100 protein-coding genes, 1 tRNA gene and 1 other RNA gene (2 of these 102 only partly in view) are annotated in these 112,305 nt (G+C 67.7%); 49 read left to right on the top strand and 53 right to left on the bottom strand.

Annotated elements, in window-relative coordinates; all coding sequences use genetic code 11:
* Positions 1–73, top strand: the 3' end of a protein-coding gene (purF, locus tag NBE95_RS09690; RefSeq protein WP_289894869.1) for an amidophosphoribosyltransferase. It extends 1,424 nt beyond the left edge of the window; only the last 73 of its 1,497 coding nucleotides appear in the window; its start codon lies beyond the left edge, outside the window; the stop codon is at positions 71–73.
* 146 nt (positions 74–219) lie between these two features.
* Here purF and NBE95_RS09695 read toward each other — a convergent pair whose 3' ends face one another.
* The 4 genes from NBE95_RS09695 to gmk form a co-directional block, all read right to left on the bottom strand.
* A complete protein-coding gene (locus tag NBE95_RS09695; RefSeq protein ID WP_019352141.1) occupies positions 220–603 on the bottom strand; it encodes a hypothetical protein in 384 nt (127 codons plus the stop codon).
* 96 nt (positions 604–699) lie between these two features.
* Positions 700–1,752, bottom strand: coding sequence for an ATP-binding protein (locus tag NBE95_RS09700; protein ID WP_289893686.1), 1,053 nt, complete (start codon positions 1,750–1,752; stop codon positions 700–702).
* Entirely contained in the window at positions 1,749–2,276 is a 528-nt protein-coding gene (locus NBE95_RS09705; protein WP_289893687.1) for a gamma carbonic anhydrase family protein, read from the bottom strand. The genes NBE95_RS09700 and NBE95_RS09705 overlap by 4 nt, the downstream gene beginning before the upstream one ends.
* A complete protein-coding gene (gene gmk, locus NBE95_RS09710; protein WP_289894870.1) occupies positions 2,273–2,905 on the bottom strand; it encodes a guanylate kinase in 633 nt (210 codons plus the stop codon). The genes NBE95_RS09705 and gmk overlap by 4 nt, the downstream gene beginning before the upstream one ends.
* Before the next feature lie 201 nt (positions 2,906–3,106).
* On the opposite strand from gmk, the gene NBE95_RS09715 reads away from it, so the two are divergent.
* On the top strand, positions 3,107–3,871 hold the full coding sequence (locus tag NBE95_RS09715) for a PAS domain-containing protein (protein ID WP_289893688.1): 765 nt from the start codon (positions 3,107–3,109) through the stop codon (positions 3,869–3,871).
* A gap of 70 nt (positions 3,872–3,941) precedes the next feature.
* Here the strand turns inward: NBE95_RS09715 and NBE95_RS09720 are convergent, their stop codons facing one another.
* Positions 3,942–5,348 (bottom strand): class II 3-deoxy-7-phosphoheptulonate synthase, encoded by a 1,407-nt coding sequence (locus NBE95_RS09720; RefSeq protein ID WP_289893689.1) that lies wholly within the window; start codon positions 5,346–5,348, stop codon positions 3,942–3,944.
* 117 nt (positions 5,349–5,465) lie between these two features.
* Between NBE95_RS09720 and NBE95_RS09725 the strand changes: the two genes are divergently transcribed.
* From NBE95_RS09725 to NBE95_RS09750, 6 genes are all read left to right on the top strand, one after another.
* A complete protein-coding gene (locus NBE95_RS09725; RefSeq protein ID WP_289893690.1) occupies positions 5,466–6,497 on the top strand; it encodes a GlxA family transcriptional regulator in 1,032 nt (343 codons plus the stop codon).
* 128 nt (positions 6,498–6,625) lie between these two features.
* Complete coding sequence (locus NBE95_RS09730) at positions 6,626–7,810, top strand: ABC transporter substrate-binding protein (protein ID WP_289893691.1); 1,185 nt, start codon at positions 6,626–6,628, stop codon at positions 7,808–7,810.
* 107 nt (positions 7,811–7,917) lie between these two features.
* A complete protein-coding gene (locus tag NBE95_RS09735) occupies positions 7,918–8,796 on the top strand; it encodes an ABC transporter ATP-binding protein (protein ID WP_289893692.1) in 879 nt (292 codons plus the stop codon).
* Entirely contained in the window at positions 8,796–9,506 is a 711-nt protein-coding gene (locus NBE95_RS09740; RefSeq protein WP_289893693.1) for an ABC transporter ATP-binding protein, read from the top strand. Before NBE95_RS09735 ends, NBE95_RS09740 begins: the two co-directional genes overlap by 1 nt.
* Positions 9,507–9,508: 2 nt before the next feature.
* Positions 9,509–10,510 (top strand): branched-chain amino acid ABC transporter permease, encoded by a 1,002-nt coding sequence (locus NBE95_RS09745; RefSeq protein ID WP_289893694.1) that lies wholly within the window; start codon positions 9,509–9,511, stop codon positions 10,508–10,510.
* Positions 10,511–10,523: 13 nt separating this feature from the next.
* Positions 10,524–11,864, top strand: coding sequence for a branched-chain amino acid ABC transporter permease (locus tag NBE95_RS09750; RefSeq protein ID WP_289893695.1), 1,341 nt, complete (start codon positions 10,524–10,526; stop codon positions 11,862–11,864).
* A gap of 88 nt (positions 11,865–11,952) precedes the next feature.
* On the opposite strand, the gene purN is transcribed toward NBE95_RS09750, so the two are convergent.
* Positions 11,953–12,549 carry a phosphoribosylglycinamide formyltransferase gene (gene purN / locus NBE95_RS09755; protein ID WP_289893696.1) on the bottom strand — a complete coding sequence of 199 codons (597 nt, stop codon included), beginning with the start codon at positions 12,547–12,549 and terminating at the stop codon, positions 11,953–11,955.
* A complete protein-coding gene (purM, locus tag NBE95_RS09760; protein ID WP_289893697.1) occupies positions 12,546–13,592 on the bottom strand; it encodes a phosphoribosylformylglycinamidine cyclo-ligase in 1,047 nt (348 codons plus the stop codon). The genes purN and purM overlap by 4 nt, the downstream gene beginning before the upstream one ends.
* A gap of 223 nt (positions 13,593–13,815) precedes the next feature.
* Here purM and NBE95_RS09765 point away from each other — a divergent pair, with 223 nt between their 5' ends.
* Positions 13,816–15,366, top strand: coding sequence for an SARP family transcriptional regulator (locus NBE95_RS09765; protein WP_289893698.1), 1,551 nt, complete (start codon positions 13,816–13,818; stop codon positions 15,364–15,366).
* A gap of 44 nt (positions 15,367–15,410) precedes the next feature.
* On the opposite strand, the gene NBE95_RS09770 is transcribed toward NBE95_RS09765, so the two are convergent.
* From NBE95_RS09770 to bhcR, 3 genes are all read right to left on the bottom strand, one after another.
* Complete coding sequence (locus NBE95_RS09770) at positions 15,411–16,130, bottom strand: pentapeptide repeat-containing protein (protein ID WP_289893699.1); 720 nt, start codon at positions 16,128–16,130, stop codon at positions 15,411–15,413.
* An 87-nt stretch (positions 16,131–16,217) separates the two neighbouring features.
* Entirely contained in the window at positions 16,218–17,897 is a 1,680-nt protein-coding gene (locus NBE95_RS09775; protein ID WP_289893700.1) for a DUF6345 domain-containing protein, read from the bottom strand.
* A 179-nt stretch (positions 17,898–18,076) separates the two neighbouring features.
* Positions 18,077–18,913, bottom strand: coding sequence for an HTH-type transcriptional regulator BhcR (bhcR, locus tag NBE95_RS09780; RefSeq protein WP_289893701.1), 837 nt, complete (start codon positions 18,911–18,913; stop codon positions 18,077–18,079).
* A 184-nt stretch (positions 18,914–19,097) separates the two neighbouring features.
* Here bhcR and bhcA point away from each other — a divergent pair, with 184 nt between their 5' ends.
* From bhcA to NBE95_RS09820, 8 genes are all read left to right on the top strand, one after another.
* A complete protein-coding gene (gene bhcA, locus NBE95_RS09785) occupies positions 19,098–20,288 on the top strand; it encodes an L-aspartate--glyoxylate aminotransferase BhcA (protein WP_289893702.1) in 1,191 nt (396 codons plus the stop codon).
* 3 nt (positions 20,289–20,291) lie between these two features.
* Entirely contained in the window at positions 20,292–21,251 is a 960-nt protein-coding gene (gene bhcB / locus NBE95_RS09790) for a beta-hydroxyaspartate dehydratase BhcB (protein WP_289893703.1), read from the top strand.
* A gap of 22 nt (positions 21,252–21,273) precedes the next feature.
* The gene (gene bhcC / locus NBE95_RS09795; protein ID WP_289893704.1) at positions 21,274–22,437 is read left to right on the top strand and encodes a 3-hydroxy-D-aspartate aldolase BhcC; all 1,164 of its coding nucleotides are present in this window, start codon (positions 21,274–21,276) and stop codon (positions 22,435–22,437) included.
* The gene (bhcD, locus tag NBE95_RS09800; protein WP_289893705.1) at positions 22,437–23,399 is read left to right on the top strand and encodes an iminosuccinate reductase BhcD; all 963 of its coding nucleotides are present in this window, start codon (positions 22,437–22,439) and stop codon (positions 23,397–23,399) included. The genes bhcC and bhcD overlap by 1 nt, the downstream gene beginning before the upstream one ends.
* A gap of 36 nt (positions 23,400–23,435) precedes the next feature.
* The gene (locus NBE95_RS09805; protein ID WP_289893706.1) at positions 23,436–24,917 is read left to right on the top strand and encodes a nucleobase:cation symporter-2 family protein; all 1,482 of its coding nucleotides are present in this window, start codon (positions 23,436–23,438) and stop codon (positions 24,915–24,917) included.
* Positions 24,917–26,260 carry an 8-oxoguanine deaminase gene (locus tag NBE95_RS09810; protein ID WP_289893707.1) on the top strand — a complete coding sequence of 448 codons (1,344 nt, stop codon included), beginning with the start codon at positions 24,917–24,919 and terminating at the stop codon, positions 26,258–26,260. Before NBE95_RS09805 ends, NBE95_RS09810 begins: the two co-directional genes overlap by 1 nt.
* 16 nt (positions 26,261–26,276) lie before the next feature.
* Positions 26,277–26,627, top strand: a complete 351-nt coding sequence (gene uraH, locus NBE95_RS09815; protein WP_289893708.1) for a hydroxyisourate hydrolase — start codon at positions 26,277–26,279, stop codon at positions 26,625–26,627.
* A 202-nt stretch (positions 26,628–26,829) separates the two neighbouring features.
* Positions 26,830–28,077, top strand: a complete 1,248-nt coding sequence (locus tag NBE95_RS09820; protein ID WP_289893709.1) for a urate hydroxylase PuuD — start codon at positions 26,830–26,832, stop codon at positions 28,075–28,077.
* Positions 28,078–28,086: 9 nt separating this feature from the next.
* On the opposite strand, the gene NBE95_RS09825 is transcribed toward NBE95_RS09820, so the two are convergent.
* Positions 28,087–28,434: a hypothetical protein gene (locus tag NBE95_RS09825; protein ID WP_289893710.1), complete on the bottom strand. Its 348-nt coding sequence runs from the start codon at positions 28,432–28,434 to the stop codon at positions 28,087–28,089.
* Positions 28,435–28,573: 139 nt separating this feature from the next.
* Positions 28,574–29,470 carry a LysR family transcriptional regulator gene (locus NBE95_RS09830; protein ID WP_289893711.1) on the bottom strand — a complete coding sequence of 299 codons (897 nt, stop codon included), beginning with the start codon at positions 29,468–29,470 and terminating at the stop codon, positions 28,574–28,576.
* 117 nt (positions 29,471–29,587) lie between these two features.
* On the opposite strand from NBE95_RS09830, the gene xdhA reads away from it, so the two are divergent.
* From xdhA to guaD, 4 genes are read left to right on the top strand one after another with little or no spacing between them, the layout of a single operon-like run.
* On the top strand, positions 29,588–31,033 hold the full coding sequence (xdhA, locus tag NBE95_RS09835; RefSeq protein WP_289893712.1) for a xanthine dehydrogenase small subunit: 1,446 nt from the start codon (positions 29,588–29,590) through the stop codon (positions 31,031–31,033).
* Complete coding sequence (xdhB, locus tag NBE95_RS09840) at positions 31,030–33,342, top strand: xanthine dehydrogenase molybdopterin binding subunit (protein ID WP_289893713.1); 2,313 nt, start codon at positions 31,030–31,032, stop codon at positions 33,340–33,342. The genes xdhA and xdhB overlap by 4 nt, the downstream gene beginning before the upstream one ends.
* The gene (xdhC, locus tag NBE95_RS09845; protein WP_289893714.1) at positions 33,339–34,082 is read left to right on the top strand and encodes a xanthine dehydrogenase accessory protein XdhC; all 744 of its coding nucleotides are present in this window, start codon (positions 33,339–33,341) and stop codon (positions 34,080–34,082) included. Before xdhB ends, xdhC begins: the two co-directional genes overlap by 4 nt.
* On the top strand, positions 34,070–35,347 hold the full coding sequence (guaD, locus tag NBE95_RS09850; RefSeq protein ID WP_289893715.1) for a guanine deaminase: 1,278 nt from the start codon (positions 34,070–34,072) through the stop codon (positions 35,345–35,347). The genes xdhC and guaD overlap by 13 nt, the downstream gene beginning before the upstream one ends.
* 74 nt (positions 35,348–35,421) lie before the next feature.
* Here the strand turns inward: guaD and NBE95_RS09855 are convergent, their stop codons facing one another.
* Positions 35,422–35,760 (bottom strand): hypothetical protein, encoded by a 339-nt coding sequence (locus NBE95_RS09855; RefSeq protein WP_289893716.1) that lies wholly within the window; start codon positions 35,758–35,760, stop codon positions 35,422–35,424.
* A 448-nt stretch (positions 35,761–36,208) separates the two neighbouring features.
* Here NBE95_RS09855 and NBE95_RS09860 point away from each other — a divergent pair, with 448 nt between their 5' ends.
* The 6 genes from NBE95_RS09860 (at position 36,209) to NBE95_RS09885 (ending at position 42,617) form a co-directional block, all read left to right on the top strand.
* Entirely contained in the window at positions 36,209–37,372 is a 1,164-nt protein-coding gene (locus tag NBE95_RS09860) for an ABC transporter ATP-binding protein (protein WP_289893717.1), read from the top strand.
* Entirely contained in the window at positions 37,363–38,331 is a 969-nt protein-coding gene (locus tag NBE95_RS09865; protein WP_289893718.1) for an ABC transporter substrate-binding protein, read from the top strand. The genes NBE95_RS09860 and NBE95_RS09865 overlap by 10 nt, the downstream gene beginning before the upstream one ends.
* 75 nt (positions 38,332–38,406) lie before the next feature.
* Positions 38,407–40,065 (top strand): iron ABC transporter permease, encoded by a 1,659-nt coding sequence (locus tag NBE95_RS09870; RefSeq protein WP_289893719.1) that lies wholly within the window; start codon positions 38,407–38,409, stop codon positions 40,063–40,065.
* The gene (locus NBE95_RS09875; protein ID WP_289893720.1) at positions 40,053–41,084 is read left to right on the top strand and encodes an MBL fold metallo-hydrolase; all 1,032 of its coding nucleotides are present in this window, start codon (positions 40,053–40,055) and stop codon (positions 41,082–41,084) included. The genes NBE95_RS09870 and NBE95_RS09875 overlap by 13 nt, the downstream gene beginning before the upstream one ends.
* Positions 41,085–41,102: 18 nt before the next feature.
* Complete coding sequence (locus tag NBE95_RS09880; RefSeq protein WP_289893721.1) at positions 41,103–41,687, top strand: protein phosphatase; 585 nt, start codon at positions 41,103–41,105, stop codon at positions 41,685–41,687.
* 354 nt (positions 41,688–42,041) lie between these two features.
* The gene (locus NBE95_RS09885; RefSeq protein ID WP_289893722.1) at positions 42,042–42,617 is read left to right on the top strand and encodes a hypothetical protein; all 576 of its coding nucleotides are present in this window, start codon (positions 42,042–42,044) and stop codon (positions 42,615–42,617) included.
* Here NBE95_RS09885 and arsH read toward each other — a convergent pair.
* The 4 genes from arsH to lipA form a co-directional block, all read right to left on the bottom strand.
* Positions 42,551–43,258 (bottom strand): arsenical resistance protein ArsH, encoded by a 708-nt coding sequence (gene arsH / locus NBE95_RS09890; RefSeq protein ID WP_289893723.1) that lies wholly within the window; start codon positions 43,256–43,258, stop codon positions 42,551–42,553. The genes NBE95_RS09885 and arsH overlap by 67 nt on opposite strands.
* Entirely contained in the window at positions 43,255–43,614 is a 360-nt protein-coding gene (locus NBE95_RS09895) for a metalloregulator ArsR/SmtB family transcription factor (RefSeq protein WP_289893724.1), read from the bottom strand. The genes arsH and NBE95_RS09895 overlap by 4 nt, the downstream gene beginning before the upstream one ends.
* A 143-nt stretch (positions 43,615–43,757) precedes the next feature.
* Positions 43,758–45,083, bottom strand: coding sequence for an MFS transporter (locus tag NBE95_RS09900; protein ID WP_289893725.1), 1,326 nt, complete (start codon positions 45,081–45,083; stop codon positions 43,758–43,760).
* A gap of 540 nt (positions 45,084–45,623) precedes the next feature.
* Positions 45,624–46,571, bottom strand: coding sequence for a lipoyl synthase (gene lipA, locus NBE95_RS09905; RefSeq protein ID WP_019351764.1), 948 nt, complete (start codon positions 46,569–46,571; stop codon positions 45,624–45,626).
* Positions 46,572–46,713: 142 nt separating this feature from the next.
* Here lipA and NBE95_RS09910 point away from each other — a divergent pair, with 142 nt between their 5' ends.
* Positions 46,714–47,262 (top strand): peroxiredoxin, encoded by a 549-nt coding sequence (locus NBE95_RS09910; RefSeq protein ID WP_289893726.1) that lies wholly within the window; start codon positions 46,714–46,716, stop codon positions 47,260–47,262.
* Positions 47,263–47,338: 76 nt separating this feature from the next.
* Here NBE95_RS09910 and NBE95_RS09915 read toward each other — a convergent pair whose 3' ends face one another.
* On the bottom strand, positions 47,339–48,523 hold the full coding sequence (locus NBE95_RS09915; RefSeq protein WP_289893727.1) for a DUF6456 domain-containing protein: 1,185 nt from the start codon (positions 48,521–48,523) through the stop codon (positions 47,339–47,341).
* A gap of 213 nt (positions 48,524–48,736) precedes the next feature.
* Between NBE95_RS09915 and NBE95_RS09920 the strand changes: the two genes are divergently transcribed.
* Entirely contained in the window at positions 48,737–49,069 is a 333-nt protein-coding gene (locus tag NBE95_RS09920) for a DUF6477 family protein (RefSeq protein ID WP_289893728.1), read from the top strand.
* Here NBE95_RS09920 and NBE95_RS09925 read toward each other — a convergent pair.
* On the bottom strand, positions 49,056–50,639 hold the full coding sequence (locus tag NBE95_RS09925) for a helicase HerA-like domain-containing protein (RefSeq protein ID WP_289893729.1): 1,584 nt from the start codon (positions 50,637–50,639) through the stop codon (positions 49,056–49,058). The genes NBE95_RS09920 and NBE95_RS09925 overlap by 14 nt on opposite strands.
* 505 nt (positions 50,640–51,144) lie before the next feature.
* Here NBE95_RS09925 and NBE95_RS09930 point away from each other — a divergent pair.
* Positions 51,145–51,906 (top strand): invasion associated locus B family protein, encoded by a 762-nt coding sequence (locus NBE95_RS09930; protein WP_289893730.1) that lies wholly within the window; start codon positions 51,145–51,147, stop codon positions 51,904–51,906.
* Between the two features lie 75 nt (positions 51,907–51,981).
* Here the strand turns inward: NBE95_RS09930 and NBE95_RS09935 are convergent, their stop codons facing one another.
* The 7 genes from NBE95_RS09935 to NBE95_RS09965 form a co-directional block, all read right to left on the bottom strand.
* Complete coding sequence (locus NBE95_RS09935) at positions 51,982–53,526, bottom strand: DegQ family serine endoprotease (RefSeq protein ID WP_289893731.1); 1,545 nt, start codon at positions 53,524–53,526, stop codon at positions 51,982–51,984.
* Between the two features lie 210 nt (positions 53,527–53,736).
* On the bottom strand, positions 53,737–53,988 hold the full coding sequence (locus NBE95_RS09940; RefSeq protein ID WP_289893732.1) for a hypothetical protein: 252 nt from the start codon (positions 53,986–53,988) through the stop codon (positions 53,737–53,739).
* Between the two features lie 61 nt (positions 53,989–54,049).
* Entirely contained in the window at positions 54,050–57,670 is a 3,621-nt protein-coding gene (locus NBE95_RS09945) for a vitamin B12-dependent ribonucleotide reductase (RefSeq protein WP_289893734.1), read from the bottom strand.
* A 425-nt stretch (positions 57,671–58,095) separates the two neighbouring features.
* A complete protein-coding gene (locus NBE95_RS09950; RefSeq protein WP_289893735.1) occupies positions 58,096–58,653 on the bottom strand; it encodes a 5-formyltetrahydrofolate cyclo-ligase in 558 nt (185 codons plus the stop codon).
* Complete coding sequence (gene mgtE / locus NBE95_RS09955) at positions 58,638–60,023, bottom strand: magnesium transporter (protein ID WP_289893736.1); 1,386 nt, start codon at positions 60,021–60,023, stop codon at positions 58,638–58,640. The genes NBE95_RS09950 and mgtE overlap by 16 nt, the downstream gene beginning before the upstream one ends.
* A 75-nt stretch (positions 60,024–60,098) precedes the next feature.
* On the bottom strand, positions 60,099–60,914 hold the full coding sequence (gene hisN, locus NBE95_RS09960) for a histidinol-phosphatase (RefSeq protein ID WP_289893737.1): 816 nt from the start codon (positions 60,912–60,914) through the stop codon (positions 60,099–60,101).
* A 78-nt stretch (positions 60,915–60,992) separates the two neighbouring features.
* A complete protein-coding gene (locus tag NBE95_RS09965; protein WP_289893738.1) occupies positions 60,993–61,352 on the bottom strand; it encodes a helix-turn-helix transcriptional regulator in 360 nt (119 codons plus the stop codon).
* Between the two features lie 214 nt (positions 61,353–61,566).
* Here NBE95_RS09965 and NBE95_RS09970 point away from each other — a divergent pair, with 214 nt between their 5' ends.
* Both NBE95_RS09970 and NBE95_RS09975 read left to right on the top strand, forming a co-directional pair.
* Positions 61,567–62,499, top strand: coding sequence for an NADPH:quinone oxidoreductase family protein (locus tag NBE95_RS09970; RefSeq protein ID WP_289893739.1), 933 nt, complete (start codon positions 61,567–61,569; stop codon positions 62,497–62,499).
* Positions 62,500–62,622: 123 nt separating this feature from the next.
* The gene (locus tag NBE95_RS09975) at positions 62,623–63,393 is read left to right on the top strand and encodes a Bax inhibitor-1/YccA family protein (RefSeq protein ID WP_289893740.1); all 771 of its coding nucleotides are present in this window, start codon (positions 62,623–62,625) and stop codon (positions 63,391–63,393) included.
* Between the two features lie 82 nt (positions 63,394–63,475).
* Here NBE95_RS09975 and NBE95_RS09980 read toward each other — a convergent pair whose 3' ends face one another.
* Positions 63,476–64,885, bottom strand: a complete 1,410-nt coding sequence (locus NBE95_RS09980) for a Glu/Leu/Phe/Val dehydrogenase dimerization domain-containing protein (protein WP_289893741.1) — start codon at positions 64,883–64,885, stop codon at positions 63,476–63,478.
* 60 nt (positions 64,886–64,945) lie between these two features.
* Positions 64,946–68,365, bottom strand: coding sequence for a bifunctional proline dehydrogenase/L-glutamate gamma-semialdehyde dehydrogenase PutA (putA, locus tag NBE95_RS09985; protein ID WP_289893742.1), 3,420 nt, complete (start codon positions 68,363–68,365; stop codon positions 64,946–64,948).
* Between the two features lie 109 nt (positions 68,366–68,474).
* Here putA and NBE95_RS09990 point away from each other — a divergent pair, with 109 nt between their 5' ends.
* Complete coding sequence (locus NBE95_RS09990; protein WP_289893743.1) at positions 68,475–68,939, top strand: Lrp/AsnC family transcriptional regulator; 465 nt, start codon at positions 68,475–68,477, stop codon at positions 68,937–68,939.
* Positions 68,940–68,943: 4 nt separating this feature from the next.
* On the opposite strand, the gene NBE95_RS09995 is transcribed toward NBE95_RS09990, so the two are convergent.
* Both NBE95_RS09995 and NBE95_RS10000 read right to left on the bottom strand, forming a co-directional pair.
* A complete protein-coding gene (locus tag NBE95_RS09995; protein ID WP_289893744.1) occupies positions 68,944–69,891 on the bottom strand; it encodes an ornithine cyclodeaminase in 948 nt (315 codons plus the stop codon).
* Entirely contained in the window at positions 69,888–70,247 is a 360-nt protein-coding gene (locus tag NBE95_RS10000; protein WP_289893745.1) for a proline racemase family protein, read from the bottom strand. The genes NBE95_RS09995 and NBE95_RS10000 overlap by 4 nt, the downstream gene beginning before the upstream one ends.
* A gap of 151 nt (positions 70,248–70,398) precedes the next feature.
* Between NBE95_RS10000 and NBE95_RS10005 the strand changes: the two genes are divergently transcribed.
* Positions 70,399–71,073 carry a GntR family transcriptional regulator gene (locus NBE95_RS10005; protein WP_289893746.1) on the top strand — a complete coding sequence of 225 codons (675 nt, stop codon included), beginning with the start codon at positions 70,399–70,401 and terminating at the stop codon, positions 71,071–71,073.
* 93 nt (positions 71,074–71,166) lie between these two features.
* Here the strand turns inward: NBE95_RS10005 and NBE95_RS10010 are convergent, their stop codons facing one another.
* Positions 71,167–71,364: a hypothetical protein gene (locus tag NBE95_RS10010; RefSeq protein WP_019352195.1), complete on the bottom strand. Its 198-nt coding sequence runs from the start codon at positions 71,362–71,364 to the stop codon at positions 71,167–71,169.
* A 703-nt stretch (positions 71,365–72,067) separates the two neighbouring features.
* Between NBE95_RS10010 and NBE95_RS10015 the strand changes: the two genes are divergently transcribed.
* Entirely contained in the window at positions 72,068–73,273 is a 1,206-nt protein-coding gene (locus tag NBE95_RS10015; protein ID WP_289893747.1) for a Hint domain-containing protein, read from the top strand.
* A 353-nt stretch (positions 73,274–73,626) separates the two neighbouring features.
* Here NBE95_RS10015 and NBE95_RS10020 read toward each other — a convergent pair.
* A tRNA-Arg gene (locus NBE95_RS10020) sits at positions 73,627–73,703 on the bottom strand.
* 44 nt (positions 73,704–73,747) lie between these two features.
* Entirely contained in the window at positions 73,748–74,230 is a 483-nt protein-coding gene (locus tag NBE95_RS10025; protein ID WP_289893748.1) for a GNAT family N-acetyltransferase, read from the bottom strand.
* 277 nt (positions 74,231–74,507) lie between these two features.
* Between NBE95_RS10025 and NBE95_RS10030 the strand changes: the two genes are divergently transcribed.
* The 6 genes from NBE95_RS10030 (at position 74,508) to NBE95_RS10055 (ending at position 79,588) form a co-directional block, all read left to right on the top strand.
* The gene (locus tag NBE95_RS10030; protein ID WP_289893749.1) at positions 74,508–75,608 is read left to right on the top strand and encodes a sulfate/molybdate ABC transporter ATP-binding protein; all 1,101 of its coding nucleotides are present in this window, start codon (positions 74,508–74,510) and stop codon (positions 75,606–75,608) included.
* Positions 75,605–76,603, top strand: a complete 999-nt coding sequence (locus NBE95_RS10035) for a sulfate ABC transporter substrate-binding protein (protein WP_289893750.1) — start codon at positions 75,605–75,607, stop codon at positions 76,601–76,603. Before NBE95_RS10030 ends, NBE95_RS10035 begins: the two co-directional genes overlap by 4 nt.
* Positions 76,600–77,442 carry a sulfate ABC transporter permease subunit CysT gene (gene cysT, locus NBE95_RS10040; protein ID WP_289893751.1) on the top strand — a complete coding sequence of 281 codons (843 nt, stop codon included), beginning with the start codon at positions 76,600–76,602 and terminating at the stop codon, positions 77,440–77,442. The genes NBE95_RS10035 and cysT overlap by 4 nt, the downstream gene beginning before the upstream one ends.
* The gene (gene cysW / locus NBE95_RS10045; protein ID WP_289893752.1) at positions 77,442–78,266 is read left to right on the top strand and encodes a sulfate ABC transporter permease subunit CysW; all 825 of its coding nucleotides are present in this window, start codon (positions 77,442–77,444) and stop codon (positions 78,264–78,266) included. The genes cysT and cysW overlap by 1 nt, the downstream gene beginning before the upstream one ends.
* A gap of 61 nt (positions 78,267–78,327) precedes the next feature.
* Positions 78,328–79,053, top strand: a complete 726-nt coding sequence (locus tag NBE95_RS10050) for a molecular chaperone DjiA (protein WP_289893753.1) — start codon at positions 78,328–78,330, stop codon at positions 79,051–79,053.
* 55 nt (positions 79,054–79,108) lie between these two features.
* Positions 79,109–79,588, top strand: a complete 480-nt coding sequence (locus NBE95_RS10055) for a hypothetical protein (RefSeq protein WP_289893754.1) — start codon at positions 79,109–79,111, stop codon at positions 79,586–79,588.
* On the opposite strand, the gene NBE95_RS10060 is transcribed toward NBE95_RS10055, so the two are convergent.
* The 6 genes from NBE95_RS10060 to NBE95_RS10085 form a co-directional block, all read right to left on the bottom strand.
* A complete protein-coding gene (locus tag NBE95_RS10060) occupies positions 79,585–80,802 on the bottom strand; it encodes a glycosyltransferase (RefSeq protein WP_289893755.1) in 1,218 nt (405 codons plus the stop codon). The genes NBE95_RS10055 and NBE95_RS10060 overlap by 4 nt on opposite strands.
* Positions 80,799–82,415, bottom strand: coding sequence for an ABC transporter ATP-binding protein (locus NBE95_RS10065; protein WP_289893756.1), 1,617 nt, complete (start codon positions 82,413–82,415; stop codon positions 80,799–80,801). Before NBE95_RS10065 ends, NBE95_RS10060 begins: the two co-directional genes overlap by 4 nt.
* Positions 82,412–83,518, bottom strand: a complete 1,107-nt coding sequence (locus NBE95_RS10070) for an ABC transporter permease (RefSeq protein ID WP_289893757.1) — start codon at positions 83,516–83,518, stop codon at positions 82,412–82,414. Before NBE95_RS10070 ends, NBE95_RS10065 begins: the two co-directional genes overlap by 4 nt.
* Positions 83,518–84,657: an ABC transporter permease subunit gene (locus NBE95_RS10075; RefSeq protein ID WP_289893758.1), complete on the bottom strand. Its 1,140-nt coding sequence runs from the start codon at positions 84,655–84,657 to the stop codon at positions 83,518–83,520. The genes NBE95_RS10070 and NBE95_RS10075 overlap by 1 nt, the downstream gene beginning before the upstream one ends.
* 43 nt (positions 84,658–84,700) lie before the next feature.
* Positions 84,701–86,602, bottom strand: a complete 1,902-nt coding sequence (locus tag NBE95_RS10080; protein ID WP_289893759.1) for an extracellular solute-binding protein — start codon at positions 86,600–86,602, stop codon at positions 84,701–84,703.
* 184 nt (positions 86,603–86,786) lie between these two features.
* A complete protein-coding gene (locus tag NBE95_RS10085; protein WP_289893760.1) occupies positions 86,787–87,317 on the bottom strand; it encodes a cytochrome c family protein in 531 nt (176 codons plus the stop codon).
* A gap of 155 nt (positions 87,318–87,472) precedes the next feature.
* On the opposite strand from NBE95_RS10085, the gene NBE95_RS10090 reads away from it, so the two are divergent.
* Entirely contained in the window at positions 87,473–88,363 is an 891-nt protein-coding gene (locus tag NBE95_RS10090) for a prephenate dehydratase (RefSeq protein WP_289893761.1), read from the top strand.
* Between the two features lie 29 nt (positions 88,364–88,392).
* Here NBE95_RS10090 and NBE95_RS10095 read toward each other — a convergent pair whose 3' ends face one another.
* The gene (locus NBE95_RS10095; protein WP_289893762.1) at positions 88,393–88,854 is read right to left on the bottom strand and encodes a hypothetical protein; all 462 of its coding nucleotides are present in this window, start codon (positions 88,852–88,854) and stop codon (positions 88,393–88,395) included.
* A gap of 217 nt (positions 88,855–89,071) precedes the next feature.
* On the opposite strand from NBE95_RS10095, the gene NBE95_RS10100 reads away from it, so the two are divergent.
* The 4 genes from NBE95_RS10100 (at position 89,072) to NBE95_RS10115 (ending at position 92,878) form a co-directional block, all read left to right on the top strand.
* The gene (locus tag NBE95_RS10100; protein ID WP_289893763.1) at positions 89,072–90,859 is read left to right on the top strand and encodes a bifunctional 2',3'-cyclic-nucleotide 2'-phosphodiesterase/3'-nucleotidase; all 1,788 of its coding nucleotides are present in this window, start codon (positions 89,072–89,074) and stop codon (positions 90,857–90,859) included.
* A 46-nt stretch (positions 90,860–90,905) separates the two neighbouring features.
* Positions 90,906–91,004: signal recognition particle sRNA small type (gene ffs / locus NBE95_RS10105), an RNA gene on the top strand.
* Positions 91,005–91,064: 60 nt separating this feature from the next.
* Positions 91,065–91,961 carry a PfkB family carbohydrate kinase gene (locus tag NBE95_RS10110; RefSeq protein WP_289893764.1) on the top strand — a complete coding sequence of 299 codons (897 nt, stop codon included), beginning with the start codon at positions 91,065–91,067 and terminating at the stop codon, positions 91,959–91,961.
* The gene (locus NBE95_RS10115; protein ID WP_289893765.1) at positions 91,958–92,878 is read left to right on the top strand and encodes a pseudouridine-5'-phosphate glycosidase; all 921 of its coding nucleotides are present in this window, start codon (positions 91,958–91,960) and stop codon (positions 92,876–92,878) included. The genes NBE95_RS10110 and NBE95_RS10115 overlap by 4 nt, the downstream gene beginning before the upstream one ends.
* Here NBE95_RS10115 and NBE95_RS10120 read toward each other — a convergent pair.
* The 5 genes from NBE95_RS10120 to NBE95_RS10140 form a co-directional block, all read right to left on the bottom strand.
* Positions 92,875–93,924, bottom strand: coding sequence for a patatin-like phospholipase family protein (locus NBE95_RS10120; RefSeq protein ID WP_289893766.1), 1,050 nt, complete (start codon positions 93,922–93,924; stop codon positions 92,875–92,877). The two genes, NBE95_RS10115 and NBE95_RS10120, sit on opposite strands and share 4 nt — an antisense overlap.
* Positions 93,925–94,126: 202 nt before the next feature.
* Positions 94,127–95,254, bottom strand: a complete 1,128-nt coding sequence (gene prfB, locus NBE95_RS10125; protein WP_289893767.1) for a peptide chain release factor 2 — start codon at positions 95,252–95,254, stop codon at positions 94,127–94,129.
* A gap of 87 nt (positions 95,255–95,341) precedes the next feature.
* Positions 95,342–97,879, bottom strand: coding sequence for a PBP1A family penicillin-binding protein (locus NBE95_RS10130; protein ID WP_289893768.1), 2,538 nt, complete (start codon positions 97,877–97,879; stop codon positions 95,342–95,344).
* Positions 97,880–97,949: 70 nt separating this feature from the next.
* On the bottom strand, positions 97,950–99,185 hold the full coding sequence (locus NBE95_RS10135; protein WP_289893769.1) for an N-acetylmuramoyl-L-alanine amidase: 1,236 nt from the start codon (positions 99,183–99,185) through the stop codon (positions 97,950–97,952).
* The gene (locus tag NBE95_RS10140) at positions 99,182–100,318 is read right to left on the bottom strand and encodes an aminotransferase class I/II-fold pyridoxal phosphate-dependent enzyme (RefSeq protein WP_289893770.1); all 1,137 of its coding nucleotides are present in this window, start codon (positions 100,316–100,318) and stop codon (positions 99,182–99,184) included. The genes NBE95_RS10135 and NBE95_RS10140 overlap by 4 nt, the downstream gene beginning before the upstream one ends.
* A gap of 136 nt (positions 100,319–100,454) precedes the next feature.
* On the opposite strand from NBE95_RS10140, the gene NBE95_RS10145 reads away from it, so the two are divergent.
* Positions 100,455–101,207, top strand: a complete 753-nt coding sequence (locus NBE95_RS10145) for a DsbA family protein (RefSeq protein WP_289893771.1) — start codon at positions 100,455–100,457, stop codon at positions 101,205–101,207.
* Positions 101,208–101,293: 86 nt separating this feature from the next.
* Here NBE95_RS10145 and ispG read toward each other — a convergent pair whose 3' ends face one another.
* The 3 genes from ispG to hemA all read right to left on the bottom strand — a co-directional run bounded on the left by ispG (position 101,294) and on the right by hemA (position 105,113).
* Positions 101,294–102,418, bottom strand: a complete 1,125-nt coding sequence (gene ispG / locus NBE95_RS10150) for a flavodoxin-dependent (E)-4-hydroxy-3-methylbut-2-enyl-diphosphate synthase (protein ID WP_289893772.1) — start codon at positions 102,416–102,418, stop codon at positions 101,294–101,296.
* A 137-nt stretch (positions 102,419–102,555) separates the two neighbouring features.
* On the bottom strand, positions 102,556–103,776 hold the full coding sequence (locus tag NBE95_RS10155; protein WP_289893773.1) for a helix-turn-helix domain-containing protein: 1,221 nt from the start codon (positions 103,774–103,776) through the stop codon (positions 102,556–102,558).
* Between the two features lie 107 nt (positions 103,777–103,883).
* The gene (hemA, locus tag NBE95_RS10160; RefSeq protein ID WP_289893774.1) at positions 103,884–105,113 is read right to left on the bottom strand and encodes a 5-aminolevulinate synthase; all 1,230 of its coding nucleotides are present in this window, start codon (positions 105,111–105,113) and stop codon (positions 103,884–103,886) included.
* A 170-nt stretch (positions 105,114–105,283) separates the two neighbouring features.
* Here hemA and NBE95_RS10165 point away from each other — a divergent pair, with 170 nt between their 5' ends.
* The gene (locus tag NBE95_RS10165; RefSeq protein WP_289893775.1) at positions 105,284–106,669 is read left to right on the top strand and encodes a dipeptidase; all 1,386 of its coding nucleotides are present in this window, start codon (positions 105,284–105,286) and stop codon (positions 106,667–106,669) included.
* A gap of 117 nt (positions 106,670–106,786) precedes the next feature.
* Here NBE95_RS10165 and NBE95_RS10170 read toward each other — a convergent pair whose 3' ends face one another.
* The 5 genes from NBE95_RS10170 to NBE95_RS10190 form a co-directional block, all read right to left on the bottom strand.
* Positions 106,787–107,296, bottom strand: coding sequence for a CarD family transcriptional regulator (locus NBE95_RS10170; RefSeq protein WP_289893776.1), 510 nt, complete (start codon positions 107,294–107,296; stop codon positions 106,787–106,789).
* A 455-nt stretch (positions 107,297–107,751) separates the two neighbouring features.
* Positions 107,752–108,090 carry a ferredoxin FdxA gene (gene fdxA / locus NBE95_RS10175; protein WP_289894871.1) on the bottom strand — a complete coding sequence of 113 codons (339 nt, stop codon included), beginning with the start codon at positions 108,088–108,090 and terminating at the stop codon, positions 107,752–107,754.
* Positions 108,091–108,265: 175 nt separating this feature from the next.
* On the bottom strand, positions 108,266–108,541 hold the full coding sequence (locus NBE95_RS10180; protein WP_289893777.1) for a S4 domain-containing protein: 276 nt from the start codon (positions 108,539–108,541) through the stop codon (positions 108,266–108,268).
* A complete protein-coding gene (locus tag NBE95_RS10185; RefSeq protein ID WP_289893778.1) occupies positions 108,538–111,498 on the bottom strand; it encodes a helicase-related protein in 2,961 nt (986 codons plus the stop codon). Before NBE95_RS10185 ends, NBE95_RS10180 begins: the two co-directional genes overlap by 4 nt.
* Positions 111,498–112,184 (bottom strand): tetratricopeptide repeat protein, encoded by a 687-nt coding sequence (locus tag NBE95_RS10190; protein ID WP_289893779.1) that lies wholly within the window; start codon positions 112,182–112,184, stop codon positions 111,498–111,500. Before NBE95_RS10190 ends, NBE95_RS10185 begins: the two co-directional genes overlap by 1 nt.
* A 91-nt stretch (positions 112,185–112,275) precedes the next feature.
* On the opposite strand from NBE95_RS10190, the gene NBE95_RS10195 reads away from it, so the two are divergent.
* Positions 112,276–112,305, top strand: partial view of an SCP2 sterol-binding domain-containing protein gene (locus tag NBE95_RS10195; RefSeq protein WP_289893780.1) — the 5' portion only. 255 nt of this gene lie beyond the right edge of the window; only the first 30 of its 285 coding nucleotides appear in the window; it begins with the start codon at positions 112,276–112,278; the stop codon falls past the right edge of the window.

Consider the following 112,305-nt stretch of genomic DNA (forward strand, 5'->3'; position numbering starts at 1 on the left):
CCAGCTCGAACGCGGCTTCCGGATGAAATCCGACGGCGTTGCGGGCAACGTGACCGGCCACGCCGCCGAATAGGCCGTCCCACGCGGCCCCGGCGCGGGGCCGCGAAAAATGCCAGGGCTTCCCTGCCCTTTGATCCGGGCCGGTCGGCTGCCGCAGCAGCATTAATCGGGTGCTGCCTGCGGCCCCGTCCGCTTTCTGCGAGCAGGCTCGGTTTCCGGCTATTTCTGGCAGTCGAGCGTGACTTCGACCGGGTTGGGCACCAGTTCCAGCATGGCCCCGCTGCCGGCATCGACGCCGGCGCCGATAATGCCGCCGAAGATCACATTGCCGGCCATCGCCGCTCCGCCCCCGCCGGCGACCCGATTGGTCACCCGCACCTGTTGGGGCTGGCAGCGATCCTTGCTGATCAGCGCGTTCAGTTCGGACTTGCGGGGCAGCTTGAAGGTGCAGGGTGTGCCGGCGCAGGTCTCGCCATTGCTCAGCTTAACCTGGGCGCCCTGGGGGGTGGAGTTCACCACCAGCGCGTCCTTGGTGCCCCTGGTGATCGTCGCGCAGCCGGCAAGCGAAAACACGGCTAGGGCCACGGTCAGGAATCGGATCATGTTCAGTCCTCACGTCATGTCGAGAACTTTCAGAGAACACGAGAATCCCTTACAACCGGTAAACCCGCGCGACATTCCGGCAAAGCCGCGCAGGCCTCAGATCCGCCCGATCTTCTGCGGCAGCAGGACGGTGAAGCGGCTGCCCTCGCCGCGATGGCTTTCGATCCGCAACCGGCCGCGATGGCGGTTGATGATATGCTTGACGATGGCAAGCCCCAGCCCGGTGCCGCCCTGCTCGCGCGAGCGATGCGTGTCCACCCGGTAGAAGCGTTCGGTCAGTCGCGGCAGGTGCTGGGGATCTATCCCCTCGCCCCGGTCGGCGACGCTTACCGACCAGGCCGGGCCGCGCAGCACCGGCTCATGCTCCAGATGCTCCAGCGTCACCGTGACGACGCCGCCGGTGCCGCCATATTTCACCGCGTTCTCGATCAGGTTGTGAAACACCTGCACCAGCTGGTCGGCATCGCCGGGCAGCGGCACTTGGCCCTCGGCGCCCAGCAGATCCAGCCGCACACCCGCCGCCGCGGCCGCCGGGGCCAGCGTCGCCACCACGCCGCGCAGCAGCCCCGCCAGCTCGATGCCCTGCGCCGGCCGCCGCCGTTCGTCCTGCTCGACGCGGCTCAGGGACAGCAGGTCGGCGATCAGCCGGTTCATGCGGCCGGCCTCGCGCTCCATGATGTCCAGGAAGCGGTCGCGCGCCGCGGCATCGTTGCGGGCCGGGCCGCGCAGCGTCTCGATGAAGCCCATCAGCGCGGTCAGCGGCGTGCGCAGCTCGTGGCTGACATTGGCGACGAAATCGCGCCGCATCAGCTCGGTCTCCTCGTCGCGCGAGCGGTCCTCGATCGCCACCGCCGCGCCGCTGAAGCCCGGGGCGTCCAGCGCCGTCACCGTGACCTCGCAGAAGACGCGCCGTTCGGCGGCGCCCAGGGTCAGCGTCAGCCGCGCCCGGTCCTGGCCGGACAGCACCGCGTCCAGCGCGGCATTCACCTCGGGGTGGCGCAGCACGGTGACGAAGGGCCGCCCGCTTGGCGTCGGCCCCAACAGCGCCTCGGCCAGTTCATTGGCGCCGACGATGCGCGCCTGCCGGTCCACGGCCAGCATCGGCACCGGCACTGCCCGCAACAATGCGTGAAGCCGCGCCTCCATCATCCCTCGAAGGCCTGGGTCAGGCCCTTGCGATAGCGCGCGGCGTTGCGGCTGTAGCCCTCGGCCGATTTCAGCAGCTGCGCCCGGGCGATGTCGTCCAGCTCGCGCACGATCTTGCCGGGCGCCCCCATGACCAGAGAGCCGGGCGGGATCACCTTGTTCTCGGCGATCAGCGCCCCGGCCCCGATCAGCGAGCCGGCGCCGATGCGCGCGCCGTTCAGGATGATCGCCCCCATGCCGATCAATGCCCCGTCCTCGATGGTGCAGCCGTGCAGGATGGCGCGGTGGCCGATGGTACAATTGGCGCCGATGGTCAGCGGATAGCCGATATCGGTATGGCAGACCGTCAGGTCCTGCACGTTCGCGTTGCGGCCGACGCGGATCTCCTCGTTGTCGCCGCGCAGCACGGCGCCGAACCAGACGCTGGCGCCCGGCTCCAGCACCACCTTGCCCATCAGCTGCGCATCCGGCGCCACCCAGGCGTCCGCGGCAATCTTCGGCGCGATGCCGTCCAGTTCCCAGATCATGCGCTTTCCTCCTCCATCAGGGCGCGAACAAAGGGACCAAGGCCGACCTGCCGGTCGCGGCGCTGCCGCTCGGCCTTCAGGATGGTGATCAGAGTTTCGGCGCTGCGGTCCAGGTCGTCATTGACGATCACGTAATCATATTCCGCCCAATGGCTGATCTCGTTGCGGCTTTTCCGCATCCGCGTGGCGATCACCTCGGGCGCGTCCTGCCCGCGCGAGACCAGGCGGCGCTCCAGCTCGGTCAGGCTGGGCGGCAGCACGAAGATCGAGATCACATGCTTTCCCAGGCTCGAGGCGCGGATCTGCTGGCCGCCCTGCCAGTCGACGTCGAACAGCGTGTCGCGTCCGGCGCGCATCGCCGCCTCGACCGGGCCGCGCGGCGTGCCATAGAAATTGCCGAAGACCTCGGCATGTTCCAGCATCTCGCCGGCCGCGACCATGGCGCGAAACTCGTCCGTGCTGCGGAAATAGTAATGCTCGCCCTCGACCTCGCCGGGCCGCGGCTTGCGGGTGGTGGCCGAGACGGAAAAGCGCAGCTCGCGGTCCCAGTCCATCAACCGCCGCGCCAGCGTCGACTTGCCCGCCCCCGAGGGCGAGGACAGGATCACCAGAAGTCCGCTGCGCTCCAGAACCATGCTCATGTCCCCTGCCGTGCCTCGCGCCGCCTGAATGGCCTCGCCCGCCAGCCGGGTCAAGCCCCGCCCCCGCGGCGACGCGCGGTGACGGCGGATTTTAACCATCGGCCGAGAATTCTCTCGGAAAAGATCGAGGAAGGGTTTAGATTTCCTGCAGGAGTTTGTTTTTCCAGGTAAGCAGGTAAGGCCCGGGCGATGGCGCAGGATCACGGTCAGGACGGGGATTGTCCGCCCAAGCGGCCGGGCTGCAGCCAGGGCAAGCTGCTGCACCTGGCGGATTACGAACCGGTGCAGATCGACCGGATCCTGGGCGAGCTGCGCGGCTATTGGGAAGGGCTGCGCCATGGCCGCGCCATTCCCGCCCGCGGCGATGTCGAGCCGCGCGGCATTCGCCGGGCCTTGGATTATGCCTTCATTCTGGAACGCATCGCGCCGGGTGCGGCGCGCTTTCGCTTGGCCGGGCGGCACCTGATCGACCTGATGGGCATGGAGGTGCGCGGCATGCCGCTTTGCGCCTTCCTGAACACCAGTTCGCGCGGCCGGCTGTCGGACGTGCTGGAAAGCGTCTTCCGCGGCCCGCAGATCGCCGAGATCGCGCTTGAGTCCCCTGCCTCCTACGGCCGGCCCGGACTGCGCGGCGGGATGCTGCTCTTGCCGTTGCGCTCGGATCTGGGCGACGTGACGCGGGCCTTGGGCTGCCTGATCAGCGACGGCAAGCTTGGCCAGAGTCCGCGGCGCTTCGACCTGGTCGGCGACCAGCAATTCCCGGTCATCCCCGGCGCCAGGGTGCTGGAGCCTTCGCCCTCGCACCCGGGGTTCGACGAAGCGCCGGCGCGCTGGCAGGCAAGCCTGCCCGCCGAGCCCCGCCCGTCCGAGCCCGCGACGCCCGAGGAACGCCGGGCGCGGTTCCACGTCATCCAGGGCGTGCCGCCGCCCCGGCCGCGCGGCGGCCGCTTCTGACGACGGCACGAAAAAGGGCGGCAAGGGCCCTGCCCCCACCGCCCGATCCGTGCTCGCGCCCTGCGCCCGCTCAGCTTGCCCTGGCGTGCTTGGAGCCGTTGATGCGGCGGTTGCGCAGTTCCTCGGCCACCAGGAAGGCCAGTTCCAACGACTGGCTGGCGTTCAGCCGCGGATCGCAGGCGGTGTGATAGCGGTCCGACAGATCTTCGTCGGTGACGGCGCGCACGCCGCCGGTGCATTCGGTCACATCCTGGCCGGTCATCTCGAAATGCACGCCGCCGGGGATGGTGCCCTCGGCGCGGTGGACGGCAAAGAACTCGCGCACCTCGCGCAGCACCGAATCGAACGGCCGGGTCTTGTAGCCCGAGGCCGATTTGATGGTGTTGCCGTGCATCGGATCGCAGGACCAGACGACATTCGCGCCCTCGTCCCGCACCGCCTTGATCAGGCGCGGCAGGTGGTCGCCCACCGCCCCGGCACCGAAGCGGGCGATCAGCGTCAGCCGGCCCGGCTCGTTCTCCGGGTTCAGCTTGGCGATCAGTGCCTTGAGGTCGCTGTCGCTGATCGAGGGGCCGCATTTCAGCCCGATCGGGTTCTGCACCCCGCGCGCGAACTCGACATGCGCGCCGTCGACCTGACGGGTGCGGTCGCCGATCCAGATCATGTGACCCGAACCCGCGACCGGCAGGCCGGTGGTCGAATCGATGCGGGCCAGCGCCTCCTCGTATTCCAGCAGCAGGGCTTCATGGCTGGTGTAGAAATCCACCTTGCCGAGATCATGCGCGGTTTCCGAGGTCACGCCGGCGGCGGCCATGAAGGCCATGGCGTCGCTGATCCGGTCGGCGATGTCGCGATAGCGTGCGGCTTCATCGCCGCCGGTGAAATCGCTGATCCAGCTTTGCACCCGATGCATGTCGGCATAGCCGCCGGTCGAGAAGGCGCGCAGCAGATTCAGCGAGGCCGCGGCCTGTGTATAGGCCGACAGCATGCGCTGCGGATCGGGAATGCGCGCCTCGGGGGTGAAATCGAAACCGTTGATGATGTCGCCGCGATAGCTGGGCAGCTCCTGCCCGTCCAGCAGCTCGGTCGGGGTTGACCGCGGCTTGGCGAACTGCCCGGCCATGCGGCCGACCTTGACCACCGGCAGTTGCGCGCCCCAGGTCAGCACCACCGCCATCTGCAGCATGACCTTGAAGGTGTCGCGGATGTTGTCGGCCGAGAATTCGGCGAAGCTCTCGGCGCAGTCGCCGCCCTGCAGCAGGAAGGCGCGGCCGGCCGCGACCTCGCCCAGCGAGCCCTTCAGCCGACGCGCCTCGCCGGCGAAGACCAGCGGCGGGTATTTGGCCAATTGCGCCTCGACGGCGACGACGGCGGGCTGGTCGGGATAGTCCGGCATCTGGACGCGCGGATAGGCGCGCCAGCCACGCTTGTCCCATGCCTTTGCCGGGGTCGCGGAACTGGAATGCATCGGTGCCATGATCCTATCCTTCATGTGATCGGTGATCGCCATATAGAGGCTGCGGGGGCAAAGGAAAAGCCTTGCGCGCGCCGGCATTGCCTGCTGATCTGCCGCGACAGCAGACGTGCGACCGCCATGCCAGATCAGGATCCAGCAGTCCCCCCTTCCCCCGCCCCGCCCCCACCGCCTGCCGCGCCGGCTGTGCAGCGCTATGTCTTCCTGCTTCTGGACCGTTTCACCCTGGTCTCCTTCGCCGCGGCGATCGAGCCGCTGCGGCTGGCCAACCGCCTGGCCGGACGGACGCTCTACGACTGGCGGCTGGTGGGCGAACAGGCCGGAGAACAGGCCGCAGAACAGGGCGCCGCCGCCTGCTCGAACGGCGCCCGCGTCATGCTTGACGGCGGGCTTGCCGACACCGCGCGCGGCGATACCGTGCTGGTCTGCGGCGGGCTCGACATCGCCCGCGCCGCCACCCGCCCGGTGCTGGCCTGGCTCCGGCGCGAGGCCCGGCGCGGCACCCGCATCGGCGCGCTGTGCACCGGGGCCTGGGTGCTGGCCGAGGCCGGGCTGCTTCACGGCCGCCGCTGCACCATCCATTGGGAAAACCAGGACGGTTTCGCCGAGAAATTCCCCGACGCCACCCTGATCCGCACCGTCTTCGTCGAGGACGGAAACCGCCTGACCGCCGCCGGCGGCACCGCCGCCATCGACCTGATGCTGCGCCAGATCGCCCGCGACCACGGCCAGGACCTGGCCGGGCGGGTGGCCGACCAGATGATCCACACCGCCATCCGCTCCGAGCAGGACGACCAGCGCCTGGCCGCGCCCGCCCGCATCGCCGCCCGCCACCCGCGGCTGGCCCAGGTGCTGGCCCGGATGGAGGCGCATATCGAGGACCCGATCAGCCCGGCGCTGCTGGCCGCCGAGGCCGGGTTGTCGCCGCGCCAGCTCGAACGGCTCTTCGCCCGCCATCTCGGCCGCTCGCCCAAGCGCTATTACATGGAGCTGCGCCTGGAGCGCGCCCGCCACCTGCTGGTCCAGACCGAGATGAGCATGATCGAGATCGCCCTCGCCTGCGGCTTCGCAAGCACCGCCCATTTCTCAAAATGCTACCGCGCAACCTTCGGCAGCACACCCTATCGGCAAAGAGAAGCCGCCGGCCGGTAGGGGGACGGCAGATGCGCGGCTTCAACCGCGCGATCTGCCGCAATGTGCAGTCTCCAAGCCGCTTTTCTTTTCGACGGCGCGCTTATAACCTGTCTGACAGGACAACGTTCCACTCAGGGAGACTAGGAATGAAAAAGCTTCTTCTTGCCAGTGCCGCCGGAGCCTTGCTTGCCGGCGCCGCAGGTGCCGAGGAGATCAAGATGGGCATCTCGCTGGGCCTGACCGGGCCGCTGGAGTCGATCTCGCCCGCCATGCAGAAGGGCGCGGAGCTGGCGATGAAGGAAGTGAGCGACAGCGGCAAGCTGCTGGACGGCTCGACCGTGACCCCGGTGGTCGCCGACAACACCTGCACCGACGCGGCCGCCTCGGTCGCCGCTGTCACCCGACTGGTCACCGCCGAGGGCGTCAAGGGCGTCATGGGCGGCATGTGCTCGGGCGAGACCATCGCCTCGCTGGAGCAGGTCGGCGTGCCGCAGGGCGTGGTGATGATCTCGCCCTCGGCCACCTCGCCGGCGCTTTCGACCATCGACGACAAGGGCTTCTTCTTCCGCACCTCGCCCTCGGACGCGCGCCAGGGCGAAGTGATGGCCGACATCGTGCTGGAGCGCGGCATCAAGTCGGTGGCGGTGACCTATACCAACAACGATTACGGCAAGGGGCTGGCCGACAGCTTCGCCGAGGCCTTCAAGGCCAAGGGCGGCACCGTGACCGTGGTATCGGCGCATGACGATGGCAAGGCCGACTATTCCGCCGAGGTCGCGGCGCTGGCCGCCGCCGGCGGCGATGCGCTGGTCGTGGCCGGCTATGCCGATCAGGGCGGCTCGGGCGTGATCCAGGGCGCGCTCGACACCGGCGCCTTCGACACCTTCGTGCTGCCCGACGGCATGGTCAACAACGTGCTGGTCGAGAAGTTCGGCGCCCAGCTGGAAACCTCGTTCGGCCAGAACCCCTCGGCCGAGGGCGAAGGCCATGACAAGTTCGCCGAACTGGCGAAGGCGGCGGGCTTCGACGGCACCTCGGCCTATGCCGGCGAATCCTATGACGCCGCCTCGCTGATGCTGCTGGCCATGCAGGCCGCCAAATCCTCGGACCCCAAGGTCTACAAGGACAAGGTAATGGAGATCGCCAACGCGCCGGGTGAGAAGATCTATCCGGGCGAGCTGGCCAAGGGGCTGGAGCTGCTCGCGGCCGGCACCGATATCGACTATGTCGGCGCCACCTCGGTCGAGCTGGTCGAGCCGGGCGAAAGCGCCGGCGTCTATCGCGAGGTGGACTTCAAGGGCGGCAAGCTCAACGTGGTCGGCTTCCGCTGAACGGCAGGCTATCGCGAGGGGGTCCGGTGAAATCCGGGCCCCTTCTTCAAAATACAACAATCCCTTAATGGGAAATCTTCATGCAAGGCATGAAGCTGGGGAGCAACATGATTCAGGTCCATGACCTGCACCGACATTTCGGGGGCTTCCGCGCCGTGGACGGCGCCAGCCTGACCATCGAGACCGGCTCGATCACCGGGCTGATCGGCCCGAACGGCGCCGGAAAATCCACCCTTTTCAACGTGATCGCCGGTGTTTTGAAACCGACCGCCGGCCGCGTGACCATGGCGGGCGAGGACATCACCGGCCTACCGCCGCACGAACTGTTCCACAAGGGCCTGCTGCGCACCTTCCAACTGGCGCATGAGTTTTCCTCGATGACCGTGCGCGAGAACCTGATGATGGTTCCCGGCGGGCAATGCGGCGAAACGCTGGTCAACACCTGGTTCCGTCGCGGCCGCATCCGCGAGGAAGAGCGGGCGTTGCGCAGGAAAGCCGACGAGGTGCTTGAATTCCTGACCATTTCTCATGTCGCCGATGAAAAGGCCGGCAACCTGTCCGGCGGGCAGAAGAAGCTTCTGGAACTGGGCCGCACCATGATGGTGGACGCAAAGGTCGTGTTCCTGGACGAGGTCGGCGCCGGCGTGAACCGCACGCTGCTGGGCACCATCGGCGATTCCATCGTGCGGCTGAACAAGGAGCGCGGCTATACCTTCTGCGTCATCGAGCATGACATGGATTTCATCGGCCGGCTTTGCGATCCGGTGATCGTCATGGCCCAGGGCAAGGTGCTGGCCGAGGGCTCGGCCGACAGCATCATGAAGAACGAGGCCGTGATCGAGGCCTATCTGGGCACCGGCCTGAAGAACAAGGTGGCGGCCGAGGTCGCCGAGGAAAGCGCCTTTGGCGAAAGCCATGGCGCCCAGCCCGGCCTGGGGGCCGAGGCCGGCCAGGGCGGCGATGGCAAGCCGGCGGGGGGGCTGTGATGACGCGACCCTATCTCTCTGCCACCGACATGCGCGGCGGCTATGGCAAGGCCGACATCCTGAACGGCTGCACCCTGACCGTGGACACGGGCCAGATCGCGGTGATCGTCGGGCCGAACGGCGCCGGCAAATCCACCGCGATGAAGGCGGTCTTCGGCATGCTGAACCTGCGCGAGGGCAGCGTGACCCTGGGCGGCGAGGACATCACCGCGCTGACCCCGCAGGAACGGGTGCGCAAGGGCATGGGCTTCGTGCCGCAAACCCACAACATCTTCCCGACCATGACGGTCGAGGAGAACCTGGAGATGGGCGCCTATATCCGCACCGACGACTATCGCGATACGCTGGCCCAGGTCTATGAACTGTTCCCGGCCGTGGCCGACAAGCGCCGCCAGAACGCCGGCGAGCTGTCGGGCGGCCAGCGCCAGCAGGTCGCGGTCGGCCGGGCGCTGATGACCAAGCCCAGCCTGCTGATGCTGGACGAGCCCACGGCGGGCGTGTCGCCCATCGTCATGGACGAGCTTTTCGACCGCATCATCGAGGTCGCCCGCACCGGCATCTCCATCCTGATGGTGGAACAGAATGCCCGCCAGGCGCTGGAGATCGCCGATATCGGTTATGTGCTGGTGCAGGGCGCCAACCGTTACACGGACAGCGGACAGGCGCTTCTTGCCGATCCCGAGGTCCGCCGCACCTTTCTGGGGGGCTGACCATGGACATCCTGAACGCCCTGGTGGCCGTGCTGAACTTCGTGGTCATTCCCGCCGCCTCCTACGGCGCGCAACTGGCGCTTGGCGCGCTGGGGGTGACGCTGATCTATGGCATCCTGCGCTTTTCCAACTTCGCCCATGGCGACACCATGGCCTTCGGCACGGCGCTGGTGATCCTGGTGACCTGGGGGCTGCAGGCCATCGGCATCGACCTGGGTCCGGTGCCGACCGCGCTTCTGGCGCTGCCCATCGGCATCGCGCTGTGTTCGGTCTTCGTGCTGGGCACCGACCGCGCGGTCTATCGGTTCTATCGCCGGAAACGCTCGGCCCCGATCATCCTGGTCATGGCCTCGGTCGGGGTCATGTTCATCATGAACGGGTTGACCCGCCTGGTGATCGGCGTGGACGAGATCCGCTTCGACGACGGCGCCCGCTTCCTGATTACGGTGCAGCAGTTCAAGGCCTGGACCGGGCTCAACGAAGGCTTGGCGCTGCGTGTCAGCCAGGCCATCACGCTGGTCGTCACCGTGCTGGCCTGCTGGGCGCTGTTCCGTTTCCTGAGCCGCTCGCGCGCCGGCAAGGCGATGCGGGCCTATTCCGACAACGAGGATCTGGCGCTGCTCTCCGGCATCGACCCCGAGCGGGTGGTGCGGCTGACCTGGATCATCGCCACGGCGCTGGCGGTGACGGCCGGCACGCTTTACGGGCTCGACAAGAGCTTCAAGGCCTTCAACTATTTCCAGATCCTGCTGCCGATCTTCGCCGCCGCCATCGTGGGGGGGCTGGGCAATCCGCTGGGCGCGGTTGCGGGCGGCTTCATCGTCGCCTTTTCCGAGGTGGCGGTGACCTATCCCTGGAAGAAGATCGCCGCCTATCTGGGCTTCCAGTCCGAGGGCATGTTGCAACTGCTCTCGACTGAATACAAATTCGCGGTCAGCTTCGTGATCCTGATCGTGGTGCTGCTGTTCCGGCCGACCGGCCTGTTCCGTGGCAAAACCATCTGAGGGGGGCTTCATCATGTCGAATACACGTCAAGCCGAAGCCCACAGCGCCTGGCGCGCGCCGGTGCTGTTTCTGGTGCTGGCCGCACTGTTCCTGGCCGAGGGGACCTTCCGCAACGCGCTGTTCTCGGGCAGTTGGAACACCGCGCTCGGCATCCTGAACATGGGGCTGATCTCGGCCATCATGGCGCTGGGGGTCAACATGCAATGGGGCTATGCCGGCCTGTTCAACGCCGGGGTCGTGGGCTTCCTGGCGCTGGGGGGGCTGGCGCCGGTGCTGGTCTCGACCCCGCCGGTGCAGGGCGCCTGGGCGGCGGGCGGGCCGCGGGTGATCCTGGCGCTGGCCGTGGGCCTGGGCACGCTGGTGCTGGCGGCGCAGGTCTGGAGGCGGGTGCCGGGCCGGCTGCGGGTGCTGGCGCTGATCGCCGTGCTGGGCTTCGGCTTCGTGCTCTACCGTTACCTGTTCGATCCGGCCGTCGCCGCGATCGAGGCCAACAATTCCGCCGCGGCGGGCAATATCGGCGGGCTCGGCTGGCCGGTGCTGCTGTCCTGGCCGGTCGGGGCGCTGATGGCGGCGGCCGCGGCCTGGGGCGTCGGCAAGGTGGCGCTGGGGCTGCGCTCGGACTATCTCGCCATCGCCACCCTGGGCATCGGCGAGATCATCGTCGCGGTGATGCGCAACGAGGAATGGCTGTCGCGCGGGGTCAAGAACATGTCGGGCATCCCGCGCCCGGTGCCCTACGAGGTGAACCTGCAGGCCGATCCCGGCTTCGTGGCGCGGGCCGCCGAATGGGGACTGAGCCCGGGGCTGGCCTCGGGGATCTGGGTCAAGCTGCTTTATGCCGGGCTGTTCACCGCGGTGCTGCTGGCGCTGATCCTGCTGGCCGAACTGGCGCTGAAATCGCCCTGGGGCCGGATGATGCGCGCCATCCGCGACAACGAGACCGCGGCCGGCGCCATGGGCAAGAACGTCACCCGGCGGCACCTGCAGATCTTCGTCATCGGCAGCGCGGTGATCGGCCTGGCCGGGGCGATGATGGTCACCCTGGACGGGCTGCTGTCGCCCAACAGCTTCAACCCGCTGCGCTATACCTTCCTGATCTGGGTCATGGTGATCGTCGGCGGCTCGGGCAACAACTGGGGCGCGGTGCTGGGCGCGATCCTGATCTGGTTCCTGTGGATCAAGGCCGAGGTCTGGGGCCCCGAGCTGATGCGGGTGATCACCCTGCCGCTGCCCGAAGGCGCGTTCCGCAGTCACATGCTGGGCAGTGCGCCGCATATGCGCTTCATCGCCCTGGGTCTGGTGCTGTTGCTGGTGCTGCGCTTCGCGCCGCGCGGGCTGGTGCCCGAGAAGTAGCACGGAGCTTTTGCGGCGCGGGGGCGTTGCCCCCGCACCCCCAGGGTATTTGGAAAACGGCGAAAGGCGCGGATTGGCGCCTTTATTTTCAGGCCGCGGTCAGGGTGATCGGGGTCTGGTCGCCCTGGGCGAAGCGGCGCAGCACCGCGGGATAGAGCCGGTGCTCCTGCACCAGCACCCGGGCGGCCAGGGTTTCGGCCGTGTCGCCGGGCAGCACCGGGACGCGGGCCTGGCCGAGGATCGGGCCGGCGTCGAGTTCGGGCGTGACCAGGTGGACGGTGGCGCCAGCCTCGGCATCGCCGGCATCAATGGCGCGCCGATGCGTGTGCAGGCCGGGATATTTCGGCAGCAGAGATGGGTGGATGTTCAGCATCCGGCCCCGGAAGCGCTGCACGAAATCCGGCGTCAGGATGCGCATGAAGCCGGCGAGGCAGAGGATGTCGGGCTGCGCCGCCAGCAAGGGTTCGAGCAGCGCCGCCTCGAACGCCGGGCGGTCGCCCCGGTAATGGCGATGGTCCACGGCGAAGGTCGGCACGCCCAGGGCCGCGGCCCGGGCCAGGCCCGCGGCCTGCGGGTCGTTCGAGCCGACGATCACCGCCCGGCCCGGGTGGTCGCCGGTCATCGACTCGAGCAGCTTCACCATGTTCGAGCCGCCGCCCGAGATCAGGATGGCGACCCGCTTCACCGCAGCCGGCCGCTGTAGCGCACGCCCTCGCCCGGCGTCACATGGCCCAGGCGGACCACCGTCTCGCCCTGTCCCATCAGCAGCGTCTCCAGTTCGGCGGCGCGTTCGGCGGCGACGGCCAGGATCATGCCGATGCCGGCGTTGAAGGTCTTGAGCATCTCGGCCTCGGCGATGCCGCCGGCCTCGGCCAGCCAGTCAAAGACCGGCGGCAGGCTGAAGCTGTCCAGATCGACCTCGGCGCCGAGTCCCTTGGGCAGGACGCGGGGCAGGTTCTCGGTGATGCCGCCGCCGGTGATATGCGCCGCGGCATGCACGCCGCCGGCCCGGATCGCCGCCAGCACCGGCTTGACATAGAGCCGGGTCGGCACCAGCAGCGCCTGGCCCAGCGTGCCGCTGCCGAAAGGCGCGGGCGAATCCCAGCCGAGGCCGGCATGGTCGGCGACCTTGCGCACCAGCGAGAAGCCGTTGGAATGCACGCCGTCCGAGGCAAGGCCCAGCAGCACGTCGCCATCCGTCACCCCGGCCGGCAGGGCGCCGCCGCGTTCCATCGCGCCGACGGCGAAGCCAGCGAGGTCGAAATCGCCCCGCGCATACATGCCCGGCATCTCGGCCGTCTCGCCGCCGATCAGGGCGCAGCCGGAGCGCCGGCAGCCCTCGGCGATGCCGGCGATGACGCGGGCGGCCTCATCGACCGACAGTTTGCCGGTGGCGAAATAGTCGAGGAAGAACAGCGGTTCGGCGCCTTGGCAGACCAGATCGTTCACGCACATCGCCACCAGGTCGATGCCCAGCCCGTCGAGTTCGCCCGTGTCGATGCCGATGCGCAGCTTGGTGCCGACGCCATCGGTCGCCGCCACCAGCACCGGATCCTGATAGCCGGCGGCGCGCGGATCGAAAAGCGCGCCGAAGCCGCCCAGGCCCTCCATCACACCCGGACGCCGGGTTGCGGCGGCGGCAGGCTTGATCCTTTCGACCAGCGCATTGCCCGCGTCGATATCCACTCCGGCCTCGGCATAGGACAGGCCGCTATTGCGCTCGGTCATCTTGGGGTCCCCTTTGCTTTGACGCCCCGATAGCGCAGGCGGGGCAAACAGGCAATGATCGGCTGCGATCCGGCGGCGTTTCCCGCGAACGCGGTGCCGGTCCCTGCCCCGCCATCCGGCGACGCGTGTTTCTGTTGTTTCGCGGGAGGTTGAGCAATAATGGTTAATAATCGACCAACCCGAAGCCAAGCGGCGAGTCGTCATGCCTGCTACGCTGAGTCTGATGGGTTCTGTGCGCCTGCGTGGCGCGACTGGTAACGAGTTGACGCCGCGCAGCCAGAAAGCGCGTGGTGCCCTGACCTTGCTTGGCACGGCGCCGGATCTGCGACTGAGCCGGGCGCGGCTGCAAGACCTGCTGTGGAGCGAGCGTGGCAAGCAGCAGGGCTCGGACAGCCTGCGGCAGATGCTGCGCGAGCTGCGTGGCCGGATGGGAGACGAAAGAGACATATTGCTGACCGGCGTGGGCTGGGTCGGGCTTGACCCCGACCGGCTGCGCATCGACCTGACGCCGGTCTATGACGCTGGCGGCACGCCGCTGGAATTCGCCGCCGACATCGACATTCCCGACCCGGAGTTTGAAACCTGGCTGCGCGACATGCGGCTGCGGCTGATGCCGGAATGCGACGGGCCGCGGTTGCGCCCGGAAGGTGGCACCCTGCTGCGCCCGGCCGCCGAGCCGCTGCCGAGCGGCTATGTCGTGGCGCTGGACCCGGTCGAAAGCAATGACAGCCGCGCGCATGTGATCGGCGAAATGATCGTGAACGAGGCTGCCGCCCGCGCCTGCGAGATGATCCCGGCGATGCTGGCCGACCGGATCGACACCGCCCCGCAATTGGGCACCCAGATCGTGGCGCTGTGCTATTCGGCTGGCATCGACTGTTCGCTGATGGTGGTGATGCGCGACCTGCCCAGCGGCCGGCGCGGCTGGACCCGGCGCTTCACCATCCGCGCCGCGGACGAGACCGCGACCATGCGCCATGCGGTGGCGCAGATCACCGTGGCGCTGCTGGACCGGGCCCGGCGCACCGCCTCGGCGAAATGGCTGACCTTTCCGATCTGGGACGTGTTCAGCTATTCGCGCGAGCGGCTGGAGGCGGCCGACCGGGTGCTGGCCGAGCTGCCGCCCGAGCGGCAGAGCGCGGTCGGGCTGGCGCTGCGCTCCTATCTGCGCAACACGCTGATCCTTGAGCGGCTGACCGAGGATCCGGGGCGCTGCTCGGACGAGGCCGAGGATTTCGCCCACCGCGCGCGCGAGCTGGCACCGAACAACCCGGTGGTGCTGGCGGTGGCCTCGCTTTCGGCCTCGTGGCGGCGGGATGCGGTGGGGGCCTTGGAACTGGCACAGGCCGCCTGCCGCAACGACCCCGACAACGAATTGGCCTGCCACGCCCTGTCGCAGGCGCTGACCGAGGTGGGCCGCGACCAGGAGGCGCTGGAGGCGGCCGAGCGCGGCGCGCGCGGGGCGCTGGCGGTGCTGGGTGCGGCCTGCTGGCTGATGCGCCGGGCGCAGGTGCTGGTGCGGCTGGGTCGGCTGGGCGATGCCGAGAATTCCGCCGCCGCCGCCTTTGCCTTCGCGCCGGACAACCGCCCTTCGCTGCGCTTCCTGGCGGCGCTGCGCTATCATCGCGGCGACGAGGCCGGGGCGGCGGATGCGCTGCGGCATCTGCGCCGCATCGAGCCGGACTTCACCCTGGAGTTGATGGCGCATCCCGATTATCCGGTGAAGACCCTGCGCATGGCCGGGCTGATGGAAATCACCCGCTCGGGACTCTGATGCATTGCGGCGGGGCCCCGGGGCCGGGCCGCGATCGGGGGCGCTCAGGGCACGACCAGCAGCTCGACCGAGACCGGCGGCCGGTCGTCGCCGCGAACCAGCACCAGCCGGGCGCGGCCGGGCGCCACGGCGAGAAAGGTCAGGATGCGGATGGCCTCGGACGAGGGCTCGCAGGGTTCCGGCCCGGACAGGATCGGCTCGCCTTCCAGCCGGGCGACGATCTCGGGCCGCGCCGGGGCGTCGGGCGGGGTCTGCAGATGCATCTCCAGCCGGTCCCCGCAGCGCAGCGAGACCAGCGTGGCCAGATGCCCCTCGTGCAGGATGCAGGTGGTGGCGCGCTCGCGCTGGTCCGGATAGCGCAAGGGCGGCGCGCTGATCGCCAGGGCGCGCTGCATGGCATCCAGCCAGGCGCCGCGCAGCCGCGCCCCGGTCAGGTCGGCCCGGTCGAGGCGGGCGCCGGTCAGGTCGGCGCGTTCAAGCACCGCATCGCGCAGGTCCGCCCCGGTCAGGTCGGCAAGGCCCAGGCTGGCACCGGTCAGGTTCGCCTTGTGAAACCGCGCGCCCACCGCCCGCACCGACCAGAGGCTGGCGCCCGAAAGCTGGGCATTGGTCAGGTCGGCTTCGGTCAGGTCGGCATAGGACAGATCCGCCCCCACCAGGGTCATTCCCGACAGATCCAGCCCGGTCAGATCCGAGCCGGCCAGGTGCAGGGATCCCATCGTCGCGATGCGCCGGACGATTTCGGCCCGGGTAAACTCCGCCATCCCATCCTCTTTAACCAGCCCGGTCGGCCGGGCCGCCCATGAATTGCGCCCGGAGGCGGCTGCCTCCGCCTCCGGGCTACCGGATCCTCAGTCACCCAGGTCAGACTGGATCCAGTAACGCTTGCGGAAACCGCGCACGCATTCGATCTCGATGCCCTGCCGGGCAACGAGCCGCATGGTGTTGCTGCGGATTCCGTATCCGATTTCGGTGCTGCCCGGCAGGATGCGCAGGGTCAGCGGCGCCGCGCCGCGCGCCGCCAGGTCGCGCATCAGCCGGGCGGAACGCTGGGCCAGGGCCTGCTGGATCGACAGCGGCTGCGGCGCGGGCGGGCCCTCGGCCAGCACCGGCGGCGGCGGATCGTCGGGCTGGCCGTCGCGATGGGCACGGGCCGGCTGCCGCTCGGCAATCCGGCGCAGGGTGGATTCGATGCGCAACACCGTGCCATCCGGCCGCATCGCCAGCCGCAGGCTGCCGGCATCCGGGGTCAGCACCGGGATGCCGTCAAGCGCCTGGCGGAATTGCACGATGATCTCGTCCAGGCTTTCCACCGGCGCATCGGGCTGCTGGCGCAGGCTGGCGGTGGCAGACATCGCCAGGCTGATGCGGTCGAACAGCAATTCGCTGCCCGGCTGCAGGAAGCCGTAGCGGCGAAGCGCGCTGCGGGCGCGGCCCAGGATCGCCCGGCGCTGCAGCGGTGCGCGGACCTGGCCGCCGGGGCTGCCGGGCTCCAGCTCCAGCAGGATGCGGCCGTCGACCAGTCGCTGGAAACGGGTGCGGCCGTGGCGGACCGCCAGCGCGCCCTCGGCCTGACGATGCAGCAGCGCCGGATCGAAACCGATGCGCGACAGCACCTCGGCGGCCAGGCCCAGATCCTCGGAAACCGGCACCAGCCGCGCGGCCGAGAACGCCGCCGGCGGCTGCAGCAGCACCGGCTCGCGCTGGTAAAGCGCCGCCGGCATGTGCCAGCGCCAGGCCCACCATTCGGTCGAGGCCCGCGCGACGCGGAAGCGCCGCTCGCCGAACAGCGTGGCCAGCGCCTCGTCGCGGCTTTCGCCGCAGGCGCAGGCCACCGGGCTCTGGTCATGCGCGACATCCCAGGCGCCATCCAGCCAGGATTGGGAAAAGGACTTGCCCATCCGCCAATGCTGCCAGAAGTTCTGGCCGTAGCGGCCGGAATCCCAGCAGATCGAGTCGAAGCCGAAGATCATCCGCAGCCCGCCATTCGCCCGCCCCCAGCCGCGCAGCGGATCGTGGTCGGGGCCGACCTGCAACGACTGGCTGGTGGACCAGAACAGATAGCGCAGCGCGTCATCGCCGAACCGCATCCGCTCCGCGCTCAGGCAGGCATCGGTTCCGGTCCACTGCGCGCCCAGCGGCAGATGGAACAGGCCGCGATCATCCGCACGGCCATGGCCGGCATGATAGAACACCCGCACCGAATCCATGTCGCGGCCCGGCGCATGCCGCATCTCGGCGCGGTCATACAGCCAGGACTTCACCGCGGCGTCGCGGCGCCAGTAATCCGGGGTGGCGAAACGGTCCACCGCGTCCAGAAAGCCGCCGGCATCGCGATGCGCGGCGTGCAGCGCCCCGGCGGCGCGATAGGTCTCGACGCTGCAGGCACCATAGACATGGCTGGGCGTTTCGCAGGCATCCGGTATCCCGCTGGCCAGGGCTTCGGCGGGATCTTGCGGTCCGTTTTCCTGCAGCACCCGCCGCTCGCGCTGCTCGCGCGCCAGGCCGAAATCGGGACCGTGATCTTCCATGCCAAGGCTCCTTGCGGGACACGCGCCTGATCCCGAAAGGATAGAGTCGCGGACTTCGGCGCTCAGGCTAGGCCGGCCGGTGTGAACTGGATGTGAATCCGTGTCCGGGGCGGACCGCCATGGAGATTCCCGGGATTTTCATTGTTTTTTAAGAATTTCAGCCTCGATCCTGCGATGGATCACGATTCTTTCGGTTCCTTGCGCGCCGCCATGCCGAAAGAGAGCTCACGCGCCGCCGCGATCACCGCATCGGACATGGCCGCCAGCCGCGCATCCGACATGCGCAGGGTCGGGCCCGAGACCGAAATGCCCGCCGCCGCCTCGCCGGCCAGGTCGAAGATCGGCGCGGCGATGCAGCGCATGCCGGGCGTCCGCTCCTCGTTGTCCAGCGAATAGCCGCGGGCGCGGATCTGCCCGAGATCCTCCAGCAGCGCCTGCGGATCGGTCAGGGTCATGTCGGTGAAGCGCTCCAGCCGCATTTCTCGCAGCATCCGCTTCAGGTCCGTGGGCCGGGCATGGGCCAGCAACGCCTTGCCGATCCCCGAGGCATGCAGGGCCGAACGGGTGCCGGGCGGGAAGAAGGCGCGGATCGTCTCATGCGTCTCGGCCTGGCTCAGGAACAGCACGGCGTCGCCGTTCAGGATGCCCAGGTTCGCCGTCTCGCCCGTCACCTCCATCAATTGGCGCAGCAGCGGCCGCGCCCGCTCGACCAGACCCGAGCGGCGCATGAAGGCCGAGCCGTGGCGGAAGGCCGTCGGGCCGACATGCCAGGCCTGGCTCTGGCTGTCGCTTTCCGCCACGCCGCGCGCCGCCAGCGTCACCAGAACCCGGTGCACGGTCGACGGCGCCATGTCCAGCCGCTGCGCGATCTCGGTCAGGGTCAAACCGTTCGACATGGCGATCAGGTCGAGGATGTCCAGCGCCCGGTCCAGCGCCCGGATGCCGCCCGAATCCTCGGCGCCAAGGCCGCCGGCGCGACCCCTGGGTCGGCCCCTTTTGCGGATCTGAACCGACATTCAATTTTTCCTTCCTATAATATTTACAGATTATTGAAAATCATGTTTGCGGTTTGGAAAACGACAAGCCTCTGTTTCCTCGTCACTTTATACCATTTTTCCACGATTGCGAAATGTTTTTCAGAAAAATTGCCCGAATGGACAGCAAGGCCTAGGCTGGGTGACAAGCGCAGGAGGAATTGCCATGACCAGCCAGAACCCGATCTTCATTCCCGGCCCGACCAACATCCCCGAGGAGATGCGCAAGGCCGTCGACATGCCGACCATCGACCACCGCTCGCCGGTGTTCGGCCGCATGCTGCACCCGGCGCTCGAGGGGGTGAAGAAAGTCCTCAAGACCACGCAGGCGCAGGTGTTCCTGTTCCCTTCGACCGGCACTGGCGGCTGGGAAACCGCGATCACCAACACGCTGTCGGCCGGCGACAAGGTGCTCGCGGCCCGCAACGGCATGTTCAGCCACCGCTGGATCGACATGTGCCAGCGCCACGGCCTCGACGTCACCTATGTCGAGACGCCCTGGGGCGAAGGCATCCCGGCCGACCGGTTCGAGGAGATCCTGACCGCCGACAAGGGGCACGAGATCCGCGCCGTTCTGGCCACGCATAACGAGACCGCGACCGGCGTCAAATCCGACATCGCCGCCATCCGCCGTGCGCTGGACAACGCCAAGCACCCGGCGCTGCTGTTCGTCGACGGCGTTTCCTCGATCGGTTCGATGGATTTCCGCATGGACGAATGGGGCGTCGACATCGCCGTCACCGGCAGCCAGAAGGGCTTCATGCTGCCGCCGGGCCTGGCCATCACCGGCTTTTCGGAGAAGGCGATGGACGCGGTCGAGACCGCGCGCCTGCCGCGCACCTTCTTCGACATCCGCGACATGGCGACCGGCTATGCCCGCAACGGCTATCCCTACACGCCGCCGGTCGGTTTGATCAACGGCCTGAACGTCAGTTGCGAGCGGCTGCTGTCCGAGGGGCTGGAGAACGTGTTCGCCCGCCACAACCGCATCGCCTCGGGCGTGCGCGCCGCGGTCGAGGCCTGGGGGCTGAAGCTCTGCGCCGTCCGCCCCGAGCTTTACTCGGACAGCGTCAGCGCCATCCGCGTGCCCGACGGTTTCGACGCCAACCTGATCGTCAGCCACGCGCTGGAGACCTATGACATGGCCTTCGGCACCGGCCTGGGCGAAGTCGCGGGCAAGGTGTTCCGCATCGGCCACCTGGGCAGCCTGACCGACGCCATGGCGCTGTCGGGGATCGCCACGGCCGAAATGGTGATGGCCGATCTGGGCCTGCCGATCCGGCTGGGTTCGGGCGTCGCCGCCGCGCAGGAACACTATCGCCAGTCCACGGCCGCGGCGTTGAAAAAGGCCGCCTGAGGGATGAAGGACGCCATGTATATCCCGACCTATCAGGACATGCTGGACGCGCATGAGCGCATCAAGCCGCATATCCGGCGCACGCCGATCCGCAGCTCGGATTACCTGAACGAGCTTGCCGGCGCGCAGCTGTTCTTCAAATGCGAGAATTTCCAGGAGCCGGGGGCCTTCAAGGTCCGCGGCGCCACCAACGCGGTCTTCGGCCTTGACGAGGCGCAGGCGGCCAAGGGCGTCGCCACGCACAGCTCGGGCAACCATGCCTCGTGCCTCAGCTACGCGGCCATGCTGCGCGGCATCCCCTGCAACGTGGTCATGCCCCGCACCGCGCCGCAGGCCAAGAAGGACACCGTGCGCCGCTATGGCGGCAGGATCACCGAATGCGAGCCCTCGACCAGCTCGCGCGAAGAAACCTTCGCCAAGGTGCAGGCCGAGACGGGCGGCGATTTCGTCCATCCCTATAACGACCCGCGCGTGATCGCCGGCCAGGGCACCTGCGCCCGCGAGGTGATGGAGCAGACCGACGGGCTTGACATGATGGTCGCGCCGATCGGCGGCGGCGGCATGATCTCGGGCACCTGCCTGACGCTTTCGACGCTGGCGCCCGAGGTCAAGGTGATCGCCGCCGAGCCCGAGCAGGCCGACGACGCCTATCGCAGCTTCAAGGCCGGCCACATCATCGCCGACGATGCCCCGAAGACCATCGCCGACGGCCTGCTGGTGCCGCTGAAGGATCTGACCTGGCATTTCGTCAGGAACCACGTCCATGAGATCTATACCGCCTCGGATGCCGAGATCGTCGATGCGATGAAGCTGATCTGGAAACACCTGCGCATCGTGATGGAGCCCTCGAGCGCCGTGCCGCTGGCCACCATCCTGAAAAACCCCGACGCCTTCGCCGGCAAGCGCGTCGGCATCATCGTCACCGGCGGCAATGTCGATCTCGACAAGCTGCCCTGGAACTGAATTCGAATTTGAGGAGAGCGCCATGAACGCGAAAACGGATTTCTCCGGCTACGAGGTCGGCTACGACATCCCCGCCCTGCCCGGCATGGACGAGGCCGAGATCCAGACGCCCTGCCTGATCCTCGACCTGGACGCGCTGGAGCGCAATATCCGGAAGATGGGCGACTATGCCAAGGCGCATGGTATGCGCCACCGCAGCCACGGCAAGATGCACAAGTCGGTGGACGTGCAGAAGCTGCAGGAATCGCTGGGCGGCGCCGTCGGCGTCTGCTGCCAGAAGGTGTCCGAGGCCGAGGTCTTTGCCCGTGGCGGCATCAAGGACGTGCTGGTCACCAACGAGGTGCGCGAGCCGGCCAAAATCGACCGCCTGGCCCGGCTGCCCAAGCTGGGCGCGACCGTGACGGTCTGCGTCGATGATGTGGCCAACATTGCCGATCTCTCGGCCGCGGCGCAGCGCCACGGCACCGAACTGGGCATCTTCGTCGAGATCGACTGCGGCGCCGGGCGCTGCGGCGTGACCACCAAGGAAGCCGTGGTCGAGATCGCCAAGGCCGCTGCCGCCGCGCCGAACCTGACCTTCAAGGGCATCCAGGCCTATCAGGGCGCCATGCAGCACATGGACAGCTTCGCCGACCGCAAGGCCAAGCTGGACGCCGCCATCGCGCAGGTGCAGGACGCCGTCGATGCGCTGGACGCGGCCGGCCTCTCGCCCGAATTCGTTTCGGGCGGCGGCACCGGCTCCTATTACTTCGAGAGCAATTCGGGCGTCTACAACGAGCTGCAATGCGGCTCCTACGCCTTCATGGATGCCGATTACGGCCGCATCCACGATGCCGAGGGCAAGCGCATCGACGCCGGCGAATGGGAGAACGCGCTGTTCATCCTGACCTCGGTGATGTCGCACGCCAAGCCGCATCTGGCGGTGGTCGATGCCGGGCTCAAGGCGCAGTCGGTCGATAGCGGCCTGCCCTTCGTCTATGGCCGCGACGATGTGAAATACATCAAGTGCAGCGACGAGCATGGCGTGGTCGAGGACAAGGACGGCGTCTTGAAAGTCAACGACAAGCTGCGGCTGGTGCCGGGCCATTGCGACCCGACCTGCAACGTGCACGACTGGTATGTCGGCGTCCGGAACGGCAAGGTCGAGACGGTTTGGCCGGTCTCGGCGCGCGGAAAGGCCTATTGATGTTCGTCGTCGCGGAAAAGGAAATCGCGGGTCTGATGACCCCGGAGGCGGCCTTCGAGGCCATCGAGGCGGTTTTCGCCTCGATGGCCCGGCGCAAGGCCTATAACTTCCCGGTGGTGCGCGAGGCCATCGGCCACGAGGACGCGCTCTACGGCTTCAAGGGCGGCTTCGACGCCTCGGCGCTGGTGCTGGGGCTGAAGGCCGGCGGCTACTGGCCGAACAATCAGAAGCACGGGCTGATCAACCACCAGTCCACCGTCTTTCTGTTCGACCCGGATACCGGCCGCGTCTCGGCGGCCATCGGCGGCAACCTGCTGACGGCGTTGCGCACCGCGGCGGCCTCGGCGGTGTCGATCAAGTATCTGGCGCCGAAAGGCGCGCGGGTGCTGGGCATGATCGGCGCCGGCCACCAGTCCGCCTTCCAGATGCGGGCGGCGGCCAATGTGCACCGGTTCGAGAAGGTCATCGGCTGGAACCCGCATCCCGAGATGCTGGGCCGGCTGGCCGAGACCGCGGCCGATCTGGGCCTGCCCTTCGAGGCGGTCGAGCTGGACCGGCTGGGCGCCGAGGCCGACGTGATCATCTCGATCACCTCGGCCTTCTCGCCGCTGCTCATGAACGAGCATGTCAAGGGCCCGACGCATATCGCGGCCATGGGCACCGACACCAAGGGCAAGCAGGAACTGGATCCGGCGCTGGTCGCGCGCGCCCGCGTCTTCACCGACGAGGTCGCGCAGTCGGTCAGCATCGGCGAATGCCAGCATGCCATCGCCGCGGGCCTGATCCGCGAGGATCAGGTCGGCGAACTCGGCGCGGTGGTGGCGGGCGACGACCCGGGCCGCGCCGATGCCGAAGTCACGCTGTTCGACGGCACCGGCGTCGGACTGCAGGATCTGGCCGTCGCGCAAAAGGTCCTCGAGATCGCAAAACAGAAAGGACTGGCGCACGAAGTCGAGATCTAAAAAGTAACGTCCTGAAACTAGGGAGGTATAGGACGAATGCAAGCCATCGACACCAGCCCCGGATTCGACCCGGTCGAGGAGCGCATCGCCGCGCCTCGGCTGCTGGCCCTGGGCTTCCAGCATGTGCTGGTCATGTATGCCGGCGCCATCGCGGTGCCGCTGATCGTCGGCCGCGCCCTGCAGCTTTCGCCGCAGGACGTGGCCTTCCTGATTTCCGCCGACCTGTTCGTCTGCGGCATCGTCACCATCATCCAGAGCTTCGGCGCCACGCAATGGTTCGGCATCAAGCTGCCGGTGATGATGGGCGTCACCTTCGCGGCCGTGGGGCCCATGGTCGCCATCGCCTCGGCGAATCCCGGACAGGAGGGCGCGCGGATGATGTTCGGCGCCATCATGGCCGCCGGGCTGATCTCGATCTTCTTCGCGCCGCTGGTCAGCCGGCTGCTGCGCTTCTTCCCCAGCGTCGTCACCGGCACGGTGATCCTGGTGATCGGCGTCAGCCTGATGCCGGTGGGCATCAACTGGATCTTCGGCCTGCCGGTCGGTCCGACCGCGCCCAAGCTGGTCGATCCCGCCGCCCAGGCCTGGCTTGACGCCGCCGTTGCCGCCGGCGGCGTGCCCGAGGGCGTCAAGCTGATGCCGACCCTTGCCAATCCCGAATACGCCTCGCTGCCGCGCATCCTGATCGGCATCACCGTACTGGCGGCGATCCTGCTGATCGCGCGCTATGCGAAAGGCTTCGTGGCCAATATCGCCGTGCTTCTGGGCATCGTCATCGGCGGGCTGCTGGCCGCGACGCTTGGCATGATGCATTTCGACGGCATCGCCGAGGCCGCCTGGTTCGCGCCGATCAAGCCCCTGCATTTCGGCATGCCGATCTTTGACCCGGTGATGATCCTGACCATGCTGCTGGTCATGTTCGTGACCATGATCGAATCGACCGGCATGTTCCTGGCGCTTTCCGACATCTGCGGCCGCCGCATGACGCCCAAGGCGCTGTCGGCCGGGCTGCGCGTCGATGGTCTGGGCACCGCCATCGGCGGGCTGTTCAACACCTTCCCCTATACCTCCTTCAGCCAGAATGTCGGGCTGGTGGGCGTGACCGGCGTGCGCTCGCGCTTCGTCTGCGTGGCCGGCGGCGCGATCATGATCGTGCTGGGCCTGATCCCCAAGATGGGCGCGCTGGTCGAGTCGTTGCCGACCACGGTGCTGGGCGGCGCGGGCCTGGTGATGTTCGGCATGGTCGCCGCGACCGGCATCCGCATCCTGTCGACGGTGGATTTCAAGGGCAACAAGCACAACCTGTTCATCGTCGCCGTCTCGCTGGGCCTCGGCATGGTGCCGATGATCGCGCCCGACTTCAACCAGTGGCTGCCGCATTCGCTGCATACGCTGATCCATTCCGGCATCCTGCTGGCCGCGCTGGCCGCCGTCGGGCTGAACTGGTTCTTCAACGGCGCGCCGCATGCCTCGGACGAGGAAATCGCCGCGGCGGCCCATGCAGCGGAGGCACATTGATGACCAAACGCCTGCTCATTCGCGGCGCCGAGGTGGTCGTGACCATGGACGGCGCCCGGCGCGAGATCGCGGGCGGCGACGTGCTGATCGACGGCGGAGTGATCTCCGCCGTCGGCACCGGCCTAAGGGCCGAGGGTGCCGAAGTGGTCGAGGCGCGGGGCTGCGTCGTCACCCCCGGGCTGGTCAACACCCATCACCACCTGTTCCAGACCCTGACCCGGGCGGTGCCGGCGGCGCAAGACGCGGCGCTGTTCGGCTGGCTGCGCACGCTTTATCCGATCTGGGGCCGCATGACCCCCGACGACATCCGCCTGTCCACCCGGATCGGTCTGGCCGAACTGGCGCTGTCGGGCTGCACCTGCTCGTCGGATCACCTGTATCTGTTTCCGAACGGGTCGCGGCTCGACGACAGCATCGAGGCGGCCGCGGAAATCGGCATCCGCTTCACCGCCACCCGCGGCGCCATGTCGATCGGCGAGTCGAAAGGCGGCCTGCCCCCCGACGCGCTGGTCGAGGATGAGGCCGCGATCCTCAAGGATAGCGAGCGCCTGGTCGCCGCCTTCCACGACCCCGGCCCCGGCGCCATGGTGCAGGTCGGCCTCGCGCCCTGCTCGCCCTTCTCGGTCAGCCGGGAACTCATGCGCGATGCGGCGATCCTCGCCCGCGAAAAGGGTGTGCGGCTGCACACCCACCTGGCCGAGAATGACGAGGACATCGCCTATTCTCTGGAAAATTTCGGCATGCTCCCCGGCGATTACGCCGAAAGCCTGGGCTGGACGGGCGAGGATGTCTGGCACGCGCATTGCGTGAAACTGTCCGAGAAGGAAATCGACCTCTTCGCCCGCACCGGCACCGGGGTCGCGCATTGCCCCTGCTCGAACGCCCGGCTCGCCTCGGGCATCGCCCCGGTGCGCCGGATGCGCGATGCCGGCGTGCCGGTCGGCCTCGGCGTCGACGGCTCGGCCAGCAACGACTGCAGCCACCTGGGGCTCGAGGCGCGGCAGGCCATGCTGGTCGCGCGGCTCAAGGACGGCCCGGCGGCGCTTGGCGCCCGCGAGGCGCTGGAAATCGCCACGCTCGGCGGCGCCCGGGTGCTGGGCCGCAGCGACATCGGCGCGCTGGAACCCGGAAAACGCGCCGACCTGGTGCTTTGGGACGTCTCGGAACTGGCCGCTGCCGGTCAATGGGATCCGGTCGCAGCACTGGTCTTCTGCGCACCGATCCGGCCACGCGCGGTCTATGTCGAGGGCCGCGCCGTGGTGCAGGATCACCACCTGCTGACCGCCGACCCGAATCGCTTGAACGAACAGGCCCGCGCCGCCATCGCCCGGCTCGCGGATTGACAAGGAAAGGAAGACAATGTCCGGCTATCTGACCACCCATGTGCTCGACACCGCCAACGGCAGGCCCGCAGAAGGCATGCGGATCGAACTCTACCGCCTCGATCCCGAGCGCCGGCTGATCGCCGAGACCGTCACCAACCACGACGGCCGCACCGACAAGCCCATCCTGCCCGAGACGGAATTCCGGACCGGCGAATACGAACTGGTGTTCCATGTCGGCGCCTGGCTCGACGGCATCGGCCATCAGGCGGCAAAGCCCCGTTTTCTCGACCAGGTGCCGCTACGCTTCGGCATGTCCGAACAGGACCATTACCACGTCCCGCTGCTGATCTCGCCCTATGGGTTCTCGACCTATCGCGGCAGCTGAGCCGCGGGCCTTTTCGCCGTTTTCCAAATACCCTGGGGGTGAAAGGCCCCCGGGGCCTGAGGGGGCAAAGCCCCCTCTTTTCATTTCCGCCAGGCCCGGCGAAGGATTTTCAACGCGCCGTTAAGACAGCAAGGGGAAATGCGTGAATACTCGCAACCCCGCGAAGCGGCTAGTCTTTCGCCAGCTAGACAGGAGACAAAGTATGTCCGATTTCGCCGTCATTTGGGATTGGCTGGCCTTTGCCATCCGCTGGACGCATGTCGTCACCGCCATCTGCTGGATCGGCTCGTCCTTCTATTTCGTCGCCCTCGACCTGGGTCTGCGCAAGGTGCCTGGCCTGCCGGCGGGAGCGCATGGCGAGGAGTGGCAGGTCCATGGCGGCGGCTTCTACCACATCCAGAAATACCTGGTCGCGCCCGAGCGCATGCCCGAGCATCTGATCTGGTTCAAATGGGAAAGCTACATGACCTGGATCTCGGGGGCGGCGCTCTTGATGGTCACCTATTGGGTCGGGTCCGAGCTGTTCCTGATCGACCCCGCCAAGATGGAGTTGGCGCCCTGGCAGGCGATCCTGATCTCGGCCGGTTCGCTGTCGATCGGCTGGCTGGTCTACACGAACCTGTGCAAGTCGAAGCTGGGCGAGACCCCGACCCTGCTGATGCTGCTGTTGTTCGTGCTGCTGATGGCGATGGGCTGGGGCTACAAACAGGTCTTCACCGGCCGCGCCACCATGCTGCATCTGGGCGCCTTCACCGCCACGATCATGACGGCGAACGTGTTCTTCATCATCATGCCGAACCAGCGCATCGTCGTCGCCGATCTCAAGGCCGGGCGTCCCGCTGATCCGAAATACGGCAAGATCGCCAAGCTGCGTTCGACGCATAACAACTACCTGACCCTGCCGGTGGTGTTCCTGATGCTGTCGAACCACTATCCGCTGGCCTTCGCGACGGAATACAACTGGATCATCGCCGGGCTGATCTTCCTGATGGGCGTGACCATCCGTCACTTCTTCAACACCATGCATGCCGGCGGCGGCATGAAATGGTGGACCTGGGCAGTGACCACGATCCTGTTCGTCATCGTGATGTGGCTGTCGACCGCGCCGATGTTCCGCCAGACGCTCGAGGAATCCGAGGCGCGCGTGCTGACCCCCACCCAGCAGGCCATGCTCGACACGGCCGGCTGGGAGGATGCCTACAACGCCGTCATGGGCCGCTGCTCGATGTGCCATGCCAGGGAGCCCTCGTATGAGGGCATCCATACCGCGCCCAAGGGCGTGCTGCTGGAGACCCCCGACGACATCACCCGCGCCGCGCGGGAAATCTACATCCAGGCCGGCGTGACCCATGCCATGCCGCCCGCCAATGTCAGCTTCATGGAGCCGGAGGAACGCCAGGCGATCGTCGACTGGTATCGCAGCCTGCCCAGGACCTTTGCGCTGAACTGACCGGCGGGGTTACTGGCCCAGCGCGTGCCAGACGCCGCCGACACCGTCCCCCGCCATGTCGCCGGCCTTCTTGTCGCCGGCGAAGTAATAGGCGGGCTTGCCATCCAGCGCCCATTGCCGGCTTCCGTCCGTGCGCTCGACCATGGTCCAGCCCTCGGGTTTCGTCTCGCCCTGCTGCGCCAGATAGGGCGGCCATTTCACCGCGCAATCCTCGTAGCAGGCGGATTTCCCGCCGACATCCTTGTCGAAGCTGTAAAGCGTCATTCCGTTGTCGCCGGTCGCGACGCCCTGCGCCTGCGCCGCGCCAAAGGGCAGCAGGACCATGCCCGCCGCCAGCCAGCCATAAACCCGTTTCATGATCGACCTCCCTGCCCCGCAAGGCATCTGGCGGCCGTTTCGGATTGCGCACCAAGATCGGACGCAGTCCCGGCGGCCGTGATGCATTCTGGACCCGCGGCGTTTCGCCGTCGCTTCACATTTCAGCGACGGCCGGGCGTCACGCGAACACCCCCCGCGTCTCGCGCGCGATGAAATCGGCGAACAGCCGCACCTTGGGATCCTGCAGGCGCCGGTGCGGGGTCAGCACCCCGAACTGCGAGGGGATCGGCGGATAATCCGGCAGCACCTCGACCAGCCGGCCCGCAGCCAGATGCTCGGCCACCTCGTAGCGGGGGCGGTTGACGATGCCCCGGCCCCCCAGCGCCCAGCTGCTCAGCACGTCGCCGTCGTCGGCATCGAACTTGCCGTTCACCAGCAGCTTCTGCGGCCCCTCGGGGGTCTGCAGCACCCAGTAATATTCCGGGCTGCGCGGATAGCGCAGCAGCAGGCAGTTATGCGCGGTCAGATCCTCGGGGCGCTCGGGGCGGCCGTGCTCGTCCAGATAGGCCCGGGTCGCCACCAGCGCGCGCCGGCATTCCGCGATGCGTCGCCATTTCAGCGCCGAATCCTGCGGCTCGCCCAGGAAGAAGGCCAGGTCGATGCCGTCGGCGATGATGTCCACGTTGCGGTCCGACAGCCGCAGCCGCACCTCGACGCCGGAATATTCGTCGCAGAATTTCGGCACCAAGGGCGCGATCAGCCGCCGCCCCAGCCCCAAAGGCGCCGTCACCCGCAGGGCGCCATGCGGCATGCCGGAAAAGCCCGACACCACCGCCTCGGCCTCGTCCAGCGTCTCGATCACCCGGCGGGCATTGTCGTAGAAGGCCCGCCCCACCTCGGTCGGCACCAGCTTGCGGGTGGTGCGGTTCAGCAGCCGCACGCCGTAGCGCGTCTCCAGATCCTTGATCCGGTTCGAGGCGACGGCCGGCGACATGCGCAGGTCGCGCCCGCCTGCGGTGATCGAGCCCAGTTCGACCACGCGGACAAAAACCCGTAGACTTTCAAGATATGGCATGGATTCAACCCGCCTCTTTCAAGGAATCGCTGAAAGTCTTATGCTCAATCCGAGATTTCGCAAAGAGCAATTCGCATCTAGGCTTTTCCCATACCCAGCCATCCGAGCGAGGACCGAATGGGCCAAGAATTGCGCTTTCTTCTGAACAATACCGAGATCCGCCTGACCGAGGCGGGCTCGCGCGACACGCTGCTGGACTTCCTGCGGCTGAACCGTCGCCTCACCGGCACCAAGGAGGGCTGCGCCGAAGGCGATTGCGGCGCCTGCACCGTGCTGGTCGGCCGCCTGCACCAGGGCCGGCTGCATTACGAGCCGATCAATGCCTGCATCCGCTTCCTGGCCTCGTGCCACGGCTGCCATGTCGTCACCGTCGAGCATCTGCGCGGCGCCGATGGCGGGCTGCACCCGGTCCAGGCGGCCATGGTCGAGCATCACGGCAGCCAATGCGGCTTCTGCACGCCGGGCTTCGTCATGGCGCTTTACGGGTTGTGGATGCAGAACCCGCAGCCCGACATGCTGGCCATCGAGACGGCGCTGCAGGGCAATCTCTGCCGCTGCACCGGCTACGAACCGATCGTGAAAGCCGCCTTCGCCGCCTCGGAAGCCGGCGGGCAGCACATGGACGCGCTGGCCGTCGAGCGCGACCGCGTCACCGCCGCGTTGCAGGCCATCCCGGCCGAACGGGTCGAAGTTTCGCGCGGCGAGGACCGCGCCATCCTGCCGGCCGATGCCGCCGACCTGGCGCAGGTGCTGGCCGAGAACCCCAAGGCCACCATCGTCGCAGGCGCCACCGATGTGGGCCTGTGGGTGACGAAATTCCTGCGCGACATCTCTCCCGCTGTGTTCATCGGCCATCTGCAGGATCTCAAGCAGATCGAGCTCGCAGAGGGCCGCGTCACCATCGGCGCCGGCGTGACCTATACCGAGTTCGAGCCCTTCCTGCGCGAACATTTCCCCGAAGCGGTGGATTACTGGCTGCGCATCGGCGGCTGGCAGGTCCGCAATGCCGGCACCATCGGCGGCAATGTCGCGAACGGCTCGCCCATCGGCGAGACGCCGCCCCTGCTGATCGCGCTGGGGGCCACGCTGCGGCTGCGCGGCGCCGAGGGCGCGCGGGAATTGCCCATCGAGGACTACTTCATCGAATACGGCAAGCAGGACCGCCGCCCCGGCGAGTTCGTGGAAGCGATCACCGTGCCGCTGAAGGGCAAGGCGCGCATCGCCGCCTACAAGGTCAGCAAGCGCCACCATGCCGACATCACCGCCTCGGCCGCCGCCTTCCGGGTCGAGACCGACGGCGCCACCATCATCGACGCCCGCGTCGCCTTCGGCGGCATGGCCGCGACGCCGAAACGCGCCACCCAGGCCGAGGCGGCGCTGAAGGGCCAGCCCTTCACTGCCGAGACCTTCGAGGCCGCGGCCAAGGCCGTCGCCAATGACTTCCAGCCGCTCAGCGACTGGCGGGCCAGCAAGGAATATCGCCAGCAACTCGCCGCCAATTTCTTCCGCCGCTTCTGGCTTGAACAGTCCGGCGCGGAACACCGCCTGAGGAGGGTCGAATGAAACAGGACGTCTTCGTCAAGGGCGCCGCCCATACGCCCATCATCCACGATTCCGCCATCAAGCACGTCACCGGCAGCGCCGATTACACCGACGACCTGATGGAGCCGGTCGGCACGCTGCACGGCTATCTGGGGCTGTCCTCGGTCGCGCATGGCCGGATCACGGCGATGGACCTCGACGCGGTGCGCAAGGCGCCGGGCGTCCATGCGGTGCTGACGGCCGACGACATCCCGGGCGAGAACGACATCAGCCCGACCGGGCTGCATGACGAGCCGGTCTTCGCCTTCCCCGAGGTGCAGTTCGTCGGCCAGCCGATCTTTGCCGTGGTGGCCGAGACCCGCGACCAGGCCCGCCGCGCCTGCCAGCTGGCCCGGGTGGAATACGAGGAACTGCCCTTTGCCATCGACGCGATCAGCGCCCGCGACGCCGGCATGGGCTATGTCACCAAGCCGCTGAAGCTCAAGCGCGGCGACATGGCCGAAATGGACCGCGCGCCCCGCCACCTTTCCGGTCGGCTGACCGTCGGCGGGCAGGAGCATTTCTACCTGGAAAGCCAGATCGCCTTCGCCATCCCGGGCGAGGATGACGAAGTGATCGTCAACACCTCGACCCAGCACCCCAGCGAGGTGCAGCACATGGTCGCCCATGTGCTGGGCGTGCCGTCGAACGCGGTGGTGGTGAACGTGCGCCGCATGGGCGGCGGCTTCGGCGGCAAGGAATCGCAGATGAACGGCTTCTGCGCCATCGCCGCCCTGGCCGCGAAGACGCTGAAGCGCGCCGTCAAGATCCGCCCCGACCGCGACGACGATTTCCAGATCACCGGCAAGCGCCACGATTTCGTCATCGACTACGCGGTGGGCTATGACGAGACCGGCAAGATTCACGCCGTCGATGCCGATTTCTATGCCCGCTGCGGCTTTTCCTCGGACCTGTCCGGCCCGGTGACCGACCGGGCGCTGTTCCATGCCGACAACGCCTATTACTATCCGGCGGTCGAGCTGCGCAGCCATCCGATGAAGACCAACACCTGCTCGAACACCGCCTTCCGCGGCTTCGGCGGCCCGCAAGGGGTGGTGATGGCCGAGCGCATCGTCGAGGATATCGCCTATCAGCTCGGCCGCGACCCGCTGGAGATCCGCAAGCTGAACCTCTACGAAAACGGCCAGCTCACCCCCTATCACCAGGAGGTCGAGGACCAGATCCTGCCGCGCATCTTCGAGGAGCTGGAGGCCAGCAGCGACTATCACGCCCGCCGCCAGGCGGTGCTGGACTGGAACGCGCGCGCCGAACGCGAAGGCGGCGCCATCCGCAAGGGCATCGCCCTGACCCCAGTCAAGTTCGGCATCAGCTTCACCGCGACCTGGTACAACCAGGCCGGCGCGCTGATCCACATCTATTCCGACGGCTCGATCCACCTGAACCACGGCGGCACCGAGATGGGCCAGGGCCTGAACACCAAGGTGGCGCAGGTCGTGGCCGAGGCGCTGGGGGTCAGCATCGACCGCATCCGCATCACCAAGACCACGACCGAGAAGGTGCCCAACACCTCGGCCACCGCCGCCTCCTCGGGCTCGGACCTGAACGGCATGGCGGCGCTGGACGCCTGCCGCCAGCTGATCGAGCGGCTGACCGGCTTCGCCGCCGAGGCCAGGGGCGTGCCGCCGGAACTGGTCAGCATCGGCGAGACGGTGCAGATCGGCAGCGAGAACATGCCCTTCGCCGATTTCATCAAGACCGCCTATCTGGCCCGCATCCAGCTTTCGGCGGCCGGCTTCTACAAGACGCCCAAGATCCACTGGAACCGCGACACCGGACAGGGCCGGCCGTTCTATTACTTCGCCTATGGCGCCGCCTGTTCCGAAGTCTCTGTCGACACGCTGACCGGCGAATATGTCATCGAGCGCGCCGACGTGCTGCATGACGTGGGCCGCAGCCTGAATCCCGCACTCGACAAGGGCCAGGTCGAGGGCGCCTTCGTGCAGGGCACCGGCTGGCTGACCAGCGAGGAACTCTGGTGGGACCAGAAGGGCCGGCTGCGCACCCACGCCCCCTCGACCTACAAGATCCCGCTGGCCTCGGACCGACCCAAGGTCTTCAACGTCGCGTTGGCCGACTGGTCGGTGAACCGCGAGGCGACGATCAAGCGCTCGAAAGCGGTGGGCGAGCCGCCCTTCATGCTGGGCATCTCGGTCTTCCAGGCGCTGAACATGGCCGTGGCCTCGTTCAACGGCTACCGCGAAAACCCGCGCATCGACGCGCCCGCCACTCCCGAGCGCGTGCTGATGGCGATCGAGCGGCTGCGGCCATGATCCGGGTCGAGATCACCCGCACGCGCGGCTCGTCGCCGCGCGAGAAAGGGGCGGCGATGTTCGTCACCCCCGAGGGTCTGACCGGCACCATCGGCGGCGGGCAACTGGAATACATGGCCATCGACCGCGCCCGGCAGATGCTGGCGCGCGGCGAAGCCGCCGCCCGCATGGACGTGCCCCTGGGCCCCGAGATCGGCCAATGCTGCGGCGGAAGGGTCGAACTTTCCCTGACCCGCGTGGCCGAGGCCCCCGCCGGCCCCGAATATCCGCAGGTGCTGATCTTCGGCGCCGGCCATGTCGGCCGGGCGCTTTCCAAGGCCCTGGCGCTGCTGCCGCTGCGCCCGATCCTGATCGACCAGCGCGCCGCCGAACTGGCGCAAGCCACAGGCGAGACCCGCCTGACCCCCCTGCCCGAGGCCGAGATCCGCCAGGCATCCTTCGGCACCAGCCACATCATCGTCACCCATGACCACGCGCTGGACTTCCTGCTGGCGGCCGAGGCGCTGCGCCGCCTGGACGCCCCCTATATCGGCATGATCGGCAGCCGGACGAAACTGACGCAGTTCCGCCGCTTCGCCCGCGCCCAGGGGCTCGACACCGACCGGCTGACCTGCCCCATCGGCGCCGGCTATTCGCGCGACAAGCGCCCCGAGGTCATCGCCGCCTTCACCGCCGCCGAGATCATCGGCCGCCTGACCCAGACCATTTCTTCGTTGAACAAATACCCATGCGACAGCTGATCCGGGGGCGCACGCTCTCCTTCCACGCCGACCCCGCCGAGGCCGAGAACGCCTTCACCTATCACGAGGATGGCGCCATCGTCACCGAGAACGGCAAGATCGCCGCCATCGGCGATTACGCCAGCCTGCGCGACCCCGCCCTGCCGGAGATCGACCACCGGCCGCACCTGATCCTGCCGGGCTTCATCGACACCCATATCCATTTCCCGCAGGTGCAGGTGATCGCCAGCTGGGGGGCGCAGCTTCTCGACTGGCTCAACACCTATACCTTCCCCGAGGAATCGCGCTTCGCCCAACAGGGCCACGCGCCGGCCATGGCCGAAAGGTTTCTCGACCTGCTTCTCCAGCACGGCACCACCACCGCCGTCGCCTTCTGCTCGGTGCATCCGCAATCGGCCGAGGCGCTGTTCCAGGCCGCCGAGGCGCGGGGCATGGCGATGATCGCCGGCAAGGTGATGATGGACCGCAACGCCCCCGAGGCGGTGCTGGACACCCCGCAACAGGGCTATGACGACAGCAAGCGGCTGATCGAGACATGGCACCGCCGCGGCCGCCAGCGCTATGCCATCACCCCGCGCTTCGCCATCACCTCGACGCCCGCGCAGATGGCGATGACCGGGCAACTGGTGCGCGAGCATCCCGATTGCCACATCCAGACGCATCTGTCGGAAAACAGGGACGAGATCGCCTTCACCCTCAGCCTTTATCCGCAGGCGCGCGACTATCTCGACATCTACGAGACCTACGGGCTCCTGTCCGAGAAGCTGCTGCTCGGCCATTCCATCCATCTGGAACCGCGCGAGATCGCCCGCATGGCCGAGACCGGCTCGCGCGCGGTGTTCTGTCCGACCTCGAACCTGTTCCTCGGCTCGGGCCTTTTCGACGAGGCGGGGCTGCGTGCGGCGGGCGTGGTCAGCGGCATCGCCACCGATGTCGGCGGCGGCACCAGCTATTCCATGCTGCAGACCCTGAACGAGGGCTACAAGATCCTGCAGTTGCGCGGCCAGAAACTGCACCCGTTCGCGGCCTTCCACTGGGTCACGCGCGGCAATGCGCTGGCGCTCGGCATGGCCGACAGCATCGGTACGCTGGACCCCGGCACCGATGCCGATCTGGTGGTGCTCGACAGCCGGGCCACGGCGGCGATGGCGCTGCGCATGGAGCGCGCCGAAACGCTGACCGAAGAGCTTTTCATCCTGCAGATCCTCGGCGACGACCGCGCCATCGCCCAGACCTATGTGGCGGGAAGGCCCATGCTGGGGTGAGGTGGCAGTAGCTGCTGCCAAAAAAGGGGAAGCCTGCGCAAGGGCCTCAAGGGGAATTTCTCCGGCGGGCTGATCTACACCAGCAGATCGGCCGCATCGCTGCGATCGCAGATGCGCGCGCTTCGGCCCGCCGGGACGATTCCGCCCGCATCAAGCCGGAGGCTTTCCCAGTCCTTGCGCACCCTGATCCCCAAGTTGCGAAAACTGATGAAGCGGTCGTGAAATTCCTGCCGGTCTGTCGCCGTCAACCGCACCTGATCACCGCCACGCGGTCTGCGGATCCGGCGGACGGGTAAGCCCATCCGCCGGATGAACGCCGCCAGTTCCGCAGTGCGCAACCCTTGAGAAGTGGCGAAGACAGCCAGCGAAATCGCCTCGCCCTGCTGTCCGACATGGCCGAAATTGATCAGCACCGAGGCAAACCCGGAGCCGTTCGATCACCTCGGGAACCGTCAGCTTCAGCCTTGATGCGGCCTCCGTCAGGCTGCACCAGCCATGCATCGCGACATAGCATCACTCCACCGCTGCGCCGCGAACGGATCCCAGCGGCCATGCGCGGCTTCTTTCACCAGGTTCGCATCGCGCCAGAAAGGCCCCGGACCATAAGGCCAGCGCCTCGCCATCAGCAATGTAGGGATCTCGTTGACAGGAAGGCCCACTCATTGCCGGATATCAGGTTGCGCGCCAAGATCTTCTTCCACCAGAGATGATCTGGAAGCACAGGCCGCCGACCGGGGGAATCCCTTTCGTCGACACGGCCCGACATTGCCGCGGTTCATCAAGATTTTACAGAACGACTACGCTGCTGTCATGCCGCCGCTGCATCAGTCGCGCCGAACCGACAGGAAAGGACCGCGCGGCATGACGGGTTTGCGGCTGTCGAACATCGGCAAGAGCTATGGCGACACCAGGGTTCTGTCGGGTATCGACCTTGACATCGCGGCAGGCGAATTCGTGGCCGTGCTTGGCCCCTCGGGCTGCGGAAAGACCACACTGCTGCGGCTGGTTGCAGGCTTTGATCGACCCGATGAAGGCAGCATCGCTTTGGGCGACCGGCAGGTGGCGGGCGGACATGTCATGGTGCCGCCCGAAGGGCGCGGCATCGGCATCGTGTTTCAGAATTACGCGCTGTGGCCGCACATGTCGGTGGCGGAAAATGTCGGCTACGCGCTGAAGGTGGCGCGGCTGCCCCGGGCCGAATGCGAGGCGCGGGTGGCCCGCGCGCTCGCCACGGTCGATCTGGCGCCCTTGGCCGGCCGTCGCCCGGCGGATCTGTCGGGCGGGCAGCGCCAGCGGGTGGCGCTGGCGCGCTGCCTGGCTGCCGGTTCGGATCTGGTGCTGCTGGATGAGCCGCTTGCCAATCTGGATGTGCATCTGCGCGCCGCGATGGAAGACGAGTTCCACCGCTTCCACCGCGAAAGCGGGGCGACGCTGGTCTATATCACCCACGACCAGTCCGAGGCGATGGCCCTGGCCGACCGTATCGCGGTGATGGACAAGGGCCGCCTGCTGCAATGCGCCAGCCCCCGGCAACTGTATCGCGAGCCTGCCGACGCCACGGTGGCAGGCTTCATCGGTGGCGGGCTGGTGCTGCCGGTCGAGGGGCTGCGGCCCATGGCGGGCGGGCTTGCCATGGCCGATCTTTTGGGAACGCGCGTCCGGCTGCGCTGCCATGCCGGGGAAACCGCCCGGCCGTTGGCCATGGCCTCCACCCATCCTGCCGATATCCAGCCTGCCCATCCGGGCGAAGCCGGCATTCCCGCCCGTGTCATCGCCCGCAGCTATCGCGGCGGCAGTTGGTCCTATGAACTGCGTCCAGAGACGGATCCGTCCCTTCGGCTGCCCATGGTGCTGCCCGACGCGGCCGCCCCGCCCGAACCGGGCGCGCGCCTTGATCTGGCATTCCGCGACCTCTGGGCGATTCCGCTTCCCGGCACCTCTGATCCCGGCGCCGCGCCGGGCCATTCCTCCTCCTCCTCCTCCACCACCACCACGCATCCTACGGAGCAATTCCAATGCGCATGACTGTCACCACCCTTGCCCTGATGCTGTCCGCGACCACGGTGTCGGCGCAGACCAGGCTGACGCTCTATACCTCGCAATCGCCGGAAATCGCGCAGCAGACCGTCGACGCCTTCATGGCCAAGCATCCCGACATCACCGTGGAATGGATGCGCAACGGCACCTCGCAGCTGATGAACATCCTGACCGCCGAGCAGCAGGCCGGCGGCATCAAGGCCGATGTGCTGCTGGTCGCCGACAGCATCAACCTGGGCACGCTGAAAAGCCAGGGCCTGCTGCTGGCCTGGCCCGAGGCCCCGGTCGAAGGCATCGACCCGCTGATGTATGATGCCGACAAGACCTTCTTCGGCACCAAGATCTCCTCCACCGGCATCGTCTACAACACCCAGATCGCCGCGCCCGTCACCGGCTGGGCCGATCTGTTCCGGGATGCCAATGCCGGCCAGATCGTCGCCCCGAGCCCGCTTTATTCCGGCGCGGCGCTGGTCCACATGCATTCGCTGCTGCAGGACGCCGCCCAGGGCTGGGGCTATTACCAGCGTCTGAACGCGCTTGGCGTGGTGCCCGAAGGCGGCAATGGCCCGGTGCTCAAGGCCGTGGCCGGGGGGCAGGTGAAATATGGCGTCAACATCGATGCCGATGTGCTGCGCGCCAAAAAGGCGGGCTCGCCGGTGGAATTCGTCTACCCGACCGAAGGCGCCAGTTTCTTCACCGAGCCGGTGGCGATCCTTGCCGGCACCGATCAGGTCGAAGCGGCCCGGATCTTCGTCAGCTTCGTGCTGTCGGAAGAGGGCCAGAAGCTCGCCGCCGAACAGGGCTACATGCCGGTCGATCCCAAGGTCGCCTCGCCCGAGGGGATGCCCGCGCTGTCCGAGATCAAGCTGCTGCCGCTGGATGCCGACCGCGCGGTGGCCGAGGATGCCGAGGCCCGCACCACGTTCACCGAGATCTTCGGCGGCTGACCGGGGATGACCTCGGTTCCGAACAGCACGGGGGCGCCGCGCGCGCCCCTTTTCAGGCTTTCCTCCGACAGGATCGTGCTGGCCCTGCTGGCCGTGCTAATCCTGTCGGTTTCCGTGGCGCCGATGCTGCGGCTGGCGCAGGCGGCGCTTTTCGATGATGGCGGGCTGGCGATCGAGCGGCTGGCGAAGCTGTTCTCGCGCCCGCAGACCGGGGCTGCGATCTGGAACACCATCCAGATTTCTCTGGCCTCGACCCTGGTTTCCCTGCTGGTCGGCACGGTCTTCGCGGTGATCATGGTGCAGACCGACCTTGGCGGCAAATCGGCGCTGGTGTTTGCCTTCGTGCTGCCTTTGATGATCCCGCCGCAGGTGACGGCCATGGCCTGGATTCAGGCCTTCTCGCCCTCCGGCCCGGTGCTGGGCGTCCTTGGCCTGTCGATGGAGGCAGGCACGCGGCATCCGTTGTATTCCAAGGCCGGGATCATCCTGCTTCTGGGCATCTACAATGCGCCGCTGGTCTATCTGGCGATGCAGGCCAGCCTGCGCCGCATTCCGCTGGATCTGGCCGAGGCGGCGCGCGCCGCCGGCGCCGGTCCGCTCCGGGTGCTGCTGACGGTGATCCTGCCCTTGGCACGCGGCGGCATGGTGGCGGCGGCCAGCCTTGCCTTCGTCTCGGCCATCGGAAACTTCGGCATTCAGGCCATGCTGGGCATCCCCGCGCGCGTGCCGACGCTGATCACCCAGATCTATCAGCAGATCAACGGGCTGGGGCCAAGCGCCCTGCCGAACATGGCGGCGCTGTCCCTGGTGCTGACCGCCCTGACCGTGGCGGGCGTGCTGCTGGCCGCGCGCGCGGGCGATCGCAGCGACACCCGCGTCGATCTGGGCAGCCGCCCCCTGACGCTTCCGCTGGGCCGGGCCGGGGCCGTGATCGCGGCGCTGCTTTGGGGCTATCTCATCGTCTCGCTGCTGCTGCCGCTGTCGGCGCTGCTTCAGACCTCGCTGGTCCCCGCCTACGGCCTGCCGCTGACGGCGGAGACGGCGACGTTGAAGAACTACGTCTCGGCGCTGTTCCAGCAAGTGTCGCTGCGCGATGCCTTCGTCACCTCGCTGTGGCTGACGCTGGTCACCATGGGCTTCCTGATGCTGGCCTCGGTTTTCCTGGGCTATTTCCTGACCTGGCGGCGCGGGCCCTTGGTGCGGCTGCTCCAATTCGGGTCCGAGGCCGCCTATACCCTGCCGGGCATCACGCTGGGCGTCGCGATGATCCTGCTGTTCCTGCGGCCGTTGCCGGGGGTCGGGGTGTCGATCTATGGCACGCCCTGGATCATCCTGGCCGCCTATGTCGCGGGTTTCTTCGCGCTGGCGCTGCGCCCGGTGCTGTCGGGCTATGCCCAGATCGACCGCGCGCTGGAAGAGGCCGCGCAGGTTGCGGGCGCAGGTTTTCTGCGCCGGATGCGCGACGTGATCTGGCCGCTGATCGCACCGACCGCCATCGCCGCCGCCGTGATCGTCTTCATGACCGCGATCAACGAGATCCAGACCTCGATCCTGCTGATCTCCTCGGGCACCCGCACCATCGGGCCGATGATCATCTTCCTCGAGGAAGGCGGCGCCTCGACCCTCGCCGCCGCCGTGGGGTGCCTGATGATCCTGGGCGTGCTGGCGCTGATGCTGCTGTCGACGGCGCTGTCGCGCTTCCTGCCGAAAGGCGTGTTGCCATGGCAGTTCTGACGGCCTTCAGCGGCTTGGGCGGCAAGTCCCCGGCAGCCTTCCTGCTGGAGATTGCCGGGCGCCGCATCCTGCTGGACCTGGGCGAGGGGCCGACGCCGGGCCAGCGGCCGGATCTGCGGGGCATCGGACGGGTCGATGCGATCTTCCTGTCCCACGCGCATATCGACCATGTCGGGGCCATCGACCTCTGGCCGCGGCTGGGCTGTCCTCCGGTTTTCGCCACCCGCGCCACCTTCGATGCCCTGCCGCTGCTGGGCCTGCATCTGCCGCGCCACGCCTGCCACGCCCTGCCGCTGCAGGGTCCTGCGCAACTGCTGGACCTGCCGGCCCGGGTCGGACGCAACGGGCATGCCATGGGCGGCATCTGGCTGCATCTGCCGCAGGAGGGCGGCGCGCTTTACATGGGCGACTGGAGCCGGGAATCCGGGCTTCTGCCCCTCGATCCTCCGCCCCGGGCAGATCTGGTGGTCACCGATCTTTCCTATGGTGACCGCGATCAGGTTTTGGCCGAGCAGGTGCAGGCGCTGGCGGACAGCGTTGCCCCCGGCATGGTGCTGCCGGTGCCGATCCTCGGGCGTGGCGCGGATATGGCGCTGCGGCTGTCCGCACTCGGCCTGTCGCCGGTCGTCTGTCCGCAGGTCCGGGCCGAGCTGCAGGGCGCTTTGCCCAGCCTGCGCAGCATTTCCACCGCGTCGGAGGCCCGGGACGGCGATGTGATCATCGCCGCGGACACCGAGCGGCCCGGCGATCTGGTGTCAGGCCTGATCGCCGATCCGCGGGGCTGGCGGTTCCTCTTTACCGGCCATGTTGCCCCCGGCAGCCCGGCAACCCGGTTGATCGCCGAGGGTCGCGCCAACCGGCATCCCTGGAACGTGCATCCCCGGGCCCGCGATCAGCTCTGGCTGGCGGAAATCACCGGCGCCAGACATCTGGTTCCCGCCTTCGGGGCGTTGGACGAGGCCCCTGAACTCGCCCGAGCCCTTGCCCCGATCTGGCGACCGGACCGCATCTGCCCCTGACAGAAGAAAGCCAAATCCATGCTGATCGAGGAAACCCCCCGCGAGCGAGCCGAGAATGACACCGCGATCCTTGTTCCGGTCCATGACCTGGTCTTGCCTCCCGGCCGGATCTGCCGTCTTCACGTCGGCAATCTGGCCGGCGCCAGCGATGGCGCCGCGCTGTCGGACGCCGGCATCACCTCATCGCTGAACGTGTCGCTGAACGTCGATGTCGGCCCCCTGCCACTGCCCGACGGCACCCATATGCGCCGTGCCAAGGTGGGGCTGATCGACGGGGCCGGCAACACGCCCGCCCATCTCGCCGCCGCCGTGCTGGCCCTGGAAGGGTTGGTCACGCAGGCCAGTCCCGGCAAGCCGCACTATCCCGCCCATCGCGCCGGCCATGTGCTGGTGCATTGCCGGGGCGGGCGGTCGCGATCGGTCATCGTGCTGGCGATCTATCTGCATCTGCGCGCCGTCGGGACGTTCCCGACGCTGGACAGCGCGGTGTCCCATATCCGCCGGGCGCGCGGCAATTCGGACATCTACCCGCTGCCTCCGATGCTGGATCTGGCGCGGGTGGTTCTGGCCAGCGCGGGCCTGCCCGCCCTGCTGCACGGTTAACCCTTCCCCTGCAGGAGCCGTTGCCGCCTCGCCGCCCGACCCGGACTACCCTATGCTCCAGGATCACAGGCGCGGCAGATCAGCCGCACCATCGCCGGGAAGACCGCATATCGGATTCTTATCGGATCATCCTCGCATCCGGCTTGACCCCAAGGAGAGTTGAGGATGCGCGATCCGAGGGGCCGGCCGAAAGCGCAAGGAATGGATCATGGCACAGCATGACCGGCAGGGCGCCGCGGCGATCAATGGGGGCCGCTCCGGCGGTTCGTCGCAGCAGGCGGGCTGACCAATCCGGCGGACGGGATCGCCAGCATCGCCTGGGCCTGGACGGCGTCGCTGCTGACGCGCGACCCGGTGCTGATCGCCCTGGTTGCCGTGGCGCTGCGGCTTCCCTGGGTCCTGTTCGCGATACCGGCCGGGATCGTCACCGACAGGGCCGTCCGGCGCAGGCTCATCCTCGGCATGGATGCGCTGCGGGCTGCGGCTTTCGGCGGCGCGGCCGTGGCGCCCTGGTCGGCCTTGCCGCTGACCGCGCCGCCGCAGGTCGGGGTGTCCTCGACTCCCGCTTTCGTGGCGCTGATCCTTGCAACCCTGACCGTTGGCGCGGCCGACCGCACCCTTCTGGGTGGCCGCAACTGGCATCGCGCTGGTCACCGTGATCGGATGGCAACCGCTTGGAACAGGTCTCGGCCGCCGGCTGTCCCGGAACGGCTAGTTCCTCGACAGGTGGGAACTCTGCCCCGCCTCTGCGACATCAAGCTGGACGTGAGCGACCCGGCGCCGGCAGGGCCAAAGATCCTGTCGCGGGACGCGAACTCGGCGCCCTGCCCAAGGCGGATGGCCTTAGAAGAAACATCTCCGGATCAGGTTGCGGCCTTCAGGTTCACCCGTTCCTCGAGCTTCGCCGCGGCTTCCCTGCGCTCGCTGTAGCGGTCGGTCAGGAAGGCCGACAGGTCGCGGGTCAGCAGGGTGAACTTCACCAGTTCCTCCATCACGTCGACGATGCGGTCGTAATAGCTGGACGGCCGCATCCGCCCGGTCTCGTCGAACTCCTGATACGCCTTGGCGACCGAGGACTGGTTCGGGATGGTCAGCATCCGCATCCAGCGGCCAAGCACGCGCATCTGGTTCACCGCGTTGAAACTTTGCGAGCCGCCCGAAACCTGCATCACCGCCAGCGTCCGCCCCTGCGTCGGCCGGATCGCCCCCAGGGCCAGCGGGATCCAGTCGATCTGCGCCTTCATCACCCCGGTCATCGCGCCATGACGCTCCGGGCTGGTCCAGACCTGGCCTTCGGACCACAGGCACAGATCGCGCAATTCCTGCACCTTGGGGTGATCGGCCCCGGTATCCTCGGGCAGCGGCAGGCCGTGGGCATGAAACACCCGGGTCTCGCAGCCGAAATGTCGCAACAGGCGCTCGGCCTCCAGCGTGGCGAAGCGGCTGTAGGAGCGTTCGCGCAACGAGCCGTAAAGCAGCAGGATGCGCGGCGGATGGATGGCACGCGGCAGTTCGGGGATCGCGGGCGCACGCAGGCAGTCGGGTGCCAGGTTCGGCAGGTCGGGGATCATGGGCGCGCCTCCTTCCGGGGGGTGCAGGCACAGGACAGTCCGGCCGCCACCGGCGCGCAGATGTCCGGGTGACCGTCGCAGCAGTCGCGCAGGAGAAACTCGATCAGCCCGGTCAGCGTCGGGAAGACGGCGCTGTAGATGATGAAGCGCCCCTCGCGCCGGGACCGGATCAGCCCGGCATGTTCGAGATGGGAGAGGTGAAACGACAACCCCGAGATGCTCGCGCCGCCGATGGCCTCGCCGATCGCGCCCGCCGCCATACCCTCCGGCCCTGCCCTGACCAGCAACCGGATGATGCGCAGCCGGGTTTCCTGCGACAGCGCCGCGAAGCCGGCAAGGGCATGCTGCTCTTCCATGAAATCAACCCTTCAAGATGTATTGAAATATATGGGCGACGGCCCGATGCTGTCAAGGCAACGCAGTCGGGTGCGATAGGATCTGCGGCCCGTCCTGCGCTGCGGGCCGCCTCGACGGTCATGGCCCGAACGGAGAGCCGCCGTCACCGCAAATGCTTGCCCTTCGTCTCTGGCGCCCAGAGGATCGACAGTACCAGCCCGAGCAGCGGGAAGCCCGCCATCATCACCAGCGTGGCCGAGAAGCCGAACTGCTGCAGCAGCCAGGGCAGAAGATAGGTCACCCCCGCGGCCGAGATCCGCGAAAAGGCCGCCGAGAAGCCGACGCCCGTCGCCCGCACATGCGTGTCGAAGATCTCGGGCGGATAGACGAACTGGATGTTGTTCGCGGCCGGGGCGACGAACATGTAGACCGCGAAAAGCGCGATGACCGCCCAGCCTGGCGCCTGCGGGAACAGCCCCAGCGCCAGGAAGGTCAGCAGCACGATGACGAAGGTCCAGATCACGAAGCCGCGCCGGCTCATCCAGTGCAGCAGGAACACGCCGAACACCGCCCCGGCGATCTGGATGGCGTTCAGCGACATGTCCACCGCCGTGGCATCCTTCAGCCCCAGCGACTCGAGCACCGGCGCCATGAAGGTGAAGATGCCGAAGAACGGCCCGACCTGGCAGAACCAGAAAAAGCCGGAATAAAGCGTCTGCCGCCAGGTCTCGGCGGTGAACAGCTCGCGTGGCGATGCGTGCTTGGCGTTCAGATCGACGTCCGGGATGGCGTATTCCGCGCCGAAATGCCGCTCGACAATGGCCTGCGCCTCGGCGTCGCGGCCGCGTGCCTTCAGCCACATCGGCGTCTCGGGCAGGGTCATCCGCAGCGCGAAGGTGATCAGCGCCGGCACCCCGCTCGAAGCCAGCAGCATCCGCCAATTGTCGCCGTCATAGAACGCGCCGACGATGAAGGCGACGGTGAAGCCCACCTGCCAGCCGATCGAGAAGCAGCCCAGCAGCACGCCGCGGCCCTTGCGGCGCGAGAATTCCGCCAGAACCGAGGAGCCCACGGCATATTCGACGCCGATGGCCAGCCCCAGCGCCAGCCGGATCGCCACCAGTTGCCAGACATCCTGCACGACGACCTGCAGCAGCGACAGCAGGATGAAGGCCGCGAGGTTCCAGGCGAAGACGGGCCGCCGCCCGAAACGGTCCGCCAGATTGCCGAAAAACAGCCCGCCGATGAACACCCCGATCAGCGCGCTCGCGGCGATGAGACCCTGGCTGATCGCCGAAAGCTGCAGTTCCTGCTTGGCGATGGAAAGTGCCGGCCCGACGATGCCGAGGACATAGCCGTCAAGCGCCGCGCCGCCCAGGACGGCGGCGGCCGCGACGACATGGATGGGCTTGAGCGGCGCTTCGTCGATGAACAGCCGGCCGGAGGCGTCGCGAGTCGCGGCTGCGCCGGGCAAAATGGATATCGCCATGAAACATACCTTCCTGGGTTCAGAATCGGGCGTTCGCTGAAGGCTGGCGAAAGCTCCGCAATGCGTTGTCGTGGTGTCCATGGCCCTCCACCGACGGGCTCCTCCGCAGGTCCATGGCTCCCCGGCCGGGCTTGCCGGGAAACCCCGGCGACACGCCCCCTATCCTCCCCCGAATGCTCATCGACCTGGCCGACCCACCGACCGGACCGCGTGCCACCGCTGGTTCCGGCAGGTGCGATCCCGATCGGCCAGGCGGATGACCGGTCGTGTTGGCCCTGGATGTCTTGGCACCCGGACACGGGCTTATTTCCCCGATCGCCACTTTGCGGCAAACGAGAATATTCTGCTCAGTTGCATTAGAAATTCTAGCGCAGCCCGCCATCGGCCATGCGCACCGGCGGAAGGCCCGGTGCCACGGGTTGCGGAGGCTGGGCTTTCAAATGAAATCCGCTCCGGCTGCCGTTTCCGGCGGCCGAAGCGGATCGTGGTTCCGGGGAAAGACCGGGCGCGAGGCGCCGGCCCGTCCGTTTTCAGATCGCGTCAGGCGTGGCCCAGCTTTTCCAGCCGCGCCTGACGCAGCCGGGCGAAATCGTCGCCGGCGTGATACGAGGACCGCGTCAGCGGCGTCGCAGACACCATCAGGAAGCCCTTGCCATAGGCGGCCTTTTCGTAGCCCTGGAACTCCTCGGGGGTGACGAAGCGGTCGACGCGGTGATGCTTGGGCGTCGGCTGCAGATACTGGCCGATGGTGATGAAGTCGATATCGGCGGCGCGCATGTCGTCCATGACCTGCAGCACGCCCTGCCGGTCCTCGCCCAGGCCGACCATGATCCCCGACTTGGTGAACATGGTCGGGTCCAGCTCCTTGACCTTTTGCAACAGCCGCAGCGAGTGGAAATAGCGCGCCCCGGGCCGCACGGTCGGGTAAAGCCCGGGCACGGTTTCCAGGTTGTGGTTGAAGACGTCGGGCCGCGCCTCGACCACGGTCTCCAGCGCGCCGGGCTTCGACTTCAGGAAGTCCGGGGTCAGCACCTCGATGGTGGATTTGGGCGAGCGGTGGCGGATGGCGCGGATGGTCTGGGCGAAATGCTCGGCCCCGCCGTCGTCCAGGTCGTCGCGGTCGACCGAGGTGATGACGACATGGTTCAGCCCCAGCTTCTGCACGGCATGGGCGACGCGGCCCGGCTCGAAGGTGTCCAGCGCATCGGGCCGGCCGGTCTGCACGTTGCAGAAGGAACAGCCGCGGGTGCAGATCTCGCCCATGATCATCATGGTGGCGTGGCCCTGGCTCCAGCATTCGCCGACGTTCGGGCAGCCCGCCTCTTCGCAGACGGTCGAAAGGCGGTGTTCGCGCAGCAGGTCGCGCGTGTCCTTGTAGCCCTGGCTGGTCGGCGCCTTGACACGAATCCAGTTCGGCTTTTTCGGCTGGGGCTGGTCGGGACGATGGGCCTTTTCGGGGTGGCGCAGAACCGGGGGCATATCCGCCATATCGGCATCCTTTGCTGGGGTCGCCCGAACTTAAGGGTTTTTCGGGGCTTGATCAACGCCAATGCAATGTGCATCTAGAGCCCGTCGATGCCGCGCCGCAGCATCGACCGAAAGGGAGGAGCGGATGACGAAAGGACCAATCATGAAACAAGGCGATCTGCTTCCCCACGTGACCTTCCAGACCCGCGTCCGCGACGAATCCGTCGGCGGGCCGAACCCCTATCGCTGGCAGCCGGTGACCACCGCCGACTATTTCAAGGGCAAGCGCGTGGTGCTGTTTTCGTTGCCGGGCGCCTTCACGCCCACCTGCTCGACCTACCAGCTGCCGGGCTTCGAGAAGGCCGCAGCCGAGATGGCCGAGCTTGGCATCGGCGCGATCTATTGCATGTCGGTCAACGACAGCTTCGTGATGAACCAGTGGGCCAAGGCCCAGAGCCTGCAGAACGTCAAGGTGATCCCCGATGGTTCGGGCGAGTTCACCGACAAGGTCGGCATGCTGGTGCGCAAGGACAATCTGGGCTTCGGCGCCCGCAGCTGGCGCTATGCCGCCGTCATCAACGACGGCCGCGTCGAGGCCTGGTTCGAGGAACCCGGCCGCTGCGACGACTGCCCCGAGGATCCCTATGGCGCCAGCTCGCCGGAATCGGTGCTGGAATGGCTGCGCGCCAATCCGGCCAAGGCCGCGGCCTGATCCGGACTGCCGGACATCGACAAGGGCGCCTGCCGGGCGCCCTTTTTTCATGGACCGGGATCGCGGACGCGCCAGTCTAGCCGATCAGCGGCGCGCCCGGGCCGTAGATCTGGCGATAGTGCTGTTCCAGGCGCATCAACCCCAGCCGCAGCACGATCTTGCCCGAGCGCGCCGACCAGCCCAGCCGGCGCTCGGTCATCTCGATCCCCTCGAGGAAGCAGCAGACCCGCAGGCACATGTCGCCCATGCCGGGGCCGAGTTCGCGCAGCGCCGCGGCGACGCGGTTGCGCGCCCCTTCCGAACCGCCACCATGACCGGACAGGGCGCGTGACACGTCGATGCCGGCGGTCAGGAACCGATCCCAGTTCTGGGCGATGCGCGGACCCATCTGCGCCAGCTCGAAATCCTCGCGCAGCCGCTCTCCGGCCGCCACCAGCTCCGGCGCCAGGAAAGGCCGCCCGTCCGGTTCCCGCCGCCGCGCCAGCATCAGCAGCGGGCTTTCGGCGATGTTGACCCGGGCGCGACGGCGGCGGCCGTCCTCGGGGTCGGTGATCTCGCGCTCGTCCCATTGCCGGTGGCGGTCGGCATGGCCGAAGCCGGCGGCTTCCTCGGCGCAGCCCATGGCTTCGGCCGCCGGCTCTGCAATCACCGGCGCGGCCATGACGAAATCCTCGCCCTGCGGCAGGGCATGACCGCGCCGCGCCGCCAGCATGGCGCGCAACGCCTCGCGCCCCGGACCCGAAAGCGCGTAGCGGCTGACCCGGCCCTGCCCCAGCAGCTGCACCCAGCCGCGGATCGCCATGTGCTCGGCCAGTTCGCGGTCCAGGATGGCGGTGCGGATCTCGTCCCGCACCACGATGGCCTTGTCCATGCCGTCGGCCACCACCATCTGCGCGCCGGGTTCGGCAAGCCGGCGCAGGATGCGGGCGATCTGCTTCGTGCCGACCCGCCCTGGCCCGGTCGCCGATCCATGGCCCGCCGCGCGCTCGATCGCCCGATCGACCAGCGGATCGTCGCGCCGCGACTCGAAGCGGCGGATGCGGCGCAGGATGGTCGAGGCGTGGCAGCCGGTCTCGCGCGCCAGCGCGCGGATCGACACGCCGCTTTCGACATGGCGCAGGTACAATGTCAGATCGCTGTCCTCGGTCTGCGGGGCCGGTGCGGGTTCGGGCCGATTGCAGGCCGCGACCCCGAAGCCGGCGGGCAGAGCGGCGATCGGGGCTTCCGGGGCGAAATCTCCCGTCAAAATCGTCATGGTCATTCCTTCGCTTCCTGCAGACAAGCGGACAGTGCTCGCCCATGGGTTGTTTCATGCCTCGTCAGACCGGCAGGGGTTCAGGCCGAGATGCAGCAATGATTGCTAAACAATTCCTAAGGATTCCTTGCCACGGCGCGCGCTGGTCGCCGGCTGGGCGCAACACACGCATCGGTTGTGCAAAATTTTCCGAAATCGAGGCAGAACGGGAAAATCGCCATGACGATGATGGGCAATGTGATCGCCTTCCAGCCACGCTGCGCGCAGCCGCGCCTGCGCCGGCCCCGGCTTCTGGCGCAGGCGGCGCGGCTGGGCCTGCCGGGCTGGAACCGCCGCCGCGACCTGCGCCGGGTGCTGAAATGCGAAGAACTGCCGGCGGCCGGCGCCGCCCTGCAGCGGCTGCATGCCGAGGAGGAGCAGCTGGACGCGATCCGGCGCGCGGGCGGCGCCGGCTATGACGTGCACCGCCACATCATGCTGCTGATCGCCATCCTGGCCGAGACGGCCGAGGTCGCGCCCCGGCCGGTCCCCAGCCCGCTTACTTGCCCCTGAACAGCGACCCCAGGACACCGCGCACCAGCGCCTGGCCGGTCTTGGTGCCAAGCTGGCGGGCCAGGCTCTTGCCGAAGGTCACGGCGATCGAGTCGCTGTTCGCACTGCGGCCGCCGCGTGCCCGGCTGGCGGGCTCGCGCGGGATCTGGACGCCCGGGTCGTAGCGCCGGGCCCGGGTGTATTCGCGATCCATCTTCCACAGATCCTCGTCCGCGCCCTTGGCCCCGGCATCGGCGCTGCCCGAGGCGGCGGTCTCGGCGCGGCGGGCCAGCAGTTCGGCCGCCGACTCGCGATCCAGCGTCTTGCCGTATTTCTGCGCCATGGACGAGGCGGCGTTGATCGCGGCGCGCTCGGCATCCGGGATCGGGCCGAGCTGCGACAGCGGCGGGCGGATCAGCGTGCGCTGCACGATGCCCGGCACGCCCTTGGCCTCCAGAAGCGAGGTCACCGCCTCGCCGGTGCCTACCGCCTGGATCGCCTCGGCGGTGTCGAAATCCGGGTTCGGCCGATAGTTCTGCGCCGCCAGCTTCAGCGCCTTCTGGTCCTTGGCGGTGAAGGCGCGCAGCGCGTGCTGCACCCGGTTGCCCAGCTGGCCCAGCACCGATTCCGGCAGGTCGGCCGGGTTCTGGCTGATGAACCACAGGCTGACGCCCTTGGAGCGGATCAGCCGCGCCACCTGCTCGATCTTGTCCACCAGCGCCGGCGGCGCGTCGTCGAACAACAGATGCGCCTCGTCGAAGAAGAAGGCGATCTTCGGCTTGTCCGGGTCGCCCACCTCGGGCAATTGCTCGAAAAGCTCGGACATCAGCCACAGCAGGAAGGTCGCGTAAAGCCGCGGCGCGTTCATCAGCTTCTCGGCCGACAGGATGTTGATCATGCCCTGCCCCGAGGCATCCAGCCGCATCATGTCCGCAAGCTCCAGCGCCGGCTCGCCGAACAGCAGGCCGCCGCCCTCGTTCTCAAGCACCATCAGCGCGCGCTGGATCGCACCCACCGAGGCGGTCGAGACATTGCCGTATTTCAGCGACAGCGCCTTGGCGTTCTGCCCGACCCAGACCAGCATGGCCTGCAGATCCTTCAGATCCAGCAGCGCCATCCCTTCCTCATCCGCGACGCGGAAGGCGATGTTCATCACCCCCTCCTGCGCATCGGTCAGCCCCATCAGCCGCGACAGCAGCAAGGGGCCCATCTCGGCCGGGGTGGTGCGGACCGGGTGGCCGCGCTCGCCCCAGATATCCCAGAAGGTGACGGGAAAGGCCTGGTAATCCAGCGCCATGCCGATCTGCTCGGCGCGCTTCCGGAAGCTCTCGTGCAGCTTGCCCTCGGCCAGGCCCCGCTTGGCGATGCCGCCCAGGTCGCCCTTCACATCGGCCATGAAGACCGGGACGCCGGCGCGCGAGAACGATTCGGCCAGGGTCTGCAGGGTCACCGTCTTGCCGGTGCCGGTGGCGCCCGCGATCAGCCCGTGGCGGTTGGCGTATTTCAGCAGCAGGCCTTGCGGCTGCGCATGATCCGCACCGCCGCCGCCCAGGAAGACCGTCCCGGCCGCCAGATCGACGATTTCTGTCATTTTCCCTCCACGGATCGGCAAAAAAGCGCAAGTCTCGGACAAAAGGAGAATACAACCGTAACGATTTTGTGCCAGTCTGTTCCTGTCGGACCGCCGCCATCACGGACGGCCGACTTCCTCCCTGTTGGACTGCCGCGCCTCCGGGCGCGGCATTTTTTTGCCGGACTGCCTCTTTCATGATCCGATCACAGGCCGGTCATCACGATGTCACAATATGTCGATTAGGATAGTTGACGGACCCATTTCCTGGCTCTAGCTTTCCGCTCAATGATGACCTGCCAGTCCGGCAGGGAAGGTAAGCATGGGGATCCGGGGCGGCAGTCTTATGCCTCGGGTCCCTCTGCATTTCCGGGTTTCCGACCCTGCCGTCGACCCGGTTTCCGGCACGATCCTGCCCATTCCGGCGCGGCACGCAAAGGTGACGCCGCGCGATGCGATCCGCCCTGACAAGCCGCCAAGCCCGTGCTAGGAGCGGATCCGATGCATGGACCAAAGGAAGAGAACCATGGCCAATAGGACGTCCGCGGCATTGATCGCCGCCCTCTTCACCCTGGCTGGCACCGCCGGCAGCGTGATGGCGCAAGAGGCTGCCCAGACCCCGGCGCAGCCTGCCGCAGAAGCCCCAGCCAGCGAAGCTCCCGCCAGCGACACCCCGGCAACGGAAACCCCGGCAGCGCAAGCTCCGGCGGTCGCAGCCGCCCCCGCCGCCGATGGCGAGCCCAAGGTGGGCCAGCCTTATGCCAAGTCGACGCATGGCGACTGGACCCTGCGCTGCATGAAGACCGAAAGCGGCAAGGATCCCTGCGAGCTTTACCAGCTGCTCAAGGACCAGAACGATTCGCCGGTGGCCGAGGCCTCGGTTATCCCGATGACCGGCAATGTGCAGGCGGTGATCACCTTCATCGCGCCGCTGGAAACCGATCTGCAGGCCGGGCTGGGACTGCAGGTGGATGCCGCCAAGGAAGCGCGCTATCCCTTCATGCTCTGCGCCCAGGTCGGCTGCATCTCGCGTATCGGCCTGGCGGATGCCGAGCTCGGCCCGCTGAAAAAGGGCAACAAGGCTACGGTCTCGGTGCTGCCTTTCGGTGCGCCGAAAGAGCAGCTGGTCAAGCTGGACCTGTCGCTCAAGGGCTTCACCGCCGGCATGACCGCGCTGGCCGATGCGAACAAGGATCTTGCCCCCGCCGCCCCGGCCGAAGCCCCCGCGGCAGCCGCGCCGGCCGAGGCCCCCGCGGCAGCTGCGCCGGCCGAGGCGCCCAAACAGTAAGCCCATAAGAAACGGGGCGCCGAACCGGCGCCCCGCTTGCTGCGGGCCGGGGTTTCCCGGCCCTTTTTCATGCGCTCATTCCACCGGCAGGGCGACGAAGCGCGGCTCGCCGGCGCGGCGCACCATGATCAGGATCGACTTGCGGCCGGCATCGCGGGCTTCCTTCACCCGCGCCTCCAGATCGGCCAGCGTGGTGACGGGCTGTTGCCCGGCCTCGGTGATCAGGTCGCCGGGCGCCAGGCCCTTGTCGGCAGCGGCACCGGTCGGATCGACCGATTGCACCACCAGGCCCTGCGTCTCGCGCGCCACGCCCAGCTCGGCGGCAAGCTCGGGGGTCAGAGGCGCCAGGGCCATGCCCATCAGGTCGCTGGCGGTCTCTGCGGCGCTGTCCAGCTTGCCGCTGCCGGTGCCTTCGGCCAGCTCGCGCCGGCCCAGCGTCACCTTCAGCTCGACCGGCTTGCCGTCGCGCTGCACGGTCACGTCCACCGCCTCGCCCACCGGGGCGTCGGCCACCCGGCGGACCAGATCGCGCGGATCCTTGACCTCGCCGCCGTCGAAGCTGGTGATCACGTCGCCCGACTTCATCCCCGCCTCGGCCGCAGGCCCCGAGGGCACGTCGGTGACCATGGCGCCGCTGGCATCGACCAGTCCCAGCGAGTCGGCGATGTCCTGCGTCACCGGCTGGATCTTCACGCCCAGCCAGCCGCGCCGGGTCTCGCCATATTCTTCGAGCTGCCCGACCACCTTGCTGACGACGTTCGACGCCATCGAGAAGCCGATGCCGATCGAGCCGCCATTGGGCGACAGGATCGCGGTGTTCACCCCGATGACCTCGCCATCCATGTTGAACAGCGGCCCGCCCGAGTTGCCGCGGTTGATCGCCGCGTCGGTCTGGATGAAATCGTCATAGGTGCCCGACAGCGCCCGGTTGCGGGCCGAGACGATGCCGGTTGAGGCCGAGAAGCCCTGCCCCAGCGGGTTCCCCAGCGCCAGCACCCAGTCGCCGACCCGCGCCTTGTCGCTGTCGCCGAACTTGACGAAGGGCAAGGGCTTGTCGCTTTCGACCTTCAGCACGGCGATGTCGGTCTTGTCGTCCTTGCCGATCACCTTGGCCGGCAGCGTCTTGCCCGAGAAGAACTCGACCTCGATCTCGTCGGCCCCCTCGATCACATGGTTGTTGGTGACGATCAGCCCCTCGGCCGAGACGACGAAACCGGACCCCAGCGCGTTCGAGCGCTGCTCGGCCATCGGGCCGCGGCCGAAGGGGCTGCCTTCGTCGCCCGGAAAGCCGGGAAAGCCGAATTCGCGGAACAGGTCGCTGAACGGGCTGCCTTCGGGCAGTTGCGGTCCGCGCACCAGCGGCGTCGCGACGGTCGCGGTCGTGGTGATGTTCACCACCGCCGGGCTGACCTGTTCGACCAGGTCGGCAAAGCTCTCCGGCATGACCTGCTCCTTGCGGGCCCGGCTTTCCGGCGCGGCAAGCGGCTGGTTCTCGTTGGCGGCTGCCTGCGCGGCCTCGGTGCCGGGGCTGGCGGCCTGCTGGGCGATGGCGGGCGAGAAGGCCATCAGCAGGGCAAGGCCCGAAGCGGTCAGAAGATGACGGGAAGAGGGTTTGTTCATGTGGATTCTCTCCTTCCATGCCGGGGCGGCTCTTACAGGCGCCACGGCAATATGCTCATGTTCAAGGGGATTTTCGAGCCCGTTGCAAATGAACCACGCTCGCAAAGGATGAACTGATCGTGACTTGCGGGCAATGCCGGTTCCGGCGCCGCAGATGAAAAAAGTTCCGCGTCGGGGGACGCGGAACAGGCTCGTCGCAGCGATGATCCTTCAGTGCAGTCGCGCCGCCTCACCAGCGCAAAGCAGCGTGACCAGGGTCGAGGCGCCGCGCATCTCGATCCCTGCCACGTCCATCGGCCGGCGATCCAGGCCGCCGCCCAGCAGCTCGACCCGGCCCGCGCCGTGAAAGGCCGCATCCAGCAGCGACAGCACCGCATCGCCCCGCAACTCGGCCTCGACCCCGCCGGGGATCGGGTGGATGGCGGCGGGGATGATGCGCCGAACGCCGACGAGCAATTCCATGGTTTCGCCCTTTCCTTCGGGGACGGGTCCGGCCGCGCCATGCGCCCGGACCGCGTCCGGTTCAGCTGCAGCCGCTGGTCGCGCCGCAGGTGTTGCACTTCATGCAGGTGCCGTTGCGGACCAGCGTGTAATTGCCGCATTCGCCGCAGGGATCGCCCTCATAGCCCTGCATCCGGGCCTTGGCGCGCGCATCCAGGGTGACGACGCCCACCGCGGCCGCCGTGCCCTCGGCGGTCGAGACCGCCGCGACCGAGACCCCGGATTGCAGCGCCACCAGATCTTGCGGCAGCCGCTTGCGCAAATAGCCGGTCGAGCTGATCTGCCGCAGCATCTCCAGCGAACGCGAGGCGCCCTCGCCCACCGGGGCGATGTTGGGCTGGCTTTCGCTCTCGCCGCCGCCCAGGTCGTCGAAGCGCGCGCCCTGCGGCTTCACATGCGCAAGGTCGGTGCGGTCCAGATAGCTGACCGCCAGTTCGCGGAACACATAATCCAGGATCGAGGTGGCGTTCTTGATGCTGTCATTGCCCTGCACCATGCCGGCCGGCTCGAAGCGGGTGAAGGTGAAGGCGTCGACGAACTCCTCCAGCGGCACGCCGTATTGCAGGCCCACGGACACGGCGATGGCGAAATTGTTCATCATCGCCCGGAAGCCCGCGCCTTCCTTGTGCATGTCGATGAAGATCTCGCCCAGCTTGCCGTCGTCATATTCGCCGGTGCGCAGATAGACCTTGTGGCCGCCGATGATCGCCTTCTGGGTATAGCCCTTGCGGCGCTGCGGCAGCTTCTCGCGATGGCTGCGCACCGCCTCCTTGACGATGATCTTCTCGACCACCTTCTCGGCGATGATCGCGACCTTTTCCTGCACGCTGCCGCTGGCCAGGATCTCTTCGGCCTCCTCGTCGTCCTCGACCAGCGCCGAGGCCAGCGGCTGCGACAGCTTGGAGCCGTCGCGGTAAAGCGCATTGGCCTTGATGCCCAGCGACCAGCTCAGCTCATAGGCGGCCAGGGCATCGGCGATGCTGGCGCTGTTGGGCATGTTGATGGTCTTGGAGATCGCGCCCGAGATGAAGCTCTGCGCCGCCGCCATCATGCGGATATGGCTGTCCACCGACAGGTAGCGCGTGCCCTTCTTGCCGCAGGCATTGGCGCAGTCGAAGACCGGGTAATGCGCGGGGTCCAGATGCGGCGCCCCCTCCAGCGTCATGGTGCCGCAGACATGGTCGTTCGCCGCCTCGATCTGCGCCCGGGTGAAGCCCAGATGCCGCAGCAGGTCGAAGCCCGGATCGTTCAGCTTGTCGGCCGGAATGCCCAGGGTCTCGCGGCAGAAGGTCTCGCCCAGCGTCCACTGGTTGAAGACGAAGCGGATGTCGAAGGCCGAGGCCAGCGCCGCATCGACCTTTTCCAGCTCGCGCGGGCCGAAACCATGGCCGATCAGCGCGGCATGGTTGATGCCGGGGCAATTGCCAAGGCTGGCGTGGCCCACGGCATAGGCGATGATCTCCTCGATCTGCGCCGAGCCGTAACCCATGGTCTCCAGCGCCGCCGGGACCGAGCGGTTGATGATCTTGAAATAGCCGCCGCCGGCCAGCTTCTTGAACTTCACCAGCGCGAAATCGGGCTCGATGCCGGTGGTGTCGCAATCCATCACCAGCCCGATGGTGCCGGTGGGCGCGATCACCGTCGCCTGGGCATTGCGGAAGCCATGCTCCTCGCCCAGGCTCAGCGCCTCGTCCCAGGCGCCCTGCGCCAGCGCCACCAGCCGCGGATCGGGGCAGTTCGCGGCGTCCAGCTCGACCGGGCGCACGTTCACCCCATCATAGGCGCCGGTGCCATGCGCCGCCGCGCGGTGGTTGCGGATCACCCGCAGCATGTGGCGGGCATTCTTCTTGTAGCCGGGGAACGGCCCGAGTTCGGCCGCCATCTCGGCCGAGGTGGCATAGGCCACGCCGGTCATGATCGCGGTCAGCGCCCCGCACAGCGCCCGGCCCTGTTCGCTGTCATAGCCCAGGCCCATGTTCATCAAAAGGCCGCCGATATTGGCATAGCCCAGACCCAGGGTGCGGAAATCGTAGCTGCGCTGCGCGATCTCCTTGCTGGGGAACTGCGCCATCAGCACCGAGATCTCCAGCGTGACGGTCCACAGCCGGCTGGCATGGACATAGCCGTCGGCGTCGAATTCCTTGCCGTCCCAGAAGGTCAGCAGGTTCATCGACGCCAGGTTGCAGGCCGTGTCGTCCAGGAACATGTATTCGCTGCACGGATTGCTGGCGCGGATCGGCCCGTGTTCCGGGCAGGTATGCCAGGCGTTGATCGTGTCGTGGAACTGGATGCCCGGATCGGCGCAGGCCCAGGCGGCATGGCCGATCTGGTCCCAGAGCGCGCGCGCCGACACGGTCCTGGCCACCTTGCCGTCGGTGCGGCGCAGCAGCTCCCAGGGCAGATCGTCGCGGACCGCGCGCAGGAAGGTATCCGTCACGCGGACCGAGTTGTTGGAGTTCTGCCCCGAAACCGAGACATAGGCTTCCGAGTCCCAATCGGTATCATAGGTCGGGAACTCAATCGAATCAAAGCCCTGCCGGGCATATTGCAGAACCCGGTTGACATAGGTCTCCGGGATCATGCTGCGCTTGGCCGAACGGATCGCCGATTTCAACGCCGCGTTCCGGGCCGGGTCGGTGGCATCCTCGATGCTGCCGTCCCAGCCGCGGATCGCGGCGAAGATCTCGTTCAGCTTCCGTTCGTGCATCTTGGAGCCAGCCACCAGCGAGGCGACCTTCTGCTCTTCGATGACCTTCCAGTTGATGAACTGCTCGATGTCGGGGTGATCCATGTCGCAGATCACCATCTTTGCCGCGCGCCGGGTCGTTCCGCCCGATTTGATCGCGCCGGCTGCGCGGTCTCCGATCTTCAGGAAGCCCATGAGCCCCGAAGATTTGCCGCCGCCCGACAGTTTCTCGCCCTCCCCTCGAAGGGACGAAAAATTGGTGCCCGTGCCCGAGCCATATTTGAAAAGCCGCGCCTCGCGGACCCACAGGTCCATGATGCCGCCCTCGTTCACCAGGTCGTCGCTGACCGACTGGATGAAGCAGGCATGCGGCTGCGGATGCTCATAGGCGCTGTCCGACTTGACCAGCTTGCCGGTCCTGTAATCGACATGGAAATGGCCCTGCGACGGCCCGTCGATGCCATAGGCCCAATGCAGCCCGGTGTTGAACCATTGCGGGCTGTTCGGCGCCCCCATCTGCGCCGCCAGCATGAAGCGCATCTCGTCGTAATAGGCGCGGGCGTCTTCTTCGTTGGAAAAATATCCGCCCTTCCAGCCCCAATAGGCCCAGGCGCCGGCCAGCCGGTCAAAGACCTGCCGGGCGCTGGTCTCGCCGCCGAAGCGCGCCTCGTCGGGCAACTGCGCCAGCGCCTCCTCGTCGGGAACCGAGCGCCACAGGAATTCCGGCACGCCCTTTTCCTTGACGCGCTTGAGCCGCGCCGGCACGCCGGCCTTGCGGAAATATTTCTGGGCGATCACGTCCGAGGCCACTTGGCTCCAGCCCTGCGGAACCTCCACCGCCTCGTTGCGGAACACGACCTTGCCGTCCGGGTTGCGGATCTCGCTGGTGGTGGTGATAAAGGAAAGCGCGCCATAGGCGCCGCTCTCGGCCGTGGTAAAGCGCCGTTCAATCCTCATGCCGGACTGTCCCCCATTCCTGGCCCCGCTGTACGCCGCAGAGCGCCGGCCCCCGCCGCAAGGCACGGGTCAGGCGACCGTCGGACGGCAGCCGGGAAGCCTTATTCTTGAACCAATCGCCGCATTGGGCCGGGCCGGATCGCGTTGCCGTATCGGGCACTAGATCTGGTGGCCTTGCGAGCCTGGAACACAAACTGGCGCGAGACGTCCTGCAATTCAATCCATTTTTTCGCTGGACTTTTACGGCGTTGCGCTGGGCTTCCCCAAGCACGAGATTCGCTGCAACCGCAGCGTTAACAAGTGGAAATTTCCCGTGCTGCGCGAAAATCCGAATGATCTGGCGGGCTTCCCCGGATCGGTTCAGGCGCTTTCCACAGGATTATCCCCAGGCCGGAACCGTCAGGGTTGCAGCTTCGTTCGCAAATTCACGCCAGGGGATTTTTGCGCTGCGGCAGGATGACGCCCCTGTCGGTCACGATCAGATCCAGCGGCTGGTCGGTGGGCTCGACGGGAATCGCACGAATCTCCTGCACGGCAAAGGCGAAGCCGATCGCCACGGCGCCGCCCTCGGCGCGCAGCTTTTCCAGGGTGCGGTCGTAGAAGCCGCCGCCATAGCCCAGCCGGTTGCCCTGCCGGTCGAAGCCGGCCAGCGGCACGATCAGCACCTCGGGCCGCAGCACCGGCGAATCGGCGGGCGGATGGCTGGTGCCGAAACTGCCGGCCTCCAGCCGCCCGTCCCAGGCGCGGAACACCAGCGGCCGGGCCGGGCCGGGCACCACCGGCAGGCAGACCGGGCCGTCATGCGCTTCCATGGCCGGGCGCGGATCGGCCTCGTCCCGCATCGGCCAATAGCCGGCCAGCACCTTGCCGCGATGCGGGGCCAGTGCCGCGATCAGGTGCCGCGCCATGGCCCCGGCGTCGCCGCCCTGCCCCCGCGCCGCCAGCGCCTGCTGCCGCAATGCAGCCTTCAGATCAGTATCCATGAAGCCAGTCCCAGAAATGCGAAGAAACCCATCATGTCGGTCATGGTGGTGACAAAGGTGCCCGAGGCCAGCGCCGGGTCCAGCCCCAGCTTGCTGAGGCCCAGCGGCACCAGCACGCCGCCCATTGCCGCCACCACCTGGTTGGCGATCATCGCCATGCCCAGCACCAGCCCGATCTGCAGGTTGCCCAGGATGACGGCGCCGGCCATGGTCAGGATCACCGCCAGGCCGAGTCCGTTGAGCATCCCCGCCATCAGCTCGCGCAGAACCACGCGGCGGGCATTGGCGTAGGTCAGTTCGCGCGTCGCCAGCGCCCGCACCGCCACGGCCAGCGACTGCGTGCCGGCGATGCCGCCGGTCGAGGCGACGATCGGCATCAGCGCCGCCAGGATCACCAGCCGCGCCAGCGTGGTTTCGAAGCGCGAGATCACCAGCGCCGACAGCGAGGCGGTGCACAGGTTGATCACCAGCCAAGGCAGGCGCTGGCGCGCGGTCTGGAACGGCCCGTCCGAGACGTGGCTGTCGTCCGACACCCGGGCCATGCGCAGGAAGTCCTCCTCGTGCTCCTCGTCCAGCACCGACATGGCGTCGTCGATGGTGATGACGCCCACCAGCCGGTCGTCGTCATCGACCACCGGGGCGGAAATCAGGTGGTACTTGTTGAAGGCATAGGCCACGTCGCCCTCGGCCTGCCGGGCCGAGATGGTGCGGAAGCTGCCCTCGGTGATGTCGCGCAGCGCCACGTCGCGGCGCGAGGCCAGCAGCTTGCCCAGCGTGACATAGCCGGTCGGATGGCGGCGCGGATCGACCAGCACCACGTGATAGAACTGGTCGGGCAGCCATTCCTCGGCGCGCAGGAAGTCGATGGTCTCGCCCACCGTCCAATGCTCGGGCGCGGTCACCACCTCGGATTGCATCAGCCGGCCGGCCGAATATTCCGGCCAGGTCAGCGAGCGTTCGACCGCCGCCCGGTCCGATTCGTCCAGCGCCGCCAGGATGGCCTGCTGCTCGGGCTCCTCCATGTCCTCGATCAGGTCGACGACGTCGTCGCTGTCCATCTCGCGCACGGCCTCGGCCAGCACCTCGCGCGGCAGCTGCTCGACCACCTCCTCGCGGATCGATTCGTCGATCTCGGACAGGATCTCGCCGTCGATCTCGCCGGAATAGAGCTGCAGGAAGACCCGCCGCCGCGCCGGGTTCAGCTGCTCGATCAGGTCGGCGATGTCGGCGGCGTGCATCGGCTCCAGCGCCGCATCCAGCGCCGGCCCGTCGCCATCGTCGATGGCCCGGTTGATGGCCTCCATCTCCTGCCGGCTGGGCTGGAAATCATCCTCGGGGGCATCGGTCTCGGCTTCGCGGGGCTCGGTCATGGCTGGCTCCTCGGAGTTCGGGTCCTGGGACGAGGATTGCGGTTGGCGGCACCATAGGGGGCTTGTGCCCGGGCCTCAATCGCCGTTCAGAAGCGCCAGCGCCTCGGCATGCAGTTCCGGAGAGCCGGCGGCGATGATGGTGCCGCCGTGATGGGCGGGCCCGCCCCGCCAATCCGTCACCACGCCGCCCGCCGCCTGAATGACGGCGATGGGTGCGGCCACGTCATAAGGCTGCAGCCCCGCCTCGATCACCAGATCGACATGGCCGGCGGCCAGCAGCGCATAGGCGTAGCAGTCAAGCCCGTAGCGCACCAGCCGCGCCCGCGCCGCGACCCGGGAAAACGCCGCCTGCTCTGCGGCCGAGCCGACCTCGGGATAGGTGGTCATCAGCGTCGCCTCGGCCAGCGCCACGCCCTGCCGGCTTCGCAGCGGCACCTCGCCCGCGCGCGAGATCAGCCGGGCGCGGCCCAGGCCGCCCTCGAACCGCTCGTCCAGATGTGGCTGGTCGACGATGCCGTAGATCGGGCCCTGCGCATCGCTCAGACCGATGAGCACGCCCCAGCTGGGCGCCCCGGCCATGAAGGCGCGCGTGCCGTCGATGGGGTCGAGGATCCAGGTCAGGCCGCTCTGTCCGTTCTGGACACCGTATTCCTCGCCCAGGATGCCGTCCTCGGGGCGTTCGGCGGCCAGGATGGCGCGCATGGCGCGCTCGCTGGCCCGGTCGGCCTCCGTCACCGGATCGAATCCGGTGCCGGCCTTGTTGTCGGGACGCAGCGCCGGGCTGCGGAACAGGCTAAGCGTCTCGGCCCGGGCGGCATCCGCCAGACGGTGCGCCACGGCCATGATCCGGTCGGCCCCTTCGACAGGGATTCGGTTGTTCGCGCTTGTCATGGCCTGCCCCCGAGGATGTCCTGGGCGCAGGTTTAGCCGCACCGGCCCGCAAGCGGAAGCCTCGGGCTGCGGCCGGCGTCAGGCGGCGTCGGACAGCACCCGCGCCAGCTCGAAGATCTGGCGGCGCTGCGCCTCGGGCATGGCGTAATAGGCGCGGACCAGCTGCAGCGCCTCCTTGTCGGCCAGAATGTCGCCCTCGACCGTGTCATGCAGCTGCCCGTCCTCGAGCCCCTCGAAGAAGAAGCTGACCGGCACGTCGACCGCCCGGGCGATGTCCCAAAGCCGCGAGGCCGAGACCCGGTTCATCCCGGTCTCGTATTTCTGGATCTGCTGGAACTTGATCCCGACCTTCTCGGCAAGCTGCTGCTGGGTCATGCCGATCATCCAACGACGGTGTCGGATTCGCTTTCCGACGTGGACGTCAACGTTATGCTTCATGGTAACACCTCACTCAATCTAAACGGGCGCTACACCAGTTTGACGCAATTTTCGAGCTTGATAATGTCGACTTGTCCAAAAAGACAATCGTTTGCAACCGGGGCGGCGCGCTATCCGAACCCCCCGGAAAGACTGGAAAAAGCGGCGCCGCAAGGGCTGACAACGGACAGGATGGATCATGAGCGCGAGCTGGAAATTGATGCAAATCAAGGAAATGACGGGACTTCCCGTGTCAGCGACCATGTCGCTGGAGCCGCCGGGGCCCGGACAGGTGCTGGTGCGGATGCGCGCTGCGGCGCTGAATTTCGCCGACCTGCTGATGACCACCGGCCGCTATCAGGAGACGCCGCCCCTGCCCTTCATCCCCGGCCTCGAGGGCGCGGGCGAAGTGCTGGCCGCCGGCCCCGACGTGGCGCTGGCGCCCGGCACGCGCGTGGCGGTGCAGGCGCAGGGCACCATGGCCGAGGCCAACCTGTTCCCCGCCGCCGCCTGCCACCCGATCCCCGCCGCCATGAGCCATGAGGCGGCGGCGGGCTTCCTGATCGCCTATGGCACCAGCCATTTCGCCCTGACGTTGCGCGCCGGCCTGCGCCCGGGCGAGACGCTGGCGGTGCTGGGCGCCGCCGGGGGCGTCGGCCTGACTGCGGTCGAGATCGGCGCCGCCCTGGGTGCCCGGGTGATCGCCGTGGCGCGGGGCGAGGACAAGCTGGCCGTGGCGCGCGCCGCCGGCGCCGCGGTCTGCATCGACAGCGCCACCTGCCCGGACCTGCGCGCCGCGCTGCGGGATCTGGGCGGCGTCGATGTGGTCTATGACCCGGTGGGCGACGCGCCGGGCGAAGCCGCCTTCGGGGCGCTGCGGCCCGGCGGCCGCTTCCTGGTCATCGGCTTTGCCGGCGGCAAGCCTCCGGCGCTGCCGCTGAACCATGCGCTGGTCAAGAACATCGCCATCCACGGCTTCTACTGGGGCGGCTATCACAAGCTCGACCCCGACCTGCTGCACCGGGACATCGCGGCGCTGTTCGCACTTTACGAGCAGGGCCGGCTGCATCCGCATGTCGGGGCCACCCTGCCGCTCGACCGGCTGGCCGAGGGCTATGCGCTGCTGGAATCGCGGCGTTCGACCGGCAAGGTGATCGTTAGCATCTGAAATTTTCGTCAGAGGCCCGGTGAATCGTGCGGCTTGCATTGAAAAACCGGCTGGCTTTGCCAATATCTGCGTGGATGGTCGGCCGTTCGGGGCCGCACCGCGATTTTCGACCGGGGAGAACCTATGCAAGACTACAATTCGATCCGCACGGCCGGGACCGCGACGCGCTCGGCTGCCGTGGACGAGGGGCTGCGCGCCTATATGAACAAGGTCTATGGCCTGATGGCCGTGGGCATGCTGGTCACCGCCGGCACCGCCTGGGGCATGGCCGGGCTGACCCTGTCCGATACGCCCACGCAATGGGCGCTTGGCAACGGCCATTACCTGACCGAGTTCGGCAAGACCCTTTACCTGTCGCCGGTGAAATGGCTGGTGATGTTCGCGCCGCTGGTCATGGTCTTCGCCTTCGGCGCCGCGCTGCGCCGGCTGTCGGTGCAGGGTGCGACGACGCTGTTCTATGCCTTCGCCGCGGTGATGGGCGTCTCGATCAGCTGGATCTTCGCCGCCTATACCTCGTTCTCGATCGTCCAGACCTTCCTGGTGACGGCCATCGCCTTCTCCGGGCTCTCGCTCTGGGGCTACACGACCAAGCGCAACCTGTCCGGCATGGGCACCTTCCTGCTGATGGGTCTGATCGGGCTGATCGTCGCCTCGATCGTGAACATCTTCCTGAAATCCGGCGCCATGCAATTCGCCATCTCGGCGATCGGTGTGCTGATCTTTGCCGGGCTGACCGCCTTCGACACGCAGAACATCAAGAACACCTATCTGCAGCTGGCGAATTCGGACCGCGATTTCCTGGGCAAGGCGGCGATCATGGGCGCCCTGCAGCTCTACCTGGACTTCCTGAACCTGTTCATGTTCCTGCTGCAGTTCCTGGGCAACCGCGAATAAGCGGCCCGACGATCCACGGAAACAGGCCCCGCCGGCAACGCGCCGGCGGGGCCTTTTCATTGCCGCCTTCGCCGCCCGGCCGCTAAAGCCCGATGGCCTTGTAGGCCTGCGCCACCTCGTCGATGGCCAGCACATAGGCGGCGGTGCGCAGGTCGGGATAGGCGCCGTCGGGACGGTTCCACAGCGCACTCATCCGGCGATAGGCGGCGCGCATGATGTCGTCGAGGCCCGAGCGGACCAGCGCGATCTCGCTGCGGGCTTCCAGGAAGCGGGCATGTTCGCTGGGAAAGTCGCGGCCGGTCATCTGCTCGAGCGAGCGGGCCAGCAGCCTGTGCTCGTCCTCCTCCAGCCGCCGCTCCATCAGGCCGAAGGGGATGTGGCTGAGATTCTTCACCCATTCGAAATAGGACACCACCACGCCGCCGGCATTGGCGAACAGGTCGGGCAGGATGATCTTGCCGGCCTGGCGCAGGATGGTGTCGGCGCCCTTGGTGGTGGGGCCGTTGGCGGCCTCGACGATCAGCGCCGCCTTGATGGCGGCGGCATTCTCCTCGGTGATCGCGCCCTCGGCGGCGGCGGGGATCAGGATGTCGCATTCATCGGCCAGCGCGCCCATGTCGGCCGGGCTGACCGCGCCGCCGGCAAAGCCCTCGACCGAGCCGGTCTGGACCAGATGCGCCTTGAGCGCGTCGATGTCGATGCCCCCCGGATTGCGCACCACGCCCGAGCGCTCGATCACCGTGACGATGCGCATCCCGTCCTCCTGCGACAGGAACTTGGCGGCATGGAAACCGACATTGCCCAGCCCCTGCACCACGCAAGTCAGGCCGTCGAGGCGTTCGGACTGGAAACCGGCCCGCGCCCGGTCGGCGGGATGGCGGAAGAATTCGCGGATCGCATATTGCACGCCGCGGCCGGTGGCCTCGGTGCGCCCCTCGATGCCGCCGCCGCCCACCGGCTTGCCGGTGACGCAACCCAGCGCGTTGATGTCCTGCGGCCGGGCACGGCGGTATTCGTCGGCGATCCACATCATGTTCAGCTCGCCCGTGCCCATGTCCGGCGCCGGCACATTGGCGGCCGAACTGAGAAACTCATGCGCCATCAGCTCTTGGGCGAAGCGGCGGGTGATCTTTTCCAGCTCGGTCTCGGTCCAGTCCGCCGGGTCGATCTTCAGCGCCCCCTTGGAACCGCCGAAGGGCAGCCGCACCAGCGCGCATTTATAGGTCATCAACGCCGCCAGCGCCTCGACCTCGTCCTGGTCGGCATTGGGGGCGAAGCGGATGCCGCCCTTGGCCGGGCGGCTATGCGTCGAATGCACCGCGCGCCAGCCGGTAAAGGTATGCATCCGCCCGCGCAGCCGCACGCCGAAGCGGGTGACATAGGTCGCGTTGCAGACCTTGATCTTCTCGGCCAGCCCCTCGGGCAGGTCGCAATGCGCGGCCGCGACGTCGAACATCTCGTTCACATCGGCCAGGAATGATTGATTGCTCATGGAACGCCTCCTCGGGGCAGGTTCGGGAAGCAGGGGCCGCGGCCGGCCCGCTGCGCAATCTCAGCCGGCCAGCAGCGCGGCATTGCCGCCGGCGGCGGTGGTGTCGACGCAAAGATGGCGCTCATGCGCGACATGGGCCAGGTCGGGCATGGCGGTGATCAACTGCACGATCTCGCCCTGACGCCCGGCCAGCGCCTGGGCATAGGCGCGGCCCTGTGCCGCGTCGCCCCACCACAGCACGGCGGACAGCTGCGGCAGCCGGGTCAGCGCCTCGGGCGGCAGCGCGCCATCGGCGCCGACGGCCTGGCCGCCCAGCGCCTCGACCGCCGCCACCTGCGCCGCCACGGCCTGCGGACCGGGGCCAAGGCACAGCAGCGGCGGCCGGCCATGCGCAGTCAGACGGTTCAGTTCGCCGGTGGGACCGGGCATCAGTCGCTCCTCGATCTTCTTCGGCGCGGCGCTGGCCAGCGCGCCGCGCAGCCGCGCCTCGTCGGCCTGGCCTTGCCAGTCACCGGCCGGGGCGGCGGGCGCGGCGGGCGCAAAGAAGCGCGGCACATAGCGCGGCCCGCCGGCCTTGGGCCCGGTGCCCGACAGCCCCTCGCCGCCAAAGGGCTGGCTGCCGACCACCGCGCCGATCTGGTTGCGGTTCACATAGATATTGCCGACATGGATGGCGTCCGAGACCTCCTGCACGCGGCTGTCGATGCGGGTGTGCAGCCCGAAGGTCAGGCCGAAGCCGCGGGCGTTGATGTCGGCGATCACCTGGTCCAGCTGGTCGCCCCTGAAGGTCGCGACATGCAGGACGGGGCCGAAAATCTCGCGCTCCAGATCGGCGATGCCTGACACTTTCAGCATGGTCGGCGGGATGAAGAAGCCCCGCGACGGCGCCGCCAGCTTGTGCAGCACGCGGTCCGCATCGGCGGCGATGTAATCACCGATCTCGCGCTGCGCGCCGGGGCCGATCACCGGGCCGACATCGGTGGTCAGATCCCAGGGATCGCCCATCCGCAGCTCGTCCATGGCGCCCTTGATCATCTGGATCAGATGCGGCGCCACGTCCTCCTGCACATAAAGGCAGCGCAGCGCAGAACACCGCTGGCCGGCCGAGCGGAAGGCCGAGTTCACGATGTCGCGCACCGCCTGTTCCGGCAGGGCGGTCGAATCGACCACCATGGCGTTCAGCCCGCCGGTTTCGGCGATCAGCGGCGTGCCGGGCGCCAGGTTCGCGGCCATGGTGCGGGCGATGGTCTGTGCCGTCTCGGTCGAGCCGGTGAAGACCAGCCCGGCAACGCGCGGATCCGAAGTCAGCGCCGCGCCGACCACGCTGCCGCGGCCGGGCAGCAATTGCAGCGCCGCCTTCGGCACCCCGGCCTGATGCAGCAGGCGGATGGCATAGGCGGCGATGACCGGGGTGGGCTCGGCGGGCTTGGCGATGACGGCATTGCCGGCCATCAGCGTCGCCGCGATCTGACCGGTGAAGATCGCCAGCGGGAAGTTCCACGGGCTGATCGCGCCGACAATGCCGCGCGGGGGCCCGTCATCCGCTTCGCCCTCGGCGGCGTAATAGCGCAGGAAATCCACCGCCTCGCGCAGCTCGGCCACCGCATCGGGCAGCGCCTTGCCGGCCTCGCGCGCCAGGATGCCGAAGACCGGGCCGTAATGCGCCTCATATAGATCGGCGGCACGACGCAGCACAGCGGCGCGTTCCGCCGCCGGGGCTTCCCAAGGCCGGGCGTCGTCGATGGCGCGGGTGGCGGTCCCGGCATCGACCATCAGCACCTCGGCGATCTTTTCGCCCGTCGCGGGATTGATCACGTCCTGGCGTTTGCCGGTGGGCTCCGAGACGGTCAGCGGCATCGCATCCGGGATCGCCACCTCGCGGGCGGCATGGATCCGCGCCAGCGTTTCCGCGTCGCTCAGGTCGAAGCCGGTCGAGTTCCGGCGCGCCGCCCCGAACAGTGCATCGGGCGCCAGCAGCGAGCGCGGCGGCTGGGCGGTCTGCAGCGCCGCGAACGGATCGCGGGCGACCTCCTCGGCCGAGACGGTTTCATCCACGATCTGGTGCACGAAGCTGCTGTTGGCGCCGTTCTCCAGCAATCGCCGGACCAGATAGGCCAAGAGGTCGCGATGCGCGCCGACCGGCGCGTAGATGCGGCAGCGGCAGTTGTGGTCGCGCAGTACGATGTCGTGCAGCCGCTCGCCCATGCCGTGCAGGCGCTGGAACTCGAAGCGGATGTCGCCGACCATCTCCAGGATCGCGGCGACGGTATGGGCGTTATGGGTGGCGAATTGCGGATAGATGCGGTCGGCATAGCCGATCAGCTTGCGGGCATTGGCGATATAGCTGACATCGGTCGCGACCTTGCTGGTGAACAGCGGAAAGCCCGGAAAGCCCTCGACCTGGGCGCGCTTGATCTCGGTGTCCCAATAGGCGCCCTTGACCAGCCGCACCATGATGCGCCGGTCCAGCCGCTCGGCCAGCGCGTAAAGCCAGTCGATCACCTGCCCGGCGCGCTTGCCATAGGCCTGCACCACCACGCCGAACCCGTCCCAGCCGGCCAGCGAGGGGTCCGACAGCACCGCCTCGATCACCTTCAGCGAGATCACCAGCCGGTCCTGTTCCTCGGCGTCGATGTTCATGCCCATGCCGGCGGCCTTGGCCTGGCGCGCCAGCTTCAGCACCACCGGCACCAGTTCGGCCATGACCCGCCCCTCCTGCGCCACCTCGTAGCGCGGATGCAGCGCGGAAAGCTTGATCGAGATGCCGGGATTGTCCTCGACCGAGCCTTTGGTGCAGGCCTTGGCGATCGCGGCGATGGCGTCGGCATAGCTGCGGTCGTAGCGCGCCGCATCCGCGCCGGTCATCGCCGCCTCGCCCAGCATGTCGTAGCTATAGGTGAAGCCCTGCGCCTCGCGCTTGCTGGCGCGTTCCAGCGCGCCTTCGATGGTCTGGCCCAGCACGAACTGCCGGCCCATCTCCTTCATGGCGCGGCCGACGGCGGTGCGGATCACCGGCTCGCCCAGCCGGCGCACGGCGCGGCGCAGGGTGCCGGCGATGCCCGACTGGTCGTCGTCCAGCACCTTGCCGGTCAGCATCAGCGCCCAGGTCGAGGCATTGACCAGCGAGGACGACGCCTCGCCCAGATGCTTGCCCCAGTCCGAGGGCGCGATCTTGTCCTCGATCAGCGCGTCGATGGTCATGCGGTCGGGCACCCGCAGCATGGCCTCGGCCAGGCACATCAGCGCCACGCCCTCGCGCGTCGAAAGCCCGTATTCGGCCAGGAAATGCTCCATCATCGTCGGCCTGGCCTCGTCGCGGATGCGGCGCACCAGATCCGCGGCCCGGGCGCTGATGGCGGCGCGGGCCGCGGGATCCAGCGCCGCCTGCGCGACCAGCCCCTGCAGCAACGCCGCCTCGTCGGCGAATTTCGCCTGCGCGGAAAACATGTCCGGATGCGGGGTGGGGTTGACAGGGGTCATGCCGATCTCCTTATTCGATAGGACAGGAATACCAGATGGCTGTCAGGCGGTGCGCCTGAAATTCGCCCATCTGCTAGGCCGATGGAACAAATTCGGGACGGTTTGCAGAATGAATCTGGATCTTGATGCCCTGGACAGGAAGATCCTGGCGGAACTGACCGAGAACGCAAGAATCCCCATCGCCGAGCTGGCGCGCCGGGTCGGTCTGTCCAAGACCCCGGTGGCGCAGCGCATCCGGCACCTGGAAGAAATCGGTCTGATCACCGGCTACCGCGCCATCCTGTCGCCGCTGAAGCTGGGGCTGACGCATGTGACCTATGTCGAGGTCAATATGACCGACACCCGCGAACACGCGCTGCAGCAGTTCAACGCCGCCATCCGCGCCATCCCCGAGATCGAGGAATGCTACATGATCGCCGGCGGCTGCGACTATCTGATGAAGGTCCGCTCGCGCGACATGGCCGATTTCCGGCGCATCCTGGCCGAGAAGATCTCGGTGCTGCCACATGTCAGCAACACCTCGAGCCATGTCTCGATGGAGGCGGTGGTCGAGCAGAATTTCCGCCTGGGCTGAGGGCTCAGCCCGCCATTGCCCGGGCGATATAGGATGCGATCATCAGGTCGAGATGCGCGCCGCCGCCGTTCTTGAAGACGGTGATCTCGTCCCCGGACCGCCGCCGGCGCGCGTCGGGGCGCACCAGGTCGTAGAGATCGCCCAGCACGCTTTCGGCGGTGATCGCGCCCGAGGCGATGGGCAGCATCAGCTCGCCGATATGGCCCAGCGTGGTTTCGCGGCTGTCCACGAACAGCGCGGCGCGGGCCATCAGCGCGTCGTCGGCCTCGCGCATGTCGGCCATGAAGGCGCCGATCAGGTCGACATGGGTGCCGGGCCGCACCCAGTCGCCCAGAATCACCGGCTGCCGCGCCATGGTGGCCGAGGAGACGATGTCGGCCTGGCCCACCGCCGCCCGCAGATCCGGCACCGCCACCAGCTCGGCCCCGATGTCGTCCAGCCCGGCCACCAGCCCCTGCGCCTGTTCGGGACGACGCGACCAGACCGAGACCCGCTCGATCCCCGGCAGCACCGCCGTATAGGCCTTGACCAGGCTGGTCGCGACCGTGCCCGCGCCGACCACCAGCAGGTGCCGGCTGTCCGGCCGGGCCAGCAGGCTGGCGCCCAGCACGGAATCGGCGGCGGTCTTGACCTCGGTCACCAGCGGGCTGTCGACGATGGCGCGCAGCGCGCCGGCATCCTCGTCAAAGACCAGCATGGCGCCCTGCACCGTCGGCAGGCCGCGCGCCGCATTGCCGTCGAAGACGGTGAAGGTCTTGGCGCCGTAGCCCAGCCCCTCGATCCAGGCCGAGCGGCTCATCATCGTGCCGGTCGGCGGGCCCAGGAACACGTCGCGGATCTGCGCCCTTGGCAGAGCATGGCCCCGGCGCAGCGCCTCGACCGCATCCGACCAGTCCAGCCGGCCGATCGCCGCCGCGTAGGACAGGAACTGCGGGGCAGCGTTGCCAATCATTGCCCGGCCCTGCCGTCGCGGCACTCGGCCTTGACCTTGGTCAGCCCGCCCGGCCGCGCCGGCAGCACCCTTGCCACGCAGAGCGCATTCGAGCCGGAGATGGCCGGGGTGTCGGCGGGCTTGATGACGATCCAGCCCATCTGCGCCCGCGGATCCTGCGGCGGTACCGGCAGGTCGACCTGCCGGAGCCTGCCGCCGCGCGCTTCGGTCAACACGAAATTCCGTTGTGCCTGATCTGGCGCGATCCGGCGCGACCGCGCCCGGACCGGCGGCAGCGCGATGCTGCCGACGCTCACACCGCCGGCCTCGGCTTTGGCATGGCAGGGCAGGACAGGCACGAGTTTCGCGCGGCGCATTGCTCCTCCTCGAACGTCTGGATTAAGATTATATTTCGTATACGATGGCTGCAAACTGCCGCCCCCGTCCGGCCCTGTCAAGCCGCGCGGCGCTTGCAGCGGCATATCGGCTACCATATCCTGAACATCGGACAGCGCGGGGGAACACGGAATGCCATTCAAGCCTGCAGAGGTTCCCAATCTCGGCAAGGCCCCCAGCGCCTCTGACATCATCCTGAAATTCATCCGCGATTCCATCGCCGACGGCACGCTGGACGAGGGCGAGCCGATCCGCCAGGACGATGTCGCCAGGATGTTCAACGTCAGCAAGATCCCGGTCCGCGAGGCGCTGAAGCGGCTCGAGGCCGAGGGTCTGGTCGAGTTCCAGCGCAACAAGGGCGCCATCGTCACCGCGGTCTCGGAACCCGAGATCGCGCAAATCTTCGAGACCCGCGCCATTCTCGAATCGGCCGCCATCAGGCTGTCGGTGCCGCATATGACCCCCGAGACCTTCGCCGAGGCCGAGGCCTTCTGCGATGCCTTCGCCCGGGAAACCGATGTGGCGCAATGGTCGGCGCTGAACTGGCGGTTCCACAGTCGCCTGTATCTGGACGCGCAGCGGCCGTTCCTGGTCGGCACGATCCGCGCGGTGAACGACCGGCTGGAGCGCTACCTGCGCATCCAGCTGGCGCTGTCGCACGGCCAGGGCACGGCGGATCGCGAGCATCGCCAGATCCTCGCCGCCTGCCGCGAGGGCGATGTCGAAAAGGCCGGCGCCCTGCTCCACGCCCATATCATGGGCGCCTGCTCATCGCTGCTGCATCACCTGCCCAAGGCCGAGACGTAAGGCGAAGCCGCGCGGGCAGTCGGGCGCGGGCCACCCGTGCAAAAAATGCGAAAGGCAGCCCGGGGGCTGCCTTGAAACGCCGGTCGCCGTGGATCACTCGGCCGCGAAACTGACGGCGAACTGCCCGCACCAGTCGTTCGACTTGACCACAGGCCAATAGCCTCGGGTATCCGCATCCTTCTGGGTGACGGGCGGATTGGCGCGGCACAGACCGGAATCCGAAAGCGTGCTGGCGGAGTTGGCGACGTGATCCTCATAGAACGCGCAGGCGTTGCAAGCGGTCTTTGCCATTCGATGTCTCCTGTCTGGCTGGCTGGGTCCGTGGTTGCTGGCTGGCTTTCCGCTGGCTGGCAACCCTAAGGCCGCTATAGCGGGCGGCTTCAGGGCGGTCAATGAATAATATAATAAAAACATATACTTGAGTTAATTTCTCGGCGATGGATTTCCGATGCGAATGCTCGGGTTTGAATTTTGCGCCCCGTGAAAAACGCTCGGGAATGGGCGGTCCTGCGCCTCCGGGCGATGGGCGCTCTCTGACGGAATCACTCAGCCGGCCAGGCACCCCCTGCGGCAGCGGTTTTCCCGCCCATTCCACTCAGAAACGCTGAGCCAAGTTGACTTGGCGGCACAAGCCAGCCGAGCAGTTGAGGAATTTTGCATATTATTTGACATATGGGCATCCCAGGCGGCTGGGAAAACCGGTTGAAAGTCACCGATATTCTCCCATCCATCCCGTTAACATGTATGAATTGTCGTGATTTTCTACTGATCGGTTTAGTTTCCGCGCTTGTCATAATGAGCATTCATTTTAGAGAAATATGTGTCGGCGCCATCCGGCCCGATGTTGCGTGTCGCAGCCCCTGACAAGCCTGTCCCGCCGCATTCGGCAGGAAACGCCGTTTTGGCGAAGGGTTTCGCTTGTCCAAAGGCCAGATCCGCAAGGCAACCGACTACGCGGCCAGCATCGCCGCGTATCTGATGGGAAGTGTTAACGATGACCTTCGAGCATGGCGGTGACCATGGCGGGCAAGGCGACCATTGCGGTCCCTCGGGCCCCGACTGCGAAAAGATGATCTATCTCGGGAAGCTACCCGATATGGATCCGAACGAGTTCTTTTCCGGCGCCGAAAAGGCGGGCAAGATCCTCGGCGGCCAGGACTTCGGCTCGTCGGACCAGCCGCTCTCCAAGCGCCTGGTCGAGGTCAGCGCCGACGACCGCAACCGCGACGGCGTGATCGACACCAATGACGGGCCTTGGGGATTCCGGTCGGAAAGCATCCGGCACGACGCGGATGGCGACGGCAACGAATCCGCCTACAAGGTGGATGCGACCTTCATCGTTCACAACACCGCCGTGACCTTCCGCAACCCCGATGGCAGCGTCGAGACGCTGAACCTGCCGGTCCGCATCATGCAGGATACCGCCGGCAACACGTTCCTGATGCCGCCGCCGGAAAGCGCCTCGGCGGCCGAGGTCGCGGCGATGACCTCGCGTCCCATCGTCTCGGTCGACTTTCCCAGCAATCCGCGCTGCTATGACCTGTGCCATGACGGCATCTTCACCGACCGTCATTGCTTCCCCTGCTTCGCCCGCGGCACGCTGATCGAGACCGAGCACGGCATCATCCCGGTCGAGGAACTCGCCCCCGGCATCCGTGTCGTGACCCGCGATCACGGGCTGCAGCCGGTGCGCTGGATCGGCTCGCGCCTGCTCGGCAGCCGGTCGCTGGCGGTCAGCCCGAACCTGCGTCCGATCCGCATCTCGGCCGGGGCGCTGGGGCGGGGCCTGCCCCACCGCGACCTCATGGTCTCGCCGCAGCATCGCATCCTGGCGCGCTCGAAGATCGCCCGGAAGATGTTCGGTGCCGACGAGGTGCTGGTCGCCGCCAAGCAATTGCTGCAGATCCCCGGCATCGACATCGCCGAGGATGTCGAGGCGGTGGAATATTTCCACGTCCTTTTCGACCGACACGAGATCGTGCTATCGGAAGGCGCCGAGACCGAGTCGCTCTATACCGGGGCCGAGGCGCTGAAATCGGTCGGCCGGGCGGCGCGCGAGGAAATCTTTGCGATCTTCCCCGAACTGCGCGACCGGGCCGAGGAAGACCTGCCCGCCGGGGCACGCATCCTGGCTTCGGGCCGCATGGGCCGCAAGCTGGCGGTCCGCCACGCCCAGCATCACAAGCCGCTGGTGGAATAGCGGCCGGAACCATCGTGGAAAGGCATCCGGGGTCGGCTTTGCCGGCCCCGTTTTCATCGGGCCATGCCAGGTTCGGGTAAGACGCCGCGCGGTTTTCCCGCAGGCGTCACCCGCAGGGCCGGCGCCCCGCACGAGCTGCACCGCGCAGCCGGCCGTTTCAGCATCGAAATCGAAACGCCCGTTGAGGAAGCCGCCGCCTATCCCGGGCACAGCAGCCCGCCGATCGCCCGCCGCACCGGCTGCCCACGTCGCGCGTTCGTTCCGCAGCAGGTTCGCCTGAGTTCAGCAAGCCCGTTTCGGTTCGCCGGACCTAAGCGACAAGACCATGACTCGGTCTAAGATCTTGATATGATTGGCGGGCCCGGAAGGGCTCGAACCCTCAACCTTGGACTTAGAAGGTCCCTGCTCTATCCAGTTGAGCTACGGGCCCGCATGGCGGCAGTCATGGCGCAGGACAGCGGCTGAATCAACCGCTCAATCCGGACCGCCCAGATCAATCGTCATGAAGACGCTGTTCGGGTCCGGCCGGTAATCGCCAAAGGCCGGGCATTCGACGAAACCCGCCCGCGCGTAAAGCCCGCGCGCGGCGATGAAGGTCGGCTGCACCCCGGTCTCGAGGCTCAGCCGCGCCATGCCCTCGGCGCGGGCATGGTCGATCAGCGCCTGAAGCATGCGGCGGGAATGGCCGCGGCCGCGCGCCTCGGTCAACACATGCATGGACTTGATCTCGCCATGAGCGGGGGCGATGCGTTTGACCGCGCCCATGCCCAGGGCCACGCCGCCCTCGCGCAGCACAAAGAAGGCGATCTCCGGCCCCTCCAGCGCGGCGCGCGGCAGCATGTGGATCGATTCCGGCGGCGTGTCGGCATGCATGTCGGCGGTGTGGCGGCGAAACAGCAGCGCCAGATCCTCGCCCAGGGGGCTTTCCCGCCCGATCACCAGATCCCCGCCATCCATCGCGCCATTCCTTTGCTGCTGCGCGCCGGACCCTAGCAGCGGGTTGCGGGATTGCGAAGCCCCGCGCGGCGGGGCGGCATGAAAAATAAGGAAGAATGCGCCCGCCGCCCCGCCCCTGCCCGGACGCTTTCCGCGCCAGGGCCGGGGGCAGCGAATAGCGGTCCGCTGCCCGGCCAGCCTTGGGAAATCGTTCGTCGCCGGTCCAGGCGCCCGCGGCGGGCCCGGCTTGCCGAGCCCGGACCCGCCCGTTACCTCTGCTGCCGAAACGGAGGCGCCCATGTCCATCGTCATCGAGCACATGACCAAGAGCTTCGACGGCACCGCAGTGCTGCGCGGCATCGACCTGACCATTGAATCGGGCGAGCTGGTGGCGCTGCTCGGACCCTCGGGCTCGGGAAAGACCACGCTGCTGAAGATCATCGCCGGGCTGGAATGGCCGAATGCGGGCGGGCTGGTGGTGCATGGCGCCGACTGGCTGCATCTGGCGGCGCAGGACCGCCGCATCGGCTTCGTCTTCCAGCATTACGCGCTGTTCCCGCATATGAGCGTGCGCGACAACATCGCCTTCGGCCTGACCGTGCGCCCGCGCGCCCAGCGGCCCGGCAAGGCGGTGATCGCGGCCAGGGTCGGGCAATTGCTGGAATTCCTGCAGATCGCGCATCTGGGCGACCGCTATCCGGCGCAGCTTTCGGGCGGGCAGCGCCAGCGCGTGGCGCTGGGACGCGCGCTGGCCATCGAGCCGACGGTGCTGCTGCTGGACGAGCCTTTCGGGGCGCTGGACGCCGCCGTGCGCCGCGACCTGCGCGCCTGGCTGCGCGAGGTGCATGACGAGACCGGCTCGACCACGATCTTCGTCACCCATGACCAGGAGGAAGCCTTCGAACTGGCCGACCGCGTCGTGGTGATGGGCGAGGGACGGATCGAGCAGATCGGCAATGCCGACCAGATCCACGACCACCCCGCCAGCCCCTTCGTCGCCCGCTTCATGGGCGCGACCATCGAATTGCCGGTGATGCTGCAGGCCGGCCGGGCCGAGGCGCAGGGGCTGGATCCCAGCCGCCTGCCGCGCCGCGCCCTGCCCGACGGGCCGGCGACGCTGTTCCTGCGTCCCGCCGACGTCACCCCGCTGGCCGATCCCTCCGGGCGCTGGCAGGTGGCGCGTCGCACCAGCAACGGCGCCCTGCTGCGGCTGGACCTGACCGACGGCACCGGCCAGTTCGGCATCGACCTGCCCCGCCGCGCGCCCGAGGCGCAGGGGCTGGTCCCCGGCGCCCGCGTCAATCTGCGCCCCGAGGCGGGCACGATCTTTCCCGGCCCCCGCGCCGCATCCGCGCAGGCCGCCGCCGCCGAATTCCCCCGCAAGGAGAAAAGCCTATGATGATCCGCAAGCTTCACGTCGCCGCTCTGGCGCTTCTGCTGGGGACCACCCCGGCGCTGGCCCAGGACAAGATCCTGAATGTCAGCTATGATATCGGCCGCGAGCTGTTCGAGGCGCTTAATCCCGAATTCCAGACCTATTGGAAGGACAAGACCGGCCGCGACGTGACCATCGACCAAAGCCATGCCGGTTCGTCGAAACAGGCGCGCGCCATTCTCGAAGGGCTGCCGGCCGATGTGGTGACCTTCAACCAGGAAACCGACGTGGACGTGCTGGCCCAGAACGGCCTGGTGGCCGAGAACTGGCGCGAAGCGCTGCCGAACGGTGCCTCGCCCTATTACTCGCTGCCGGCCTTCCTGGTGCGCAAGGGCAATCCCAAGGGCATCAAGGACTGGTCGGACCTGGCCCGCGACGACGTGCAGGCGGTGTTCCCGAACCCCAAGACCAGCGGCAACGGCCGGTATACCTATCTGGCCGCCTATGCCTATGCCCTGACGCAAGCGGGCGGCACGCCCGAGAAGGCGCAGGAATTCGTCGGCAAGATCTTTGCCAATGTGCCGGTCTTCGACACCGGCGGCCGCGCCGCCACCCAGACCTTCGCCGAGCGCAATATCGGCGACGTGCTGATCACCTTCGAGGCCGAGACCAAGGCCATCGCCAAGCAGTACGAGGCCCAGGGCTTCGAGGCGGTGACGCCGGCGACCAGTCTGTTCGCCGCCTTCCCGGTCGCCGTGGTCAGCGAGAATGCCGAGAAGAACGGCACCACCGAGGTCTCGACCGAGTATCTCACCTGGCTCTATTCGCCCGAGGCGCAGGAGACGCTGGCCAAGAACCATTTCCGCACCACCGACGAAGCGGTGACGGCGAAATACGCCGCCGAGTTCCCGAAGGTGAAGCTCTTGACCGTCGATGAGGTCTTCGGCGGCTGGGACAAGGTCACGGCCGAGCATCTGGCCGAGGGCGGCATCCTCGACACGGTCTTCGTCAACCGATGACCGCCGCAGCGCCGATCCGTGCGAAACGCGTGCTGCCGGGGTTCTCGCTGAGCCTCGGCACCACGCTGCTTTACGTCGCGCTGGTGATCCTGATCCCGGTGATCGCGCTGATGCTGAAGGGCGCCGAGATCGGGCCGGCACGGTTCTGGGCCATCGTCACCGCGCCGCGCACGCTGGCGGCGCTGCGGGTGACGCTGACCGCCGCCGCCGCGGCCACGGCCTTCAACGCCTTCTACGGGCTCTTGATGGCCTGGGTGCTGACGCGCTACGACTTTCCCGGCAAGCGCATCCTGGATGCGCTGATGGACATTCCCTTCGCCCTGCCGACCGCCGTCGCCGGCATCTCGCTGACCGCGCTTTATTCGGCGAACGGCTGGTTCGGCGCGGCGCTGACCGGTGCCGGAATCGAGCTGGTCTATACGCTGGGCGGCGTGATCCTGGCGATGACCTTCACCTCGATCCCCTTCGTGGTGCGCGCCATCCAGCCGGTGCTGGAGGATCTGGACCCGGCGCTGGAACAGGCGGCGATGACGCTGGGCGCCCGGCCCTTCGCCATCTTCCGCCGCGTGGTGCTGCCGGCCATCCTGCCGGCCTGGCTGGCGGGCTCGACCGTGGCCTTCGCCCGATCCCTGGGCGAGTTCGGCGCGGTGGTGTTCATCGCCGGCAACCTGCCCTTCAAGACCGAGATCGCGGCGCTGCTGGCCTATATCCGGCTGGAAGAATACGATTACCAGGGCGCTGCCGCCATCGCGCTGGTTCTGCTGATGTTCGCGCTGGTCCTGCTGGTGGTCTCGAACCTGATCCAGTTCCGCGCCGCCCGCCATCTGGAGGCCCGATGATGAGCAGCATCGCCCTGACCCACGCCCCCGGCCAAAGCCGCGCCGCGCCGCGGCTGCTGATCGCTCTCGCCTTCGTGCTGACGGCGGTGTTCGTCGTGGCGCCGCTGGCCTTCATCTTCTGGCGCGCCTTCGCCGAGGGCGGGGCGGTCTATCTGGCCAACATCACCGACCCGCTGGTCCTGCATGCAATCTGGCTGACGACGCTGGTCGCGGTGATCGTGGTGCCGGTCAACATCGCCTTCGGCATCGCGGCCGCCTGGGCCATCGCCCGTTTCCGCTTTCCGGGCCGCAAGCTGCTGATGGTGCTGATCGAGATCCCGTTCTCGATCTCGCCGATCATCGCCGGCATCTGCTACCTGCTGCTTTACGGCCGGCAAGGGCTGCTGGGCCCGTGGCTGGCTGCGCATGACCTGAAGGTCATGTTCGCCCTGCCCGGCATCCTGCTGGTGACCATGTTCGTCACCGCCCCCTTCGTGGTGCGCGAGGTGCTGCCGCTGATGCAGGCCCAGGGCTCGGAACAGGAACAGGCGGCGGTCACGCTGGGGGCGCGCGGCTGGCAGGTGTTTTCCCGCGTCACCCTGCCCAATATCCGCTGGGCGCTGCTTTACGGCGCGGTGCTGTGCACGGCGCGGGCCGTGGGCGAGTTCGGCGGCGTGTCGGTGGTTTCCGGCTCGATCCGCGGCCAGACCAACACCCTGCCCCTGCAGATCGAGCTGATGTTCAACGACCTCAACACCACCGGCGCCTTTGCCGCCGCCTCGACCCTGACCGTCATCGCGCTGGTGGTGCTGGTCGTGAAGGCGGCGCTGGAAAGCCGCAGGTAAAGCCGCATAACTGGCGGGAATGTCAGTGGACTTGGCATCCCGCCCCGCCTAGGCTGCTGCCATGGACGCCGCGATCAAGGACCCGCAGAAGACCTGCCCCGAACTGCCCAAGCCGCGCAGTTTCTGGCAACGCATCGCCGACCGGCTGGCGGCGATCGTCGGCGCACGCCGCCCGGCCACCCCGCCCGAGAAATCCGTGGCCTTCACCATCGCCGTGATCGCGCTGGGGGCCAAGCTCGCCAAGGCCGACGGCGCCGTGGCCCGCTCCGAGGTGGCGGCCTTTCGCCGCGTCTTCATCATCCCGCGCTCCGAGGAAAAGAACGCCGCCCGGGTCTTCGACCTGGCACGGCAGGACGTCGCGGGCTTCGACGCCTGGGCGCGGCGCATCGCGGCGATGTTCCCGCCGGGCGACCCGGTCCTGGCCGACGTGGTCGAGGGGCTGTTCATCATCGCCGTCGCCGATACCGACCTGCACGAGGCCGAGATCATCTTCATCGACGAGGTGGCGCGCATCTTCGGCCTGCCGGCCGAGCAGGTGGCGGCGATCCGCGCCCGCCACGACCGCCGGCAGGGCTGCCCCTCCTGCGAGGTGCTGGGCGTCGCGCCCGACACGCCGCTGCCCGAGGCGCGGCGGCGCTGGCGCGATCTGGTGCGCGAAAGCCATCCCGACCGCGCCATCGCCCGCGGCCTGCCGCCCGAGGCCATCCGCCTGGCCGAGGCCCGCACCCGCGCCCTGAACGAAGCCTGGGAGAATTTCCGCACCATGCATCAGGCCCGCCCGGCCTGAGGGAACCCGGCCCGCCCGGCATCCGTTTCCCTGCGAACAGCCGAAGGACCGGCCCATGCGCAATCTGCTTGTCCCCGCAACCCTCTGTGTCGCCCTGACGGCCTTTCTCGCCATGGCGCAGGATTACGAGCCGCCGCTTGCCGACGAACCGCCGCCATCGGACATCCCGGCGCCGGATTCCGACTCGCTGGAAGGCGGGCTCGAGAATTTCATGCGCAACCTGCTGCACGAGGCCGAGCCGCATCTGGACCGGCTGGGTCGCGACCTGGGCGACACGCTGGGCTCGGTCGCGCCGGTGCTGCAGGACATCGGCAAGCTGATGGACGACGTGCGCAACTACCAGGCGCCCGAGCGGCTGGAGAACGGCGACATCCTGATCCGCCGCCGCGCCGATGCGCCGTCGCCCCCGCCGGTGGGCGACGCGCTGCGCGACATGCTGCGCCCGGCGCCAGAAGACGACCCGCGCCTGAACCCGCTGCCGGACGCGCCAAAGCCGCTGCCCGACCGCGACCCGGCAAGCGAGATCGAGCTTTAGGGCGCGAAGCCTTCCACCCAGTCGATCAGCCGCGGCAGGCTGTGCCGGTGCAGGTCATAGCCGTGCAGGATGGTTTCGCGCGCCACCGCCTGCAGTCGCGCGGCATCGGGATCGCCGGCCAGGCCGCGGATCAGCGCCGTCTCCAGCGCCGGCTGGTCGAAGAACGGCACCAGCCGACCGTTCTCGCCGTCGCGGACCAGTTCGCGCACCGGCTCGGTATCCGAACCGACGATGTAGCAGCCGGCCGCCATGGCTTCGGTCAGCGACCAGCTCAGCACAAAGGGATAGGTCAGGTAGCAATGCACTTTCGCGACCTGCAGCAGCGCCAGATATTGCGGATAGGGCACCCGACCCATGAAATGCACCCGCGCCAGGTCCAGCCGGCCGTCGAGTTCCGCCAGCAGCTTGTCCTTCCAGTTCGCCGCATCCTTGGGCGCGCTGCCATAGCTGACCCCGTCGCCGCCGATCAGCACCACCTGCGCGTTCGGCCGCGCGCGCAGCACCTCGGGCAGCGCGCGCATGAAGCGGTGGAAACCGCGATACGGCTCCAGCGAACGCGAGACATAGGTCAGCACCTCGTCTCCGGGCCGAAACTTGCGCCCGTCGGGCAGCAGGAATTCGGCCTGCGGATTGGGGCAGACCTTCAGCGTGTCGATGCCGTCATGGATCACCGTCAGCTTGCCGCGCAGCTCGGGCGGGAAGGAATTGGCCTGGTATTCGGTCGGCGCCAGCCCGGCATCGGCCTGCACCAGCCCCTGGATCAGATGCGCCGAGCGCGCGATGGTACTGACCCGCCCTTCGTCGCTGTCCGGGCTGATCTCGGGGTCGAAACCGACATCATGGCCGCGGGTGCGATACATGAGCTCGGCATAGACCAGCAGCTTCGCCTGGGGCCAGATCTCGTGCAGGAACAACGTCTCGCCCCAGCCGCTATGGCCGAAGATCACATCGGGCGTGTAGCCGTGCCGGTCGCGCAGCGCCCGGCAGCCGCGCGCCGCCAGCCAGCCGCGCTCGGCCATCTCGCTATAGGTCCGGCCCAGCATCGGCGGCAGATTCAGCTCGCCCGGCGCCTTGTAGCGCACCACCCGGACCGGCGAGGGACGTTCGTTCTTTTCGTCGGTCAGCGCCAGGACGTCATGGCCGCGCGCCACCAGCGCCGGCGCCAGATGCAGGAACTGCCCCGGAAAGTTCTGATGGACAAACAGGATTTTCATTGGCTTACCGATGAATCTTCACGCACTGCCGTCAGGAAGGCCGCCTGGATCAGGCGGCGAGTGTAGTCGCTTTTCGGACGGTCGAAAACCGCGTCTGTCGCACCCTGCTCGACCACCTCGCCGGCGCGCATGACCATGATCTGGTGCGACATGGCGCGCACGACGCGCAGGTCGTGGCTGATGAACAGGAAGGCCAGCCCATGCTTCTTCTGCAACCGGCGCAGCAGCTCGACGATCTGCACCTGCACGGTCATGTCCAGCGCCGAGGTGGGTTCGTCCAGCACCACCAGCCTGGGGTTCAGGATCATCGCGCGGGCGATGGCGATGCGCTGGCGCTGGCCGCCGCTGAATTCATGCGGATAGCGGTGCATGGTGGCCGGGTCGAGCCCGACCTCGCGCATGATTTCATCCACCATCTGCCGGCGGTCGCGGCCCGGCTCGACGCCATGCACGCCCAGGCCCTCGGCGATGATCTGCTCGACCGTCATGCGCGGCGACAGGCTGCCATAGGGATCCTGAAAGACGATCTGCATATCGCGGCGCAAGGACCGCAGCGCCCGGCCCGGCACCCTGGAAATATCGCGGCCCATATAGAGGATCGGCCCGTCGCTTTCGATCAGCCGCATGATCGCCAGCGCCAGCGTGGTCTTGCCGCTGCCGGATTCGCCGACGATGCCCAGCGTCTCGCCCGCCCGCACCGACAGCGTGGCGCCGTTCACCGCCTTGACGTGGCCGACGGTGCGGCGCAGGAAGCCGCGCTGGATCGGAAACCAGACCTTGAGATCGCGGGTCGCCACCACCTCGGGCGGGTCGCCGGCCAGCGGCTCGGCCCGGCCCTTGGGCTCGGCCGCCAGCAGCATGCGGGTATAGTCGTGCTGCGGATGGGCGAAGATCTGCTCGACCGGGCCCTGCTCGACGATCTCGCCGCCCTTCATCACGCAGACCCGGTCGGCGATGCGGCGCACCAGCCCGAGATCGTGGCTGATGAACAGCATCGACAGGCCCTCGGCGGCCTTCAACTCGGCCAGCAGCTCCATGATCTGCGCCTGGATGGTCACGTCCAGCGCCGTGGTCGGCTCGTCGGCGATCAGCAGCTCGGGGCCATTGGCCAATGCCATGGCGATCATCACCCGCTGGCGCTGGCCGCCCGAGAGTTGATGCGGGTAATCGGCAAGCCGGGTTTCCGGGTCGCGGATGCCGACGCGGGTCAGCAGCTCGACGACCCGCGCCCGCGCCGCCGCGCCGCGCAGCCCCTGGTGCAGCGCCAGGCTTTCGGCCAGCTGCCGTTCCAGGGTGTGCAGCGGGTTCAGCGAGGTCATCGGCTCCTGGAAGATGAAGCTGATGTCGTTGCCGCGCACCCGGCGCAGCTCGGGCTCGGAGGCGCCCAGCAACTCGCGCCCGGCATAGCGGACCGAGCCCGCGACCTCGGCCGCCTCGCCCAGCAACCGCACGGTCGACAGCGCCGTGACCGATTTGCCCGAGCCGGATTCCCCGACCAGCGCCACCGTCTCGCCCCTGCCGACGGTGAAGCTGACGCCCTTGACGGCGGGGACAAGCTGCCCGTCCTGCCGGAACCCCACCCGCAGGTCGCTGACTTCCAGAACCGGCGTCATCGGAAGGTCTTTCTTGGGTCGAAGGCGTCGCGCACGCCCTCGAAGATGAACACCAGCAGCGACAGCATGATGGCGAAGCTGAAGAAGGCGGTGAAGCCCAGCCAGGGCGCCTGCAGGTTCTGCTTGGCCTGCAAGGCCAGCTCGCCCAGCGACGGGGCCGAGGTCGGCAGGCCGTAGCCCAGATAATCCAGCGCCGCCAGCGACGAGATGGTGCCGGTGACGACAAAGGGCAGCATGGTCAGCGTCGCCACCATGGCATTGGGCAGGATGTGGCGGAACATGATGGTGCGGTCATTGACCCCCAGCGCCCGGGCGGCGCGGACATATTCGAAGTTGCGCGCCCGCAGGAACTCGGCCCGCACCACGCCGACCAGCGCCGGCCAGCCGAACAGGATCGAGACGAAGACCAGCAGCCAGAAGCTGCGCCCCAAAATCGCGAACAGGATGATGATGACGTAAAGAGAAGGGGTTGAGCCCCATATCTCAAGCAATCTCTGAAACACCAGATCGGTGCGGCCGCCGAAATAGCCCTGCACGGCGCCCGCGGTGATTCCCAGAAGCGAGGCGACCACGGTGACGATCAGCGTGAACAGGATCGACAGGCGGAAGCCGTAGATCACCCGCGCCAGCACGTCGCGCGAGGTGTCGTCGGTGCCGAGCAGATGCGCGCCGTCCGGCGGGCTGGGGGCGGTGCCGACATTGTTGATGCTGCGATAGTGATAGGGGATCGGCGGCCAAAGCATCCAGCCGGGCTCGACCTTCTCGCCGGCGACCATGCCGGTTTCGCGGGTCTCGCGCTCGGTCGTCTCGGGGTCGTCCCAGCATTCGGGCCGTCCGCCGGTGCGGATCAGGCATTGCACGCCGGGATCGGTATAGATCGCCTCGGTGCCGAAATCGCCGCCGAAGGCGGTCTCGGGATAGAAGCGATAGACCGGGACATGCAACTCGCCCCGGTAGCTGACCAGGATCGGCTTGTCGTTGGCGATCAGTTCCGCGAACAGCGAGGCGACGAACAGCACCGTGAAGACGATCAGCGACCAGAAGGCGCGCTTGTTGCGCCGGAAATTGCGCAATCGGCGGCGGGTCAGCTCGGTCATGGCCATCAGCCGGCCCTCCGCTCGAAGTCGATGCGCGGATCGACCAGCACATACATCAGGTCCGACAGGATGCCGACCAGCAGACCCAGCAGCCCGAAGACATAAAGCGTGCCGAAGATCACCGGGTAGTCGCGCTGCACCGCCGCCTCGAAGCCCAGCCGGCCCAGCCCGTCAAGCGAGAAGATGGTCTCGATCAGGATCGAGGCGCCGAAGAACACGCCCAGGAACATCGACGGGAAGCCGGCGATCACGATCAGCATGGCGTTGCGGAACACATGCCCGTAAAGCACGCGGCCCTCGGTCAGGCCCTTGGCGCGGGCGGTCATGACATATTGCTTGTTGATCTCGTCCAGGAAGCTGTTCTTGGTCAGCAGCGTCAGGGTGGCGAAGCTGGAGATGGTCGTCGCCAGCACCGGCAGGGTGATGTGCCACAGATAGTCCTTGACCTTGCCCCACAGGCTCAGATCGGCCCAGTTGTCCGAGGTCAGCCCGCGCAGCGGGAAGATCTGCCAGTAGCTGCCGCCGGCGAACAGCACCATCAGCAGCACCGCGAACAGGAAGGCCGGGATCGCATAGCCGACGATGATGATGCCGCTGGTCCAGGTGTCAAAGGCCGAGCCGTTCCGGACCGCCTTGCGGATGCCCAGCGGGATCGAGATCAGATAGGCGATCAGCGTCGACCACAGCCCCAGCGTGATCGAGACCGGCATCTTTTCCAGCACCAGGTCGATCACCGAGATCGAGCGGAAGAAGCTGGTGCCGAAATCGAAGCGGACGTAATTGCCCAGCATGATCAGGAAACGCTCGACCGCGCCGATCTTTTCCTTGGCGCAATCGGGGGATTTCAGGTCCGGCTCGCCCTCATGCGCGGGCGTGCAGACGATCTTGGCAAAGCCCATCTGGACTTCCAACTGGTCCAGCAGCTCGGGCGGGATGCCGCGTGCCCCGGCATATTCGGTGTTCTGCGCCGCCTCGCCGCCGCCGCCGGTGATGTTGCGCAGCGCGTCGCCCTCGCCCTGGACGCGGGCGATGATCTGCTCGATCGGGCCGCCGGGGACGAATTGCGTCAGCGTGAAGTTGACCAGCATGATGCCGATCAGCGTGGGTATGATCAGCAGCAAGCGCCGCAGGATATAGGCTGCCATCCGTCCCTTTGCTCCGCCTTGATCCGCACCGGCCCCGAAGGCCCTAGCGCAGCGCGCCGGATTGTTTCAGCTTTGCCGCCTTATCCGCGTCATACCACCAGAAATCAAGCTCACCCAGCGCATAGGGCGGCAAGGTCTCGGGATGGCCGAAGATGTCGTAATAGGCAACGGTATGCTCGGCCTTGTACCATTGCGGCACCCAGAAGCGCAGGGCGCGCAGGCTGCGGTCCAGCGCATGGGCGACGGTGGTCATCTCCTCCTGGGTGGTCGCCTCGATGCCCTGCTGGACCAGCGCGTCGATGGCCGGATTGGCCAGGCCCATCGGGTTGAACACGTCGCCGAGATTTTCCGAGCCGAAGGTCTGCTCGGTATCGCCGCTGATGAAATAGCCCTGCGCCAGATGGTCGGTCACGATGTCGAAATCATGGCTGCGGGTGCGGTTGGTCATCTCGGCATCGTCCACGCGGGCGTTCACCGCGTCGATGCCGATGGCGCGCAGGTTCTGCACGAAGGGGTTGATGACCCGGTCGAAGGTGGCGCTGTCGTTCAGGAACTCGACCCGCAGCACCTCGCCCTTGGCATTGCGGCGCAGCCCGTCCGCGCCCGGCTTCCAGCCCGCCTCGTCCAGAAGTTTGGCGGCGCGGCGCATGTGACCGCGATCAAGCTGGTTCTTGCCCGAGACCGGCTGGACCACGGCATCCTCGGTCAGCACCTCCTTGGGCAGGTCCGCGGCCAGGGGCCTCAACAGCGCCAGCTCGGCCTCGCTGGGCTTGCCCTCGGCCTTCAGCGGGCTGTTGTCCCAAGCAGAGTTCACGCGCTGGTAAAGCCCATAGAACAGCGTCTCGTTCGACCATTCGAAATTGAACATCAGCCCGATCGCCTCGCGCACGCGGATGTCCTGGAACTTGGGACGGCGCAGGTTGAAGACCCAGCCCTGGCCGTTGGCGATGGTGCCGTCCGGCAGCGCCTCCTTTTTCACCACCCCGGATTGCACGGCGGGAAAATCGTAGCGCGTCGCCCAGTGGATCGAGCTGGCTTCGTTGCGGAAGGTATAGACCCCGGCCTTGAAAGCCTCGAAGGCGCTGTCGTAATCGCCGAAATACTCGACGCGGATGCGGTCGAAATTGTGCCGGCCGATGTTGATCGGCAGGTCGTTGCCCCAATAGTCCGGGTTGCGCCGCACGGTGATCGAGCGGCCCATCTCGGCCTTGTCGAACATGTAGGGGCCCGAGCCGACGAAGGGAATGGCGCTCGACTGTTCGACGTCGCGCTTGTTCTTGCGGAAATCCTCGCGCGAGAAGACGATCTGGCCGCCGACCGACTGGATCACGTCGCGACGCGGATAGTGCGGCTGGAAGATGAACTTGATCGTGTGCTCGTCGATCACCTCGGCCTTGGCGACCACCTTCGAGATGATGGTGCGATAGGAGGACAGCCCCTTGTCGCGCAACAGCTCGAACGAAAACAGCACGTCATGCGCGGTCAGCGGCGTGCCGTCCGAGAATTTCGCCTCGGGGCGCAGGTGGAAGATCACCCAGTCGCGGCTTTCGGGATATTCGATGGTCTCGCAGAGCAGGCAATAGGCGCTGCCGATCTCGTCGGCGACGCTTTCCATCAGCGGCTCCAGCATGACGTTCGACAGCAGCGCCGCGCGGCCGCGATGGGTATAGGGGTTGTAGCTGTCGAAGCCGCCGCTGAACCATTCCGAGATCTCGCCGCCCTTCGGCGCTTCGGGGTTCACATAGCGCAAGTGCTTGAAATCCGCCGGAAGCGCCGGCTCGCCGAAGACCGCGATGCCGTGCGACACGATGGTGCCGGGCTTCTGCGCCTGTCCCGCGCCCTGTTCCGGGGTCTGCCCGGTCGGCTGCTGCTGGGCCAGGACGGCGGCGGGCGTCAGCGCAAGCAGCAGGGCCAGCGGGGCATGTCGCAGGAAGGGCATCGTCATCGGGTCTTTCTGATCCTCGTTCTGTCTCGATCCGGGCCGGATTGCATCCCGACCCGCGCCTGGCCTGCAGGCTAGCAGCCACGCGCCACGGTTCAACATGCAATTGCGTGAGCGGCGGGCGGCGCGGCGCAACGAAAAAGGGCGCCCCAGGGGGACGCCCGCCATCTTCCGACCCGGCAGGGGCTTACTTCTGGGTTTCCAGATAGGCGATCAGGTTGGCACGATCCTCGACCTTCGGCAGGCCGGCGAAAGCCATCTTGGTGCCCTTGACCACGGATTTCGGGTTGGTCAGGAATTCCTGCAGCGCCTCGGGCGTCCAGTCGCCGCCATGCGCGACCATGCCGTCCGAATAGCTGAAGCCGGCGATGCTGGCCACCGGGCGGCCGACCACGCCGTTCAGATGCGGGCCGGTGCCGTCGGAGCCGTCCAGCTTGTGGCAGGCCTTGCACTTGCCGAAGACCTTCTCGCCCGCGGCGGCATCGGCCGAAGCCAGGACGGTGGCGAAATCGGGGCCCTCATCCGCAGCCTCCTCCTCGGCGCCGCCGGCATCCTCGACCGGGATGGTATAGGCCTGGGCATGTTCCTCGCCCTCGGCGCCATGACCGGCGGGACCGACGTGAAAAATGCCCGATGCCGCCCAGCTCATCAGCAGAAGGAACAGAAGCGAGCCGATCAACGCCCCGGCTGCCTTGGTGACGGTCATGGTATCGAACATGTCTGCGGGTCCCTTGGGTCTATCCGTGGATTTGGCCGTATCTATGCGCTTTTGTTCCGATGGTTCAAGGTATAGTTGTCGCCCCCATAACACAAAACGGGCGGAGTCACCGCCCCGACACGGGCGGCCGCGCCCCGCAAGCGAAGGTGTGAGAGATGAGCGAAACCCCGGTCCAGAACGTGATCGCGTTCCAGGGCGAGCCCGGCGCCTACAGCCATCAGGCCTGCCGGTCCTATCGCCCGCAGATGGAGGCCCTGCCCTGCCGCACCTTCGAGGACACTATCGAGGCGGTGCGCAGCGGCCGGGCGGAGCTGGCGATGCTGCCGGTCGAGAACTCGACCTATGGCCGGGTCGCGGACATCCACCACCTGCTGCCGGAAACCGGCCTGCACATCATCGACGAAGGTTTCGTGCGGGTGCGCATCAGCCTGCTGGCGGTGCCCGGCACCCGGCTGTCCGAGGTCAGCGAGGCGATGAGCCATCCGGTGCTGCTGGGCCAATGCCGCGGCTTCCTGCGCCGCCATGCCATCCACGGCCTGGTCGGCGCCGATACCGCCGGTTCGGCGCTCGAGGTGGCGCGGCGGGGCGAAAAGGCGCTGGCCGCGCTGGCCGCGCCGCTTGCGGGCGAAATCTACGGGCTCGAGGAACTCGCCTCGGGGATCGAGGACCGGCAAAACAACACCACCCGCTTCCTGGTCATGGCCCGGCAGCCCGATTTCAGCCGCCGCACCAATCCCCAGGGCGGCGCAACGATGATGACCAGCTTCGTCTTCCGGGTCCGCAACATCCCGGCGGCGCTTTACAAGGCGCTTGGCGGCTTCGCCACCAACGGCGTCAACATGACCAAGCTGGAAAGCTACATGGTGGACGGCGTGTTCACCGCCACGCAGTTCTATGCCGATATCGAGGGCCATCCCGAGGATCCGCATGTCGCCCGCGCGCTGGAAGAGCTGGATTATTTCACCTCGAGCCTGAACATCCTGGGCGTCTACCCGGCCGATCCGCTGCGCGCCGCGCAAGCCCGCCGGGAACCGGTCGAGGGCTGAGCCGCCACCGGCGCGGCCCGGTTTCAGTTTCAGGCCATCGCCTCGGCGGACATGCGGTTGACGAAATCGCCGATGCGTCCGGCGAACTTGCGGTCAAGCTGCGCCTTGCCCAATTTGGCGGTCTGCAGCAACAGCCGCGCCTTCATGCCGCGGGGCTGCACCTCGGCCTCGAAGATCAGCCGCGACTTGCTGGGGGTCAGCGCCACCACGGTCATGCGAAGCGTCAGGTTGAACTGGTCCGAGCTGCCCTCGATCACCATCAGCTCGGGCCGGTCGAGCCGCGCCAATTCAAGCTGCAATTCCCGCTGACGTCCGCGCCAGTCGAAGCCGACATGCCAGCGCATGCCGACGCCGGGTTGCGCCAGATCGTCCAGCCGCCGCACCGAGGCGCCGCGCCGCACAAGCAACCGCTCGATATTGGCGAAGTTGCTCATCGCCCGAAAAAGCTCGTCGGCGGAAAGGTCGGTGTCCTGTCGGGTCGAGAATTTCATGGATAATCCGGCGATGAAAAACGATCTGAAGGGCTCTGCCCGGTTCTTCCCATGTTGCAGCGCAGCATGCAAGGCCGCCACATACCCCGAGGGATCGCGCCGGGCGATGCAATCTATAGTTGCATATTGTCGTTAATGACAGCATGCAATCGGCATGTGCCGTAAAGATTTTCAAGCCGACGCCTCGCAATTTCCTGTTTCGATTGCACTTCGCATCATGGCGACGACGGATCTGCACATGCATGTGCTGGGCTATGATTATTTGGCGGATCGGCCCGCCGGGCATATCGGCCTGTCCCGTGCCGCCGCGCTGATCGCCCAAGCCCGCCGCACGGCAGAGAATTGCCTGCTTTTCGACAATGGCGATTTCCTGCAGGGCAGCCCGATGGGCGATTACCTGGCCGAGAGCGGGGGAATCGGCCCGCATCCGGCCATCGCGGCGATGAACGCGCTGCGCTACGACGCGGCAACGCTGGGCAATCACGATTTCAGCTTCGGCACCGGCTTCCTGCGCCGGGCGCTGGAGGGGGCCGAGTTCCCCTTTGCCGCCACCAACCTGCATCCGGTCCGGCCGCTGCCGGTCAGCCAACACCTGCTGCTGGAACGGCAGGTCCGCGACAGCCGCGGCACGGCCCGGCGGCTGCGGATCGGCGTGCTGGGTTTCCTGCCGCCGCAGACCGTGGATTGGGAGCCGGCCCTGCGCCCCGAGATCCGGGTCGCCGACATCCTGCAGGCGGCCCGGGCCGGCATCGAGGCGCTGCGCCAGCAGGGTGCGGATCTGGTCGTGGCGCTGTCGCATAGCGGCATCGGCGCACTGCAGCCGGCGCCGATGATGGAGAACGCCGCCACCGCGCTGGCCGCCCTGCCCGGCATCGACCTGGTGATCGCCGGCCATACGCACCGGGTCTTCCCCTCGGCCGCCCATCCGCAGGGGCCCGGGATCGACGCCCGGCGCGGCACGCTGGCCGGCAAGCCGGCGGTGATGCCGGGCTTCTGGGGCTCGCATCTGGGGCTGATCGACCTGCGGCTGGAAAGCGCCGGCACCGGCTGGCGCATCGCCGATTTCACCTGCCGCGCCGAGCCGGTCGCGGCCGAGGAGGATCACGCCAGCGTCAGCGGCCCGGCCCTTTCCGCCCATCGCCAGACCCTGCGGCATTTCCGCCGCCGCATCGGCCGCACCGAACGACCGCTCAGCAGCTATTTCGCGCTGATCGGCGAGGATCCCGGCCTGCGGCTGGTGGCCATGGCGCAGCGCTGGCATGTGCGGCGGGCGCTGCGCGGCACGCGCTGGCAGGATCTGCCGATCCTGTCGGCCGCCGCGCCCTTCCGCGCCGGCGGCCGCGGCGGGCCGCAGCATTACACCGACGTGCCAGCGGGGCGGCTGACGCTGCGCAACATCGCCGATCTCTACCTGTTCCCGAACCGGATCTGCGCCATCCGCCTGACCGGGGCCGAGCTGCGCGAATGGCTGGAACGCTCGGCCAGCCTGTTTCTGCAGGTCCAGCCGGGAAAGCCCGACCAGCCGCTGATCGACCCCGAGTTTCCCACCTATAATTTCGACGTGATCGACGGGCTCGACTGGCAGATCGACCTGAGCCTGCCGCCGCGCTACGCCCCGGACGGCGCGTTGGCCCATGCCGATTCGCACCGGATCGGCGCCATGACCCATCGCCGCCAGCCGGTGGCGGCCGACCAGCAGTTCATCCTGGTGACCAACAGCTATCGCCTTTCCGATTGCGGGCTGTTCGCGCCGGTGGCGGCGGGGCGGCCGGTGCTGCTGGACAGCACCTCGCGCACCCGCGAGGTGCTGCGCCGCTATGTGGCGCGCCGCCGCGTGCTGGCCCCGGACGCCCGCACCGGCTGGAGCTTCCGCCCCCTGCCCGGCACCTCGGTCCTGTTCGAGACCGGGCCGGCGGCCGCAGCCCATCTCGACGCGCTCGGCACCCCGGTCGAACCGGCCGGCATCGGCCCGGACGGCTTCCTGCGCCTGCGCCTGCATCTCTAGCCGGCAAGGCGCTTGCATCCCGCCGCGCCTGCGCCTATCTAGGCGGCGAGAGGTTGGCGCGGGCAGGCGCCTCGCCAACCCGGTCAGGTCCGGAAGGAAGCAGCCGTAACGAGTCCCGCTTGGGTCGTTGTCCAGCCTCTCACCCCATCCCGCAAAGCGCCGGCGACCCGCAGACCGCAAGAGCAACGGCCCGAGACCAGCCCGGATGACCGAACCGCCCCGCATCCTCTGCCTTGGCGCGATGCTTTGGGACATGATCGGCCATTCTGCCCTGCGGCTCGGCCCCGGCGGCGACGTTCCCGGCCGGATCACCCGGCAGCCTGGCGGCGTGGCGCTGAATGTCGCGCTGGCCCTGGCCCGGCACGGGCTGCGGCCGGCCATGCTGTCCGCCGTCGGCCGCGACGCGCCGGGCGCGGCGCTGATCGCCGAGGCGCAGCGCCACGGTGTCGAGACCCGCTGGCTCTGGCGCGACGGCGGGTTGCCGACCGACAGCTATCTTGCCATCGAAAGCCCGGACGGGCTGGTCGCCGCCATCGCCGATGCGCGCGCGCTCGAGGCCGCGGGCAGCGCGATCCTGGCGCCGCTGCGCGACGGCCGGCTGGGCGACCACGCCCGGCCCTGGCGGGGCACGCTGGTCATCGACGGCAACCTGACCGCCGAGCTGCTGGCCGGCATCGCCCGCGACCCCTGCCTGACCGGCGCCACGCTGCGCATCGTGCCCGCCAGCCCCGAGAAGGCGGCGCGGCTGCAGCCGCTGCTCGCGCATCCCCGCGCCACCTTCCACCTGAACCGCGCCGAGGCCGAGGCGCTGGCCGGCCGCCGCTTCGCCAGCGCCGCCGAAGCCGCCGAGGCCGTGACTGCGCTCGGCGGCCATCGCGTGCTCGTCACAGACGGCGCGCGCCGCGTCGCCGACGCGGCCCGGGACGCGCCGACGCTCGACGCGGTGCCACCGCCGGCCGCGGCGATCCGCGTCACCGGCGCGGGCGACAGTTTCCTCGCGGCGCATCTCGCCGCCGAAATCGCCGGCGCGCCCCGTGCCGAAGCCCTGACTCGTGCCTTGCAGGCCGCCTCGGCCCATATTTCCGGAAAGGACTTGCCATGAACCCGCTGATCGCCCTGTCGCCCGAAGTCGCGCAGGCCCGCTCGCAGCACCGTCCCGTGGTGGCGCTGGAATCGACCATCATCACCCATGGCATGCCCTGGCCGCAGAATCTGGAAATGGCGCGCCGGGTCGAGGCGACGGTCCGCGAGGCCGGCGCCACCCCGGCGACCATCGCCATCATCGGCGGCCGCATCCGCGTCGGCCTCGACGCCGAGACGCTGGAACAGCTCGCCAGAACCCCGCAGGGCGAGGCGATGAAGCTCTCGCGCGCCGATCTGGCCGCCTGCCTGGCGCTGGGGCACACCGGCGCCACCACCGTCGCCGCCACGATGATCTGCGCCGATCTCGCCGGGATCGCGGTCTTCGCCACCGGCGGCGTCGGCGGCGTGCATCGCGGCGCCGAAACCAGCTTCGACATCTCGGCCGACCTGCAGGAACTGGCGCGAAGCCCGGTCACCGTGGTCGCGGCCGGGGCCAAGGCGATCCTGGACCTGCCCAAGACGCTGGAAGTGCTGGAAACCCTGGGTGTGCCGGTCATCGCCTTCGGCCAGGACCAGTTGCCGGCCTTCTGGTCGCGCGATTCGGGCCTGCCGGCGCCGCTGCGCATGGACGATCCCGCGCAGATCGCGGCCGCGGCGCGGTTGCGGCGTGACCTCGGCATCGACGGCGGGCAACTGGTGGTGAACCCGATCCCGGCCGAGGCCGAGATCCCGCGGGCCGAGATGATCCCGGTGGTCGAACAGGCGCTGGCCGAGGCCGAGGCGCAGGGCATCGCCGCCAAGGCGGTCACGCCCTTCCTGCTGCAACGCATCTTCGAGCTGACCGAGGGCCGCTCGCTGCAAGCCAATGTCGCGCTGGTGCTGAACAATGCCCGGCTGGCGGCCCGCATCGCCGCCGCGCTGGCGCAGGCCGCCTAGCGCAGCACGCGCGACAGGTCGAAACTGTCGCGCTCGCCGAGATGGCCGGCATCCTCGGCCAGAAAGCGTTCGGCCGCCAGCACCCCCGCCTCGTGCATGCGGTCCAGCAGCCCCGGCTTGGGGATCAGCTTGGTGCTGGCGCTCAGCGAGTTCATCAGGCTCTCGTCCATGATCGCGTGCAGCAGCACGTTCTTCATCGGCCGCCCGGTCAGCCGGTCCTCGGCGAACAGGCGCTTGACGAAATTGATCGCCCGCAATTCGGCCAGAAGCGAGGCGTTGAAGCTGATCTCGTTCACCCGGTCCTGGATGGCGGCCGGGGTCTTGGGAATGGCGTCGCGCAGCATCGGGTTGATGTTCACGATGACGATGTCGCGCGGCAGGTCGGGATGATACAGCGGAAACAGCGCCGGATTGCCGGAATAGCCGCCGTCCCAATAGGCCTCGCGCCGGCCGGTCCTGGGGTCGTCGATCTCGACGGCGCGGAACAGTTCCGGCAGGCAGGCCGACGCAAGAATGGTGTCGACCGTCACCTCCGCCCCGCCGAACACCCGCACCAGGCCGGTGCGGACATTGGTGGCGGTGACGAAGAAGGCCGGCCCCTCCTCGCGGCCCAGGCGCGGATGCGGCATCTCGCGCAGGATGGCGGCCAGCGGGTTGGAATAGAACGGCCCGCTGTCATAGGGGCTGAACACCCGCGTCAGCGATCCCAGCCAGGCGACCGGAGAGAACAGCTCGGTCAGCCGCTGCCAGGCGCGGGGCGCCGGGAACATCGAATGCAGCCAGCGCACCACGGAATTGTCGCTGACCTGCCCCACCTGCGACCAGACATGGGCCAGGTTCTCGCGCGCCGCCTGCCGCCCGCGCCGCCCCGGCCCGCAGGACAGGCCGGCCGCCAGCGCGGCGCCGTTCAACGCCCCGGCCGAAGTGCCGCTGATGCCGCGGATCTCGATCCCGGGCTCGTCCAGCAACCGGTCCAGCACGCCCCAGGCAAAGGCGCCATGCGCGCCGCCGCCCTGCAAGGCCAGATTGATCCGCTTCGCTTCCATGCCGCGCCTCCGCCGGTCCAGATCAGGCGCAGGCTAACCCGGCCGGTCCGGCGGAAAAACCGCCCTGCGGCCCGATCCGGGCAAACGGATGCAGCGCCGCCACAGCGGCCCACCCGCCTTCACCGTTTTCCAAATACCCATTCCTTCGGGAAAACAGCCCGCAGGTCACGCTTTGCAAAGACGCGCGGGCAGCGCCGGCGGCTCAGTCCTCGGCCTGCGCCTCGGCCCGCGACTTGCCGGCCACGTCCAGCGCCAGGGTGGCGGCCATGAAGGCGTCCAGGTCGCCATCCAGAACCCCCTGCGTGTCCGAGGTCTCGTGCCCGGTCCGCAGATCCTTCACCATCTGGTAGGGATGCAGCACATAGGAACGGATCTGGTTGCCCCAGCCGGCATCGCCCTTGGCCTCGTGCTGGGCGTTGATCGCGGCGTTGCGCTTGTCGAGCTCCAGCTGATAAAGCCGCGCCTTCAGCGCCGCCATGGCGTTGGCGCGGTTCTGGTGCTGCGACTTTTCGGAACTGGTCACCACGATCCCGGTCGGCAGGTGGGTGATGCGCACCGCCGAGTCGGTGGTGTTGACGTGCTGCCCGCCCGCGCCCGAGGAGCGGTAGGTGTCGATCCTGATCTCGTTGTCGGGAATGGTGATCTCGATATTGTCGTCGACCACCGGATAGACCCAGACCGAGCTGAACGAGGTATGGCGCCGGGCCGCCGAATCATAGGGCGAGATGCGCACCAGCCGGTGCACGCCCGATTCCGACTTCAGCCAGCCATAGGCGTTCGGCCCCGAGATCTTGTAGGCGGCCGAGCGGATGCCGGCCTCGTCACCGCCGGTTTCGCTGAGCAGCTCGACAGTGTAGCCCTTCTTCTCGGCCCAGCGGACATACATCCGCGCCAGCATCGAGGCCCAGTCGCAGCTTTCCGTGCCGCCGGCGCCGGCATTGACCTCAAGGAAGGTGTCGTTGCCGTCGGCCTCGCCGTTCAGCAGTGCCTCCAGCTCCTTCTGCGCCGAAAGCTCGGCCAGCGCCTTCAGCGCGGTCTCGGCATCGGCGACGATCTCGGCATCATCCTCGGCCTCGCCCAGCTCGATCAGCTCGGCATTGTCCTTCAGCTCGGTCTCGATGCGGCGATAGGTCTCGACCGCATCGGACAGCATCTGCCGGTCGCGCATCAGCTTCTGGGCACGGGCCGGGTCGGACCAGATGTCCCCGGCTTCGATCATGGCGTTCAGCTCTTCCAGCCGGTGCGGCGCGGTGTCCCAGTCCATGCGCTGCGCAAGCAGCTTCAGCGATTTGCGGATCGCGTCAATGGTGGCTTGGGTCTCGGCGCGCATGGGCACTCTCTTTCAGATCGTCGGTCAGGGCAGGACAAATAGCGCGGGCGGCGACCGGCGGCAAGCGACCCCTTGACGCGACCGGCCTCAATACAGCCCGCCCGAGGACAGGGTGCCGAAATCGGCCTTCTTCGGGATCACCTTTCTCTTGCCGGTCGAGGTGGTCACCGCCTGCCCGCCGTCGCGGCCCGAGGTGAACAGCGGCAGCGTCGCCGGATCGGCGCGGCCGAAACCGCCGTCGATCATGCCGAGCCCGCTCAGATCCTGACCGTCGCGGAAATATTCGGCGATGACATTGTCGCCCTTGGCATCGGGGCCCAGGATGGCGCCGGTGAAGCGGTCGATGTTCACGAAATGCCCGCCCGGCGGCACCTTGAAGGCGGTGCCGCCGAATTCCTTGACCGCCTCCCGCATGAATTCGTTGAACACCGGCACGCAAAGCGTGCCGCCATAGGCATTGGCGCCCAGGGTTCGCGGCTGGTCATAGCCCAGGTAGCAGCCGGCGACGATGTTCGAGGTGAAGCCGATGAACCAGACGTCCTTGGCATCGTTGGTGGTGCCGGTCTTGCCGGCCACCGGCACCGGCAGGTCCACGCCGCGCCCCGAGCCGCGCTTGACCACGCCCTCCAGCATCGAGGTCAGCTGATAGGCGGTGATCGCGTCCATCACCCGCTCGCGGTTCGAGACGATCTGCGGCGAGGCGCCGGCCGGCAGCGTCGCCTGGCCGCAGGTCACGCATTCGCGGCGGTCGTGGCGATAGATGGTGCGGCCGCGGCGGTCCTGCACGCGGTCGACCAGCGTCGGCTCCACCCGCTCGCCGCCATTGGCGAACATGGCATAGGCGGCGACCATCTTGAACAGCGTCGTCTCCTGCGCGCCGAGCGAGTTCGCCAGGAAATGGCCGAGATGGTCGTAGACGCCGAATTTCTCGGCATATTTCGCCACCGTATCCATGCCGATGCCCTGGGCGATACGGATGGTCATCAGGTTGCGGGACTGTTCGATCCCGGTGCGCATCGGCGTCGGGCCATAGAACCTGCCGTTGGCGTTCTTGGGCGTCCAGAGGCCCTGCGGCGTGTTCACGGTGATCGGCTCGTCGATGATGATCGTCGCGGGGGTAAAGCCCGAATCCAGCGCCGCCGCATAGACGAAGGGCTTGAAGCTGGAACCCGGCTGACGCTGCGCCTGGGTCGCGCGGTTGAAGACCGAGCTTTGATAGCTGAAGCCGCCCTGCATCGAGATCACCCGGCCGGTATTCACGTCCATGGCCATGAAACCGCCCTGCACCTCGGGCACCTGGCGCAGCGTCCAGCGGATGAAGCTGCCGTCGCTGTCGCTGGTCATGCGGCGCACCAGCACCACGTCTCCGACCTCCAGCAGGTCCGAGGCCGCCCTGGCCTTGGGCGCCAGCGTGCCGTCGGCGCGGCGCTTCCTGGCCCATTGCACATCCTTGGCCGGGATGGTGGCGGTGCCGTCCTGATCCTCGATGCCGATGCTGGCGTCGCTGTCGCCAAGGGACAGCACCACGGCGGGAAACCAGCCCTCGATGTCGCGCGGCACCCGGGCCCCGGCCAGGGCGGGGCGCCAGTCCTGCTCGCTGCCCAGCTTCTCGGCCGGGATGGTGACGCGGGTGCCGCGCCAGACGCCGCGGCCGCGGTCGTATTGCTCCAGCGCCTTCTGCAGGGCGCGGGCCGCGATTTTCTGCAGCCGCGGATCGACGGTGGCGCGGATCGCCAGACCGCCGCCGAAAAATTCCTCCTCGCCGAACTGCGCCGAGAGCTGGCGGCGGATCTCGTCGGTGAAATAGTCGCGCGGCGGCAGCTGCTGCTGGAAGGCCGGGAAATCGCCGTTCTGCACCGAGCGCAGCGGCTGCTTGACCTCGACCTCGTAGGTGGCCTGGTCGATATAGCCGTTCTGCCACATCTCGCGCAGCACGTAGTTGCGCCGCTCGGTCACCCGTTCCTTGGCGCGGACCGGGTGATAGCGGCCGGGCGCCTGCGGCATGGCGGCCAGCATCGCCGCCTCGTGCGGGGCCAGCTCGGTCAGCGGCTTGTTGAAATAGGTCTGCGCCGCGGCGGCGACGCCGAAGCTGTTCTGACCCAGGAAAATCTCGTTCAGATACAGTTCCAGGATCTGGTCCTTGGACAGCGTCGATTCCAGCCGGGTGGCCAGGATCAGCTCCTTGATCTTGCGCTCGACGCTGCGGTCGCTGGACAGCAGGAAGTTCTTCATCACCTGCTGCGTGATGGTCGAGGCGCCGCGCACGTTCTCGCCGCGCGACTTCACCGCCTCGACCAGGGCGCCGATCATGCCGCGCGGATCGAAGCCGTGGTGATGATAGAAGTTCTTGTCCTCGGCGCTGACGAAGGCCTCGCGCACCAAAGGCGGGATCTCGTCGATCGGCACGAAGATGCGCCGCTCCTCGGCGAATTCGTCGATGATCCGCCCCTCGCCGGAATAGATGCGGCTGATGGTCTTGGGCGCGTATTGCGCCAGCTGCTCATGGCTGGGCAGATCGCGCGAATACATCCAGAACACCGCGCCCACGGTCAGGGCGATGAAGAAGACGGCGGTCACGAGCCAGGAAAAGATCGCACCGATGAAAGACAGCAGGAAGCGCAGCAAGGGGCAAGCCTCTGGGGATGACGTGGGTCTCTATAGACAGCAGGGCGTCGCCCGTCAAAGCAACCTTGCACTACCTGCGTGAAAGCGCCGCCCGGGCGGCATCGTCCTGCGCCCAAAGGCTGATCGCCCGCGCCAGCGCCTGCGCGGTGCGGGCGCGCCAGTCCGGGTCGAACAGGTTCGCCCGGTCGCCGGCATCGGTCAGGAAGCCCAGCTCGATCAGCACCGAGGGAATGTCGGGGGATTTCAGCACAGAAAACGCCGCGCCGCGCACCGGGCGGCTGTGCATCCCGATGCCGGCGCGGTTCAGTTCCGAGACCGCGAACTTGGCAAAGGCCTGCGAGCGCGGATGGGTCTCGGTCCGCGCCAGGTCCATCAGCACATCGGCGATCTGGTCGTCGGTGCCGGAGAGGTCCAACCCGGCCAACAGATCGGCGCGGTCGTGGCGCGTCGCCAGTTCGCGCGTGGCGCGGTCATCGGCCTGCGGGTTCCAGACATAGATCGACAGCCCCGCCGCCTCGCCCGCCGGCAGCGCATCGGCATGCAGCGAGATGAACAGGTCGGCCTGCGCGGTGCGGGCGATGGTCATGCGCCGCTCCAGCGGGATGAAGCTGTCGTCCTTGCGGGTGGCGACGACCTCGAAACCGGCGCGGGTCAGGATCTCGGTCAGCTCGCGGGCAAAACCCAGCAACACCGCCGCCTCGTAGATGGCGCCGACCTGGGCGCCGGGGTCGTGGCCGCCATGGCCCGGGTCGATCGCGACCCGCAGCGGCCGCCGGCCGGTGCGGCGGGGCGGCAGCGGCGTCACCTCGGCGGGCTTGGGCAGATCCCAAAGCGCCGAAAGCGCGTTGCCGCGGGTGACGAATTCCGTGGCATCGACCGGCTCGATGCGCAGCTTGACCAGGGCCCCGCCGGCGCCGCCCTCGGCCGGCCTCTGCACGGCGGTGCGCAACGCATAGGGGCCGGGCAGTTCCATCACCAGCCGCGACCAGCCGGACCGGAACCGGCCCCAGCGCAACGCCGGCACCAGTTCGCGCCCCGGCAGATCCCCGGCCCTGGTGCCGGAAAAGTCGATTTCGCGGAAATCCACCACCAGCCGCGGCGGGCCGTCGAGGAAATAGACCCGATAGGGCACCGGCTGGCTGATGGTCAGCCGCAGCTCCATCGGCCGCGGCCTGCCGCGGTCGCGGCCCTCTGCCGTCAGCGACGAGCCCGCCAGATCGACCGTCGCCAGAGCCGAGCGCGCGCCGTCATCGGCCAGCGCCGGCAGCGCCAGCCAGACCAGCAGCAGGGCGAAAAGCCATCTCATCGCGCCGCCATGAAGGCGGCCAGCCGGTCCAGCCCCTCGGCGATCTCGGCCGCCCCCGCGGCATAGCTGAAGCGCAGGGTCTGCGCGCCGCGATGCGGGTCGAAATCCAGGCCCGGCGTCACCGCCACGCCCGCCTTTTCAAGAATTTCCGCGGCAAATCTCAGGCTGTCCGTGGTCAGGTCGGACACATCGGCATAGATGTAGAACGCGCCTTCCGGCGGTGCGATGCGGTCGAAACCGATCTGCGGCAGCCGTTCCAGCATCCGCCGGCGGTTCTCGGCATAGACGGCCAGGTTCGCCTCGGCCTCCTCGACGCAATCCAGCGCCGCCAAGGCCGCGACCTGGCTGGCATGGGGCGGGCAGATGAACATGTTCTGCGCGATGCGTTCGACGGTGCGGATCATGCTGTCCGGCACCACCATCCAGCCGACGCGCCAGCCGGTCATGCTGAAATATTTCGAGAAACTGTTGATGACGAAGACCTCGTCCGTCACCTCCAGCGCCGAATGGAATCCGGCGCCGTAATCGAGCCCGTGATAGATCTCGTCCGAGATCACGCTCATGCCCAGTTCCGCGGCCCGCGCGGTCAGCGCCGCCAGTTCCTCGCGCCGCAGCACCGTGCCGGAGGGATTGCCGGGCGAGGCCAGGATCAGCCCCTGCGTATCCGCCGGCAGATCCTGCGGCCGGGGCTGGTAGCGGTCCTCGGCCCGGGTCGGGATGCCCACCGGCTCCAGCGACATGGCGCGCAGGATCTGGCGATAGCTGGGATAGCCCGGCTCGCCCAGGGCCACGCGCTCGCCGGCGTCGAACAGCGCCGAAAAGGCCAGGAGGAAGGCGCCCGAGGAACCCGGCGTCACCACCACCCGGTTCGGGTCGAGGTCGAGCCCGTACCAGCGCTTGTAGAGTGCGGCGATGCCGCGGCGCAGCTCGGGCAGGCCGAGCGCCACCGTATAGCCCAGCGGCCGCTCCAGCGCCGCGGCCAGCGCCCGGCGCGCGCCCTCGGGCGCCGGGGTCGAGGGCTGGCCGACCTCCATATGGATGATGCGGCGGCCTGCGGCTTCGGCCTTGCGGGCGGCCTCCATCACATCCATGACGATAAAGGGATCGACCTGCCCGCGGCGGGATTGTCTCATATCTGCCTGCCCTCGTGGTTTTGGCCGGGTATCGGACCTGCGGGCTGTCCGGTCAAGCCCGCGTGAGGCCGGGGCGCATCGCTTGCAACACGGCCCGGGACAGGCCAAGTTGCCGGCAACTGGAAAGGATCCCTGGATGAAAGCCCTTTTGACCGCCGCGCTGTTGACGGCGACCGCCCTGCCCGCCTTCGCCTTCGACCCGGCGAACATGAGCGAAGCCGAGAAGGCCGCCTTCGGCGAGGCGGTGCGCGACTACCTGATGGCCAATCCCGATGTCCTGATCGAGTCGATCAACGTGCTGGAAGACCGCCGCGCCGCCGACGAGGCCAAGAACGACCAGCTGCTGGTCGAGAACAACAGGGACGCGATCTTCGACGACGGCCATAGCTGGGTCGGCGGCAATCCCGAGGGCGACGTGACGCTGGTCGAGTTCATCGACTACCGCTGCGGCGTCTGCAAGCGGGTGAACCCGGAGCTGGAGAAGCTGATCTCGGCCGATGGCAATATCCGCTGGATCCTGAAGGAATTCCCGATCCTGACCCAGGAAAGCGACATGGCGGCGCGCTTTGCCGTCGCGGTGCAGCAAGAGGCCGGGGCCGAGACCTACAAGAAGGCGCATGACGCGCTGATGGAATCGCGCGGGCCGGTCAATCTGGAAAGCCTGACCAAGCTGGCCGGCGATCTGGGCCTGGACAGCCAGGCGGTGCTGAACCGGATGAATACCGAGGAGGTCTCGGCGGTGCTGCGCAAGAACCACCAGTTGGCCGAACAGATGCGGATCATGGGGACGCCGACCTTCATCATCGGCGGCGAGATGCTGCGCGGCGTGCCGGCCGAGGGGCTGGAAGGCGCGGTCGCAAGGGCCCGGGCGGCCGCGGCCGAGGGCTGAACCGGCACCGCCGGCGCGGGTTGCGCAGGCGGCGTGGGTATTTGGAAAACGGTGAATGACTTGGGGGGCGCAGGAGCCCCCTGCGTTTATTCGGCGGCGGCGGCTTGCGCGGCCTCGAGTTCGGCGGCGCGTTTCTCGACCAGCTCGACGATGTGGTCGACCATCTGGTCGTTGGTCATCTTGTGGTCCTGCTTGCCGGCCAGGTAGACCATGCCGGAGCCCGCGCCGCCGCCGGTGAAGCCGATATCGGTCATCAGCGCCTCGCCCGGACCGTTCACCACGCAGCCGATGATCGACAGGCTCATCGGCGTCTTGATGTGCTCGAGGCGCTTTTCCAGGATCTCGACCGTCTTGATGACGTCGAAGCCCTGGCGCGCGCAGCTGGGGCAAGAGATGATCTGCACGCCGCGGGTGCGCAGGCCCAGCGATTTCAGGATCTCGAATCCGACCTTGACCTCCTCGACCGGATCGGCGGACAGGCTGACGCGGATCGTGTCGCCGATGCCCATCCAGAGCAGGTTGCCGAGGCCGATGGCGGATTTCACCGTGCCGGCCATCAACCCGCCCGCCTCGGTGATGCCCAGGTGGATCGGCGCATCGGTGGCCTCGGCCAGCTGCTGATAGGCGGCGGCGGCCAGGAACACGTCGCTGGCCTTCACGCTGATCTTGAACTCGTGAAAGTCGTTGTCCTGCAGGATCCTGATATGGTCGAGGCCGGATTCCACCATCGCATCCGGGCAGGGTTCGCCGTATTTCTCCAGCAGGTGCCGTTCCAGGCTGCCGGCATTCACGCCGATGCGGATCGAGCAGCCGTGGTCGCGCGCGGCCTTGATGACCTCGCGCACGCGGGCAGCGTCGCCGATATTGCCGGGGTTGATGCGCAGGCAGGCGGCGCCGGCCTCGGCGGCCTCGATGGCGCGGCGGTAGTGGAAATGGATGTCGGCCACGATCGGCACCGGGCTTTCGCGGCAGATTTCCTTCAGCGCCCGGGTCGAGGCCTCGTCGGGGGTCGAGACCCGGACGATATCGGCGCCGACGTCGGCGGCGCGCAAAATCTGGTCCAGCGTCGCCCGGACGTCGCTGGTGTCGGTATTGGTCATCGTCTGCACGCTGATCGGCGCATCGCCCCCCACCGGCACATTGCCGACCATGATCTGGCGCGACTTGCGCCGGTCGATATTGCGCCAGGGGCGAATCGGATTATGCGACATGGCTATGGCCTTTTCCTGCGCGAGAGCCGGGATTCACCCGTGAGAGATAGGCGCAAGCGGCCGGACGGGCAACCCATCCGGCCCGGCGGCGGCCCGGCGATGCCGCATCCGTGACCATCGGCAGGCCGGCGCCCGGCCTATTCCTGGATGGCTGGGGCTTCCGGCTTGGCGGCCGAGGCGAGCGAGACCATGCGCGCCAGCTCCGGATCCTTGCTCAGATCGGCAAAGGCGAATTTCGCGGTCAGCGCGGTGGGCGACAGCTCGACATTCTTGACCACCTTGGCGCCGGGCGCGGCCGGGCCATAGGTCCGGCCGTTCACCGCGAAATAGACCGCGCCGGAATTGCCGGCCCGCAGCACCGGCGGCGCTTCCAGCTTGGGCAGGGCGAAGCGTTCGCCCGCATCCATGGTCTTTTCCAGCAGCACCGTGCCATCGGCCGAGGTCACCCGCACCCAGGCCGGGCGCGCGGCCAGGATCTCGATCTCGGGGGCGTCGGGGGCGACGGTGCGCACCGCCAACTGCTCGGCCGGCATCTCGGGACCGTAGACCAGATCCTGCATGGCGGCGGTGCGGGTGGCGGGCTGGGCGGCTTCGGGCTGGATCGCCGGCTCGTTCAGGCCGGGATCTATGGCGGCGATGGGGCCGTCGCGGGCGACCAGCACCGGCAGTTCCAGCGCCTGCGGGCGATAGGTGCGGTCCAGCCCTTCGGGCCGCGGCAGGTTGACCTGCGCCGATTCCACGGTTTCCGGCTGGGCGGCTTCCTGCACCGGGTCCAGCGCGGCGATCACCCCGGGCGCCTGGTCGCCGGGGGTCAGGTTGACCTTCTGCACCTCTTGCAGCACGGCCCAGCCACCATAGCCGAGGCCACAGGCCAGCGCCACCATGACCAGAAGCGAACCGATGGCGCGCGGCTCGATCGAGGACCACATGCTTTCCGGCTTGGGCAGGAAGATCGGATGCGGATTGGCCAGCGCCTCGGCCGGGTCCGAGGGCCGGCGCTGCGGCTTGGGCCCCGAAGCGGCGGGCGCCATGCCATGCGTGGGCCGAAAGCCGGATTCCTGGCAGAAACGCCGGAAGGTCCAGTCCGAATCCATGCCCAGGTAGCGCGCATAGGAGCGCACGTAGCCGGCGATGAAACTGGGCGCGTCGAAGGCCGAAATGTCGCAATTCTCGATGGCGGCGACATAGGAGGCGCGGATGCGCAGTTCGCGCTGGACATCCAGCAGCGACTTGCCCAGCGTGGCGCGTTCGCCCCGCATCAGATCGCCAAGACGAATATCCGGATCGTCGAAACCGGGCGGCAATGCCGTCGGTTCCTCATGGCCATGCGACGGGGGAGACCCCCTCAGCCCGATCATCGCGCCTGCCCCATTCTTTGCTGCTCACCCTCCGAATCGGAAGGCTCTCACGATTTGATTAAAGCAAGGTTATCACGGGCGCGAGAGGTGATCACCCTCAAACCGCGTCAGGCAGCGGAAGTCGAACGGTTCAGTTTGCATTGCGACCAGAGGTTGTCCATGGCGCGGACCAGCTGGTCGATCTGCCGGGGATCGTGCACCGGCGAGGGGGTGAAACGCAGGCGTTCGGTGCCGCGCGGCACGGTGGGGAAGTTGATCGGCTGCACATAGATGCCGAAATCGGCCAGCAGCATGTCGGACAGCGCCTTGCAATGCACCGGATGGCCGACATGCACCGGCACGATATGGCTGCCATGGTCCATGATCGGCATACCAAGGCCGCGCAGCCGCATCTTGAGGATGCGGGCGTTCAGCTGCTGGCGGTCGCGCAGCAATTGCCCTTCGGCCGTCTTCAGGAAGGCGATCGAGGCCGCCGCACCCGCCGCCACCGCCGGCGGCAGCGAGGTGGTGAAGATGAAACCCGGCGCATAGGAGCGGATGGCGTCCACCATCTTGGCCGAGGCGGCGATATAGCCGCCGAACACGCCGAAGGCCTTGCCCAGCGTGCCGTTGAAGATGTCGATGCGGTCCAGAAGCCCGTCGCGTTCGGCCACGCCGCCGCCGCGGGGGCCATACATGCCGACGGCATGAACCTCGTCCAGATAGGTCAGGGCGTTGAATTCGTCCGCCAGGTCGCAGATGGCCGCGATGGGGGCGAAATCGCCGTCCATGGAATAGATCGATTCGAAGGCGATCAGCTTCGGCGCCTCGGGATCGTCGGCCTCGAGCAGTTCGCGCAAATGCGCCACGTCATTGTGGCGGAAGATGCGCTTGGCGCCGTCGAAGCGCTTGATGCCCTCGATCATCGAGGCGTGGTTCAGCTCGTCCGAATAGATGATCAGGCCAGGGAACAGCTTGCGCAGCGTGGAAAGCGTCGCGTCATTGGCGATATAGGCGCTGGAGAAGATCAGCGCCGCGTCTTTCTGGTGCAGGTCGGCCAGTTCGGCTTCCAGCTTCTTGTGATAGATCGTGGTGCCCGAAATGTTGCGTGTCCCGCCCGAGCCGGCGCCGGTCGAATCCAGCGCCTCGTGCATCGCCGCCAGCACCGCCGGATGCTGGCCCATGCCCAGATAGTCGTTGCCACACCAGACGGTGATTTCCCGCTCGGTCCCGTCGGGACGGGTCCAGATAGCCTGCGGATAGGCCCCCTTGCGCCGCTCGATGTCGATGAAGGTGCGGTAGCGCCCTTCTTCGTGCAGCTTCCCGAGGGCCTGATCCAGGGCGGCTGAGTAATCCATCTGCGGTCCCTTGCCTTGCTTGAACTTGCTCGCTTGGGGGATCATGCTCCGATCCCGCGGGTCACGACTTGATACGTGTCAAATCAGAGAAAATATAGGGTCAAAATGCCGCATTACGACCATGGAACCATCCAAGTTCTCTGACCAAATCATTCAGGAATAGGGAAAACATGCCGAACAGCCCGAAAATCGACGAAGTACTTTCAACGCTGGACGCGGATCTGCCGCAGGCGCTGGCGCGGCTCGAGGCGTTCCTGCGCATCCCCTCGATCTCGACCGACCCGGCGCATCGCGGCGACGTGCGCCGCGCGGCCGAATGGCTTTGCGCGGAGCTGCAATCGCTGGGCTTCGACTCCTCGGTCCGCGACACGCCCGGCCATCCGATGGTGGTGGCGCATTCCCCGAAAGGCACGCGCCGGCCACTGCTGTTCTATGGCCATTACGACGTGCAGCCGGTCGATCCGCTGGAGCTGTGGGACCGCCCGCCCTTCGAGCCCGAGATCCAGGACACGCCCGAAGGCCGGGTGATCCGCGGCCGCGGCGCCGCCGACGACAAGGGCCAGCTGATGACCTTCGTCGAGGCCTTCCGGGCCTGGAAAGCGGTGCATGGCGAACTGCCCTCGGACCTGACATTGCTATTCGAGGGCGAGGAGGAATCCGGCTCGCCCAGCTTGCAGCCCTTCCTGCGCGAGAATGCGGACGAGCTGCGCGCCGGCATCGCCATGATCTGCGACACCGGCATGTATTCCGACGGTCGCCCGGCGATCACCACCCAGTTGCGCGGGTTGCTGGGCGAGGAGATCGTCGTTCGCGCCGCCGACTGCGACCTGCATTCCGGCAGCTTCGGCGGGCTGGCCGCCAACCCGATCCAGATTCTGGTGAACGTGCTGGCCACCGTGAAGGATGCCGACGGCCGCATCACCCTGCCCGGCTTCTACGACGGCGTCGAGGAACTGACGGAGGAACTGCGCGCCGACTGGCAGGATCTGGGCTTCGATACCGGGGAATTCCTGTCGCGGGTCGGCCTGAACCGGCCGGTCGGCGAGACCGGCCGCACCGGGCTGGAGATGGTCTGGAACCGCCCGACCTTCGAGATCAACGGCATCTCGGGCGGCTATGCCGGCGCGGGTTTCAAGACCGTGCTGCCGGCCGAGGCACGCGCCAAGGTCAGCTTCCGCCTGACCGGCACCCAGGATGCGCAAGCAATCCGCGAGACCTTCCGCGCCCATGTCCGCGCCGCCATTCCGGCTGATTGCACGGTCGCCTTCCACGGTCACGGCGCCAGCCCGGCCAGCCGCATGGACATCTCGGATCCGGCCTTTGCGGCGGCGAAAGCCGCGCTGTCCCAGGAATGGGGTCGCGAGGCCGCCTATATCGGCGCCGGCGGCTCGATCCCCATCGCGGGCGATTTCAAAACCATCCTGGGCATGGATTCGATGCTGATCGGCTTCGGCCGCGACGACGACCGCATCCATTCCCCGAACGAGAAATACGATCTGGAAAGCTTCGCCAAGGGCGCCCGCAGCTGGGCGCGCATCCTGGCGGCGCTGAGCTGATCCGGCCTCCGATGGCAGGCCGCCTGGACGCAGCCTGCCATCGGTTTCCGGCTGCGCCGGACATGCGAAGGGCGCCCGCAGGCGCCCTTTTCTTGTCGCTTGGCCGGCCCGTCCGGTTCAGGCGGCGCGGGCGGTCAGCACCGTCTCGACCTTCTTCTGGGCGCCGGCCTCGTCCATGCCGCTGACGGCGGCGACTTCGCGGGTCAGGCGGTCCAGCGCCGCCTCGTACAGTTGACGCTCGGAATAGGATTGCTCGCGCTGATCGTCGTTGCGATGCAGGTCGCGCACCACCTCGGCAATCGACATCAGGTCGCCGGAATTGATCTTCTGCTCATATTCCTGGGCGCGGCGCGACCACATGGCGCGCTTGACCCGGGCCTTGCCCTTCAGCGTGTCCAGCGCCCGCTCGACCAGGTCGGGGGTCGACAGGCCGCGCATGCCGATCTCGGAAGCGCGCGCGGTCGGCACGCGCAGGGTCATCTTGTCCTTCTCGAACGAGATCACGAACATCTCGAGGCGCAGCCCGGCAACCTCTTGCTCTTCGATCGAAACGATGCGACCCACGCCATGCGTCGGGTACACCACGAAATCATCGGGGCGGAATTCGGTCTTCTTGGCTTTCGACATTGGGCTTCCTTCGCAGTTGCGCCGGCGGGCGGCACAAAAGACCCCAAGGCGGGACGATCCCCCCCTTACGGGTCGGTGTCGTTGTTCTTGCATTTCCGGCCGGGCAGTCGACCAGAACAGGCAGCAACGCCGGACAGGCCACAGAAAGCAGCCCAACCGGCGCGATATCGTTGCACTTTAGCACAAAAATCGCGCCGGTTCAAAGGTTCGCTGCAAAGCGGCACCGGTCCTGTCAGAAGGCAGAAAATCGTTGAAAATCAGAAACTCGGAACCCGAGCACCGCCAGAACCGGTGCGTGACCCGGGGCGAATCGCCTCCTCCCCGACCACGGCTCCGGTCTAGCGATTCCGGCCCGTACCCGCCATTGCCACACAGACAAAAGCGAGGAATGATGCGCGTTCAACACAGTCGTTAGCTTTGTGAACGACCGGCCGCCACAGGCGAGACTGCAGGTCTCAATCCCCTTCGCCGGGGGCCTCGGAGAAGTATTTCTCCAGCTTGCCGGGCTTGCCGTCCATCTCCTGATAGTCGGGCATCGGATCCTTCTTGCGGGTAATCACCGGCCAGAGTTCGGCATATTTGCGGTTGAACTCGACCCAGCTTTCCATGTCCGGCTCGGTATCCGGGCGAATCGCGTCGGCCGGGCATTCCGGTTCGCAGACGCCGCAGTCGATGCATTCGTCGGGATGGATGACCAGCGTATTCTCGCCTTCGTAGAAACAGTCCACGGGACACACCTCGACGCAGTCGGTGTATTTGCACATGATGCAGTTATCTGTGACGACATAGGTCATGGCGCGATATTCCTGGTTCCTGAGCGGGTAGTTACGCCCGTGGCAGCCATCATTCAAGGCCATGCCGGGCGAAAAGACGGTGATGCGGCGGCAAGTCCGGCGCGGCAGGACGGCGTTCCGACATGCACCGTCAGGCAGGAACCGCGTTCCGGATTCGACCGGCGAGGGCCGCGAATCAGAACGCGATTTCCTCATAAAGGCCGGCGGCCTCGCTGGCGGGGCCGCGGCGCTCGCCCAGCAGTCGCAGCCGCAACACCCGGACCCGGCCATGGGCCGAGACGGTGACCGTGTCACCATGCCGCACCGGCTGGGCGGGCTTGCTGCAGGGCTGCCCGTTCACCCGGATGCCGCCGCCGGCGATGGCGTCGGCAGCCAGGGTGCGGGTCTTGAACAGCCGGGCGTGATGCAGCCAGCGGTCAAGCCTGATCGAGCCTGCCGCTTCCGCGCTCACGTCTTGTTCTTGAGCGCGGCAAGGATGGCAAAGGGGCTGTCCGGGTCGGCCTGTTTCTCGGCCCGCGGCGGGCGCGCCTCGAAACTCTTCGGCCCGTCATGGCGCGGCTTGCCCTTGTGCTTGCCCTTCGGGCCGCGGTCGGGACGGTCGCCCCGTTCGCCGCGATTCTCGTCGCGACGCTTGCCCTCGAAGGGTTTTCCATCGCGGCGGGGTTCCTGCCCGGCCTCGCGCTCGCGGCGCGGGCCACGCTCGCCCTGCGGACGGCCCTGACCCTGGCCCTGGCCTTGGCCTTGGCCTTGGCGCTCGCCGCGCTCGGGGCGGCGCTGGCCGCCGCGCGGACGCGGGGCCCAGGTGAAGGTGTAGAACGCCTCGACCTCGGGCGCCGCCTCGGCAGCGACGGTCTCGCCCTCGGCGGCGGCTTCCCCTTCGGCCGAAGCCTCGGCAGCCTTGCGCGCGGCCTGTTCGGCTTCCCACCGAGCGCGGGTCTCGGCGGCGAGCACGCTTTCCTCCTCGGTCAGCGGATGCTCGTGATCGGCGGTTTCGGGCGCGGGCGCCGGCTCGGCAGCGGCGGGCGCGGCCTCGGCACGGGCCTTGACCCGCTCGCTCTTCTCGGCGCGATAGCCCAACCCCTGCATCAACCCGGCGAATTGCTCCAGCGTCATGCCGGTGATCGACAGCATGTCCGGCGTCGCCTCGAACCCGCCCCGGCTGTCCTGGCCCCGCAGCATGTCGGCCAGCCGTTCCAGCATGTCGATGCGGATCGCCCGCTCGCCCGCCGGGTGATAGCCCGAGAGCGTGTAGTAGCCCTTGGGCACGTCCGGCAGGTTCGGGATGGTCACCAGGCCCGGCGGCGGGCTTTCCGGGAACTCGGCCAGCCCCTGATCCAGGCCCCAGAGCACCAGCCGCAACCGGGTCGGCGCCGGCTTCAGCAGCGCCGGCTGGAAGATGGTGAACTGGCCGAAACGCACGCCGTGCTTGCGCAGAAGGCCGCGCGATTCCTGGTCCAGTTCCTTGACCTCGGCGGCGACGCCCTCGCGCGGCAGCACCCCCAGCGCCTCGACCAGCCGGAAGGCGAAGCCGCGGGCCAGGCCGGTCAGCGTCTCGTCGTTCTTCAGCGCCAGCAGCGGCTCGAACAGCGTGGCGATCTTGCGGTCGATGAAATGCTGCAGCCGGCGGCGCACCTTGTCGGCGATCTCGGGCCCGGCCTCCTCGTCGACGAAGGGCTCGACGCCGGGCTTCAACGGCTCGGCGCCCTTGACCAGCTTGCCGATGGCCGAGCTGCCCCACATCAGGCCGCCCTGCTCGGTGAAGTCCAGCTCGGTATCCGGCGCGTTGTAGAACCTGTCGGCACGCAGATGGAATTCGGGGCGCAACGCCTCATAGGCGGCGCGGCTCAGCATGCGCGCCTCATCCCCGGTTGCGCTCGGATCGGCGTGGAAGCGGAAGCCCTCCAGACGGCCGGCGAACTCGCCCTCGACCGTCACTTCGCCCTTGTCATTCACCTCGGCCAAAAGGCTCTCCTTCTGTTTGAGCCGGCGCAGCAGCACGGATGTGCGCCGGTCCACGAATCTTTGCGTCAGAGCCGCGTGAAGCGCGTCCGACAACCGATCTTCTACCGCGCGCGTCTCGGCGCGCCAATGGCTTTCATCCGAAACCCAGCCCGAACGCTGGGCAACATAGGTCCAAGTGCGTATATATGCCAATCGTTTCGACAATGTGTCGATATCGCCTTGCGTTTTATCAATCCGGGCGATCTGGCCCTGCAGCCAGTCGTTGGGCACCCTGCCTGCGCGCAGGAACCCGTAGATCCGCGCCAGCAATGTCGAATGCTCGGCGGCCGAGATCGAGCGGAAATCGGGAATCCGGCAGACATCCCAAAGCAGCCGCACGTCGCGGGGGTGCGTCACCTGGTCGCGGATGTCGGGCATGGCTGCAAGCGCCTTGAGCGCCCGCAGGTCGTCAGCCTCGCGGCCGCGGGTCAGCCAGCCGCTTTCGGGCGCGGTTTCCAGGCTCTGGATCAGCCGCTCGACCGTGCCGAATTCCAGCGCCGCGTTGCGCCACATCAGCCGCTGGATCGGCGCGAAGCGGTGGTTCTCGATGGCATCGACCAGCCCCTCCTCCAGCGGACCGGCATCGCCGGTGACGCCGAAGGTGCCCGGCTCGGTATGACGCCCGGCGCGGCCGGCGATCTGGCCCAGCTCGTGCGGGAACAGCTCGCGATAGCGGCGGCCGTCGAATTTCTCGGTGGCCGAGAAGGCGACGTGACGGATGTCCAGATTCAGTCCCATGCCGATGGCGTCGGTGGCGACCAGATAATCTACCTCGCCCTGCTGATACATGGCGACCTGGGCGTTTCGCGTGCGCGGGCTCAGCGCCCCCATCACCACGGCGCAGCCGCCCTTTTGTCGGCGGATCAGTTCGGCCGTGGCATAGACCTCCTCGACCGAGAAGCAGACGATGGCCGAGCGCGGCGGCATGCGGCTGATCTTTTTCGAGCCGGCCCAGCTCAGCGTCGAGAAGCGCTCGCGCCGCATGAACAGTGCCTGCGGCACCAGCGCGGCGATGGCCGGGCGCATCGTGTCGCTGCCCAGCAGCAGCGTCTCGTGCAGCCCGCGCATGTGCAGCAGCCGGTCGGTGAAGACATGGCCGCGTTCCGGATCGGCGCAAAGCTGGATCTCGTCGATGGCGACGAAATCGGCGCCGACCTCGGGCATGGCCTCGGTGGTGGCGACCCAGTATTGCACGCGCTCGGGGACGATGCGCTCCTCGCCCGTGACCAGCGCCACGACCGAGGGGCCGCGCGCCTTGACGATGCGGTCATAGACCTCGCGCGCCAGCAGCCGCAGCGGCAGGCCGATGACCCCGGTGCGATGCGCCAGCATGCGTTCGATGGCGTAATGGGTCTTGCCGGTATTGGTCGGGCCAAGGACGGCCGTGACCCGCGATCTGTCGTTCATCAGGCGTCCGTGCCTTGCAGTTCCTGTTCGATCCGCTGAACGGCATCCTGCGCGTCCTGCTGATGCGGGTGAATCTTCAGGCTGGCGCGGAAGACGTCCAGGGCCCGGCGGCCGTCGCCCAGTTCCTCAAGCATGGTGCCGAGCTGCGTCAGCGCCCCGAAATGCCGCGGTTCAAGCCGCAGCACCTGTTCCAGATCGCCCAAGGCGGGGCCGTAATCCCCGTCGAGATAGAAGGCGATCGAGCGCAGATACCAGCCGGCCGCGAAATCCGGCGCGTGATCGGTCAGCGCGGTCAAGTGGCCCAGCGCCGTCGCCGTGTCGCCGGCATCCAGCGCCGACTCGCCGCGCTTGTAGAGCAAATCCATGGCGGCCGAGCCGGAGCGCGACCAGATGCGCAGGATATCGGTCTCGGCCCGGGCCCAGCTCTCGCCCTCGGGCTGGGCCAGTTCGGCGAAAAGCATGTCCAGATCCTCGCGCTCGCGCAGCCGCGCGGCTGCGGTCGGCTCCGAAGCCGCGGCCGGTTCCGACAGCGCGTCCGCAACCGGCGGATCGCTGTCATTTTCAGGAGAATTTTCAGGAGAATCGTCTTGCGGGACCGCGTCCTGGGCCGGTATCGCGCCGGGGACACCCTGCCAGGCCACGGCCGCGACGGGCCCCAGAAGCCCCAGGAAAAGCCCTGCCGCCACGGCATGATGGAAATGAGGGACTGGCCAACGCATATTCCCCATGTAAACCTCTGCCCCAACCAATTCCAGACACGAGAACAGGAGATATGGAATGAGCAAAGTCATCGAAGGCGCCGTGACC

It is taken from the genome of Paracoccus sp. TOH, assembly GCF_030388245.1.
Taxonomy (GTDB): domain Bacteria; phylum Pseudomonadota; class Alphaproteobacteria; order Rhodobacterales; family Rhodobacteraceae; genus Paracoccus; species Paracoccus simplex.

Excerpts from the sequence above, each read along its gene's own strand:
- NBE95_RS09695 (WP_019352141.1), bottom strand. The coding sequence starts at position 603 with ATGATCCGATTCCTGACCGTGGCCCTAGCCGTGTTTTCGCTTGCCGGC.
- NBE95_RS09700 (WP_289893686.1), bottom strand. The coding sequence starts at position 1,752 with ATGATGGAGGCGCGGCTTCACGCATTGTTGCGGGCAGTGCCGGTGCCG.
- NBE95_RS09705 (WP_289893687.1), bottom strand. The coding sequence starts at position 2,276 with ATGATCTGGGAACTGGACGGCATCGCGCCGAAGATTGCCGCGGACGCC.
- NBE95_RS09715 (WP_289893688.1), top strand. The coding sequence starts at position 3,107 with ATGGCGCAGGATCACGGTCAGGACGGGGATTGTCCGCCCAAGCGGCCG.
- NBE95_RS09720 (WP_289893689.1), bottom strand. The coding sequence starts at position 5,348 with ATGGCACCGATGCATTCCAGTTCCGCGACCCCGGCAAAGGCATGGGAC.
- NBE95_RS09725 (WP_289893690.1), top strand. The coding sequence starts at position 5,466 with ATGCCAGATCAGGATCCAGCAGTCCCCCCTTCCCCCGCCCCGCCCCCA.
- NBE95_RS09730 (WP_289893691.1), top strand. The coding sequence starts at position 6,626 with ATGAAAAAGCTTCTTCTTGCCAGTGCCGCCGGAGCCTTGCTTGCCGGC.
- NBE95_RS09735 (WP_289893692.1), top strand. The coding sequence starts at position 7,918 with ATGATTCAGGTCCATGACCTGCACCGACATTTCGGGGGCTTCCGCGCC.
- NBE95_RS09740 (WP_289893693.1), top strand. The coding sequence starts at position 8,796 with ATGACGCGACCCTATCTCTCTGCCACCGACATGCGCGGCGGCTATGGC.
- NBE95_RS09745 (WP_289893694.1), top strand. The coding sequence starts at position 9,509 with ATGGACATCCTGAACGCCCTGGTGGCCGTGCTGAACTTCGTGGTCATT.
- NBE95_RS09750 (WP_289893695.1), top strand. The coding sequence starts at position 10,524 with ATGTCGAATACACGTCAAGCCGAAGCCCACAGCGCCTGGCGCGCGCCG.
- purM (WP_289893697.1), bottom strand. The coding sequence starts at position 13,592 with ATGACCGAGCGCAATAGCGGCCTGTCCTATGCCGAGGCCGGAGTGGAT.
- NBE95_RS09765 (WP_289893698.1), top strand. The coding sequence starts at position 13,816 with ATGGGTTCTGTGCGCCTGCGTGGCGCGACTGGTAACGAGTTGACGCCG.
- NBE95_RS09770 (WP_289893699.1), bottom strand. The coding sequence starts at position 16,130 with ATGGCGGAGTTTACCCGGGCCGAAATCGTCCGGCGCATCGCGACGATG.
- NBE95_RS09775 (WP_289893700.1), bottom strand. The coding sequence starts at position 17,897 with ATGGAAGATCACGGTCCCGATTTCGGCCTGGCGCGCGAGCAGCGCGAG.
- bhcR (WP_289893701.1), bottom strand. The coding sequence starts at position 18,913 with ATGTCGGTTCAGATCCGCAAAAGGGGCCGACCCAGGGGTCGCGCCGGC.
- bhcA (WP_289893702.1), top strand. The coding sequence starts at position 19,098 with ATGACCAGCCAGAACCCGATCTTCATTCCCGGCCCGACCAACATCCCC.
- bhcB (WP_289893703.1), top strand. The coding sequence starts at position 20,292 with ATGAAGGACGCCATGTATATCCCGACCTATCAGGACATGCTGGACGCG.
- bhcC (WP_289893704.1), top strand. The coding sequence starts at position 21,274 with ATGAACGCGAAAACGGATTTCTCCGGCTACGAGGTCGGCTACGACATC.
- bhcD (WP_289893705.1), top strand. The coding sequence starts at position 22,437 with ATGTTCGTCGTCGCGGAAAAGGAAATCGCGGGTCTGATGACCCCGGAG.
- NBE95_RS09805 (WP_289893706.1), top strand. The coding sequence starts at position 23,436 with ATGCAAGCCATCGACACCAGCCCCGGATTCGACCCGGTCGAGGAGCGC.
- NBE95_RS09810 (WP_289893707.1), top strand. The coding sequence starts at position 24,917 with ATGACCAAACGCCTGCTCATTCGCGGCGCCGAGGTGGTCGTGACCATG.
- uraH (WP_289893708.1), top strand. The coding sequence starts at position 26,277 with ATGTCCGGCTATCTGACCACCCATGTGCTCGACACCGCCAACGGCAGG.
- NBE95_RS09820 (WP_289893709.1), top strand. The coding sequence starts at position 26,830 with ATGTCCGATTTCGCCGTCATTTGGGATTGGCTGGCCTTTGCCATCCGC.
- NBE95_RS09825 (WP_289893710.1), bottom strand. The coding sequence starts at position 28,434 with ATGAAACGGGTTTATGGCTGGCTGGCGGCGGGCATGGTCCTGCTGCCC.
- NBE95_RS09830 (WP_289893711.1), bottom strand. The coding sequence starts at position 29,470 with ATGCCATATCTTGAAAGTCTACGGGTTTTTGTCCGCGTGGTCGAACTG.
- xdhA (WP_289893712.1), top strand. The coding sequence starts at position 29,588 with ATGGGCCAAGAATTGCGCTTTCTTCTGAACAATACCGAGATCCGCCTG.
- xdhB (WP_289893713.1), top strand. The coding sequence starts at position 31,030 with ATGAAACAGGACGTCTTCGTCAAGGGCGCCGCCCATACGCCCATCATC.
- xdhC (WP_289893714.1), top strand. The coding sequence starts at position 33,339 with ATGATCCGGGTCGAGATCACCCGCACGCGCGGCTCGTCGCCGCGCGAG.
- guaD (WP_289893715.1), top strand. The coding sequence starts at position 34,070 with ATGCGACAGCTGATCCGGGGGCGCACGCTCTCCTTCCACGCCGACCCC.
- NBE95_RS09860 (WP_289893717.1), top strand. The coding sequence starts at position 36,209 with ATGACGGGTTTGCGGCTGTCGAACATCGGCAAGAGCTATGGCGACACC.
- NBE95_RS09865 (WP_289893718.1), top strand. The coding sequence starts at position 37,363 with ATGCGCATGACTGTCACCACCCTTGCCCTGATGCTGTCCGCGACCACG.
- NBE95_RS09875 (WP_289893720.1), top strand. The coding sequence starts at position 40,053 with ATGGCAGTTCTGACGGCCTTCAGCGGCTTGGGCGGCAAGTCCCCGGCA.
- NBE95_RS09880 (WP_289893721.1), top strand. The coding sequence starts at position 41,103 with ATGCTGATCGAGGAAACCCCCCGCGAGCGAGCCGAGAATGACACCGCG.
- arsH (WP_289893723.1), bottom strand. The coding sequence starts at position 43,258 with ATGATCCCCGACCTGCCGAACCTGGCACCCGACTGCCTGCGTGCGCCC.
- NBE95_RS09895 (WP_289893724.1), bottom strand. The coding sequence starts at position 43,614 with ATGGAAGAGCAGCATGCCCTTGCCGGCTTCGCGGCGCTGTCGCAGGAA.
- NBE95_RS09900 (WP_289893725.1), bottom strand. The coding sequence starts at position 45,083 with ATGGCGATATCCATTTTGCCCGGCGCAGCCGCGACTCGCGACGCCTCC.
- lipA (WP_019351764.1), bottom strand. The coding sequence starts at position 46,571 with ATGGCGGATATGCCCCCGGTTCTGCGCCACCCCGAAAAGGCCCATCGT.
- NBE95_RS09910 (WP_289893726.1), top strand. The coding sequence starts at position 46,714 with ATGAAACAAGGCGATCTGCTTCCCCACGTGACCTTCCAGACCCGCGTC.
- NBE95_RS09915 (WP_289893727.1), bottom strand. The coding sequence starts at position 48,523 with ATGACCATGACGATTTTGACGGGAGATTTCGCCCCGGAAGCCCCGATC.
- NBE95_RS09920 (WP_289893728.1), top strand. The coding sequence starts at position 48,737 with ATGACGATGATGGGCAATGTGATCGCCTTCCAGCCACGCTGCGCGCAG.
- NBE95_RS09925 (WP_289893729.1), bottom strand. The coding sequence starts at position 50,639 with ATGACAGAAATCGTCGATCTGGCGGCCGGGACGGTCTTCCTGGGCGGC.
- NBE95_RS09930 (WP_289893730.1), top strand. The coding sequence starts at position 51,145 with ATGGCCAATAGGACGTCCGCGGCATTGATCGCCGCCCTCTTCACCCTG.
- NBE95_RS09935 (WP_289893731.1), bottom strand. The coding sequence starts at position 53,526 with ATGAACAAACCCTCTTCCCGTCATCTTCTGACCGCTTCGGGCCTTGCC.
- NBE95_RS09940 (WP_289893732.1), bottom strand. The coding sequence starts at position 53,988 with ATGGAATTGCTCGTCGGCGTTCGGCGCATCATCCCCGCCGCCATCCAC.
- NBE95_RS09945 (WP_289893734.1), bottom strand. The coding sequence starts at position 57,670 with ATGAGGATTGAACGGCGCTTTACCACGGCCGAGAGCGGCGCCTATGGC.
- NBE95_RS09950 (WP_289893735.1), bottom strand. The coding sequence starts at position 58,653 with ATGGATACTGATCTGAAGGCTGCATTGCGGCAGCAGGCGCTGGCGGCG.
- mgtE (WP_289893736.1), bottom strand. The coding sequence starts at position 60,023 with ATGACCGAGCCCCGCGAAGCCGAGACCGATGCCCCCGAGGATGATTTC.
- hisN (WP_289893737.1), bottom strand. The coding sequence starts at position 60,914 with ATGACAAGCGCGAACAACCGAATCCCTGTCGAAGGGGCCGACCGGATC.
- NBE95_RS09965 (WP_289893738.1), bottom strand. The coding sequence starts at position 61,352 with ATGAAGCATAACGTTGACGTCCACGTCGGAAAGCGAATCCGACACCGT.
- NBE95_RS09970 (WP_289893739.1), top strand. The coding sequence starts at position 61,567 with ATGACGGGACTTCCCGTGTCAGCGACCATGTCGCTGGAGCCGCCGGGG.
- NBE95_RS09975 (WP_289893740.1), top strand. The coding sequence starts at position 62,623 with ATGCAAGACTACAATTCGATCCGCACGGCCGGGACCGCGACGCGCTCG.
- NBE95_RS09980 (WP_289893741.1), bottom strand. The coding sequence starts at position 64,885 with ATGAGCAATCAATCATTCCTGGCCGATGTGAACGAGATGTTCGACGTC.
- putA (WP_289893742.1), bottom strand. The coding sequence starts at position 68,365 with ATGACCCCTGTCAACCCCACCCCGCATCCGGACATGTTTTCCGCGCAG.
- NBE95_RS09990 (WP_289893743.1), top strand. The coding sequence starts at position 68,475 with ATGAATCTGGATCTTGATGCCCTGGACAGGAAGATCCTGGCGGAACTG.
- NBE95_RS09995 (WP_289893744.1), bottom strand. The coding sequence starts at position 69,891 with ATGATTGGCAACGCTGCCCCGCAGTTCCTGTCCTACGCGGCGGCGATC.
- NBE95_RS10000 (WP_289893745.1), bottom strand. The coding sequence starts at position 70,247 with ATGCGCCGCGCGAAACTCGTGCCTGTCCTGCCCTGCCATGCCAAAGCC.
- NBE95_RS10005 (WP_289893746.1), top strand. The coding sequence starts at position 70,399 with ATGCCATTCAAGCCTGCAGAGGTTCCCAATCTCGGCAAGGCCCCCAGC.
- NBE95_RS10010 (WP_019352195.1), bottom strand. The coding sequence starts at position 71,364 with ATGGCAAAGACCGCTTGCAACGCCTGCGCGTTCTATGAGGATCACGTC.
- NBE95_RS10015 (WP_289893747.1), top strand. The coding sequence starts at position 72,068 with ATGACCTTCGAGCATGGCGGTGACCATGGCGGGCAAGGCGACCATTGC.
- NBE95_RS10025 (WP_289893748.1), bottom strand. The coding sequence starts at position 74,230 with ATGGATGGCGGGGATCTGGTGATCGGGCGGGAAAGCCCCCTGGGCGAG.
- NBE95_RS10030 (WP_289893749.1), top strand. The coding sequence starts at position 74,508 with ATGTCCATCGTCATCGAGCACATGACCAAGAGCTTCGACGGCACCGCA.
- NBE95_RS10035 (WP_289893750.1), top strand. The coding sequence starts at position 75,605 with ATGATGATCCGCAAGCTTCACGTCGCCGCTCTGGCGCTTCTGCTGGGG.
- cysT (WP_289893751.1), top strand. The coding sequence starts at position 76,600 with ATGACCGCCGCAGCGCCGATCCGTGCGAAACGCGTGCTGCCGGGGTTC.
- cysW (WP_289893752.1), top strand. The coding sequence starts at position 77,442 with ATGAGCAGCATCGCCCTGACCCACGCCCCCGGCCAAAGCCGCGCCGCG.
- NBE95_RS10050 (WP_289893753.1), top strand. The coding sequence starts at position 78,328 with ATGGACGCCGCGATCAAGGACCCGCAGAAGACCTGCCCCGAACTGCCC.
- NBE95_RS10055 (WP_289893754.1), top strand. The coding sequence starts at position 79,109 with ATGCGCAATCTGCTTGTCCCCGCAACCCTCTGTGTCGCCCTGACGGCC.
- NBE95_RS10060 (WP_289893755.1), bottom strand. The coding sequence starts at position 80,802 with ATGAAAATCCTGTTTGTCCATCAGAACTTTCCGGGGCAGTTCCTGCAT.
- NBE95_RS10065 (WP_289893756.1), bottom strand. The coding sequence starts at position 82,415 with ATGACGCCGGTTCTGGAAGTCAGCGACCTGCGGGTGGGGTTCCGGCAG.
- NBE95_RS10070 (WP_289893757.1), bottom strand. The coding sequence starts at position 83,518 with ATGGCCATGACCGAGCTGACCCGCCGCCGATTGCGCAATTTCCGGCGC.
- NBE95_RS10075 (WP_289893758.1), bottom strand. The coding sequence starts at position 84,657 with ATGGCAGCCTATATCCTGCGGCGCTTGCTGCTGATCATACCCACGCTG.
- NBE95_RS10080 (WP_289893759.1), bottom strand. The coding sequence starts at position 86,602 with ATGACGATGCCCTTCCTGCGACATGCCCCGCTGGCCCTGCTGCTTGCG.
- NBE95_RS10085 (WP_289893760.1), bottom strand. The coding sequence starts at position 87,317 with ATGTTCGATACCATGACCGTCACCAAGGCAGCCGGGGCGTTGATCGGC.
- NBE95_RS10090 (WP_289893761.1), top strand. The coding sequence starts at position 87,473 with ATGAGCGAAACCCCGGTCCAGAACGTGATCGCGTTCCAGGGCGAGCCC.
- NBE95_RS10095 (WP_289893762.1), bottom strand. The coding sequence starts at position 88,854 with ATGAAATTCTCGACCCGACAGGACACCGACCTTTCCGCCGACGAGCTT.
- NBE95_RS10100 (WP_289893763.1), top strand. The coding sequence starts at position 89,072 with ATGGCGACGACGGATCTGCACATGCATGTGCTGGGCTATGATTATTTG.
- NBE95_RS10110 (WP_289893764.1), top strand. The coding sequence starts at position 91,065 with ATGACCGAACCGCCCCGCATCCTCTGCCTTGGCGCGATGCTTTGGGAC.
- NBE95_RS10115 (WP_289893765.1), top strand. The coding sequence starts at position 91,958 with ATGAACCCGCTGATCGCCCTGTCGCCCGAAGTCGCGCAGGCCCGCTCG.
- NBE95_RS10120 (WP_289893766.1), bottom strand. The coding sequence starts at position 93,924 with ATGGAAGCGAAGCGGATCAATCTGGCCTTGCAGGGCGGCGGCGCGCAT.
- prfB (WP_289893767.1), bottom strand. The coding sequence starts at position 95,254 with ATGCGCGCCGAGACCCAAGCCACCATTGACGCGATCCGCAAATCGCTG.
- NBE95_RS10135 (WP_289893769.1), bottom strand. The coding sequence starts at position 99,185 with ATGAGATGGCTTTTCGCCCTGCTGCTGGTCTGGCTGGCGCTGCCGGCG.
- NBE95_RS10140 (WP_289893770.1), bottom strand. The coding sequence starts at position 100,318 with ATGAGACAATCCCGCCGCGGGCAGGTCGATCCCTTTATCGTCATGGAT.
- NBE95_RS10145 (WP_289893771.1), top strand. The coding sequence starts at position 100,455 with ATGAAAGCCCTTTTGACCGCCGCGCTGTTGACGGCGACCGCCCTGCCC.
- ispG (WP_289893772.1), bottom strand. The coding sequence starts at position 102,418 with ATGTCGCATAATCCGATTCGCCCCTGGCGCAATATCGACCGGCGCAAG.
- NBE95_RS10155 (WP_289893773.1), bottom strand. The coding sequence starts at position 103,776 with ATGATCGGGCTGAGGGGGTCTCCCCCGTCGCATGGCCATGAGGAACCG.
- hemA (WP_289893774.1), bottom strand. The coding sequence starts at position 105,113 with ATGGATTACTCAGCCGCCCTGGATCAGGCCCTCGGGAAGCTGCACGAA.
- NBE95_RS10165 (WP_289893775.1), top strand. The coding sequence starts at position 105,284 with ATGCCGAACAGCCCGAAAATCGACGAAGTACTTTCAACGCTGGACGCG.
- NBE95_RS10170 (WP_289893776.1), bottom strand. The coding sequence starts at position 107,296 with ATGTCGAAAGCCAAGAAGACCGAATTCCGCCCCGATGATTTCGTGGTG.
- fdxA (WP_289894871.1), bottom strand. The coding sequence starts at position 108,090 with ATGACCTATGTCGTCACAGATAACTGCATCATGTGCAAATACACCGAC.
- NBE95_RS10185 (WP_289893778.1), bottom strand. The coding sequence starts at position 111,498 with ATGAACGACAGATCGCGGGTCACGGCCGTCCTTGGCCCGACCAATACC.